The sequence below is a fragment of the Micromonospora psammae genome, from assembly GCF_036902725.1.
Lineage (GTDB): Bacteria > Actinomycetota > Actinomycetes > Mycobacteriales > Micromonosporaceae > Micromonospora.
In genome coordinates, this window is the sequence record NZ_JBAKHM010000021.1 from 1 (window position 1) to 109,321 (window position 109,321).

The window sequence follows — 109,321 nt, forward strand, 5'->3', positions numbered from 1 at the left end:
GGGCCGGAGCGCGGCGCCCGGCGGCGGGTGCGCGTCGGTCGGCGAGGAACACCGGCCCGGCGGCGCGGCCGGCCAGCAGCCGGGGCAGGAGCCGTGCGGTTGGGGTCTCCCAGTGCACGTAGGCGCGGTCACCGCCTTTCTCGACGACCAGGGCGCGGCGGAACTCCATGTCGAGGTCGGGCACGTCGAGGCCGAGGATCTCCTCGGCGCGGGCGCAGGCTCGTAGAGCATCCGCCACAGCACCCGCTCGCGCAGCAGGTTGCGGTCGTCGGTGAACAGCCGCTCCAGCCGTGATCGCGGGATGGCCTTGTCCCGGGTCCGGGTGACCTTGCGGCGTTCCAGGCGCCGGCCGGGGTCGGTGGTCAGCCAGTCCTGGCGGCGGCAGTAGGCGGTGAACGAGGTCAGCGCGGACAGGTGCTTGTTCCAGGTGTTCGCGGCGCCGTGGTCCCAGCGGGTCATCGTCTGCTCGTAAATCTCCGGGGTGAGCGCGGCGACCGGCAGCTGGTCGCCGACGGTCTCGCGCAGCCGGCGCAGGGTCTCGGTGTAGGTGGCCTGGGTGCCCGGGTCATCGCGGAACCGGTCGAGGAACGCGTCGACGGCGGCGCCTCGCTGATGAAAGCTCGAACGCGGTTGATCACAGGTACGTGTGATCGCACACCCGGAACTTGCTAGAGGCCGAGTTGGACCGGCTGGTCCGGCGTCCCCGTTGTGAGCAGCGCTGTCAAGGGTGTTGTGAGGTCGCGGGGCGAGAACAGCTCAGATCCCGTATAGCCAGCGATCTCCGAGAGGTGCCACCACCGGAACCCAGCCAGGTTCTCCTGCGCAGCGAGTTGGTCGTCGGTCAACTCACCGCGGGGCTGGAAATGGGTCGCGCGGATGAGGAAGTAGTCGTTGATGATGCCGTCGGAGCCCGGCGCATGGTCGGCGGCCGCGACTTCCTGGTGCCAGACGTGCGGTGGATCGGCGCTGACCACCAGACCGGTCTCCTCACGCAGTTCACGGCGCAAGGCCGTCAGCTGGTCCTCGCCGGTTTCGATGCCGCCGCCTGGGGCCGCCCAAACGGCCTTCGCCTTCTCTGGCACCGCCGGATGAGGAAAGACGAACCGGCAGAGCAGGATCCGGTCGTCCCCGTCGAGGATGATCGCGCGGACGGCGCGGCGCGGATTCGGCGTCATGGCGTGTCGGACGAAGCGGCGAGGCGGATGATGATCGGCACCGCGGCAGACTATCAACCGAGAGATCGAGCGCTGACTCTGAAACGAGAGATTTCAGCTGAGACCTCACCCGGACGGTCAACCTTGGCGAGGCGGTCGAGTAAGACCGTCTGGGCCCACTGCGACTGCCTCGCCGAACCAGCACCACAACTCGAGGCCGCCGACACCGTGGCGCCGGCGCCGCCGATGAGGCCGGGAATCGAGTCACTCTCCGTGGATCCCCACCGGTTGAGGGTAGGCAGATCGGTGCGCGCTTGTGCCGATGACAGCAGGTTGAAGTTCAGGCGCGGGCGCCCCGTATCGCTTGCACCACCGCCGGGCCTACAAGTTTGTGGGCGAGCGGAGGCAACTCCTCAGGCCGGAACCAACCGATCTCGTCATGTTCATCGGGAGCGACGTTTGTCGGTGTCCCCTCCCACTCGCCGACAAGCCAGGCGCTGAGGCGTATGGAGTCCTCTCCGCCGCCTGCGTCCAGCCGACACAGATGGATCGCCGAGCCTGCTGCTATCTGCACGCCCAGTTCCTCGTGCATCTCCCTGGTGAGCGCAGCCAGCTCTGTCTCGCCTGGCTCGACGTGTCCGCCGGGCAGGTCCCATACATCCGGGTAGGCGCGGCGGTTCGGACTTCGGTGGACGAGTAGGACTCGGCCTTTGCGAACCAGCGCCGCGGTAACGATCTCGTGCATGGGTGGGGATTGTGGCATGACCATCCGATCAAGAACGTCCGCAACTGCCGCAGACAACGCGCGCTCGGCTCTCGGCAGCTCGTCACCACCCGTGACGAGTCCACTAAGAGTGAGCCAGAGCCTCTCCGTGAGCGGCGGCGTCGGAGGAAAGGCCACCGCTCACGGAGGTTGTCGGTCAGCTGTTTGCCGGAGCGACCTCGGCCAGCCGCAGCGGTCGGTAGCCGTCGGTGTCGAGTTGGGCGAGTTCACCGTCGATATCGACGGAGTGGGTGCCGTAGAAGTGCACGTTTTCGTGGTGGGTGGGCCAGATGTGCGCCAGGACCTCGTCGTCGACGTCGCGACCGGTCCGGCGCAGGGCGGTCACGCCGAGGCCGTGGTACTCGGTCGACCAGCAGACGATCGCGTTGGTGGCCAGGGTCAGGCACCACATCTGTTCGGTCTGCTGCTCGTGGTGGCAGCGCCGCAGCGCTCCCTCGCCGGCGTACGCGAGGCAGCGGCGCAGGGCGTGCAGGTTCTCACCCTTGTTCAGCTGCCGGGCATGCGCCGCCGGTAGGTCTCGTCGGCCAGGTAGCGGGCGGCATAGACCGTGCGGCGCAAGGCGCCATTTTCCTTGATCGTGCTGGTCAGCGCGTTCTGCTGTCGTTTGGAGGAGCACAGCTTCCCGACGACCAGCGCCGCGGTCGCGTGGCCGCCCTGCACCGAGGCGGCGACACGCAGCAGGTCGTCCCAGGTGCTCGTGATCAGGTCGGTATTCAGGCGGCGGGTCAGCAGGCCGCCGGCCCGCGGGTAGCGGGCGAGGAAGTCGGCGTTCGCTCCGGTCCGATAGAGGGTGATCTTTCCGAGGTCGCGGATGCGCGGCGAGAGCTGCTTGCCGACCAGATCGAACAGGGCGAAGTTGGCCAGGGTCGCGCCGTGGGTGTCGGTGGCGTGCTCGAACACGGGTAGGTCGGTCTCGTTGCCCAGCAACCCGTCCAATACGTACTGGCCCTGCGCGGCCAGCGGACCAACATGCGCACTGCCGCCAACCGCGAGGCCCGCTGGCTGTTCCCCGGCCGCCGCGCCGGCCAACCGCTGACCACCGCCACGATCGCCCCGCTCATCCGCGATCTCGGCGTCCCGACTGTCCCGGGCCGCCTGGCCGCCCTTCGCCAGCTCGTGCTCCAAGCACCGGCGCCGGTCGTCGCCCAGGCCCTCGGCTTCCACCACCACACCGCTCACCGGCACCACGCCGCGGCAGGCGGAAGCTGGAGCCGCTACAGCCGTTACGATGATCCTCGCTAGAACGACGTCGCTAGCTCCATGATCTCCGTCGCGACACCCACTGGGTCGCGCAGCATGTGCAGGTGACCCCCCAGCATCCTGCGCACCGGCCAACCACGGGCTCGGGCGTCCTCTCGCTCCTCCGCATAGGTGTCACCGAAAGTGAGGTATCCCGCCGAGACCGCATCCCACCCGCCAGGCAGGTCCACCCGGGCGGCGAGGTACTCGAACGGCACCCGCGCCTGCTCTGCCTCCACCCGGGCACGCGTCTCGGCATCGGGGAACAACCCGGCCACGGACTCCTCCGGCCACCAGCGCGTCCACGGCGGCAGATTGCCGTCGGGGCCCACGCGATCACGGAGCATGTCCCTCAGGCGGGCCGGTGCCACAGGCACGCCACCCCTCGCCGGCGGCAAAACGGCGTCCACAAAGACGGCGCCGCGCACCGGACGCGTCATCACGATCGCAGGGATATACAGACCCGCGTTGCTGTGTGGCACGAGCACCAGATCGTCAGAGTCGGGAAGCCCTTTCTCGATCGCCGCCAGGACCGCCGCCGGCGAGGATGCTGCCGGGTCGGGCGGCGCCGGCACCGCCGCGGTGACCCCGAAATCAGATCGCAGCGCCGAGGCGACAGGCGCCCACACCGCCGGACCGAGGAAAGGGCTGGGTATGAGCACTGGGGAGATTGCCATGATGCGTTTCTAGCATCCACACCGCGCGGCGATACCTATCCCACGAGCATGAGCCCGAACGGCCGCCGCCGCACTAACCCACGCGCGCCCGGCCCCCGCACCGGCACCGGCCGGCCAAGGGCTTCAACTATCACCATCACTGTCAGCCCGGCATCCAGGTCGGCCGCCGCGTCGTCAGATCTTATCGTTGGCTGCAGAACTGGCCCACCAGCACCAGGATCGGCGTGACTCACCGTGATTGCTGGACCGACCATCAACGCGAATACAAGACGGTTGGATTACCTGATCCTGCCAGTCGGACAGGCCTTTGCCCGACACGCCGCGCTCGATGCATCGGGACATCGATCCTCGCCACTTCCAATGAGAACTCGCCAGTGCACTGATCCAGCACTGGATCGATCGCGTGTTGCCCTTTGAGGCTGGCAGACTGATCGCATGACAGGTCTGACCGCCGAGCTCGTGGTCGATGGTCGTGACCCGCAGACCCCGGCGCTCGCCCCGAACGGGCGCCTGCTCTGCTACGTCCTCGCTCCCATCAGCCGGACCGGTGACCACCTCGACACCGAACTCTGGCTCGTCGACACCGATGGCGCCGTCGCGTCGCGCCGGGCGACCACCGACACCGCAACCGAGTCCCGGCCACGCTGGTCGGCCGACTCGGAGACGCTGTTCTTCCTGTCCGACCGCGCCGACCGCGGTACCCCGCAGCTGCACGGGCTCACCCTCGCCGCCGGCACGATGACCACGTTGACCAACTGGCGCGCCGGCGTCATCGACCACCTGCCGCTCACCGACCCCAATCTGGTCGCTCTGCTCGCCGAGGACGAACCCAACGAGCAGGACGCGCGCCGCGCCCGGGAGCGCGACGACGCCATTGTCGTCGGCGAGCGCGAACCGCGTGCCCGGTTGCGCCTGCTCGACCTGCGCACCGGCCGGGTCACCACCCCGAATGTGTTCGGTGACCGGCACGTCGTGGAACTGCGGCAACGTCCCGACGGCGGCCCATTCGCCGTGCTGACCGGGGCCAGCGCCGATAACGACTACGGCCCGCGCACCGGCCAACTGCACCTGTTCGACCCCACGACCGGAACTGCAGAGAACCTCGGACCGGTCGGGGCAGACGCACGATCTCTGGCCTGGTGGCCCGGCGAGGACGGTTGGCACCTCGGTTACATCGCGCTCACCCCACCGGTCCTGCAGGCCGGCACTGCCGTGTTCGACCTGGCCGTGGACAGCCGCGTCCTGCGCAACCGCACCGCTGGTCTCTCGATGTGCCCCACCGAACTCTGCCAGACCGATGCCGCCCCGCTGGTTGTGTTCGCCGATGGCCTGAACACGACCCTGGCCCGGCTCGACCCGACCGACCTCACGACCCTGTCGCATCACCCCGGACGCCTCGACAACCTCACCACCACCCCTACCGGCGAAGAAATCGCGGTACTTACCGGCACCCGCTATCAACCCCCGGACGTTCACATCGGACCGCCAACCGGGCCGCTGCGAAGAATCACCAACACCCGCCCGGAACTGGACGGCATCGCACTCGGCACGCAACAACCGCTGGCCTACCGCGCCGCCGACGGCCTCGACCTAGACGGCTTGCTCGTACTGCCGGTCGAAAGAACCGCATCGGAAGGCCCATTCCCGCTGGTCACGATCGTGCACGGAGGCCCGTATGATCGCTACGCAGATCGTTGCCAGTTGTTCTGGTTCCCCAGCGCGCAGTGGCTGGCCGCCGCCGGCTACGCGGTGTTGCTGCCCAACCCGCGCGGCGGCCAGGGCCATGGCCACCAGTTCGCCGCCAGCGTCGCCGGCCGGGTCGGACAGCAGGAGTGGACCGACATCCTGACCGGCATCGACCTGCTCATCGCCGAGGGCATCGCCGACCCCGACCGGCTGGGCATCGCTGGCTGGAGCCACGGCGGCTTCATGTCCGCCTGGGCCATCGGCCAGACCGACCGCTTCCGCGCCGCGCTGGTCGGCGCCGGCGTCATCGACTGGGGCATGCTCGCCGCGACCGGGGAGAACGGCCAGTTCGAAGCCGCGCTCGGTGGCAGCACTGGCTGGTCCGGCATCGGCCCACACCCGCATGACGCGGTCAGCCCGATCTCCTTTGCCAGCCACATCCGCACTCCAGTGCTCATCTTGCACGGCGCCGAGGACACCAACGTTCCCCTCGGACAGGCCGTGTACCTCCACCGGGCGCTGCGCCACTTCGACGTCGAGCACGAGTTCGTGATCTACCCGAGAGAGGGCCACTCGATCCGGGAACGCAACCACCAACTCGACGTTCTGCGCCGGACCCGCGCCTGGTTTGATCGCTGGCTGCGGCCCTGACCGGGGCGCGTGGACCAGATGTCGTTGCTTCCCAACTGACCTGAGCTGACTTCCAAGACTCCAGGCGGATCTCATGCTGAGACACGCGCCCGCCTGACGATGCGCGGCAGCTGCTCGGGCCCCGCTCGCCATGTCGTTTGAGAACTCGCCAACCTCTCGCCACCACGCCGGAGCCGATTCGCCAACTCGGCTGCGAAGCGACCATCGCCGTCCCACCGCGCCGCTCATCGACGCCGTGCGCGCCGCGCCCCTCGCAACGATTACTGGATAACTATTGCCAGTAATTCGTTAATACGCACGGACATAAGGGGCAAAACCTCGATACACCATAATGTCTGTTCTGTTATTTTCCTACCTCACGGATAGGGATTAGGCTTCACGGAGGTAGCGCAGGGCCGCGGTGAGGGTCTCGGACGAGTCCTTGAAGTGGCCCAGGGCCGAGTTGCATCCCGTACAGAGGAGTCCTCGTACGCGCTTGGATGAGTGGCAGTGATCGACGACCAGCCGTACGGCAGTGGCGGTCGCCTTGCCGTCCATGCGTGGCCGGCCAGCCGTCGACGCCGGGATGTCGTCTTCGTGGACGCCACAGATCGCGCAGCGATAGTCCTGCGCCGCTCGCCGGGCGTCGTATTCCTCCTGAGTGATCCCGTACTTCGTTCGCAGGTTCATCGCTCGCACCGCGGAGGGTCCCAGCCGGTCGCGAATGGAGCGGTTGACCGCCCGGCCACGCTCGAGGCACGGGGCACAACAGTTGGTGGGCCGCCCGGAAGTTCCTACGAATGACTCAACGCTTCGTACCTTCCGGCACCTCTTGCACACCCTGCTGTCAATCATGTGGGGACCGTATCGACAGGCACTGACATTTGGCCATATCCACCATGGATGACCAGCGATGATCAAGCTAGGGTGATCCGGTTGATGGCCGCACGCCTGGCCGGTGAGGACGTCGAGCCGCAAGGCCCGATCGAGACCGAGGCAGCCCGACGCCTTGACGACGAACTCAAGCAGAAGTAACTACCCGGTTACCCAACACTTTTTGAGGCTTCGCCGACGGCGGGCTGCGCGGCGAGGCGGTGCTGCGGTTCCGTACCGAGGGGGAGTTGCGGGACTCGCTCCCCGAGGCGGGTTTCCGGGCGCGGCGCATCCACGGTGGCTGGCAGGGCGAGCCGGTGGGTGCGGGCGACGACGGCGAGTTCGTGGTGGTAACGGCGTTCTGACGATCCCGGCTCAGCCGGCGTCGGTGACCTGCTTCGAACCAGCCGCGTAGCCGGTCGAGGCAATCCCACCCGGCGGCGATCACCATGTTGGCGGCGGCCGGTGGCCTTCCGAATTCGGCCATCCTGTTGTGCGCTCTGCCTCGTCATGATCGAGACGACCGGCGAGGACGAGGGGCTGCGACTGGCCGCGAACGCGTCGCTGCCGACCGAGGTCCTGGGCGTTGAGCCCGGAGCAGCGCCTCGCTCGATCGGCTCGCCATCGCGGTCGACTCCGGCCCCAGAGGACGTACGCCACGCGGTCCAGGTGCTGAGCAGCTCGCTCACCGCATGTTGAAGATCAAGCTAGATCACTCTGTCGGCAGCCTTAGCCGGCTGTCCACGGCCTCCGGGCTGTAGAGCGACTGGACCACCAGCCGGGCCATTCCTATCGTGCCGGCGTCCTCCCCGAGACGACTGGGTTGGATGCTGGTCCGCTCGATCACCCGGGGCAGGGTGCTGTTCTTCACCTCGGCACGGACGGACCGCACGACCAGTGGATGGTGTCCGAGCAGCCCACCGAGGACCACGACGGACGGATTGATGCAGGCGAGTAGCCCGCCGAGGACATGCCCGATCGCTTCACCCGCGCGCCGTACGGTGGCCGTCACCTCGGGATCCTTACCGTCCAGCAGCGTCACCACATCAGAAAGGCTGGTCACACGGCGATGCCGCAGCTGCCGCAGAATCGCTCGCCCAGAGGCGTACGCGGCGAGGCAACCGCGTCGGCCGCACCGGCAGCGTGGGCCGTCCCTCGTCACACGGGTGTGACCGATGTCGCCGGCCGCGCCGGTCGAACCCCGCAGGGGCTGGCCGTCCATCACTACTCCTGCGCCGATACCCCAGCCGAACTTGACAGCCAGCAGGATGTCCGCACCGGACTCGGTGGAGGACATCAAGCTGTCCTCGCCGATGGCCAACGCGCGCGCGTCGTTCTCGAGAACGAGGGGGACCGGCCACCGCCCCTGCAAGGTGTCGGAGATGAGGCGTTCGGACCAGCCGCGCATCGGTGAGCTGTCCCAGTGGGTCTGCCCCTGCTGCACGACCGGAGCGGGCACGCCGAAGCCGATGCCGACAACCTCCCAACCCTGAGACCGTTGCAGTACCTTCTCAGCTGCCTTGATCAATGCAGTCAGCACGAGTTCCGACGGCGACCTGCCCTTCACGGCGATCTCGGTCGCCGCCAGGGGAACCCCGGCGATGGACACGGCCGCCACCCGGGCGTGAGTGTGCCCGAGATCGATGGTCAGCACGACCTTGTCGACGGCGTCGAACTCGATGATCTTCGCGGGTCGACCGCCGGTCGGATCGGTGCTGCGGCTCTCGCGGATCAAGCGGGCGGCGGTGAGTTGCTCGAGGCGTTCGGTCAGGGTGGTCCGCGACATGCCGGTGCGGGCCAACAACTGTGCACGGGTCACCCCGGACTCGCTGCGGATGAGGTGCAGCAACCGACCGGCGGACAATGCCACTCCCGCGGGGGCGGCGGCAGCCTGCAGCCGTGGCGGATCGTGCATGGATACAGACGTTACAACCCCCCGCAACCCTTGACGACCATGAGGACGGCACTTATGTTCAGCAGCCTGACAGAAGGGTGTCGAGGACGACACCCACCAAGTGGAGGTCTTCATGTCTTCGATCAACGACAGGCCCCTCTCCCGGCGCACAGCCCTCAAGTTCGGTCTCGGGGTGACTGCGATGCCTTTCCTGGCCGGGTCCTTGTCGGGCTGTCAGGGCGCGAGCACGTCCGGCGGTGGAGACTTCACCTTCATCTCCACCCAGTTCACGCCGATCGAAGAAAAGCAGCGATACGAGAAGATCCTCTCGACGCATGTCAAGGACTTCAAGATCGCCTACAACTCCATGACGGCCGGGGAGGTCGTCACGCAGGTCTCCGCTCAGGTCAAGGCGAACAAGGTCAGCATCGGCCTGGTGGGGGGCCTGCACGGTGACCTCGCCACCCTCGCCGACAACCTGGAAGACCTGGACACCGTCAAGTCTCAACTGTCCTCCGCCGGCATCTCCGACGACCTCTGGTCGCTGGCGACGCTCGGTGGCAGCACGGTGAAGTACATCCCGTGGATGCAGGCCACCTACGTGGTGGCGGCGCACAAGTCGACGCTGGCGTACCTGCCCTCGGGTGCCGACCAGAACAAACTGACCTACGACCAGTACCTCCAGTGGGCGATCAACGCCAGGAAGGCCACCGGCAAGGCGGTCTTCGGCTTCCCCGCCGGGCCCAAGGGCCTCTATCACCGCTTCTTCCAGGGCTTCCTGCTGCCGAGTTTCACCGGCGGACAGGTCACCGGATTCGCATCCGCCGACGCGGTCACGGCTTGGAAGTACATGAAGGAACTCTGGGCGAACATGAACCCCGCGTCGACGAACTACGACAACCTGCAGGAACCGATGGCACGCGGGGAGGTTCTCGTCGGCTGGGACCACGTGGCCCGTCTGGTCAATGCTCCCAAGGACAAGCCCGACGACTGGGTGATGCTGCCTTCCCCGACGGGCCCCAAGGGGCAGGGCTACATGCTCGTCGTCGCCGGCTTCGGTGTACCCAGGGGTGCCGACCTCGACCAGGCCACCAAGGTCATGACCGCGCTGTCGCAACTACCGGCCCAAGCGGAGACGTTGCGGCAGAACGCGTTCTTCCCGGTCGTCAAGGGCGAGCTCCCAACGGACCTACCGCCGGCGGTCAGCCTCGAGGCAAAGGCCGTGGGCGCGCAGCAGAACGCGTCCAACGCCATCGTCGCCGTGCCGCCGGTCGGGTTGGGCAAGCGCGACGGCGAGGTGTCACAGGTCTACAAGGACTGCTTCGCGCAGATCTGCAAGGACGGCAAGGAGCCGGCAGCGGTGCTCGGCGCCCAGGCCAAGATCCTGCAGGGCATCCTCGACCAGGCCCAGGTTCCATGCTGGACGCCGGACAAGGCGGTTGCGGGTCAGACCTGCAGCGTGGCTTGAGCCATGACCAGGACGCAACTGGTACGAGAAGGGAAGCGGGGAGGTCGTGCCAGCCGATCGCGCCGGCTCTCGCCGGCGCTGCTGCTGATCTCCCCGTCGATCATCCTCATGCTGCTGCTTTTCGCGTGGCCGATGGTCGCCGGTATCCTGCAGGCGTTCCAGTCGCCGGACGGGCTCGGCCTCGACCACCTCGAGCGGATGGTCGGCGACGGCCAGTTCGGGCCCGCCGTGCGGAACACGCTGCTCCTCATCGTCGTTCTGCTGCCTGTGCAGTTCGTGCTCGCCATCGTCATGGCGCTGCTGCTGCATCAGCGGCCAAAGGGCCACGGTCTCTACTTCTATCTCTGGGCGGTGCCGATCGCCGTCTCCGACCTGGCCGCGGGTCTGGTCTGGCTTGCGATCTTCACCGACAACGGGTACCTGAACTCGGCCCTGTCAACGATCGGTGTCGGCCCGGTGTCGTGGCTCTCCTACACCAACCCGACGTCGCAGTTCACGGCGATCCTCGTCGCCGAGCTGTGGCGGGCGACGTCGCTCGTCATGGTCATCGTCGTCTCCGGCCTGCAGGGAATCCCCAAGGACTACGACGAGGCGGCCAACGTCTTCGGGGCGACCTACTGGACGAGGCTGCGGCACGTCTGGTTGCCGCTGCTCAAGCCGAGCCTGCAGGTGGCTCTGATTTTGCGGACGATCCTCGCCTTCCAGACCTTTGCCGTCGCGCAGGCCCTGACCGGCCAGGACTTCCCGTTGCTCGTCGGGGAGACCTACCGGTTCTACACCGCGCTGCAGAACCCGAATGTCGCCTCGGCGCTCGCGCTCGTCGTCATGTTCGTATCGATGGCGGCGGCGTTCCTCTACCTGCGAGTGCTACGCGACGGGACAGAGGGGGCGGCCCGATGAGCACGCTGGCACCCTCGCGCACCGAACAGTCCGACGACGTACCCGTCGATCTGAGGCCGCTCCGTCGGCTCAAGCGCAACCGCCTGCTGCTTCAACTGGCGTGCGTCGCGGTCAGCCTGTTCATGGTCGTGCCGTTCTATCTGATCGCGGTCGCGGCATTCTCCTCTCCAGCCGCCATGAACGAGTTTCCGCTGCGGTTCCTGCCGACCGCCTTCTCGGTCGAGACGATGTCAACCTTCCTCAGCTCGACCGGTGTCGGTGCTGGTCTGATCAACTCCCTGATCGTCGCCGTCGGCACGCTGGCTCTCTCCCTCGTGGTCGGCGCGCCGGCCGGATACGCCATCGCCCGGTACGCCTTCAAGGGCCGTGACCAGTACCAACTCTTCCTGCTCTTCACCCGGGCGCTGCCCATCGTCGTGCTCTCGGTGCCGCTGGCCGAACTGTTCCTCAACGTCGGCATGTACGACACGCCGCTGGCCGTGGTGTTGCTGCACACGGCGCTGACGCTGCCGACGACGATCCTGGTCACCGCGAGCGTCTTCCTCGCGGTCCCGGTCGATGTCGAGGAAGCGGCCCGCATCTTCGGCTGCGGGCCGCTCGGTGCCTTCGGCCGCGTCGTCCTACCGCTCGCGCTGCCCGGGATCTCGGCTGCCTCGATCTTCACCTTCGTGCTGAGCTGGAACGAGGTGCTGGGCGCCACCATCCTCACCCTCAACCAGCGGACGCTGCCGGCCACCGTGCTCTCGTCCCTGTCCGACTCCCCGCTGACCTTCCGCTTCGCCGGCGGCTTCTTCCTCATCGTCCCGGCGTTGATCTTCATCGCGGTGATGCGCAAGTACCTGATCAACATGTGGGGGACCACCATCCGATGACCCGGCTCCGCCTCCCGCGCCGCACACCGAAAGTGGACGACCACCATGGCTGACATCTCAATTCGTAACCTGGTCAAAACCTATCCTGGCGGCACAGAGCCAGCCACCAAGAACATCTCCCTGCACGTCGAAGACGGCGAGTTCATGGTCCTGCTCGGCCCGTCCGGCTGCGGCAAGACGACGCTGCTGCGGATGATCGCCGGGCTGGAGTTGCCCGACGCCGGGGCGGTTTCGATCGGTGGCAGGGACATGACTTATCTGCCACCGAACCGGCGCAACCTGTCGATGGTGTTCCAGTCGTATGCGGTGTTCCCGCACCGGCGCGTACGCCAGAACATCGGGTTCGGCCTGATGACCCGAAAGATGCCCAAGGATGAGATCGCCAAGAAGGTGGCCTGGGCGGCGGAGCTGCTCCAGCTGACTCCGTACCTGGACCGCTACCCGGCACAGCTCTCCGGCGGCCAGCGCCAGCGGGTGGCCGTGGCGCGAGCGATCGTCGTCGACGCCGACGTCCTGCTCATGGACGAGCCACTGTCGAACCTCGACGCCCTGCTGCGGCTCAACTTTCGCGCCGAGCTGAAGAAGATCGTCGAGCACATCGGCACGACCACCGTCTACGTCACCCACGACCAGGTCGAGGCGCTTTCACTCGGCGACCGGGTGGCGGTGATGGAGGCCGGCAAGATCGCCCAACTCGGACACCCGATGGAGGTGTACGACCGCCCAGCGGACACCTTCGTCGGGGGGTTCATCGGGTCGCCACCGATGAACTTTCTCGATGGCCAGGTAGCCGATGGCCGCGTCGTCCTCGGTGAGGGCGCCTCCATCGCCGCACCGGCGGCCGTAGCGCACGGTCCGATCAGGATCGGCATCCGTGCCGAAGCTATCTCCATCGCCGCGGACAGGCCGGACCTGGTTTCCGCTGTCGTCGACGTCGTCGAGCCGTTGGGCGCCGCCACGCTACTAACGGTCAAGGTGGCCGACCAGAGCCTCAAGGTCCAGATCCCACCGAGCCAGCAGGTCTCCCCAGGCGAGACGGTCCTCCTCCACTTCGCCCCGGACTCCGTGCGGCTGTACGACCCGCAGACCGGGCTTGGTCTGCTGACAAGCGTATGAACGACAGGAGCTTCGTGTTGGACGCGTCGACGTTGGATGAAGCGGCGCGGCGGGTTCTGCGCGACAACGACCTCGGCGGGATGGTGAAGGCCGCACCGGCGCTCTACCCACATCAATGGTCGTGGGATGCCGCCTTCATCTCCATTGGCCTGGCCCACATGTCCGTCGAGCGGGCGCTGCTGGAGCTGCGTAACCTCTTCGACGCGCAGTGGTCGACCGGCATGATTCCGCACATCGTCTTCTCCGACGTGCCCGGCTATTTTCCCGGGCCGGACGTGTGGGGAACCACCTCGGCCAGGGCCAAGCCCGGCGGGGTGCTCACCAGCGGAATCTGCCAGCCCCCCGCGCACGCCATCGCCCTGGCACGCATCCTCGACATCGCCCGGTCGCGGGGCGGCGCGGACGCCGCCCGTGCGGAGGCCTTCGTCACCGAGCATCTGCCCAAGATCGTCGCGTGGCACCAGTGGCTGACCGACATCCGCGACCCGTCGGGGCGTGGGCTGATCGAGATTCATCATGGCTGGGAATCCGGCATGGACAACTCGCCGCGGTGGGACTCCGCGTACGCGGGTGTGACCATCGACGAGCTCGTCGAACTGCGCCGCCACGACACAAAGGTTGTCACCGATCTGGCCGACCGGCCGAGCGACGAGGAGTACCAGCGCTACCTCACGCTGGTCAGGGAGATGAAGTCGGTCGGCTACGACGACAAGATGATCGAAAAAGTCGTGTCCTTCCGCGTCCGTGACGTCTTCATGACCGCGGTGCTGGCCCTCGCAGCCGATGAGACAGCGCGGATGGCCGACAGCCTCGGGCGCGGGGACATCGCCGACCAGCAACGGCTGCTTGCCGAGCACGCCCGGCAGGGGGTCCTGTCGACCCTCGACCCGGTCACCCGCCGGTGCCGCGACTTCGACGAGATCCGCGGGTCCTGGATCCCCGCCGAGTCAGTGGCGTCCTGGTCGGTGGCGCTCTGCGGCGGGGACGAGACCGTGCGGCGTGAGCAGACCGCGATCCTCGCCGGACCACGGTGGGCCGAGCACCCCTCACTGCGTTTCAAGGTGCCGCCATCCGTTTCGCCGGACGACCCGGGGTTCAAACCGCGTACCTACTGGCGAGGCCCGACCTGGCCATTCCTCAACTGGCTGTTCGTGTGGGCGCTGCGGCGGCACGGCGAGGATGCGCTCGCGGATCGATGGCGGGAACAGACCCTCGCCATGGTGGCGGATCGCAACTTCGGGGAGTACTACGACCCGCAGACCGGCGAGCCCGCCGGCAGCCACGCGCAGTCGTGGACAGCTGCTGCCATCGTCGACTGGCTGGCTGATCCACCCACCGAGCACCGTGCGGTGCCGCGGCCACGGCCGATCCGGTCGCAGCGGGAATCGTCCACCTGTCGGGACAGGTCGTGACATCGGCACCCAGACGCTGACCCGGTACGCGCCCCGCCTGTTCCGTGCGCGTGACCCGTCGACCAGTTGCCCGTGGCCTGCTCCTGATCCAGCACCTATGCCTGACCTCGGGCTCAGCGGTCTCGTGCACGATCACGTTGCCGCAGTCGTCGAAGGGCGCGGCGAACGGTGTCTCGATCACCACGTCGTCGGAAGGTCATGAGCTAAAGCGTTCGACGGGGCGGCTCACGCCGGGTCGCGACGACTCGATCTGCCCTAGCGTGCTCCCATGGGCGCGGTTGAGAACACCGGGAGCGTACGTCTGTGCAAGATCAAGCGCCCCGGCGGCGTCTTCTGGTTCGACCTCCAGCAGGCCCTCCACGACCGCGCCGGGACGTGGCTGCGCGGTCCGACCGGCTCACGCTGGGGCGCTCCCCACGACAGTGGCGCACTGTCGGTGCCCGTCCTGGTGCTGCTCGCGGCCGGCCGGCCGGCCGTCCGTGGGTGGCGTGGTGGGTCGACGACCCTGCCGATCGCCGACTTGAGATCGACGTGTGCCTCCCGCCGGAGAGCACCGAGGCGGGTTGGCGGTACGTCGATCTCGAACTGGACCCGGTGCTCCACGAGCGGGACTCCCGTGTCGAAATCGAGGACTGGGACGAGTACGAACAGGCGTGCCGTAACGGCTGGATGAGCGCGGACGAGGCCGAGCTCGCAGTGTCCACCGCCGAAGATCGTGCCGAGGCACTCCGGCGCCGGGACGAGCCCTGGCAGCAGCGCGGCTGGCAGCTGCTCTCCCGACAGACGTGAGGACTCGAATGTCCAGCCAGAACCGGTGTCGCGCCTAGGGGTGCGTCCGCAGCGCGACAGGCTGGGCCGCGTTCAAAATGAACGCTGTACCGCTGTACCGCTGTACCGCTGGCCCGTCGGATCGATCGGCGTCGTCGCGCCGCGACGATCTTCGGGCGCTACCGCCGATCGTGATTCAGTCGGCAGCCACGGCCAGCAGTAGGACACCGACTCCGAACATGGAGAAGGTGAGGCCGTGACCGAGCATGACGGATGCCGCTGCGACAATTCCCGAGAGCTGTGCGGACCATCCATCGGCATACCGGAGATGACAATTTCCGCATGGACCGAGCGCTCAGTCGACGGCAGCGCCGAACCACCTCGGCAGCTGGCTGAGCAGATCCTGCTGGTCCTCGCCGACCCACGCGACGTGGCCGTCCGGCCGCAGCAGCACCGCGGGCACGTCCAGTTCCTCGCTGACGTCGACGACGTGGTCGACCCGCTCCGCCCAGCCCGCCACCGAGAGCCGGCCGATCTGGTCGAGCAGCAGCCCACGGCCGCCGTGCATCAGCTCGTAGAGGCGCCCGCGCTTCAGTCGGACGTCCCGCATCCGCCGGCCGAGCAGTTCATGGCCCTCTCCGAAGTCGTAGCGGACCCCGATCGCGGTGATCTTCTCGATCAGGTACCGGTTCACGTCCTCGAAGTCCATCAGCTCCGACACCAGCCGGCGCACCGACCGGGGTCCCGGCTCGGGGGAGAGCAGCTCGAACTGCGCACGGGTGTTGTCCAGCACGTCGGCGGCCACCGGGTGCCGTTCGGCGTGGTAGCTGTCCAGCAGCCCCTCCGGCGCCCAGCCGTTGACCTCGGCGGCCAGTTTCCAGCCGAGGTTGAACGCGTCCTGGATGCCGAGGTTGAGGCCCTGGCCGCCGGTCGGCGGGTGGATGTGCGCCGCGTCGCCGGCCAGCAGCACCCGGCCGACCCGGTAGCGCTCGGCCAGCCGGGTGGCGTCGCCGAAGCGGGACAGCCAGCGCGGCGAGTGCACGCCGAAATCGGTGCCGGCGTACGCCCGCAGCTGCCGCTGGAACTCCTCCAGCGTGGGCGCGGTCGTGCGGTCCGCGGCCACCCCCTCGGCGGGCACGACGACCCGGTACACCTCCTCTCCGACGGGCCCGAGGCCGAACCGAAGGTGGGTCTTGCGGACCTCGGCCACCACGGCGGCCACCGTCTCCGGGGAGGCGGCCACCTCCATCTCGCCCAGCAGCGTCTCGACCCGGGTGGGCTCGCCGGGGAAGCCGACGCCGAGCAGCTTGCGCACCGTGCTCCGGCCGCCGTCGCAGCCGACGAGGTAACGCGAGCGCAGCCGCGTGCCGTCGGCCAGTTCGGCGGTCACCCCGTGGTCGTCCTGGCTGAGCCCGACCAGTTCGCAGCCGCGCCGGATCTCCACGCCGACCTCGGTGGCGTGCTCGGCCAGCAGGCGGTCGGTGGTGGTCTGCGGGATGCCGAGGACGTACGGATGTGCGGTGTCCAGCCGGTCGGGCGACGGCTTGGCGATGGCGGCGAAGAAACCACCGACCGGGTACCGCTGGCCGAGCGCCAGGAACCGCTCCAGCAGGCCGCGCTGGTCCAGCACCTCGACGCTGCGCGCGTGCAGGCCGAGCGCGCGGACATACCTGGTCGGCTTCGTCTCCTTCTCCAACACGAGCGTGTGCACCCCGTGCAGGCGCAACTCGCCGGCCAGCATCAGGCCGGTCGGTCCGCCGCCGACCACGATCACGTCAGTCATGAAAACCCCCGTTCGACAAAGGTCGCCTCTCGGCCGGCTGCGGCGCGCACACCCGCGCCTCCGCGCCGACGTCCCGCAACCGCACCGCGAGAACCCCACTGGCTTTTCGACATTCCTCGGGTACTCCGCGTCTTTTGATTTCCGCAGTTTCTGGCTGCGGCTGGAGATTCTGCGGCATGACCCGGGTCTTGCCGCAAGACCCCCGGTCTGCTATATGTTGGAAGTGGCAAGGAGTAGATGATCTCCTTGCCGTTTCTTTTGCTCGTCCGCTCATCGAGGGGCACTTTCTCCGCAGGCGCTAAGGTGCGGCGATGCGCAACGCGGAGTTCACCGATCCCCGCCTGGTCGCGGTCTACGACGTCGAATGCCCGTGGGGTCGCGACGACGACTTCTTCCTCTCGATGGTCGGTGAGCCCCCGGGCGTGCGGGTGCTCGACTTCGGCTGCGGCACCGGCCGGCTGGCGCTCGGCCTGGCTGCCGCCGGACACGTCGTCACCGGCGTCGACCCGGCCCGCGCCTGCCTGGATGCCGCCCGCGCCAAGCCCGGCGCCGAACGGGTCACCTGGATCGAGGGCGGCGCGGAGGTGTTGCCCGGGCGGGCGTACGACGTCGCGGTGATGACCAGCCATGTCGCGCAGTTCCTGGTGACCGACGGCGAGTGGGCCGGTGCGCTGAGCGCGCTGCGGCGGGCGCTCGTCGACGGCGGGCGGTTGGCGTTCGACTCCCGTGATCCAGCCGACCGGCGGTGGGAGCGGTGGAACCCGGTCGACTCCCGCCGGCGGCTGCGCCTGCCGGACGGCGGTGAGGTGGAGGTCTGGACGGAGGTCACCGCGGTGGAGGGCGGCCTGGTCCACTTCACCCGTCACTACCGCTTTCCCGACCGGGAGCTGCGCGGCGACGCGGTGCTGCGGTTCCGTACCGAGCAGGAGCTGCGCGGGTCCCTCGCCGCGGCCGGGTTCCGGGTGGAGCGGATTCACGGCGGCTGGCACGGCGAGCCGGTGGGCGCGGGTGCGGACGGCGAATTGCTGGTGATCGCGGTCGCGGCATAGCCGACGCTGTCGCGCCGGGTCACCGGCGACGGGAAATGCCGTTGTCCGTGCCGCTCGGGGTGGCTAGCGTCCGCCGGATGCGGATCAGAGCTTTCACGGAGTCCGACTGGCCGGCGGTGTGGCCGATCTTCGCGCAGGTGACCGGCGCGGGCGACACCTTCCCGTACGACCCGGCCTGGCCGTCGGAGGTCGCGCGTGAGGTGTGGGTGGAGGCCGCGCCGGGGCTCACCGTCGTGGCGGTCGACGGTGACCGGGTCGTGGGCACGGCGAAGATGGGCCGCAACCGGCCGGGGCCCGGTGGGCACGTGTCGACGGCGAGTTTCATGGTGGCGTCCGACGCCCGCGGTCGCGGTGTCGGTCGTGCCCTGGCCGAGTACGCGCTGGACTGGGCCCGCGCCCAGGGGTACGCGGCGATGCAGTTCAACGCGGTGGTCGAGGTGAACCACGCCGCCGTCGAGCTGTACCGGCGGCTTGGGTTCTCGGTGGTGGGCACCGTGCCGGAGGCGTTCGCGCACCCGACCGAGGGGCGGGTGGGCCTGCACGTCATGCACCGGTTCCTGTGACCCCCGGCGCCACGCGGATGTGAGGATGGGTCGATGAGTGATGAGCCGATCGACCTGGCGGCGGCGCTGTCCCGCTTCGAGCAGCTGTGGAGTCCGCGGGTCGTCACCCGCGTCAACGACTACGACGTGCGGATCGCGAAGGTGGCCGGTGAGCACGTGTGGCACGCCCACGACGACACCGACGAGTTCTTCCTGGTCCTCGAGGGGCAGCTGCGGATCGCGTTGCGCGATGACGCCGGTGAGCGGACGGTGGTGCTGCCGCGCGGCGCGGTGTACGTGGTGCCGCGCGGGGTGCCGCACCGTCCGTCCTCTCCGCAGGGTGCGTCGATCCTGATGTTCGAGCCGTCCGGGACGTCGAGTGTCGGTGACCGTCACGAGGAGGTCCCCGCCCACGTGGACGCCACCACCGGGCACCCGCTCTGACCGGTCAGCCGGTGGTCGCGGTGGGGGCCATCGGCTTGGGCGCGGGCGTGGCCTGCCAGGTGAGCCGGCGTACGGCGGGCACGGCGGCGGTGCCGGCGCAGGAGAGCGCGACGAGCACCGCCGCGCCGACCAGTGGGGTCGCCTCGCCCCAGGCGTGCGCCGCGAGGGGGGCGAGGGCGTAGCCGACCGGCATCGCGCCCAGGGACATCAGCCAGTCGTACGAGGTGACCCGGGCGAGTGCCTGCGGTGGCACCTGCTCCTGCACGACGGTCTCCCAGACCGGGTTGAGGAAGCCGAGCGCGGTCAGGGCGAGGCAGTAGCTGGCGATGACCGCCGGGGCGGGCGCGGCGACGGCGAGCAGCAGCAACGGCGCCGCGTACGTGGCCAGGCCGAGGTTGGCGATCAGCACCGGCCGGCGGGGGCGGACCCGGGCGGCCAGCAGTGATCCGATCAGCAGGCCGACGGCGCCGCCCTGCAACATCAGCACCCAGACGCCCTCGCCGCCGAGCCGGGTGGTCGCGATGACGGGGCCCAGGGTCACCAGCACGGCGGCGGCGCCGTTCCACACTCCGTGGCCGATGAGGCTGGTCCAGTACCAGTCGCGGCTGCGCACCTCGCGCCAGCCGTGTGCCAGGTCGGTGAGCATCGAGCGGTGCGGCACCGGCACGTGCCGGATCCGCACCATGCTGAGCAGCAGGGCGCTGACGGCGAAGGTGAGGCCGTCGAGGACGAACGCCCAGCCGGGGCCGGCGGCCCAGATCAGCAGGCCGGCGAGGGCGGGTCCGGTGAGCCGGCTGGCGTTGGCGGTGACCCCCATCAGGGCGTTGGCCTGCTGCCGTCCGTCGGCGGGCACGGTACCGGCGACCAGCGGGGAGGCGGTGGGCACGGCGAAGGCGGAGGCGGTGCCGCCGACCGCGGAGGCGACCGCGATGTGGGTCAGCGACGGGCCGGCGCCGAGCAGTTCCACGCCGACGGCCACCTGGGCGGCGCAGCGGACCAGGTCGGTGGTGAGGGCGACCCGGCGGGCGTCGAAGCGGTCGGCGACCACCCCGCCGAGTGGCAGCAGGAGCAGCTTGGGGACCATCGCGCAGGCCAGTACCAGGGCGAGGGCGCCGGTGGAGCCGGTGGCGCGGAGCACGGCGAGGGCGAGGGCGGCCGGCACGACGGCGTCGCCCACGGCGGAGACGGTGCGCCCGAGGAAGAGCAGCCGGAAGGCGGGGAGCCGCAGAGGGTGGGTCATCCTGGAAATGTATTTCGATGCCGAACCTTTCGTCAACGAATTATTCGACGTCGTCGTACAGTGGGCGCATGACCGACCGCGACCGCGCCGACCGGCACGTCGAACGGTGGCTGCCCGTCCTGCCGGACCTCGACCCCGACATCGAGAAAGCGGTCACCCGGATGTCCTTCCTCACCCGGCACCTGCGGGCGGTCAAGGAGCGGTCGCTGGCCGACCTGGACCTGCCCGCTCACGAGTTCGACACCCTGCACGCCCTGGCCGGTCGGCGCGGCCGGGCCGCGCCGACCGAACTCGCCGACGACCTGCGGATGGCACCCGCCTCGGTCACCGCCCGGGTCGACGCCCTGCTCCGGCGCGGCTTCGTGCGCCGCATCCCGTCCACCGTCGACCGACGCCGGGTCGACGTCGAACTCACCGACGCCGGCCACGCCAGCTGGCGGGCGGCCATGGACGTGCTGGGCCACGAGGAGCACCGCCTGCTGGCGGTGCTCACCCCGGCGGAACGGCGAGTCCTGGCCGACCTGCTCCGGCGGGTCTCCCTGCAGGCGGAACGTGCCGCCGACACCGCCGCCGGGAAAACACCTGGCGGCGACCGTACGTCGCTGACAGGGTGATCGGCATGACGACCCGAACCCTCGCGGGAGCGCTCGCCGACGACGTACGCCGGCGGGTCTTCGCCGCTGTCGTGCTCGGCTGCGCCGACAGCGCGGCGGTGGCCGAGCGCACCGGCCTGTCCACCCGTCAGGTGGTCACCGCGCTGCGCCGGCTGGCCGAGGCGGGCTTGGTGACCGGCGCCGACGGCGACCTGCGGGTCGACGCGGACCGGTTCCGCGAGGCCGCCCGTGCGCCCGCCGCACCCCGCGCGGCCGGGGAACCCGCCGACCGGGTGCTGCGGACGTTCCTGCGCGACGGCGCCCTGGTCGCGCTGCCGGCCCAGCGTGGCCGTCGGCGGGTGCTGCTCACCCACCTGGTGGAGTCGTTCGAGCCCGGACTGCGCTACCCGGAGCGGGCGGTCGACGAGATGCTGCGCGGCTGGTGCGAGGGCGGGACCGCCGACCACGTGACCCTGCGACGCTCTCTGGTGGACGAGGGGCTGCTCGCCCGCGAGCAGGGGATCTACTGGCGGACCGGCCCCTGACCGTCCGTCGGGGAGACGATCCCGTTCCGGACCATCTTGTTAGCCTCGGTGCATGACCTCCTGCTCGCCCGGCGGCACCCCGGACCTGATGTTCCTGCTCTCCCGGGCCAGCCACGCCCTGATGGCCGAGCACGCGCGGGGCCTGGGAGAACTGGGCATCTCGCCGCGGGCGCACTGCGTGCTGCTGCGGGCGCGACCCGGCGACCTGACCCAGCGGCAGCTCGGCGAGCTGTGCGGGATCGACAAGACCACCATGGTGGTCACGCTGGACCACTTGGAGGCGGCGGGGCTGGCGCGGCGTCTCCCGTCGCCGAGCGACCGTCGGGCCCGCCTGGTGGAGGTGACCCCGGAGGGGGAGCGGGTCCTGGGTCGGGCGCAGGAGATCGCCGCCCGGATCCAGCAGGAGGTGCTCGCCGCGCTGCCCGAGGCCGACCGCGCGGTGCTGCTCCGGTCGATCGAGAGCCTGGTGTCCGGCCGGTTGGCCGGCACCGGTCCGTGTGGGCCATCGGACCGCCCCGACTGCTAGTTCCGTAGAAGATAGTTCGGATCAAGACTATCTGGTACGGTCGCGTTGTTCGTTCCCGCGACCGAGGAGCTGCCATGAGCGCGACCGCACAACCCGCCACCACCGTCACGTCCGGGCGCCGCCGGGCCATCGGCGTCGCCGGCGCCGTTCTGGCTTGCGTGCTGATCTGGGTGATCGGCGCCATCGCCGGGGTGGACTACACCGTCAAGAACCCGGGACAGCCGGAGATGACCGTCGGGATCGGTCCGGTCGTCATCTTCTCCCTCGGCGCCGCGCTGGTCGGCTGGGCGGCGCTGGCCGTCCTCGAGCGTTTCCTGCCGCGTCGGGCGACCGCCGTCTGGATCGCCCTCGCCGTGGTGGTGGCCCTGCTCTCCCTGCTCCCCCTCATGGGAACCGAGGCCACCACCGGCGCGAAGCTGACCCTCGGGGCGATGCACCTGGCGGTGGCGGCGGTGCTGATCTCCCTGCTGCCCTCGCGTCACCGCTGATCCGCTGATCGGCGGCGCCGCTGGAGCGCCGCCGGCGCCGCCGAAACCCGGTTGACCCGCCGGACATGATCGACGGGTGACGAGCACCGCGACCTGGAGCATCCGGCCGGCCCACCCCGACCACCCGGAAGCCGTCGCGCTGCTGCGGCGGTACTTCGACGAGATGGTCCGCCGCTACCACGGGCGTCCCTGCCGGGCCGGCGAGGTCGAGTCGGCGATGGCCGAGGACCCGAGCGGAGACCTGGTCGCCCCCACCGGACTGCTCCTGCTCGCCCACCGGCAGGGCGCGCCGGCCGGCTGCGCGGGACTGCGCCTGCGGCCCGGCTGGGCGGAGTTGACCCGGGTGTACGTCGACCCCGGGCACCGCGGCCGCGGCGGGGGAGCGGCGCTGATCGGGGCGGTCGAGGAGCACGCCCGGACGCTCGGCGTCGACCGGATCCGGCTGGACACCCGCAGCGACCTGGTCGAGGCCCGCGCCCTGTACGCCCGGCACGGCTACGCCGAGATCCCCGCCTTTAACGACGGCCCCTACGCGCAGCACTGGTTCGAAAAGGCGCTTCGGGTTGACGTAGGTCCTTTCACGCGCTAAATAGAAGAGAGGAAGTTGAGTCGGTTCGACTCAACCCGACACCTTCGGCCCAGGAGAACCGAGGAGGCACGACCATGTTGATGCGTACCGACCCGTTCCGTGAGATCGACCGGCTCGCCGAGCAGTTCTTCGGCACCACCAGCCGTCCGGCGACGATGCACCTGGACGCCTACCGCGACGGCGACCACTTCTACGCCGCCTTCGACCTGCCCGGCGTCGACCCGGACAGCATCGAGTGCACGGTCGAGCGCAACGTGCTGACCGTCCGCGCGCAGCGCCACCGCCCCACCGGCGAGAACGTCGAACTCGTCGCCGCCGAGCGCCCGATGGGCACCTTCACCCGGCAGCTGTTCCTCGGCGACACCCTCGACACCGACCGCCTCGAAGCCGGCTACGACAACGGAGTGCTGACGCTGCGCATCCCGATCGCGGAACGCGCCAAGCCGCGCCGGATCAACGTCACCGCCCAGCGCAACGGGCACAAGCAGCTCACCAGCTGAGGGCGCCCGACGACGGCGGGGGTGGTTCACCCCCGCCGTCACGCCGGTGGCCCCGGGCGCGGGTAGCGCTCGGCCATCGCGTGCGCGGTCGCCGCCACCATCTCGCGCAGCTCGGCCGGCGCCAGCACCTCGACCTGGGCACCCAGCTTGAGCAGCTCGGTGTGGCCGTGCCGGACCGACTCGATCGGCAGAGTCGTGTGCCGCCAGCCCTGCGCGTCCGGCTCACCCGCCGCCTCGCGGGCGGCGCGGCTCATCGCCGGCGGGAACACATACGCCATGAACTCCAGCGCCGCCGCCGTCACCCGGATGCGGGCCTCGTCGCGGTAGACGCCGCGCTCGTACCGGTCGGTCCAGTCGGCCCAGAACGCGGCCAGGTCGAAGTCGGCCGGCCGGTCGAACCGCTCGTCGAGGACGGTCACCTGCTGCACCGCCCCGACCCGGTAGGTGCGCAGCTGGTCACCGGCGCGGGCCGCGAGATACCAACGGCCGGCCTTGAGCACCACTCCCAGCGGGGCGAGCACCCGGGTCACCTCACGGGGGCGCTGCCACCGCAGGTAGCGCACCCGCACCAGGCGGTCCTCCCAGACCGCGTCGGCCAGCGCCGTCAGGTGCGGGACGGGTTCCGGGTCGCGGAACCAGCCGGGCGCGTCGAGGTGGAAGCGCTGCCGGACCCGGTCGCCGCGGTCGGCCAGCTCCGTCGGCAGGGCGGCACGCAGCTTCAACTCCGCCGCGGCCAGCACCGAGCCGAGGCCCAGCTCGGCGGCGGGCCCGGGCATCCCGGCCAGGACGAGGGCCTCGGCCTCCCCGGCGGTCATCCCGGTCAGCCGGGTGCGGTAGCCGTCGAGCAGCCGGTAGCCGCCCGCCGGTCCCCGGTCGGCGTAGACCGGCACCCCGGCCGCGCCGAGGGACTCGACGTCCCGGTAGACCGTGCGGACCGACACCTCCAGGGCGTCGGCGAGTTCGCGGGCGGTCAGCCGCCCCCGGTTCTGCAGGAGCAGCAGCAGGGAGACCAGCCGGCTGGCGCGCACCCGACGACGGTAACGCCCGCAGCCGCCGGGCAACGGTGTCGCAATCCCGTCGGGCGCGCCTCATGGTCAATCGCCCCGAAGGCTGAGAGCCTTTTTCGCATGTTCCGTGCCGACGTCCCGGTCCTGCCCCGCGCCGCGGGTCGACCCGCCCTGCCCGGCGGGCCGGTCGACTTCACCGAGGCGTGGCTGCGCAACCGGCGGTTGTCGGAGCACACCCGCGACGCGTACCGGCGCGACATCGCGAGCTGGCTGACCTGGTGCGCCGGTCGGGACCTGGACCCGCTGCTCGCCAACTTCCTCGACGTCAACGCCTACGCCCGGCAGCTGGAGTCCACCGTGGGCGCGCGGACCGGGCGGCCGCTCACCCCGGCCACCGTGGCCCGCAAGCTCTCCGCCCTGTCCAGCTGGTACGAGTTCCTGGTCAAGCTGCGGGCCGTCGAGGCCAACCCGGTCTCCGGCGCCGACCGGCCCCGGGTGGACCGGGACCACTCGGCCACCGTCGGCCTGACCCCGGAGGAGGTGGACGCGCTGCTGGCCGCCGCCGAGGCCGAACGCGGCCCGACCGCCGCCCGCAACCGCGCCGCCCTCGCCCTGCTCGCCGACCTCGGCCTGCGGGTCGGGGAGCTGGTGTCGCTGGACCTGGCCGACCTGGGCGCCGAACGGGGGCACCGCAGCGTCCGGTTCGTCGGCAAGGGCGGCAAGCCGCGCCGCCGGGCGCTCACCCCAGGCACCGCGTACGCCGTCGACGCGTACCTGGCCGAGCGGGCCGCCGCGCAGGGGGTCGGCGTGGACGCGCTCACCGGCCCGCTGCTGGTCACCGCCACCGGGGGCCGCCTCGACCGGCACTCGGTGTTCCGCCTGGTGCGCCGGCTGGCGCAGGCCGCCGGCATCCCGGCCGCGGCGAAGCTGTCGCCGCACTCGCTGCGGCACGCCTTCGCCACCACCGCCCGCGCCGAGGGGGTGCCGCTGGAGGACGTGCAGGACGCGATGGGTCACGCCGACCCGCGCACCACCCGCCGCTACGACCGGGACCGGCACAACCTCGACCGTGACCCGGCGTACGTGATCTGGGCGGCCCGCGCCCGGCGGCGCACCTGAGACTGTCCGGCCCCCTCCGTACGGTGCGGGGATGCGACACGGACTGGAGATCTGCTGCGGAGGCCCGGGCATCACCGCGTCCCTGCTGGTCGAGCTCGGCGAGCTGGCCGAACGCTCCGGCTGGGACGGGGTGTTCCTGGAGGACTACCTGATCCACCACGCCGGCGACGACCCACCCACCTTCGATCCGTGGCTGCTGCTGGCCGCGATCGCCGGGCGCACCGGGCGGATCCGGCTGGGCACCACGGTGACCGGGCTGCCGCGGCGCCGCCCGGCGAAGCTGGCCCGGGAGGTGCTCACCCTCGACCACCTCTCCGCCGGCCGCGCGGGTGTCGCGGTCGGTGTCGGTGACCCGGCCGACCGGGGGTGGGCCGCCTTCGGCGAGCCCACCGACCTGAAGGTCCGGGCCGCGATGCTCGACGAGGGCCTCGACGTGCTGCTCGCCCTGCTCGGCGGCGAGCGGGTCGCGCACGTGGGGCGGCACTACCGGGCCGACGGGGTGGCGCTGCGGCCCCCGCCGGCGCAGTCGCCCCGGGTGCCGGTGTGGGTGGGCGGCAGCACCCAGGCCGCAGCGGTGCTCCGCCGGGCCGCGCGGGCCGACGGGATCGTGCCGTACAAGCTCACCGACACCGACGGCTGGTCCGACTTCGCCCCGGAGGAGGTGCGCGACCTGGTGGGCGCGCTGCCGCCGACCCGGGCCGACGGCGCGCCGTTCGACGTGGCGATCGGCGGACGGCGGCGGCGTGACGACGAGCGGGCCGAGCGGGCGTACCTCGGCGAGCTGGCGGCGGCCGGCGCCACCTGGTGGCTGGAGTACGTCCCGGCCGGTGACCCGGACGACATGCGGAACGCCGTCGCTCGGGGTCCGCTGCGCTGACCGGCGCCGTCCCCGGCCGGGTCGTCGCGACCCGGCCGGGGAGGCGGCGTCAGCCCTGTGGGCGGGGGCAGATGCAGAAGGGCTGGCCGACCGGGTCGAGCAGCACCACCCAGCGCCCCTCGCCGGGCTGGAACTGCGGCCGGGTCGCCCCCGCCGCGACGAACTCCTGCTCCGCCACCTCGAGGTCGTCGACGTACAGGTCGAGGTGGTAGCGCTTGGCGGAGTCCTCGTCGGGCCAGGCCGGTGGCCGGTAGCCGTCGACCCGGCCGAAGCCGACCGACGTGCCGTCCGGGCTGGTGATCATGGCGTACTCGGCTTCGCTGTGGGTGATCTTCCAGCCGAGCAGGCGGTGGTAGAAGGCGGCCTGCCCGGCCGGGTCGGAGCTGTCCAGGTTGACCATGGCGAGGTCGGCGGTTGCTGTCATGACCGGCAGCCTGCCGCAGGTACCTGACATCTCCTGGCAGGTTCAGTTCCCAGACCCGAGCCGATCTTCAGCAGAGCACGTCGAGGTGGTGGTGGGCGTCGGCGGCGATGTCCTCGCCGCGCAGCCACCGCCGGATCCAGAGCCGGGCGGCCAGTTCGGCCTGCTCGTCGCCCCAGGCGGCGTGCTCGACCAGCAGCGCGGCGGTCAGCGCGTACGCCATCCGCAGGGCCAGCCCGCGGGCGCCCGCCAGCACCGCGACGGCCGCCGGATCGGCGGTGACCTCGGCGAGGCTGCCGCGCAGCTCGTCGGCGACCCCGGCGAGCGTGTCGGCCAGCACCGGTGACAGCGGCCGGGCCAGGTCGACGGCGGCGGTGAGCCGGCGCAGCAGCGGCGCGCCGGCGTCCTCCCGGCTGACCGCGCGCAGCACGTCCAGGGCCAGCACGTTGGTGGTGCCCTCCCAGATGGGCAGCACCTGCGCGTCGCGCAGCAACCGGGCGACCCCGGTGTCCTCGACGTAGCCGGCGCCACCGAAGGCCTCCACGTACTCGCTGGCGGAGGAGACGGCGAGCCGACCGGTGGCGAGCTTCGCCAGCGGCGCGACCACCCGCAGCTCGGCGGCGGCCTCCGGGTCGGCGCCCACCTCGACCCGGCCGAGCAGCGTGAACGCGTGCCCGGCGAGGACGAACGCGCCGGCCGCGTCGACGGCGAGCGCACCGAGGGTGGCCCGGTGCAGCGGACTGCCCGACAGCGCGCCACCGGCCACGTGCCGCGCCTCGGCGTACGCCCGGGCCTGGGCCAGACCACGGCGCATGCCCCCGGCGGCGGCCGCGGCGTTGTGCACCCGGGTCACCACCACCAGGGTCATCGCCCGGACCAGGCCGGGCACCGCCGGGTCACCCAGCGGCAGCGCGTACGCGTCGCGCAGGCCGATCTCGGCGGTCGGCAGCGCGCGGGTGCCGAGCTTGTCCTTGAGCCGGTGCACGGTGATCCCGGGCGCCGGCGTGTCCGCTGCGGCGGTCGCCCCGGCCAGCGGCGAGTCGGCGGCGTAGCGGGGCACCAGGAACGGGGCGAGCACCCGGCTGCCCCGGCCGGCGCCCTCCGGGCGGGCCAGGGCCACGGCCATCGGCGCGTCGGCGGCGGAGCAGAACCACTTCTCCCCGGTCAGCCGCCACGACCCGTCCGCGGCGGGCCGGCCGGTGGTGGTGGAGCGGGACAGGTCGGAGCCGCCCTGCGACTCGGTCATCCACTGACCGCTGACCACGGCGGTCTCCGGGTCGGTGGAGGTGAGCCGGGGCAGCCAGGCGTCACGGACGCCCGGATCGACCTCCGGGAGGCTGAGCAGCGCGGCGGCGCCGTCGGCCATCGCCACCGGGCAGGAGAAGGTCGCCGACTCCGGCCCGTACAGGTGCAGCAGGGCGTGCTGCACGACCCGGGCGGCGGCGCCCCAGGTGCCGCGCGCGGACGCCAGGTAGGGCAGCGCGACCACGGCGTGCCGCGCGGCGGCGGCCCGCTGGGCCTGCCAGCCGGCGGAGGTGTCGATCCGGTCGACGCGGGCGCCCCACGGGTCGTAGCGGACCAGCCTCGGCGGGTGGGCCTCGGCGTCGGCGTGCGCGGCGCGCAGCGGCCCCACGACGTCGGCGGCCAGGTCCGCGAGGCGGCCCTTCGCCGCGGCGTGGCCGGCCGGGCCGAGCTGCCGCTCCAGCCAGGAACGCAGTAGCGCGTCCCCGGTGTACGGGTCGTCGGTGGTCGGTACCGGCTGCACGTAGCGGCTCATCCGTCGCTCCTTCGATGGTGTGCGCCGACCGTAGACGATGCGGTGGCGGCGCGACAGGGGGCGATGTCCTGCGCGGGCACGTACCGGGCGCATACGGTCGCAGGTGATGGGCGGTGACGGGTGGACCCGACCGGCCCGGGCCCGCCGTCCGCTGCGGACCGGGTTGGTGCTGGGCGGCCTGACGATGGCCCTGTGCCTGGTCGGGGTGGCCGGGTTGGGCACCTGGAACGTCCAGGTGGTCACCGGGGCCAGCGGCCCGGTGCGCGACACCGCGGACGGGTTCTTCCGGGAGGTCGCCGCCGGGGACGTCGACCAGGCCTACCAGCGGCTCTGCGCGCAGGCGCGCAGCCGGTGGAGCGAGGTCGGTTTCGCCGGCTGGGTGCGGACCCCGCCGCTGGTCAGCGGCTACGAGATCGTCGACGTGTCGGTGCGGACGAAGGCCGGACGGCCGGTCGGCGAGGTGACCGTCCGGGTCACCCGCGACGGTGGGGCCGCCGAGGAGCGCCGGCTGCCGGTGGTGAAGGAGGACGGCGAATGGCGGGTCTGCGGCGACCCGTACTAGGAGCGCGGGCCGAGGTCGCCGCTGCGGTAGTGACGGCGGCAGAGCACCTGGTAGCGCACCTCGGCGGTGTCCGCGGTGTCGCCGATGACGACCTGCGCGCCCTCGCGGACCACCCGGCTATCGACGACCCGGGCGTTGAGCAGCCCCTCCCGGCCGCACCAGCAGAGCACCTCGATCTGGATCCGGGCCACCTCGTCGGCCAGCTCGAACAGCCGCTGCGCGGCCGGGAAGAGGCAGGAGCGGAAGTCGGTGGCCAGGCCGAACGCGTACACGTCGACGTCGTAGCCGTCGACCAGCTCGGCCATCTGCTCAACGTGCTCGACGTTGTAGAACGACGCCTCGTCGCAGATCAGGTAGTCGACCCGGACCCCCTCGGCCCAGGTGTCGCGGACCAGCGCGCGCAGGTCGAGGGAGTCGGTGACCTCGACCGCCGAGTGGGCCAGGCCGATGCGGCTGGTCACCTGCGGTCCGAGGGACCGGTCGATGCGGGTGGTGACCAGGCCGCGGCGGCCCTGCCGGGCGTGGTTGTAGTTCATCTGCAACGCCATGGTCGACTTGCCGGAGTCCATCGGCCCCCAGAAGAACTTCAGCGCGGCGGCGTGCAGGGGACGCCCGTCGACGCCGCGGGCGGCGGCGCAGCCGGCCCGGCTGTCGTCCGGGCCCGGCAGGGGGCGGGCCAGGCAGGTCAGGGCGGCAGCGGCGTCGTCGGTCACGTCGGGGCAGCCTAGTCCATCGATCCGTTCCGATCGGCTGGTCAGAGCACCCGGGGCGGGGTGTTGCCGGCGGCGATGATGGCGCGGCGGATCGGCACGGCGGCCAGCAGCGCGAAACCCACCACGAAGAAGATCAGCAGTGAGACCAGGCCCACCCGGTAGGAGGCGGTGAGCTGGAACACCAGGCCGAAGGCGAGCGGCCCGAGCCAGCTGGTGCCCTTGTCGCTGATCTCGTAGAAGCCGTAGTACTCGCCCTCCTTGCCGGCCGGGATGAGCTGGCTGAACAGTGACCGGCTCAGCGCCTGACTGCCGCCGAGGACCAGGCCGATCGCCCCGCCGAGTGCCATGAACGGCAGCGGCGCCTCGGCGGGCAGCCGGAACGCGGCGATGATCACACCGGTCCAGAGCGCCAGGGACAGCAGCACCGTCTTCCACGCGCCGATGCGCCGGGCCAGCGCGCCGAGGGTCAGCGCGCCGCCGAAGGCGAGGAACTGCACCAGCAGGATCGTCACGATCAGGGTGTCCTGCCCCAGCCGCAGCTCCTCGGTGCCGTACTGACTGGCCAGGGTGATGACGGTCTGGATGCCGTCGTTGTAGACCAGGAAGGCGAGCAGGAAGAACAGCGTCAGCGGGTACGCCTTGATCTGCCGCAGGGTGCGGCCGAGCTGGCGGAACCCGTCGGTGAGCACGTTGCCGCCGCCGGCCAGCGCCGCGGCGGTGGGGCGTTCGCGCAGCCAGCGCAGCGGCACCAGGGTGAACGCCGCCCACCAGACGCCGGCGGACACGATGGACCAGCGGGCCAGGTCGAGGGTGCGCTGCGGGTTGCCCTCCTCGCTGAGCATGGTGACCGCGACCAGGTTGAGCGCGAGCAGCACCCCGCCGCCGAGGTAGCCGATCGCCCAGCCGCGGCTGGAGATGCCGTCGCGTTCGTCGGGGCCGCCCAGCAGCGGCAGGAACGAGTTGTAGACGACGATCGCCGCGCCGAAGGAGATGTTGGCGACCAGGAACAGCGCGCCGCCGAGCAGGTACCGGTCGCCGGTGACGAAGGCCATCGCGATGGTCGCCCCGGCGCCGGTGAAGGCGGCCCCGGCCAGCAGCCGCTTCTTGTGGGCCGACCGATCGGCGATCGCCCCGATCACCGGCAGGACGAAGACGGTGAGGAACACCGACAGCGAGATCAGGTACGGATAGTAGGAGCCGGCCGCCACCTTGATGCCGAGCGGGTACACGTGCCCGTCGCAGGAGTCCGCGCCGAGTTCGCACCCGGCGGCCAGCTCGGTGACGGTGGTGAGGAACGGGCCGAGGAAGACGGTGATGACAGTGGTCTGGAAGGCGGAGTTGGCCCAGTCGTAGACGTACCAGCCGGTGCGTTCGCGGCGGGTGCTCGCCGGGTTGGCGGCGGCGGTGGGGGTGACCGTGTCGGCCATCGCGGTCCTCGGGGTTTCAGGCGGCCCAGTGGCCGCGGCTGCGGTAGACGTCGCGCAGCACGCCGACGTGATCGGTCATGATGCCATCCACCCCAAGATCAAGTAAGTCGTGCATCTGGGCGGGTTCGTCGATCGTCCAGACGTGCACCTGCAACCCGAGCCGGTGGCAGTAGGCGAGGAATCGGCGATCCACCACCGGCACCCGGCCGTAGCGCGGCGGGACCTGCGCGGCCACCACCGACGGCGGCAGCCGCAGCGGCCGCCCGTGCAGCGAGGCCATCCGCAGCCGGGCCACCCCGCGCATGCCCAGGCCGGTGGCGACCCGCCCCCCGGTCGCCGCTCGCAGCCGGGTCAGCCGGGCGTCGCTGAAGGAGGCCAGCAGCACCCGATCGGCCGCGCCCACCCGCGTCACCGTCTCGACCGTCGGCGCGACCCCGCCGTCGGACTTCACGTCGATGTTGAACCGGACCTGCGGCCACGCGCCCAGGACCTCGTCGAGCCGGGGTACGACGGCGGCCCCGCCGACCCGCACCGACGCCAGGTCGGCCCAGCGCAGCTCGGCGATGCGCCCCCGCTCACCGGTGACCCGCTCCAGGGTGGCGTCGTGGAAGACCACGGCGACCCCGTCGGCGGTGCCGTGCACGTCGGTCTCCACGTACCGGTAGCCGAGGCCTACCGCCCGGGCGAACGCCTCGACGGTGTTCTCGTCGCCCTCGGCGGCGCCGCCGCGATGGGCGAAGGCCAGTGGCGCCGGGGCGTCCAGGTAGCCGGGTCGGGTCAGCACGCAGCGCAGTATGCCTCGCGCCGGGGGCTGCCGGATGACCGGCCGGCGAGCACCCGACGTCGCCGCCTGCTCCGTCGTTTCCCTCGCCGCCCGACGGCGGGCTTCAGCGCAGCCAGCCGCCGGTCAGGTCGGTGACCGCAGTCCCGGCGAGGTCGGCCAGTTTCACCCGGACGAACTCCCGCGCCGTCGTCGAGGTCTGGGTACGCGGCGGCGGGGTCGGACCGGTGACGACCGCGACCACGACGGTGGCGGCGTCCGCCGAGGACTGCGCCGCCGCGAACGCCCCGCCGGCGCGGTCGAGGTACGCCCGCAGCGCCGGTGCGTACACCCCGGCCTGCGCGAGCGCGCGGTCCCGGTCGATGCCGATGTTGGCGACGAACTCGCTGGCCACCGCGCCCGGCTCCACCACGGCGACGGTCACTCCGACGCTCGCCGCGACCGGCGCGAGGGACTCCATGAACCCCTCGACGGCGAACTTCGCCGCGCAGTACGCCTCGTTGAACGGCTGCCCGATGACCCCGCCGACGCTGGTGACGCTGACCAGCCGGCCCCGGCTGGCCCGCAGGTGCGGCAGCGCGGCCCGGCTGACGTGCAGCACCCCGAAGAAGTTGACCTCCATGACGGCCCGCACGTCGTCGACGGTCTCCTGTTCCAGGGTGCCGAGGTGCCCGGCGCCGGCGTTGTTGACCACCGCGTCGAGCCGCCCGTACGCCGCCACGGTCTCGGCCACGGCGGCGGCGGCCGAGTCCGCGTCGGCCACGTCGAGGCGGCGTACGTCGATGAGGTCGGCGACCCCGGCGGCGTCGGCGGCGGCGCGCAGCCGGTCGGCGCGCCCGAGGTCACGCATGGTGGCCACGGTGCGCCAGCCGGCGCGCGCGCAGCCCAGCGCGATCTCCAGGCCGATGCCGGTGGAAGTGCCGGTGACCAGCACCGTCTGCTCGCTCATGTCTGCCCTGCCTTTCCTGTGGAACGCCTGCGGGCAGGCTCTCACCGTTGCGGGCCGCGCGAGGCCAACTCCGGGTTGCCCGGCGGGGGAGCGGACGCCAGCCGGATCTGGCCCCGGTGCTCGACCGCCTCGCCGCCGAGCGCCGGACGATGGCGGCGCTGCTGGACGAGCTGCGTGTCGTCCTGGCCACACCCGTCGCCGGCCCCGACGCGCTGGGCCGCGAGGTGGACCGCCTGACCAGCCAGGTACGGGCGCACCTGGCGTACGAGGAGGAGCAGCTGGTGCCGATCCTGAACGCCGCCGGCGAGTGACGTGGTCGCCGCCCGACGGGGTCAGGCCGCCGGGGGGCGGCGGTGGGCGCGGCTGGTGTCGACGGGGCGACCGGGGTCGACGTGGCGGGGCCGGTCCGGCTCGTCGCGGCGCAGCGGCGCCAGCGCGTCGGTGATCGCGTCGATGATCCGGTCGGTGCCCTGCCGGGCGGCGCCGGGCGTGCCGTGGGCCAGGTCGTGCAGGTCGAGGGGTTCGCCGAAGCGCACCCGGATCACCGGTCGGCGCAGCAGCGACCGGGCGACGCCGCGCAGCAGGCCCTTGGGCGCCCGGTACGGCAGCACCTCGTGTGAGCCCCACTGGGCGACCGGAATGACGGGGGCGCCGCAGGCCAGGGCGAGTCGGGCGGTGCCGGTCTTGCCGCGTTCGGGCCACAGGCCGGGGTCCAGGCCGATGCGTCCCTCCGGGTAGACCAGCACCACGGAACCGGCGGCGACCGCGGCGGCGGCGTCGGCGAGGGCGTGGTGCACGGCGGCGGTGCCCCGGTCGACGCGCAGGTGGCCGGCGTGGCGCATCAGCGCGCCGAGCACGGGGGCGCGGAACAGCCCGCCGGTGGCCATGAAGCGGGGTGCGACGCCCCGGGCCCGGCAGGCGGCGGCCAGCACGACCGGGTCGAAGGGGCTGATGTGGTTGGCGGCCAGGATCAGCGGCCCCCGGCGCAGGTGTGCCGGCACGTCGCCGGTGACCTCCAGTCGGGCCAGGGCGGCGACGGCGAGGCGGGCGATCAGCTGGGCGGTGCGCCAGAGCAGCGGCGGCTGCCATCCGGTGGTGTCCATCAGGGGTGGATGGTCGCACGGGGGAAGGTGGCGGTGGGGTGGGACGCCGGGCCGGGGCGGCAGAGGTGATCAAGGTCATCGGTCCCGGGCCGGTTCGAGCCCCCCGATTCCTCTACGACGCGCAGTAGTATTTACTACGTCTCGTAGTATGAACAGCTGGGGGTGCCAGGTGGACGCGTTGGACGTCGCCCGGTGGCAGTTCGGTGTCACCACCGTCTACCACTTCCTTTTCGTGCCGCTGACCATCGGCCTGTCCGTGCTGGTCGCCATCCTCCAGACGCTGTGGCACCGCACCGGCAACGAGCGGTACCTCAAGCTCACCAAGTTCTACGGCAAGCTCTTCCTGATCAACTTCGCGATGGGCGTGGTCACCGGCATCGTGCAGGAGTTCCAGTTCGGCATGAACTGGAGCGACTACTCCCGCTTCGTCGGCGACATCTTCGGCGCACCCCTGGCCATCGAGGCCCTGGTCGCGTTCTTCCTCGAATCCACCTTCATCGGCCTGTGGATCTTCGGCTGGGACCGGCTGCCCAAGCGCCTGCACCTGGCCAGCATCTGGGCCGCCGCGATCGGCTCCAACCTCAGCGCCTACTTCATCCTCGCGGCGAACTCGTTCATGCAGAACCCGGTCGGCTACCGGATCAACCCCGACACCGGCCGCGCCGAACTCACCGACTTCGTCGCCGTGCTGACCAACAAGGTCGCGCTGATCACCTTCCCGCACACCCTGGCCGGATCGTTCCTGGTCGCCGGCTCGCTGGTGGTCACCGTCGGCCTCTGGCACGTGATGCGCAACCGCGGCAGCGCCGACACCGGGGCGTACCGGTTCGCCACCAGGTTCGGCTCCTGGGTGGTCCTGGTCTCCGCGGCGCTGGTGGCCATCACCGGCGACATCCAAGGCAAGATCATGACCCAGGTGCAGCCGATGAAGATGGCCGCCGCCGAGGGCCTCTACAGCACCGAGAGCCCCGCCTCGTTCTCCGTGCTCACCATCGGCAGCCTCGACGGCAGCCGGGAACTGTTCGCCATCAAGATCCCGTACCTGCTGTCGTACCTGGGCACCGGCGACCCCAACGGCACCGTCCAGGGCATCAACGACCTGCAGGCCCAGTACGCCAGCCAGTACGGCGCCGGCAGCTACACCCCGATCATCCCGGTCACCTACTGGAGCTTCCGCTTCATGATCGCCTTCGGGATGGCCGCCGCCGCGATCGCCCTGCTGGTGCTCTGGTCCCAGCGCAAGGGCCGCACCCCGACCAACCGCTGGTTGCTGCGCGCCGGCCTGGTCATGCCCGTGCTGCCCCTGCTGGCCAACTCCTTCGGCTGGATCTTCACCGAGATGGGCCGCCAGCCGTGGATCGTCTACGGCGAGATGCTCACCCGCAACGGGGTGTCCCGCAGCGTGTCGCTGGCCGAGGTGCTCACCTCCTTCACCGCCTTCACCCTGATCTACGCCACCCTCGCGGTGATCGAGTTCAAACTCCTGGTCCGCTACGCCCGCGCCGGCGTCCCCGACCTCACCCCCGCCCCGGAACCCGACGACACCGACGACGCCGAGCGCCCGCTCGCCTTCGCCTACTGACCCCGGAGCCCCACCGTGGAACTGACCACCATCTGGTTTCTCCTCGTCGCCGTCCTCTTCACCGGCTACTTCGTCCTCGAAGGCTTCGACTTCGGCGTCGGCATGCTGCTGCCCGTCCTCGGCCGCGACGACCGGGAACGCCGCGTCCTGATCAACACCATCGGCCCGGTCTGGGACGGCAACGAGGTCTGGCTGATCACCGCCGCCGGCGCCATGTTCGCCGCCTTCCCCGAGTGGTACGCCACCCTCTTCTCCGGCTTCTACCTGCCGCTGCTGCTGATCCTGCTCGCCCTGATCGCCCGCGGCGTGGCCTTCGAATACCGGCACAAGCGGCCCGAGGCGTCCTGGAAGCGCCGCTGGGACCAGGCGATCTTCTACGGCTCCCTGGTGCCGGCGATCCTCTGGGGCGTCGCCTTCGCCAACATCCTGCGCGGCGTGCCGCTGGACGCCGACCACGAGTACGTCGGCGGCCTGCTCGACCTGCTGCACCCGTACGCCCTGCTCGGCGGGGCCACCACCGCCGTGCTGTTCCTCACCCACGGCGCCGTCTTCATCGCCCTGAAGACCACCGGCGACATCCGCGAGCGCGCCGGCGCGCTCGCCGTGCGGCTGGGCGTCGGCGCCGCGGTCCTCGCGGTGGCCTTCCTGGCCTGGACCCTGAACATCCGCTCCAGCGCCGCCGCCGTCGTGCTCGCCGCCGGCGCGGCCCTGGCCCTGCTCGGCGGGCTCGCCGCCGCCCGGGTACGCCGGGAGGGCTGGGCGTTCACCGGCACCGCCGTGGCGATCGCCCTGGCTGTGGCCACCCTCTTCGCGGCGCTGTTCCCCAACGTGCTGCCCTCCACCGGCGACCCCGCCGGCACCCTCACCGCCGTCAACGCCGCCTCCACCCCCTACACCCTGAAGATCATGACCTGGGTGGCGGTGATCTTCACCCCGATCGTCCTCGCCTACCAAGGTTGGACCTACTGGGTGTTCCGCAAGCGGATCGGGGTAGTGAACATTCCGCAACACTGAGACCACGCGTGGGGCGCGAGGGAGACGCGGGGCCGGGGCGAGGGGGTCGCACCGGCCCCGCGACGCGGTCAGCCCCGGCCGGCCGCCAGGTCCTCGTCGGCCCGCCGCTTCACCAGGGCCAGCACCCGGCCCGCGACGGCCATCTCCTCGGCGGGGATGCCCGCGTAGAGGCGGGCGGTGATGCCGGCGACGGCGTCGTCGACGCGACCCCGAACGTCCCGGCCGGCGGCGGTGAGCGCGACGCGGGCGTCGTCCTGCCGGATGAGCCCGGCCTCGGCCAGTTCGGCGATCGTCGCCCGCGCCGCCGGCTCGTCGACCTTCAGGGCGCCGGTGATCCGGTCGGTGAGGGCGGCGCGGTCGACCGCGCCACCCTCGCGGGCGACGACACCGAGCACGACCGACTGGGTGAAGGAGATCCCGAGCCGGGCCAGTTCACGTTCCAGTACGGCTCGGGTGGCGTGGTGGGCCTGGCCGAGGACCTGGCCGTCGAGGGCGGGTGTGGGGGACATGGGCACTCCTCCCGATCTTTCCGTTGGCGCGGCCAACGTTGGCGCGGCCAACGTATCAGAGATCGTGGGCCGAGCCAACGAACGCTGGTAGCGTCCGCCACGTGGAGACCACCGACGGTTCGCAGCCACCCACCCGCCTACGGGCCACCCCGAGCTGGCTGCTCACCCAGACCGCCGCACACGCCGCCCGCCTCGTCACCGAAGGACTCGGCCGGATCGACGCCCGCGGCTACCACTACCGGCTGCTCGCCGCGCTGGAGGAGTACGGCCCGGCCAGCCAGGCCGAACTGGGCCGTCGCTGCGGCATCGACCGCAGCGACGTGGTGGCCGCCCTCAACGAACTCGCCGCCCGCGACCTCGTCCGACGCTCACCCGACCCCACCGACCGGCGCCGCAACATCGTCACCATGACCGCCGCAGGCGAACGGGAGCTACACCGGATCGCACACACCCTGACCCGGATCCAGGACGACCTGCTCGCCCCACTCACCCCCACCGAACGGGACCAGCTGTCCCGCCTGCTGACCAGAGTCCTGCACCACCACAGCCGCCCCTGACCCACCGGCCGCCCGAAAACCGGCGGACCGACCCGACCCACGCCGCTAGAGCTGCAACGGCAGTTGGTCAGGGGTAGCCGCGTCGTCGGTAGTGGGCAGGTCCGGGCTTGGCGTTCGCTCCGTACCCTCACATCGTGCTGGCGTTCTCCTTGGCTCGCGGCGTTACTGGCCAGGGCCGAACTCGGCGACCTCGCGACGTGGATCGGCGCGATCGCGAACCTGGCCACCGTCGTTCCCGCGGTGGTCGCGTCCTGGTCGCGTTCCGGGTCTACCGGATCGAGTCGGCTCCCGACCAGCGCGCCGAGCAGGACCGTCGGGAGCCGGCGGCGGACGAGCGGCGAAGCCAGGCTCAGGGCGTGTCGGTGTGGTACGCGCCCATGCTGAAGCGGTTACCGGCGCGTGCGATCGAAATCGCCAGCGACATGATGACGGTTAACGTCTGGACAGCGTACGTCCTCAACGCCTCCGAGCAGCCCATCCATGACGTGCAGGTCGTCTTCGCCCGCTCGCAACCACGCTTGGCGGTTCCCATGGGCGGGCCAGCCCGGAGAATCCGGCTGCCGGAGCTTGTCCGGACTGTGCCGCCGCACCAGGGTGCCTTGGCTGTGGAAATACCCAGCGAGATGGAACACCTCGTACCGTCCGAAGCGCTGCCCAATGAGCTCAGCGTCGCGCTGGGCTCTCGTGACGCGGCAGGCCGCCGCTGGATGCGCGACTGGGATGGCTTCCGTGCAAGGAGGAGGTCGCGCGCACCCTAGATCTTCGGTGCGACGGATTGGGCGATCTTGATCAGTGCCTCCTTGTCGTCCGGCGCACCGTGCACAATCAGCACCCGCATCTGCGAGCCCGTCACCTTTGCTGCGGCGACCGAACCGATGCCGCCCGCCTCGTCGTAGGCGGCGGTGTCACCGATACCGTTGAGCGGCTCGCCGGTCCGGTTGGACAGGGCGGCGCGGACGTTGGCCGCCGCCGACGAGCCATTGTCCGGTGCGACCGACACGCCGACGGTGAGGAACAGCCGGCCGGCGTTGGCGAAGTCGCACGCGTAGGTGGTGGCACCGGTGCTCTTGACGGGCTTGTTCTCCTCGGCCTTCACGTCGGTCACGTTGAACGTCGAGTCGATGGTCTTCATGTCGACCAGCGGGCACGCGGCGCTGATCTTCTGCTTCGAGCCGCCCGCCGGCGCCGTCGTTTTCGCGCCGCCCGCGGCCGGCGACGCGGAGACACCGCTCTGCCACGTGGCGCCAACTGAGGCACCATCCTGCCCGCAGCCGCTGATCGACAGCAGGGTTACTGCCGTCGTGATGACCAGTGCCGTGCGGCGGTGGGCGATGTCGCTTCGCATCGTGATAGTCCCATCGGGTTGACGTCGGATCCGGTGTTGCCGGTAACGGCCGCCGTTGCCTGCCGCCGCGCATTCGCCCGGCGACCGGTTGCTGTGCCGAGAGCAGGGGCGCGCGTCCGGCGCAGACGGACAGTACCCGAGGCCGAGGACACGATCGGGGCGGCGTCCTGCCGCAGCCGCGGGCGCAAGTCGCTCACCCCTAGGCCGTGTCTTCAACGGTCACATGCAGGTCCTCACCGACAAAGCTGTCCAGGCGGGCATCACCGTCGACCTCGTCGACGAGCGCGGCACGTCCTCCACCTGCCCCACCTGTCTGCGGCGAGTGCCGAAACCCCGCGGCCGGACCCTGACCTGCCCGCACTGCACGTTCTCCGGGCACCGTGACCTGATCGCGGCAGCCATCATCGCCACCCGCACCTCGGGCGGCGGACCCACCGCCTGCACAGCAGCCGTTCTGCTGCCCGAGGTGGTCAAGCACCGTCGAGCCGGCCGACACCTCCCCGGTGCCAGCCAGTCCCGGCGTGATCCCCGCCGCTCACCACAGGCGGCGAGAGGATCAGTTGGCCCGCGGAGGCCCGCCCCACCACCAGGTGGGGAGTCGCTCGCCACACGGCGAGGATCCACAACGGCGTATCGGAAACCCGGTGAACGTTGGTGGACACCGCACTAGGGTGTGCCGGTGCCCACCACCCCGAACGTCCGTGAACTCACCGCCGACGAGCTGGCCGACGCCTGGCAGCTCGGCCGGCTCGCCTTCGGCTCCGCTCCGCAGCCACCCCCGCACGCCACCACCCCGGTGCCCGGGATGACCCGCTACGGCGCCTTCGACGCCACCGGCCGGCTCGTCGGCAAGGCCGTCGACCTGCACCACGACCAGTGGTGGACCGGCCGGCCGGTCCCCGCCGCCGACGTCGCGGGCGTCGCCGTCGCCCCCGAGGCGCGCGGCCGGGGCGTCGCCCGCGAGCTGCTGCGCGCCCTGCTGCGCGGCGCGCACGAGCGGGGCGCCGCCGTCAGCGCGCTCTTCCCCACCGTCGGCGCCCCCTACCGCGCCTGCGGCTGGGAGGTCACCGGCGTGCTGCGCACGGTCGACCTGCCCACCGCCGTCCTGACCCGGCCCCGCACCACCGGGCGGCTGGCCGTCCGTCCCGGCGACCTCGCCGACCTGCCCGCCGTGTTCGACCTCTACGAGCAGGTCACCCGGCACCGCAACGGCCTGCTCACCCGGCGCGGCCCGGTGTTCGACCACTACCGCGACCAGTTCACCGCCGACGACCCGCCCTTCGACGGGCTCACCCTCGTCGAACAGGACGGACGCCTCGTCGGCTACGCCGGCTGGAACCGCGGCCGAGGCTACGGCCCCGACGCCGTCCTCACCGTCGAGGACCTCTTCGCCACCACCGCCGACGCCGCCCGGGAACTCGTCGGCGTCCTCGCCAGCTGGCACAGCGTCACCCCGACGCTGCGGCTGACCCCGCTGCCCGGCGACGCCCTCGCCGCCCAGCTGCCGCTGGAGAAGGCCCGCGAACACGAGCAGGACACCTGGATGCACCGCCCCGTCGACGTCGCCCGCGCGGTGGGGGAGCGGGGCTGGCCCGGCCACGCACGCGGCAGCGTCGAGTTCACCCTCGACGACGAACTCGCCGACTGGAACACCGGCACCTGGCGCCTGGAGGTCGCCGACGGCGCCGCCCAGCTCACCCGCGTCACCACCGAAGCCGCCCTGCACCTGTCCGTACGCGGCTTCGCCCTGCTCTACGCCGGCGCCGCCACCGCCCAGTCGGTCACCGACGCGGGCCTGCTGCGCTGCGCCACCGGCGCCGACCCCCGGGCCCTGGACCTGCTGGCCGCCGGGGGGCCAGCGCACCTGCTCGACTACTTCTGACCGGTCGGCGGGGCCGCCTCAACGGCCCCGCCACCCGTTCAGCGGGCCTCGCGCAGCTCCGCCAGGCGCGCCTCGATCTCCGCCAGCTCGGCGCGCAGCTTCTCCGCCTGCTGCTCGGCCTCGGCCCGCTCCGCGCCCAGGATCTGCTCCACCGCCTCCTGCACCCCCGGCACGTCCACCAGCGCCACCATCTTCAACGCCTCCGCCGGCTTCACCACGTACGGCTTCGCCAGCGCCTTGCTGCCCTGCTGCGCCGCCACCGTCCACTCGCCGTCGGCGTACGCCAACGTCACCGTCAGCCCCGCCGGACCCTTCGGCTTCACGGCCTTCACCGCCCGCCGGGCCGGCTTCGCCTCCACCTGCTGCTCCACCTTCGGCTCCTCCCGCCGCGGCGCCGGCACCCGCGGGGTGTCCAGCACGAACTCCGGCTCCACCGGCGCGACCGGCTCCTCGGCCGGCGGCTCCGGCTTCGCCTCCACCACCTTCCGACCCACCCCGCGCGGCGCCACCGCCACGTCGGCGGGGGAGAAGGGCAACTCGTCGCGGCCGAAACGCACCACCACGAACTCGTCGGACACCGCCGGATCGGTCAGCTCCACCACCTGACCCACCTGCCCGGCGACCTGCCCCGCCGAGGCGGTGAACACCACCTTCGGCTTCCGCCCGGCCGCCAACGCCTCCCGGATGCCGGCTACCTCGTCATCGGACAAACCCTGGCCCGCCATCACAGCCCTCTTCCGTACACGTGTCTGATTGCTGCCCTTGATACCAGCCGGCTGCGACAGCCGGAAGATCAACCCCCCAGGGCGCGCAACGCCTGATCCGCGTGACCGTTCATGTCCAGCTCACTGTGGATCACCGCGAGCACCCGCCGGTCCACCCCGATCACGAACGTCATCCGCCGCATGCTCAACGGCCCCAACGGCAGCCGACGCCGCACCCCGAACGACTCCGCCACCACACCGTCCACATCCGACAACAACGGATAGTCGAAACCGTGCCGCCGGGAGAACTCCGCCTGCTTCTCCACCGGATCCCGGCTGATCCCCACCCGCTGCGCCCCCACCGCCGCGAACTCCGCCGCCAGATCCCGGAAGTGGCAACTCTCCGCCGTGCACCCCCGCGTCATCGCCGCCGGATAGAAGAACAACACCACCGGACCCGAAGCCAACAGCTCCGACAACCGCCGCGGTGTACCCGTCTCGTCCGGCAGGACGAAATCCTCCATCACGTCACCGACGCCCACACCCGCCACCGCGCACCTCCACGCTCGCCGCACCGACGCGCGCAGCGTACGCGCCGCGCTCAGCCCCACACCGCCGCCACCTCCTCGGCCACCACCGCCGCCTGCGCGAAGCCCGCCCGCGCCGCGGCCGCCCGCCGCGCCGGATCCAGCACGTTGCGCCCGATCGCCGCCCGCGCCGCCCGATCCGGCGACACCACCGCCACCCGCGCCGCCGCCCGCAACGCCGCCACCTGCGCCGACAACCGCGGCATCGGCCCGAACGCCGACGTCACCGGCGCCAACACCACCACCCGCTGCGCACCCGCGGCCAGGTCCGCGTTCACCGCCGAGCGCACCCCACCGTCGACGTACCGCCGCCCACCGATCGTCACCGGCGGCCACACCCCCGGCACCGCGCAACTGGCCCCCACCGCGTCCACCAACGACACCCCACCACCGGCGTCGAACACCACGAACTCACCCGAGGCGGCGTCCACCGCCGTGACCAGCAACCGCCGCGCCGGCCACTCCCGCACCGGCAACCGCGCCTCGATCACCGCCCGCCGCGACGCCTCCGACGGGGTACGCGCCGCCAGCGCCATCGCCCCGATCCGCGCCCGCGCCCGCACCGCGTCCCGGGTACGACCACCCGCCCACACCAACCGCGCCACCGCCGCCACCCCGAACCGCGCCGCCACCTCACCCACCGCCGGCGCCAACTGCGCCTGGTACGACTCACCCACCGGCCGCCCCGAGCACAACTGCGCACCCACCACCGACCCGGCCGACGTACCCACCACCAGATCCGCCTCCGCCAGCGCCACCCCCCGCCGCGCCAACCCGGCCAGCAGCCCCCACTCCCAGGCCACCCCCGTCACCCCGCCGCCGCCCAACACCAACGCCCGCGTCACCTGTGACCACCCTCTCCCTGCCCGCCCGGTGCCGGAAACGGTAGCGTCGCCTCACCCGGAGCAGGGGAGCGGCGCATTGAACCCAGTCACCGTCGTCACCGGCGGCAGCCGCGGCATCGGCGCCGCCACCGCCCGCCGGCTCGCCCACGACGGCCACGACGTGGCCATCGGCTACCGCCGCGACCACGACGCCGCCGCCGGAGTCGTCGCCGACATCCACGCCCTCGGCCGGCGCGCCGTCGCCGTACCCGCCAACACCACCGACCCCGAGCAGATCGCGCGGCTCTTCGACGCCGCCGCCGACCTCGGCCCCCTCACCGGGCTGGTCAACAACGCCGGCGTCACCAGCCCCATCGGGCCCTTCACCGACCTGCGCCCCGACGACCTGCGCCAGGTCGTCGACGTCAACCTCCTCGGGTACGTCCTCTGCGCCCAGCAGGCCACCCGCCGGCTCACCCGCGGCGGCGCCATCGTCAACATCTCCTCCGCCGCCGCCACCCTCGGCAGCCCGGGGGAGTACATCCACTACGCCGCGGTCAAGGCCGCCACCGACACCCTCACCATCGGCCTGGCCAAGGAGCTCGCCCCGCACGGCATCCGGGTCAACGCCGTCGCCCCCGGCGTCATCCGCACCGACATCCACACCCTCTCCGGCGTGCCCGACCGCGCCGACACCGCCGCCGGCCGGATACCGATGGGCCGCGCCGGCGAACCCGACGAGGTCGCCGGCGCCGTCGCCTGGCTGCTCGGCCCGGACGCCTCGTACACCACCGGCGCGGTGCTGCGCGTCGCCGGCGGCCTGTGACACGGCCCCGGGCCGCCGCCCCGGGCCACCCCGCTCAGCCCTGGCACCAGCCGTCAGGCTTTTCATGACTTTTCGTTTTCTGGGGATTTCGGACGATTGCTGGTTGAGGATGGGCGCAGGGAGCCAGGCAAGGGCACAGAAACCGAAGGCGTGGAAACGTCGCTGCCATCGCAGGGGAGAGGAGTCGACAGCGTGGACATGAGACTCGAGTTCGTCATGGTGCCCGTCGCCGATGTGGGCCGGGCCAAGAGCTTCTACCAGTCGCTGGGGTGGCGGGAGGATGCCGACCTCGGCGAGGGGCCTGGCCGGGTGGTGCAGATGACGCCACCTAGGTCGGACTGCTCGGCCATGTTGGTGGGCCCCACTTACACCAACATGGCGCCCGGCTCGGTGCAGGGCCTCTGGCTGGCGGTGAACGACGTCGAGGCGGCCCGGGCCGACCTGGCGGGCCGCGGCGTCGACGTGAGCGAGGTGTTCCACGCCGAGGGCGGTGGCATACCCCTCCCGGGCGGTCAGGGACGGGTCCCCGGCCTGGCCCCGAACCGCGCGAGCTACTTCTCGTTCGCCTCGTTCAACGACCCGGACGGCAACGGCTGGTTCCTCCAGGAGATCACCACGCGCTTCCCCGGCCGACTGTGGGAGTGAGTGCCGGGCCGGCGAGTCTCGCGAACAAGGAGCGCTCCCATGCCAACGACCTATGACTCGGTCGCCGACCTGGCAGCCGCACTGCGACGCGCGGAGGCCGCACACGGCCGCCACGAGCAGGAGACCGGACCCGACCCGGACTGGCCGGCCTGGTACGCGCAGTACATGGCCGACGAACAGGCCAAGCCCGAAGCGAGCCGATGAGCGACTGAGCTGACGACGTCATCGTTGAGCCACGTCGACCGCCCCTGACCTGTGCCGGCTCAAGATGGTGGGAACTGCTGCGCATCAGCCCTTCCCACCATCTTGAGCCGAGTTGTCTCCAGCGACGATGAAGGCCTCGCCACGGCCGCCCCGTTCGGTCGGCGCGATGGCTCGCTGCCGGATGGCCCCGATCCCACCACCGGCAGGGCACGAGCGGTCAGCCGATGCGGTGAAGAAGAGCGACATCGGCACTTGCGAGTGATATTCGACACACGGATAATTCGACGCCACACATGCCGCACCTCACGGGGGAGGTGGAGTGATGGCAACCACGAAGGCTCCGGTCGCACACCGTGCCATGGATGGCCGACGCTTCCTGCTCAGCGGCCCACTCGACCTCAGCGCGCCGTTCACCTCGGTGGTCGAGCTGACCATCGCCGGCCGCCAGCACGAATTCACCGCCGGCTCGGTGGGCCTGGCCGACGAGCTGGCACAGGCCCTCGGCGTCACCGGCTTCGACGAGCAACTCAACTATCAGGGCGGCACCCTGTCCACGGCGCGCGTGACGTCGTACGACGCGCAGGTGCGGCTGGACGAGGACCGGCTGGTGGCGGCCTGGCGCGGGCGCCGGTACTGCTTCGTCACCCAGTTGTACGGCGCCTCGACCACAGACCTGCTCGCGGTGCTGCGGACACTGCGAATCGCCGAGCACGACGACGGCCTCGTCGTGCGCCCCGACCCCCGGGCCGCCAGCCGGCTCACCGCGCCGGCGACGGTGCTCAAACAGGTGCCCGGACTCGGCCTGCTGGACATGACGCCACTCACCGCGGAGCGCGCGCGACAGCTGCCGTCGTGGCGAGGGCTGCGCACCGGGGCGGGAGAACTCTTCCGCGACACGCTCTCGGACGGCAAGCCCTACTTCGTGCTCGCCGCCGCGGACACCTGGGTGACCGTGCTACCACTGGCCGACACGGTGCTCGACCGGGTGCCGGACCTGGTCGACCGGCTACGCGTCCAGTCGGCCCAGTGAGGCTGTCGTGTCAGCCCTGGCCGCCAGCGTCGCGGCGTACACCGTGCTCCTCACCCTGCTCGTCGCGTGCGGTGAGCACCTCTCGAAGCCGGCGGCGCTGTCGACGGCCCTGGCCGCCCACCGGGTGGTCCCCGCGCCGTCCACCGTCGCGGCGGTGGTCATCGCGACCGAGGGCCTGCTCGGCGCAGCCGGAGTCGTCGCCCTGCTCCGCGACGACGGTGGCCGACTGCTGGGCCTGGTCCTGGCCGCCAGTTGCGCACTCCTGGCGACGTACGCCGGCTACGCCCGGTACGTCACGTCGACCGGTCGGGCCGTCCCCTGCGGCTGCTCCCGGGTGGAACTGCCGATGACCGGTTGGGTGGTGGGGCGCGCCGCCACGCTCGCCGGCATGGCCCTGGCCGGATCACTGCTGTCCGGCGCGGTCGTGCCGGTGGGGCGAGCCGGCATCCCACTCACCATCGTCCTGCTCGCCGCAGCGACGTTCACCGCGCTCCTGGCGCACCTGCCAGCCGCCATGCACGACCCGACCCCGGATCAGCCGCCACTCGAGGTGACACGAGGAGAGGTACCCGGATGAGTTTCCAGACGAGCGCGGTGATCCTGAGCTGGATCGCCATCCTGCTGCTGGCCCTCGTGGTGTCCGGCCTGGTACGCCAGGTGCACGCCCTGTCCAGCGGCGCCGTCGGCCGCCGCGCGGCCGTCGGCCTGCGGCCCGGCTCGCCGGCGCCCGGGTTTCGTGACCTCGCGCCGCCGTCCCCGGCCACCCTTGTCCTGCTCTTTCTCGACGGCGGCTGCGCGACCTGCGACCAACTGCTCGACGAAGCCACTGAACAGGGTCCACGGACCGATGCGGTGCTTCGAGTCCTCTACCGGCAGGCTGTCCCGCCACAAGCGGCCGACCGGCCGATGACCATCCTCGGCGAGCAGGCGGACCTCTTCGACCGGTACGACGCGATCGCCACTCCGTTCGCCGCCGTGATCGACCCGGGCGGGCGCGTCCGACGCTCCGAGCCCGTCGGCTCCCGGGTGGCTTTGCGCCAACTGCTCGACCAGGTCGGCAACCCGTCCGGCCAACCGGCTCCGAGCCAACGAGGAGGCGCCCGGTGACCACCCTCGACGCCGTACCCGCCCTACGGGGGACAGACCCCGGCACCGGCCCCGCGTCCCGCCGGCACCCGCCGGCGCGCCGGACCAGGGGTCGTCTCACCACGTCCTGGGCGCTGTCCCGGCGCACCCTGCTCCAGGCCGGCACCGCGGTGGGAATGGCCGCGCTGAGCGTCTTCCCGGCCGCCCGCCGTGCCTACGCCGACGGATACACGATCTACGGCGGGTGCCCCACGTACGCCGCCGACCACAACTGCTCCCCGGGCTGCGGCCCCAGCCCGGTCTTCGGTGACGCCTGCAACACCAGCGGCAGCCACGCCGGCTACCACAAGAACGACGGCACGACCTGGAGACTACGGCCGAACCAGTGCTACGCCGGCACGTACGACGGCTGGCTGTGGCGCTACGCCGGCGCGTGCGGCGCCTGCGCCTGCGGCGTCGAACGCCGGTGCCACGACGGGTACCGGAAGACCAGCTCGGGCTGGGTCAGGTCGATCTGCCGCTGGAACACCAGCTGCGGGTGCCTCACCACGGTCAACTGGCCTACCACCAAGCGCGGCCAGACCGGCACGAACGTCTACACCGTGCAACACCTGCTGACCGCTCACGGCCACTCGACCACGGTGGACGGGATCTTCGGCAGCGGCACCGAGACCAGGGTGAAGCAGTTCCAGACGGCCAAGAAGATCACGGCGACCGGCGTCGTCGACGCCAGGACGTGGCCCCTGCTGGCGAGGACCGTGCGCTATTCCCAGAGCGGGCACGCCGTGCGCGGCGCGCAGCGGCAACTCGTCAAGCACGGCTACAGCCTGCCCGTCACCGGGTACTTCGGTTCGCAGACCGAAGGCGCGGTACGGGACGTCCAACGAAAGAGCGGGCTCTACGTCGACGGCATCGTCGGACAGAACACCTGGCGCACCCTCACCGGCGGCGTCGTGTGACGCACCAGCCGCCACCGGTACGCCCCGTCGCGCCGCTGCGCCGCTGGGCCACCGACCCGCTCGTACCCGTCCTGCTGTTCACCGCCGGCGCGGTGCTCGCCGCCGCGTACGGGCACGTGCTCACCTGGGCGCTGGTCGGCGGGCTGGCCGGCTACACCCTCTCCGGCTCGGTTTGAACCCGCAACAGCGCGTACGCGCTGGCCTCGCCCGGGCGGCGAGATCGGAATCCGCAGGGGAGGCTCCTTTCCCTGTTCGTCCTGGGGTTGATCGCCGGCGGCCTGCTCAGCGGGATGGTCCTCGGGGCGCTCTCCGGGTTGTCGGCGCCGCTGCCGATGTCCTGGCGGTACGCCCTCATCGTGGCGGTGGCGCTGCTGGGGGTGCTCCGGGATACCGGGGTGGTGGCTTTCCCCCTGCCGCAGAACGCCTCGCAGGTGCCGCAGGACGTGCTGCGGCGCAGCCCTCGGCGCGGCGCGCTGCGATTCGGATTCGAGCTGGGCACCGGCGTGCGTACGTACGTGTCGGCCTCCGCCCCGTACGTGCTCGCGGTCGCGGTCTTCCTCGGCGGGCAGCGCCTGCAGGTCGCCGCGCTCGCCGGTGTCGGTTTCGGCCTCGGGCGTGCCGCGACCCCGCTCATCCGCCGTGCCTCCGGGGCGGTCGAGGGTTGGGACGCCGACCTGGGCGTCCGACTTCGCACCATCACCGTGGCGGGGTGTGCGGCGCTGGCCGCCGCCTTCGGCCTGCTCTTCCTGCACCAGTTGTAGTGGCTGCGCGGGGGAGCTGGATGGCGCGCCGCATCGTCGGCGCGACCCGGGCGCCTGATCGTCTCCACCCGTCAGCTCGAGTGTGGAAACTGGCAGGGCAAGGATCGTCAGCCACGCGCCGACAGCGAGCGGTGGCTCACGTTGTTCAGCACGACCCCAGGATGGAACAGCGGCTCGCCGGGGTTGAGCATCGGCCCGGCGAGCCCAGGTCCAGCAGGCCCTCGGCTCACCCGAGCTTCATTCGATAATGCACATTATGTCAAGTAAGGCTTCATGAGGCCTCCTCCGGAAGGGGTCGGTCGGTGGCGAGGCGGGAGTGCAGGTGCATGTCGTGCCACCCGTCGGCGTGCCGGCCCTCGCCCCGCTTCGTACCCTCCGCGGCGAAGCCGGCGCGCGTGGCCACTCGGCAGGACGCCGGGTTCGCCGTCGAGTGCGACAGTTCGACCCGGTGCAGCCCCAGCGTGGCGAACGACCACCGGGTCAGCGCGGTCAGCGCCCGCCCGGCGACGCGCCGGCCACGCGTGTGCGGCAGCACCCAGTACGACACCTCGGCCAGGCCCTCCACCAGGTCGACCCGGCGCAGGCCGATCTGCCCGGCGACCTCCCCACCGTGGAGCACGGCCCAGCCGGCGCCGGTCTCGGCGCGCCACCGCCGCGGCCAGCCGGCGATCCAGTCACCGGCCTCGTCGTCGGTCATGGACCGGCAGTGCCAGCGCTGGATGGCCGGGTCGGCGTAGGCGGTGACGACGCTCGGTCGGTCCGCGGGCCGCCACGGCCGCAGCACCACGCCGTCGCCGTGGATCTCCGGCTGGGTCAGCGCCGCCATGGAGCCGGGCGGCACGGCGGGCGTGGCGAGGGACGGCATGCGCCGACTGTAGGGCGCGCCTCTCCCCTTCCCCACCCCTGGCCACGAACCCGAAAAAGCTGCATAATATCCCTTATGCATGACAAACAGGACGAATCGGTTGAGCGCCTCATCGAGGAGTTCCTGACCGCCCGGGCCACCCGCAAGCCCTCCCCCCACACCCTGGAGGCCTACCGACGGGACCTGCGCACCGTCGCCGCGCTCGTCGCCGCGGACGCGACCCCTCCCCTCCCCCTCGACGCCCTGATGATCGACGCCCTCTCCCCCCGCGTCCTGCGGGCGGCGTTCGCCCGGTTCGCCGCTGTCCGGGCGGCGTCCTCGGTGCACCGCGCCTGGTCGAGCTGGAACAGCTTCTTCACCTTCCTGGTGGCCGAGAGCGTGGTCGCGGGCAATCCGATGCCGGCGGTGGACCGTCCCCGCGCGCCGCTCCCCCGGCCCAAGCCGCTGCGCGGCGAGGACACCCCGGAGGAGCTGCTGGCGTCGGTGGCCCGGGAGGACGAGCGGCAGCGTGACCCGTGGCCGGAGCGGGACCTGGCGGTGCTCGCGCTGGCGCTCTGCGCCGGGCTGCGCCTGTCGGAGCTGCTGGCGTTGCGGGTCTCCTCGCTGTCGGGGCGGCCCGGCGAGCGGCGGGTCGACGTGGCGGGCAAGGGCGGCCGGCCCCGGGTGGTGCCGGTGGAGCCGGAGCTGGACGCGGTGCTGCTCGCCTACCTGGACAGTCGGGGCCGCCGGTTCGGCTCGCGGACGGTCCGGCCGGAGTCGCCGCTGCTGGTGGACCGGCGCGGTGAGCCGCTGCGCCGGGGTGGGTTGCAGTACCTGGTGGACTCCTGCTACCGGCGGGCGGGCATCGTGGACCGGGTGCCCGCCGGGGCGCGGCTGCACGCGCTGCGGCACACGTTCGCGACGCGGTTGGCGGAGGACGGGGCGAGCGCGGCGGAGATCATGCGGCTGCTGGGGCACGCGTCGTTGGCCTCGTCGCAGACGTACATCGAGGTCACGGCGGGTCAGCAGCGGGCGGCGGTGCGGTCGAACCGTACCCACCGCGCGCTGGTGGGACTGCTGCCCGCCGGTCGGGATCGGGGTGGGCCGGCGGGGTGAGCGCTGGTCACAGGCCGGCGCACGGGTCGTCGCCGACGGTGCAGCCCTCGGGTGCCTTGGCGCGGGGGTCGGGGTCGCGGACGTCGAAGGTGAACGTCCGTGACCGTCCGGCGGGTACGGGTGCGCCGGTGAAGGTGACCGACCGTCCGTCCTGCCGCCAGTCGGCCCCGGTGGCGCGGCTGACTCTGCCGCCGTCGGAGAGGGTGAGCACGACGGTCCAGTTGCGGGCGGTGGTGGCGCCGGCGTTGTCGAGGGCCACCTCGCCGGTGTAGCCGAAGATCCGCGTGGCGGTGGTCTCGTAGCGGGCGGTCACGGCGGCGGTGGCCGGGGTCGCGCCGGTGCGCGTGGGCGGGGGCGTCGCGGTGCGGGTCCGGCTCGGGCGGGCGGTGGTCGGCTCGGCGCCGCGGGTGGAGCGTGAGCCGGGGGTCGCCCGGGGTGGGCGGCTGGTGGGGGTCACGGCGCCCGGTGGTGCCAGCAGCGGGTCCGGTCCGGCGGTGTGCTCGGGGGTGCCCGGCAGCAGGGCCCACACCGCCGCGCCGGCGGCGAGCGCGGCGACGGCCGCGGCCGCGATCAGGGCGACGCGGCGGCGCGTCGCCGCGCGGGTGTCGTCGGCTGGCGCGATCACGGGTAGCTGGGCGGTCGGCCTGCCCACGGCGCGTCGCAGGTCGACCTGCTGGAAGGCCAGCCAGTCGAGGATGGCGGGCAGTCGTCCGGTCAGGGCCTGCTGGTAGTACCGCTCGCGGCGGTCGCGGTCCTCGGTGGACCAGGTGCCGGGTTCCGTGGTTTCCCGGACGGTGAGTTGGCATCCCTCTGCGGTGGGGGTGATCGTGCAGGTCAGCAGGGTGCGCCGGTCGCCTTCCTGGCAGCGCAGCACCAGCAGCTCCGGTTCGCGCCGCTCGGTGACCTGGGCGTCGACGGCGGCGGTGAAGCCGGGCAGTCCGGCGGTGTGCAGCAGCAGGCCTCCGGCGGTCTGCGTGACGGTGCCGGTCTCGGTGAACCAGCGGGCGAGCAGGTGCGGGTCGGTCAACGCGCGCCAGACCCGGTCGCGGGGGTGGGAGAGGTGGGCCTGTGCGCCGATCTCGATCACGGCGAGACTGTACGGCTTCGGCGCGGCGGCCGGGGGTCGGCCCGGGCGGTGACCGCCGGCCGGCGGGGCGTCGTTTCCCCCGGTGGGGGGTGGTGGCGGGGCGGTGTGGCAGGCTGGGGGTGGACGCGACTGGCGGCACGGGGATGGGTGAACCATCGGGGAGCTCGTCGCGGGGGTCGACCGCCTGGGCCTCCGCGGACGAGGTGAGCCATGTCCGCTTCCACTTCCCCGACGACGACCACGGCCCGGCTGCTGCCCGGTAAGCCGGTGGCGGAGCAGATCCTGGCCGAGGTGGCCGAGGGTGTGACGGCGTTGCGCGCGGCGGGTGTGACGCCCGCGTTGGCGACGGTGCTGGTGGGTGACGACGACGCGAGCGCCGGGTACATCCGGATCAAGCAGCGGCAGGCCGCGGAGCTGGGTTTCGCGTCGCCGCACGTGCACCTGCCGGCGTCGGCGTCGCAGGCGGATCTGCACCGGGTGGTGGAGGACTTCAACGCCGACGCCGGGGTGCACGGGGTGCTGGTGCAGCATCCGATCCCGGGACATCTGGACTACGACCGGGCGTTGCAGGTCCTGGATCCGGACAAGGACGTCGACGGGATGCACCCGATGAACATGGGCCGGTTGGCGTTGGGGTTGCCGGGTCCGTTGCCGTGCACGCCGGCGGGTATCGAGGCGTTGCTGGCGTACCACGGGGTGCCGGTGGCCGGGCGTGAGGTGGTGGTGCTGGGTCGGGGGGCGACGCTGGGGCGGCCGTTGGCGATGTTGCTGGCGCAGAAGCGGGCGACGGCGAACGCGGCGGTGACGGTGGTGCACACCGGGGTGGCGGACTGGCCGCGGTACACGCGGCGGGCGGAGATCCTGGTGGCAGCGGCCGGTGTGCCGGGCATCGTCCGGCCAGAGCATGTGCGTCCGGGTGCGGTGGTCGTCGGCGGTGGGGTGCGGTACGAGGGGCGGCGGCTGCTGCCGGACGTGGACGAGTCGTGTGCGCAGGTGGCGGGGGCGATCACGCCGCGGGTCGGTGGGGTGGGGCCGACGACGGTGGCGATGCTGTTCCGTAACGCGTTGCGGGCGGCGCAGCGGGCGGTGGGGCGCGACTGAGGTCGGGCCCGGCCCGCGGTCGGCGGCGCTCGCGGGCCGTCGACCGTGGGGTCAGCCGAGGTCGACCACGAGGGGGCGGTGGTCGGAGATGGTCGAGCGGGGGGTGGTCACGGCGGTGACCGGGGGTAGCCGGTCGCTGCCGTGCCGGTCGGCGAGGATGTGGTCGAGCTGTACCCGGGGGGCGGCGGCCGGGTAGGTGGGGCGGCGGCCCAGTGGGCGCCATCCGGTGAGCAGCCGGGCCGGTCCGGCGGGCAGGTTGAGGTCGCCGAGGAGGATGCGCGGGGCGGGCAGGGTGCGCAGCGCGCGGACGACCTGGCGGAGCTGGTGGGCGTTCCAGCCGGGGACGAAGGACAGGTGGGTGGCGGCGACGGTGAGGGGGCCGTGCGCGGTGTCCAGGACGGCGGCGAGGACGACGCGGGGTTCGTCGCGCAGCAGCATGAGCCCGCCGCCGGGGCCGGGTACGTAGATCGGGGATCGCACGGGTGCGGGCTTGAGGCGGGTGACCTGCCAGGAGCGCACGGGGTGGCGGCTGATCAGGCCGACGCCGTAGCAGGGTTCGCCGTGGCCGTCGTCGTCGTGGTGCAGGGGGCGGAACTGCTCGCCGGGGGTGCCGACGACGGCGGCGGCGAAGCGGTGTTCGGGGGCGCCGAGGGCGCGGGCGGCGAGGGCGGTGAGGTCGAGGTTGCCGCTGCGGGACTGGTCGCGGTCGACCTCCTGGAGGGCGAGGACGTCGGCGTCGAGGGCGTTCACCGCGGCGGTGAGCCGGTCGGGGTCGACCAGGCCGTCGGTGAGGGACCGGCCGTGCAGCAGGTTGAACGTCGCCAGGCGCACTCCTGCACCCTACGTCTGCGTGGCACAGTTGCCCGATGGCCAAGGCGTTGCTCTGTTCGGTGCTGTTGTTCGTCGTGTTGGCGTGGGCCGGGTTGTGGCTGCGCCGGCGGCGGGGTCGCTGACCGTGCCGGCCGGTGAGGTGGGCCACTGGGTGGCGCGGCGGGCTGTGGCGGGTGGGCAGAATGGCCCCCCATGGATCCCCTGTCGCTGACCACCCTGCTCGCCGCGGCCGCGCTGGCCGGTTGGGTCGACGCGGTGGTGGGCGGCGGTGGGTTGCTGCTGTTGCCGGCGCTGCTGGTGGCCGCGCCCGGGGTGCCGGTGGCGACGGCGTTGGGCACGAACAAGCTGGCCGCGATCTTCGGTACGTCGACGGCGGCGGTGACGTACGCGCGTCGTACGAAGCTGGACTGGGCGGTGGCGGGGCCGTCGGCGGGGTTGGCGGTGCTCTTCGCCGGTCTGGGGGCGGCGTTGGCCGGGTCGGTGCCGGCGGGGGCGTACCGGCCGGTGGTGCTGGTGGTGCTGGTGTCGGTGGCGTTGTTCGTGGTGTTCCGGCCGCGGCTGGGTGTGGTGGCGGCGCCGTCGCGGCGTACCCGGGCGCGGGTGCTGCTGGCGGTGGCGGTGGCCGGGGTGGGTATCGCGCTGTACGACGGGCTGATCGGTCCGGGTACGGGCACGTTCCTGGTGGTGGCGTTCACGGCGCTGGTGGGGGCGGACTTCCTGCACGGCTCGGCGATGGCGAAGGTGGTCAACGCGGGCACGAACCTGGGGGCGTTGGTGGTGTTCGCCGCGACCGGGCACGTGTGGTGGCTGCTGGGTGCGGCGATGGCGGTGTGCAACGTCGCCGGGGCGGCGCTGGGCGCGCGGATGGCGTTGCGCCGGGGCGCGGGGTTCGTGCGGGGGGTGCTGCTGGTGGTGGTGCTGGGCCTGGTGGCGAAGTTGGGCTACGACCAGTGGCTGGCCGGCTGAGCGTCGAGCTGAGGGGCGGTGGGTGAGGGTGCCGGTCCGCGCCGAGCACGATCGGGAGGTCCTGGCCGCGTTGCTGCGCCGTGACCCGGTGCTGAACGCCTATCAGCTGGGCGACCTGGACGACTTCTTCTGGCCGTACACCTCGTGGTTCCGGCGGGGTGAGCAGGTGGCGTTGCTGTACCACGGGGTGCAGCCGCCGGTGCTGCTGGCCTTCGCCGCGCCGGCGGACCTGCCGGAGTTGGCGGCGTTGGTGGCCGAGTTGGCCCCGGTGCTGCCGGCCCGGCTGTACGCGCACCTCTCCCCCGGTCTGGAGGGGGTGTTGGGGCGCTGGTACCGGGTCGGGTCGGCGGGGGCGCACCATCGGATGGCGCTGACCGACCGGGCCCGGCTGGCCGGGGTCGCCCCGGCCGGTGAGGTACTCGGCCGGGGTGACCTGCCCGACCTGCGCGCCCTGTACGCCGCGGCGTACCCGGGCAACTGGTTCGACGAGCGGATGCTCGATACCGGGCGGTACGTCGGTGTCCGGCGCGGCGGTGACCTGGTCGCGGTGGCCGGGGTGCACGTGTACTCGCCCACCTACCGGGTGGCCGCGCTGGGCAATGTCACCACCCGTCCGGCGGTGCGCGGGCAGGGTCTGGCCGGGGGTGTCGTCGCCGCGCTGTGCGGCCGACTGGTGACCGAGGTCGATCATGTCGCGCTCAACGTCCGGTGCGACAACGTCGCCGCGGTGCGCCTGTACGAGCGGCTCGGGTTCACCCGGGTTGCCGACTTCGGTGAACACACGCTGACCGTTCTGGATCGCGCGCGGCAGTCTGCCACGTCCCGCAGCCACGCCGGGTCAACTACCCGACCCTGACCGGGCCCTGTGTCGGACCGGTGGGAGCCCACCGGCGGCCTAGCGTCTCCCAGCAGAGGCCGCGTCGTGACGCGGCGGAGCTGAAGGAGCACACATGGCAATGACAACAGGACGGCACCGACGTCGGTGGGCGCTCGTCGCCGCCACCGCGTCGGCGCTCGTCACCGTGGCGGCGGCGCCGGCCGTCGCGGCGCCGGGCGTCGACCCGGCCAGCGTGGACACCGCCGCGAACCCGGGCACGTCCATCCCGATCAGCAAGGTCGTCTCCACCCCGCCGATCCCCCCGAAGCCCGACATCGTGCTGCTGGTGGACACGACCGGCAGCATGGGCGGAGCCATCGCCACGGTGCGGACCAACCTGCAGCAGGTCATCGACAACGTGCGCGGGGTGCAGCCGGGCGCCCAGTTCGCGGTGGCGTCCTACCGCGACGAGGGTGACGGCGCGGAGCTGTTCCGGGTACGCCAGGACCTGACCGGCGACGCCGCGGCCCTGCAGGCGGCGGTCAACGGCCTGGCCCCCGGTGGTGGTGGGGACGCGCCCGAGGCGTGGGTGAACGCGCTGTTCCAGGTCTCCGACGGTGCGATCGGGTACCGCTCCGGCAGCAGCCGGCTGGTGGTGCTGGTCGGTGACGCGCCCAGCCACGACCCGAGCGCCGGGCACACCCTGGCCCAGGCCACGGCGGCGTTGCAGGCCGACGAGGCCACGGTGCTGGCGGTCAGCGTCAGCGGCGGCGCCGGTGGCCTCGACGCCACCGGTCAGGCCACCGCGGTGGCCGCGGCGACCGGGGGTCAACTGGTCGCCAGCACCCCGGAGACGGTCACCGCGGCCATCCTCGCCGGTCTGCGGGACCTGGACGTCACGGTCACCCCGACGGTGACCTCCTGCGACCCGGGGCTGACGGTCACCTTCGACGCGGCCTCCCGGACCCAGCAGAGCGGCACCGACGTGCCGTTCGCCGAGACCATCACGGTCGCGGCGGACGCCCCGCAGGGCGCCACCCTGCACTGCACGGTGGACTTCCTGCTCAACGGCCTGCCCGGCGGGCCGGCGTTCGTCGAGCAGATCACCGTGAAGGTCAACGACGTCACCCCGCCGGTGGTGGTCGTGGACGACCGGACGGTGGAGGCGACCAGCCCCGCCGGTGCGGTCGTCGACTACCCGGCGTCGGCGACGGACAACGTCGACGGGCCGCTGACGCCGACCTGCGTGCCGCCGTCGGGCGGCACGTTCCCGTTGGGCGCGACGTCGGTGACGTGCACCGCCACCGACGCGGCCGGCAACGTGGGCAGCGACTCGGCGACGATGCGGGTGGTCGACACCACCGCCCCGGTGACCGGGTGCGTGCCGACGAACAACCCGAGCGGGGGCAACGTGCCCGGCTCGTACAACCCGGACGGGTTCTACGAGCTCACCTCGACCGACGTCGTCGACACGGCGGTGGCGGTGTGGATCGGTGACAGCGCCGACCCGTCGGTGAAGTTCGGCCCGTTCCCCGCCGGCACCAAGATCAAGCTGGTGCAGGCGCCGGGTGCCCAGTCCAAGGTCAAGGACGGCACCGGCGACATCGACTACAAGGTGACCCTGCGCGGTGACGCGGTGATCACCGGCGTGGACGACTTCGGCAACAGCTCCACGGCGACCTGCCTGGTGGCTCCGCCGCCGAAGTGAGCGGTGGATGAGGGCGTGGGGGCGGCCGGCGGCCGCCCCCACGTCGTCAGCGGGGTCGGCTGGGCGAGTCGAACCGGCCGGCGCGGATCTCCCGCAGCGCCCGGCGCCGGACGTCCCCGGCGAGGGTGTCGACGTAGAGGCGGCCGGCCAGGTGGTCGGTCTCGTGCTGCAGCGCCCGGGCCAGGAATCCGCTGCCGGAGATGGTCAACGGTTCGCCGTGCCGGTCGAAGCCGTGCACGGTGGCGTGCATCGCCCGGCGGGTCGGGAAGTACAGCCCGGGGATGGACAGGCAGCCCTCGTCGTCGTCCTGGCTCTCCTCGGACAGCTCGATGGTGGGGTTGATCAGGTGGCCGCGGTGGCCGTCGGCGTCGTAGACGAACACCTGGGCGCTCACCCCGATCTGCGGGGCGGCCACCCCGGCCCGGCCGGGCGCGCCCAGCAGGGTGTCCATCAGGTCGTCGACGAGTTGCTGCAGTTCGGCGTCGAAGCTGGTCACCGGTTCGCAGGCGGTGCGCAGCACGGGATCACCGATGATCCTGATCGGGCGTACGGTCATGCCCGAAAGGCTATCGGCGCGTTACCGCCGGCGTGGGGCCGGCCCGTCGGTCACCGGGCGGCGCGGCCGGCGACCAGGGCGGCGACCCCGTCGAGGAGCCGGGCCAGGCCGAACTCGAAGGCCCGCGCGGGGTCGGAGGCGGCCTGGTACTCCTGGCCGGCGGCGCTGCCCACCCGGGCGGCGGTGGGGAAGCGCCGCGGGTCCATCGCCTTCTCCAGGTAGGGGGCGTGGGCCCGCCACCACTGCTCCTCGGTCATCCCGGTGCGCTGGGCGGCCTGGGCGGCCTCCACCGCGCCGCGTACCGCCCCGTGGACGTAGGAGTCGACCATGGTGACCACGGCGTCCATCTCGAGGTCGGTCAGGCCGATGCCCTCCACGGCGCGCAGCTCGTAGTCGTAGCGGGCGATGACGTGGGGGCCCAGCGGCGGGCGGGTGGTGGCGACCTGGAGCAGCCACGGGTGGCGCAGGTAGAGCGCCCAGTTCTCGCGGGCGATCTGCTCCAGGCGTCCCCGCCAGCCGCCGGGCACGTCGTCGGGGCGGGCGGTCTCGCCGTGGACGGTGTCGAGCATGACGTCGAGCAGTTCGCCCTTGCCGGGCACGTGGGTGTAGAGGGACATGGTGCCGACGCCGAGCCGTTCGGCGACCCGGCGCATGGACAGCGCGCCGAGCCCTTCGGCGTCGGCGACCTCGATGGCGGCGCGCACGATCCGGTCGACGCTCAGGTCGCCGCCCTTGCGGCTGGTCTTCTCCCGGGTACGCCAGAGCAGCGCGAGGCTGCGCGCGGGGTCACCGGTGCCGCTGTACTCGACGCTCACGACCGCCACCCTACCGTCTCTCGTACCGTATGGTGTACGGTACGCTGCACGGCAACATCGGGAGAGGGGACGGACGCGTGAACGCACCGGTCATCGACGTCGAGGGACTGCGCAAGCGCTACGGCGACACCGAGGCCCTCGCCGGGGTCGACCTGGCCGTCCCCGCCGGCGGCGTCTGCGCGGTGCTCGGCCCCAACGGCGCCGGCAAGACCACCCTGGTGCGGATCCTGACCACCCTGCTGCGCGCCGACGCCGGGACCGCCCGGGTGGCCGGGCACGACGTGCGCCGCCACCCCGAGCGGGTACGCGCCGACATCGGCCTGGTCGGCCAGCGGACCGCCGTCGACGAGGTGCTCGGCGGCCGGCAGAACCTGATCCTCTTCGGCCGGCTGCACCACCTCTGCCCCGCCCGCGCCCGGGCCCGCGCCGACGCGCTGCTGGCGCGCTTCGGGCTGACCGACGCGGCCACGCGGCCCGTGCGGACCTACTCCGGCGGGATGCGCCGCCGGCTCGACCTGGCCGCCGCGCTGATCGTCGACCCGCCGGTGCTCTTCCTCGACGAGCCCACCACCGGCCTGGACCCGCGCGCCCGCGGCGACGTGTGGGACGCCGTGCGCGCGCTCGTGGCCGACGGCACCACCGTGCTGCTCACCACCCAGTACCTCGAGGAGGCCGACCAGCTCGCCGACAGCGTCCGGGTCGTCGACCACGGCCGGATCGTCGCCGCCGGCAGCCCCGACCAGCTCAAGTCCGCCCTCGGCGGCGACCGGGTCGACGTGGTGCCCCGCCACCCCGGCGACCTCACCCGCGCCGCCGAGGTGATCGGCGCGGCCACCGGCGGCCCGGCCCGCGTCGATGTCGACCGCACCCGGGTCAGCGTCGCCGTCACCGACCGGGTCGCCACCCTCACCACGGTGCTGCGCGCGCTGGACGACGCCGGCCTGGCCGCCGCCGACGTCGCCGTGCGCCGACCCACCCTCGACGAGGTGTTCCTGCGCCTCACCGCCGACCGGGAGCAGGTGCCCGCATGAGCGCGCCAACCATGCCGCTGACCCGGGCCCGCTGGGCCCTGACCGACACCGCCACCCTCACCGGGCGGGCCCTGGCGCACTGGGCCCGCCAACCCGGCCCGGTCCTCGTCGCGCTGCTCTTCCCCGTCCTGCTGGTGCTGATGTTCGGCTACCTGCTCGGCGGGGCGATGGCGGTACCCGGCGGCGGGAACTACCGGGAGTTCCTGCTGCCCGGCCTGTTCACCATGACGATGCTCTTCGGCGTGGAGGCCACGTACACGGCGGTGGCCACCGACGCCGCCCGCGGGGTCACCGACCGGTTCCGGACCCTGCCGATGGCCCGCAGCGCGGTGGTGGCCGGCCGGGCCGTGGCCGACCTGCTGCACTCGCTGCTGGCGCTGGCCGTCATGCTCGGCTGCGGCGCCCTGGTGGGCTGGCAGTGGCACCTCGGCGCCGCACGGGCACTCGCCGCGGTCGGGCTGCTGGTGCTGCTGCGCACCGCGATGATCGTCGCCGGGGTGTACCTGGCCCTGCTGCTGCGCTCACCGGAGTCGGTCGCGGCGCTGCAGATCCTCGTCTGGCCGCTCAGCTTCGCCTCCAACGCCTTCGTCGCCCCCGACACGATGCCCGGCTGGCTCGGCGCGGTCGCCGCCTGGAACCCGCTGTCGGCCACCGCGGCGGCCTGCCGGGAACTCTTCGGCAACCCCGGCTGGGGCGGCGGGTCGTTCCCCGCCGAACACGCCGTCGCCCTGGCGGTGGCGTGGCCGCTGCTGATCGTCGCCGTGCTCGGCCCGCTGGCGGTGCGCCGCTGGCAGCGGCTCGACCGGTGAGCGCCGCCGTCGCGCCGGTCACCGGCGGCCCGGTCGGCCGACACCCGATGACGTACGCGCCGGCCGACCCGCCCCGCGCCGGCGCGCTGCTGATCTGGGACGACCACGGCGACCTGCCCGGCATCGGCGCGCCCGGGCAGGTCACCCTGGCCACCCCGCCGGACGGCGCGCCCCGGCCCGTGCCGGTCCGCCGCGTCGGCGTCGCCGAGGCCGTGGCGCTGCTGCTGGCCCTCGACGGCCCGGCGCACCCGGCGGCGGCGTTCTGGGCCGCCGCCGCCCGCACCGCCCTGCACCTGTCCGCCCGGGGGCTGCTGCTGCCCACCGTCACCGCCGCCGGCCACGACGCCTGGCGGGTCGGGCCGCTCGGCGAGGCCGACGCGACCCGGCTGCGGGAGCTGGCCGCCGCCATGCCGCCGCACGCCCGCGCCCTGCCGCCGCCCGGCCGCGCACCGGGGTGGCTGCCCGATGCGCAGCGGCTGCTGCGCGACTTCCTCGACGCCGTCGCCGACACCCTGCCGCGCGGCGACGGCGGCGGGGACACCCCGTGGGCGGGCACGACCGGCGCCCGGGTGCCGCGGCTGCGCGACTGGGCCGAGCGGGTGGCCGCCGACGCGGAGGCGGCCGTGCGGCTGTCGCTGCGCCTGGAACCGGTCACCGACCCCGACGGCCCGTGGCGGGCCGTGGTCCAGGTGCACCGGCGCGCCGAGGCGACGCTGCTCACCGATGCCGCCGCCCTGTGGCGCGGCGCGGCGCCGGGTTTCCCGGCGGCCGCCCGCGACGCCGCGCTGCTCGCCCTGCGGGAGGCCGCCGACCGGTGGCCGCCGCTGGCCGGGCTGCTGGACCGGGCGGTGCCCGACGCGCTGGTCCTCGACGACGACGAACTGGCCGACCTGCTCGCCGGCGGCGCCGGGCGACTCGCCGACGCCGGGGTGCCGGTGCACTGGCCGGCCGGCATCAGCCGGGAGCTCACCGCCGGCCTCCGGCTGCGCGCGCCCCGGGCGTCGACCCCGTCCGGCCTGTTCAGCGACCTGGGCGAGCTGGCCCTGGACTGGCGGCTGGCGCTGCGCGGGGAGCCGCTCACCGCCGCCGAGCTGCGCCGGCTGGCCGAGGCCCGCCGGCCGGTGGTGCGGCTGCGCGAACACTGGGTGCTCATCGACCCGGAACTGGCCCGCCGCGCGCGGCGGCCGGCGGCGGCGTCGCTGCCGCCGGTGGCGGCGCTGCGGGCCGTGCTCACCGGCGCGGCCACCGTCGACGGCGTGGACGTCCCGGCCCACGCCGAGGGCGCCCTGGCCGAGGTACGCCGGCAGCTCACCGGCGATCCACCGCCGGTGGACGTGCCGGCCGGCCTGGCCGCCGGCCTGCGCGACTACCAGCGGTACGGGCTGCGCTGGCTGGCCGCCCGCACCGCCCTGGGCCTGGGCGGCTGCCTCGCCGACGACATGGGGCTGGGCAAGACGGTCACCCTGATCGCCCTGCACCTGCACCGGCAGGCCAACCCGGGCACCGCCGGGGCCACCCTGGTGGTCTGCCCGGCCTCGCTGCTGGGCAACTGGGAACGGGAGATCACCCGGTTCGCCCCCGGCACCGCGGTGCGCCGCCACCACGGCCCCGGCCGCACCCTCGACGCGGTCACCGACGGGTTCGTCCTCACCACCTACGCCACCCTGCGCCGCGACGTCGAGCGGCTCGGCCGGCGGCGCTGGCCGCTGCTCGTCGCCGACGAGGCCCAGCACGTCAAGAACCCCGCCGCCGACACCGCGCGGGCGTTGCGCGCGATCCCGGCGGCCGCCCGGGTCGCCCTGACCGGCACCCCGGTGGAGAACGACCTCACCGACCTGTGGGCGATCCTCGACTGGACCACCCCGGGCCTGCTCGGCCCCCTGGCGCCGTTCCGGGCCCGCTGGGCGCGCGTGGACCCCGGCGACCCGGCCACCGGCGAGCTGGCCCGCCTGGTCCGGCCGTTCCTGCTGCGCCGGCGCAAGAGCGACCCGGGCATCGCCCCGGAGCTGCCCGCAAAGACCGAGACCGACCAGCCCGTCGGGTTGACCGCCGAACAGGCCGCCCTCTACGAGGCGGTGGTGGCGGAGCTGCTCGACGCGATCGCCGCCGCCGACGGGCTGGCCCGCCGCGGCCTGGTCGTCAAGCTGCTCACCGCGCTCAAGCAGATCTGCAACCATCCGGCGCACTACCTGCGGGAGACCACGTCCCGGCTGGCCGGCCGCTCCGGCAAGCTGGACCTGCTCGACGAGCTGCTCGACGGCATCCTGCCCGCCGGCGGGTCGGTGCTGGTCTTCACCCAGTACGTGGCGATGGCCCGGCTGCTGCACCGGCACCTGCGCGAACGCGGCGTCGAGGCGCTGCTGCTGCACGGTGGCCTGCCGGTGGCCCGGCGGGAGGAGCTCGTGCGCCGGTTCACCGACGGGCAGGCGCCGGTGTTCCTGCTGTCGCTGCGGGCGGCCGGCACCGGGCTCAACCTGACCCGCGCCGACCACGTGGTGCACTACGACCGCTGGTGGAACCCGGCCGTGGAGGACCAGGCCACCGACCGGGCCCACCGGATCGGGCAGACCCGGCCGGTGCAGGTGCACCGGCTGATCGCCGAGGGCACCGTCGAGGACCGCGTCGCGGCGCTGCTGGCCGGCAAGCGGGAACTCGCCGCGGCGGTCCTCGACGCCGGGCCGGGCGCCCTCGCGGCGCTCGACGACGACGACCTGGCCGACCTGGTACGACTGAGGAGCCTCGGATGACCGCGCGTGGCTTTCCCGCCTTCGCACCCGGACCGGCGCGTCGACCCCGCAGCCGCTGGGGCGTCGGCTGGGCCGACGCGCTGACGCGGTCCGCGCTGGACCTGCGGCCGCTGCGCCGGGGTCGCCGCTACGCCGCCCGGGGGCACGTCGGCCCGATCACGGTCAGCGCGGGCCGGGTCGCCGCCGCCGTGCACGACGGCGACCCCGAGTTGGCGCACCGCACGGTGGTGCGGGTGGACCCGCTGCGCGACGGCGACTGGGAGCGGCTCACCGCCGAGCTGGCCGACCGGTCCGGGTGGCGCGCCGCGCTGCTGGCCGGGGAGCTGCCGGCCGACCTCGGCGCCGCCGCCGGGGTGGCGCTGCTGCCCGAGCCGGCGGAGCTGCTGCCGGAGTGCGACTGCCCCGACTGGGAGCACCCGTGCGCGCACGCCGCCGCGCTGTGCCACCAGGTGTCCTGGCTGCTGGACGCCGAACCGCTCCTGCTGCTGCTGATCCGCGGCCGGGACCCCGGCGAGCTGACCGGCGCGGCCGGGCGGCACGCCACCGCCGGTGCGCTCGCGCGTCGCGATGGTGCCGCAGCGCCAGTCGGCGGGGATCGCGATGGTGCCGCAGCGCCGGTCGGCGGGGATCGCGACGGTGCCGCAGCGCCGGCCGACGGGGAGCCGGCCGGCGAGGCGTACGCCCGGGTCGTGCCGCCGCTGCCGGCGCCGCTCGGAGAGCCACCGGCCCCGGAGGCGCCGGCGCCGCTGCCGGCGGGGCCCGGTGTCGACCCGGACGCGCTCCGCGCGCTGGTGGCCGCGGCGGCGGCCCGGGCGGCGCAGCTGCTGTCGGTCAGCGCCGCGCCGCGCGGTCCCGGTACGCCCGGGGCGCCCGGCTGACGTAGGCCTTGTCGGGGAAGGCCGCAGCGGGCGGCGATGCGCTGGACCGGCCGGCAGGGGGTCGGCCGGCACCGCTCCGGGCGCCGGCCGCGTCCGGCGGCGGGGCGCGGGTCAGTCGGCGGCGAGCAGGGCCCGCACCGGGGCGGCCTTCGCGGCGGCCTCGGCGACCTCCGCGTCCGGGTCGCTGTCCCAGGTGATGCCGCCCCCGGCCCACAGGTGCAGCCGGTCGGCGTCCGCGGCGGCGGTGCGGATGGTCAGTCCCAGGTCGAGCCGGCCCGGCCCGACCCAGCCCAGGGCGCCCATGCCGGCGCCCCGGCCCACCGGTTCGAGCGCGGCGACGTGGTGCAGCGCGGCGTGTTTCGGCGCCCCGGTGACCGATCCGCCGGGGCAGACCGCGCGCAGCAGCGCGGCCAGGCCCAGCCCGTCGGCCAGCGCCGCGGAGACGGTCGACTCGGCCTGCCACAGGTCGCACCAGCGGCGCACGGCGAACAGCTCGTCGACCCGTACCGAGCCGGTGCGCGCCACCCGGGCAAGGTCGTTGCGTTCCAGGTCGACGATCATGATGTGTTCGGCGCGTTCCTTGGCGGAGGCGAGCAGGTCGCGGCGGCCGGCGGCGGTCGCCGGCCGGGTGCCCTTGATCGGCCGGGTGAGCACCCGGCCGTCGGTCACCTCGAGGAGCGTCTCCGGTGAGGCGCAGCCGATCATCCAGCCGTCGCCGCGCAGGGTGCCGCCGTAGCGGGCGCCGGGCAGCCCGGCGAGTCGGGCCAGGGCCGGCCCGGGGTCGCCGGTGTAGCGGGCGGCGGCGTGGCCGACGACGTTGACCTGGTAGACGTCGCCGCGGCCGATGGCGGCGCGCACGGCCCGCACGGCGGCGGCGTGTTGCCGGGGCGTCCAGCTGTCCTGCCACTCCCCCAGCCACCACCGGCCCTGCGTCGGGCTCAGGTGTGGCTCGGCAACCCGGGGGGCGTGGCCGTAGACGACCACGGCCAGCTCCGGCAGCGCCGGCGCGGGGTTCGGCGCGCCGGTCGGCCCGCCGGCCATCAGGGCGCCGGCGGCGGCGGAGACGTAGAGGGCGGCTCCGCAGACGCCGGTGGACTCGTGCGCGGCGGGCCGGGTCAGGTCGGTGACGGGGAGTCCGTGCGCGGCGAGGAACTGCTCGGCCAGCGCGGCGGGGTCACCGCCGTCGGTGGGGCGCCACTCGTAGCGGGCGCGTTCCACGAGCACGCTGCGGCAGGACGCCGGCACGGCCGGTACGTCGATCAGCGGGTGTGGGAGCGTTTCCACGCCGTCCGGTCCAATCTGATTCATCCGTTCAGCGGATTTCCGGGAAACGTGACGGATGCCTGCTCGATGCGGCGCGGTATCGCTTGGTACTGTGCGTCACTGGTCATGTGAACCATGACACAGTGCCCCCACAGTCCGGAGAACCCGATGTGCCAGCACCTACCCACCTGCCCCTCCGCCGAGGCGACCGACCGGGAAGCCGCCCGCGTCCTCGCCTGCTTTCCTGAACAGGGCTGGAGCCTGCTCTGCAACGGTGTCATCGTCTTCGAGGACACCGGTGAGCTGCTCCCCGACGGCAGCACCATCGCCCCGCACCGCGGCCCCGCCCGGCACGCCCTCGTCGCCTGAACGAACACGCTCCGTAACAACGGCTGGTCACCGCGGACCAGGCTAGTCCCCCGGCCCGGGACCGCCCTCCCCAGGATCCCGCCGGCCCGGGGCGGCGACGAACCGCCGCCCCGGCGCCGCGTCACCGCCTCAGTCCTCGAACGCCTCCGGCGACGGGCACGAGCAGACCAGGTTCCGGTCGCCGTACGCGCCGTCGATGCGCCGCACCGGCGGCCAGTACTTGCCCGCCCGATCCGTCCCGCCCGGGTACGCCCCCACCGACCGCGGGTACGGGTGCGGCCACTCGTCGCCGGCCACCATCGCCGCCGTGTGCGGGGCGTTGGCCAGCGGGTTGTCCCCGGCCGGCCACCGTCCCGACGCCACCTCGTCGATCTCCGCGCGGATGGCGATCATCGCCTCGCAGAACCGGTCCAGCTCGGCGAGATCCTCGCTCTCGGTCGGCTCCACCATCAGCGTCCCCGCCACCGGGAACGACATCGTCGGCGCGTGGAAGCCGTAGTCGATCAGCCGCTTCGCCACGTCGTCCACGCTCACCCCGGTCGCCTTGGTCAACGGCCGCAGGTCCAGGATGCACTCGTGCGCCACCAGGCCCTTGTTGCCCGAGTACAGCACCGGGTAGTGGTTGCGCAGCCGCGCCGCCACGTAGTTCGCGGCCAGCACCGCCACCCCGGTCGCCCGGGCCAGCCCCGCCGCGCCCATCATCCGCAGGTACGCCCACGGGATCGGCAGGATCCCCGCCGAGCCGTACCGGGCCGCGGAGATCGCCGGCCGGCCGTCGACGTGCGCGCCGGACGGGTCGCCGGGCAGGAACGGCGCCAGGTGCGCCCGCACCGCCACCGGGCCCACCCCCGGGCCACCGCCGCCGTGCGGGATGCAGAACGTCTTGTGCAGGTTCAGGTGCGACACGTCCGCCCCGAACTTGCCCGGCTTGGCGAAACCGACCAGGGCGTTGAGGTTCGCCCCGTCGACGTACACCTGGCCGCCGGCGTCGTGGACCTTCGCGCACAGCGACGCGATGCCCGTCTCGTACACCCCGTGCGTGGACGGGTAGGTCACCATGATCGCGGCGAGGGCGTCGCGGTGCTTGTCGATCTTCGCGTCGAGGTCGACCAGGTCGACGTTGCCGTCGGCGTCGCAGCCCACCACGACGACCCGCATGCCCGCCATCACCGCCGACGCCGCGTTGGTGCCGTGCGCCGAGGACGGGATCAGGCACACGTCGCGGTGCCCGTCACCCCGCGAGGCGTGGTAGGACCGGATGGCCAGCAGGCCGGCCAGCTCACCCTGGGAACCGGCGTTGGGCTGCACGCTCACCGCGTCGTAGCCGGTCACCTCCGCCAGCCACCCCTCCAGCTGGGAGATCATCTCCCGGTACCCGGCGGTCTGCGCCTGCGGTGCGAAGGGGTGGATGTGGGCGAACTCCGGCCAGCTGACCGGCTCCATCTCGGTGGTCGCGTTCAGCTTCATCGTGCACGAACCGAGCGGGATCATGCCCCGGTCCAGGGCGTAGTCGAAGTCCGACAGCCGCCGCAGGTAGCGCAGCATCGCCGTCTCCGAGTGGTGCGTACGGAACACCGGGTGGGTGAGGAAGTCACTCGTGCGGGCCAGCTCCGCCGGCAACGCCGCGTCGCCGTCGCCGTCCAGGGCGGGCACGCCGAACGCCGCCCACACCGACTCCAGGTGCGCCCCGGTGGTGGTCTCGTCGCAGGAGATGCCGACCCGGTCGGCGTCGACCAGCCGCAGGTTCACCCCCCGGTCCGCGGCGGCCGCGACCACCTCGGCCGCCCGACCCGGCACGGTCGCGGTGACGGTGTCGAAGAACGCCACGTCGGCGACCTCGACGCCGCCGGCGCGCAGCCCGGCCGCGACCCGCGCCGCCATGCCATGGGTACGCCGGGCGATCTCCCGCAGCCCGTCCGGGCCGTGGTAGACGGCGTACATGCCGGCCATCACCGCCAGCAGCACCTGCGCGGTGCAGATGTTGCTGGTCGCCTTCTCCCGCCGGATGTGCTGCTCACGGGTCTGCAACGCCAGCCGGTAGGCGGGGTTGCCGTCGGCGTCGCGGGACACCCCGACCAGCCGGCCGGGCAGCATCCGCTCCAGGCCGGCCCGCACCGCCAGGTAGCCGGCGTGCGGCCCACCGAAGCCCATCGGCACGCCGAAACGCTGGGTGGTGCCGGCGGCGATGTCGGCGCCGATCTCCCCCGGCGGGCGCAGCAGCGTCAACGCCAGCAGGTCCGCCGCCACGGTCACCAGCGCCCCCACCGCGTGCGCGGCCTCGACCAGCCCGGCGTGGTCCCGCACCGCACCCGACGCCCCCGGGTACTGCAGGTGCAGGCCGAAGAACTCCGCCGGCAGCTCGTCGTGCGCCACGTCGAGCACCCGCACGTCGATGCCGAGCGGCTCCGCCCGGCTGGTGATCACCGCGATGGTCTGCGGCAGGGTGTCGGCGTCGACGACGTACACCGGGCTCTTGACCTTGGACGCGCGCCGGGCGAGGGTCATCGCCTCGGCCGCGGCGGTGCCCTCGTCGAGCATCGAGGCGTTCGCGGTGGCCAGCCCGGTCAGGTCCGTGACCATGGTCTGGAAGTTCAGCAGCGCCTCCAGCCGGCCCTGGCTGATCTCCGGCTGGTACGGGGTGTACGCGGTGTACCAGGCCGGGTTCTCCAGCACGTTGCGACGGATCACCGCCGGGGTGTGCGTGCCGTGGTAACCCAGCCCGATCATCGACACGGCGACGGTGTTGCGGGCGGCCAGGGCGCGCAGCTCGGCCAGCGCGTCGTGCTCGCTGGCCGGCTCCGGCAGGTCGAGGGTGCCGTGCCAGCGGATCACCTCGGGGATCGCCGCGTCCATCAGCTCGTCGATCGAGCCGTGGCCGACGGCCTCCAACATGCGGCGCTCATCGTCCGGGCCGGGGCCGATGTGCCGGTCGGCGAACTGCTCTACGGTCATGGGGGGCGCTCCTGCAGGGGCGAGGTCGACGGGTCGGCCTCCCCCTGAGTCGCGCGCGCGGCGCTCCACAGTGCCTGCCCACGTGGTCCTTTTGCCTGAGAGGTTCCGGGGAGAATCTGCCCCTTCGGCGCCGCCCGGGTGCTGCTGGGCGGTCTCTCCCACGTGGGTGGTACCGGCATGGTCAACGCTACCAGCGTGCCGGTTCCCGGCAGATGTCGTACCCCCGGGGCAGCGTCAGGGGCGGCTGGAGGAGGAATCCGGTCGGCGCGACCTGTCACCAGGCACCGCTTTTCAGGGCCGCCGTCACCAGCGGCGCGAGGACCCGCTGAGCCGCAGGTCCTCGCGCCGCGAGTCATGGCGATCTAGAAGTTGACGGTGGTGTCTCTCGTTGCGGTCGGGCTGCACAGAACCGCGTCGAAGGCCTGTTGAAGGTTCGTTTCCATCGCTGCGCTCTGTGAACGGATGCCTGCCAGTGATGCGACGGCTGGCTCAGGTGAGCGAAGGTCGGTGAGGGTGATGGCGGTGTCGAGCCCGGCTTCGGCGAGTGCCTGCTCCACGCTTCCCGGAGGCGGGGTACCGAGGCGGACCTGCTCGACGGCGAAACCGACCGGGGACGCCTCGGCAGGGAAGGCCATCTCGGGTACGCCGTCGGCGGTGTGGGTCAGGGCCACGGCACGGTACTGCCGACCGAGGCTTCGTGCGAGGTAGTGGCCCATCGGCAAGGCGGTGAGGTGGCCGTCGAAGGTCACCGGGGTCTTCTGGATGTGGTTGTTGTGCGCGATCACGACGACGCGGGTGTCCGGGCCGGTGTGGCCGAGGTGCCACTGCACGGTGGTGGCCATGTAGTAGTCGCGTATCGAGGTATCGCCGGAAAGGCCCCCGCCGGAGAACAGGTCGCTCATCGCCTGGAGCATGTAGTCGGTGTGGCAGGCCGCGTCGAGGTGCCGCCGTACGGTGTCGTAGCGGTGCCGGTCGCTGCGCGAGACGTAGATCGGTTCGAGGGCGCGTGCCCGCAGTGACAGCTTGGCCAGGCAAGCGGTGAGGGCATGCTGGCGGGCGGTTCCGAGGCTCGCCCACCGCGGCGCCGACACGGCGGCTGAGCCTCCGGTGATCTGGTCGGCTGTGGGCAGGACCGTGGCCAGCAGGTCGGCGGCGTCTGCGTCGACCAGCCGGAGGTAGTCGGCGACGGGGTCGAGGTCGGGCCGCAGGGTGAGGGTGTTGGGAAGGTCGATGCCGAGGATCTGAAGGGGCTGCGACCTGCCGCGGTTGTAACGGCGCAGCCAGCGCAGCAGCTCTCCGAACAGACCGGCGCTCAGTGCTCCGGTCACCTGCGGCAGGTCGGCATCGGCGCCGGCGCCGGCGAGCCAGGGATTGACGGCGGCGGCCTCACCGGCGCCGAGTTCGCACGCCAACACCGTGAATCCGCAGCGTTCCACGAGGTAACGCAGCAGCCGGGCGCGGGCGAGGGTGAACTCGTGGACAAAATGCGCGCCTTCGCCGATGCTCACGACGCGGCTTTCTTCGACGATGGCGCGCAGCGGTTCGAGGTCGTGCAGTGCGGGTTGATCTGGGTCCAGGGTGCGCAGGACGGCGGTGTGGCCGTCCAGCAGGTGTGCGGGGTGGCCCGATGAGTTACGGGAAGTCATGAAGATGCACTCGTCTCTCTGCCGGTGTTGACGGTCAACGCGGTCAGGAGCGCAGGGCCGTGGGCGGGGCGCCCGCTGGACTCAGCGATGCGTCCCGCTGCTGCCGGAGGCGAAGCACTCCGGCGCCACCGCGTCTCCTGGAGGACGCGTGTCAGAGAAACAAGCTGCCGATGGGCATGCGCTGAGCTTATCAACGGTGCGACCAGCGCTCGGACGTGCCAGGGGCGCCAACCTGCGGGTCCGGACGCGGCTGCGGTGGTTGCGCCACCACCCCTTCGCCATGATCAGCTACCGGCCGGCCTCGGCCCCGCCGAGGTCAGTGGCCGCGCCATGCCCGCAGCTGGTGCGGGTCCCGACCGGGCATGGCGGCCACGAACCCGTCACCGGCGCGTTCACCTCGACGAGCGACGGAATGCCACGGGGTGAAGATCAACGCGTTGGCCTCGCTGGCAGCCCCGGCCGGCCCTCAGAGCGCGGCGGGCGTCACCGCCGCGGGCACCGCACCCGCACCGACCGGCCCGGTCGGCGCCGCGGCGGCGACCCGGTCGGCCAGCGCGGGCAGCAGCCACCCCAACGGCGCGTCCACCGTCAACGCCGCGTACCCGTCACCGCGGGTCGGGCCCTGGTTGGCGATCACCACCGGGATGCCGAGCTTCGCCGCCCGCAGCACGAACCGCCGCCCCGACATCACTGTCAACGACGACCCCAGCACCAGCAGCACCCGCGCCGCGCCGACCATCGCGAAGCAGCGCGACACCCGGTCGGCGGGCACCGTCTCGCCGAAGAACACCACGTCCGGTTTCAACATGCCGGTGCCGCAGAACGTGCAGTCGACGGTGCGGAAGCCGGCCACCTGCTCGTCGGCGAGATCCACGTCACCGTCGGGGTTGACCGCCCCCACCGCCGCGTCGAAGTCCGGGTTGGCCTCCCGCAACCGCCGGTCCAGCTCCTCCCGGGAGGTGCGGTTGCCGCAGTCCAGGCAGACCACCTCGTCGAGGCGACCGTGCAGCTCCACCACGCCGCCGCTGCCCGCCGTGGTGTGCAGGCCGTCGACGTTCTGCGTGATGATCCCGTCGATCAGGCCGGCGCCCTGCAGGCGGGTCACCGCCCGGTGCCCGTCGTTGGGCGCCGCCCGGGCGATCGTCCGCCACCCGAGGTGGCTGCGCGCCCAGTACCGGCGCCGCGCCAGCGGATCCCCGGTGAACGTCTGGTAGGTCATCGGGGAGTGCCGGCGGGCCGCGCCGCTGGGCCCCCGGTAGTCGGGGATGCCCGACTCGGTGGACAGCCCCGCCCCGCTCAGCACCACGACACCACCGCCGGCGATCAGGCCGGCCAGCGCGTCGATCGTCTCCGTCACCCGTCCCATGCTGCCTCAACCGCCCCACGGTCGGCCAACGGCGCACCGGTGACCCGCACGACCGGACGGCGAGGCACCCGGCGGACCAGGCCACAGGTGTGCGCGTCGTCATCGCCAGGTCGCAGCCGCACGCGTCGCACCCGACCGCGCAGGGGGCGGGCTTGTCGGCGGGCGAGGTTCTGCTCGCCCGGCAAGCCGCTCACGGGCGGGGGCGCAGGCCGTCCAGGACGACGGTGACCAGCCGCTCCGCGGCGGCGCCGGTGCTGATCGTGGCGGCGCCGAGGGCGTGCTGGCAGTAGGCGGCCAGCTCGCCGGCCGGGACGTCGCCGCGCACCTGCCCGGCGCGGGCGGCGTCGGTGATGAGGTCCCGGATCAGGGCGTGCAGGTGCTGGTGGGCGTCGCTGACGTGGTCGCCGCGGTGCAGCATGACGGCGAGGTGGCCGTCGTGCTCGCCGCCGGGTCGGTGATGCGCCATGCCGGCGTAGGCGGTCAGCACCGCCGCGAGCCGGGTCGCCGGGTCACCGCCGTCGGCGGTGTCGCGGATCGCGGTCAGGTGTTCGAGGTGCCGCTGGACGTGTCGCTCGTGCCAGGCGCGCAGGATCGCCTCGACGTCCGGGAAGTACTTGTACAGGGTGGCGCGGCCGATGCCGGTCGCCTCGGCGATGCCAGACATGGTGACACCGGTCAGGCCGTGCTCGGCGACCAGCGCGGCGGCGGCGTCGAGGGTGGCGTCGCGCACCGCGGCGCGGTGGGCCACGACCGTGTCGGTCCACAGCTTCGGCACCCCGCCAGCCTACACAGCGCCACAGCTGTGACAGTATGACGACGAACGAGACAGCCTGTCTCGAAAAATGTCGGCGGTGCGCCGGCGGCGACGAGGAGGTCGGATGTCCGAGCAGATGCCGCAGCCGGGCAGCGGCCCGGGCGTGCCGCGCTGGGTCACAGTGATCGGCATCGTGGTGGGCGCGCTGGTGCTGCTGCTGGTCCTGGCGCAGCTGACCGGGATCGCCGCAGGCCACGGCCCGGGCCGACACCTGCGCGGCCTGGAGGCGACCGCCGTGTGGGCGCGCGGCGGCACGCCGGGGTTGCGGTAGTGGCGCTGGGGCCGGACGGGCGTAGGGCGGCGCTGCTGGCGCACGTGAGCACGTCGGCGGGGTGGTTCGGCGCCGTGACGGTGTTCCTGGCGTTGGCCGTCGCGGGGCTGCGCAGCGGCGACGACGCGGTGGTGCGTGCCTGCTACGTGGCGATGGACCTGACGGCCCGGTACGCGATCGTCCCGCTCGCCGCCGGCGCGCTGGTCAGCGGCCTGGTGTCGTCGCTGGGTACCCCCTGGGGGTTGCTGCGGCACTGGTGGGTGCTGGTCAAGTTCGGGCTCATCGTGGTGGCGGCTGTCGTGCTGCTGCTGCAACTGGCCCCGATCGCCGCGCTCGCCCAGGCCGCCACCACCGGCGACCTGGCCGGCGACGCGAGCGCCGCGCGATGGTCCGAGGCCCGACTGTCGCTGGCCGTGCACGCCGCCGGGGGCCTGCTGGTGCTGCTCGCCGCGATGGTGCTGGCCGTCTACAAGCCGCGCGGGATGACCCGTTACGGCTACCGCCGCACCGCCGCCCGCCCCGCCACCGCCGGCCGGAGGACTTCCGGCGGCTGAGGGCGCACCTCCACCCTTCCATCCCATACCCCCTGGGGGTATATTGGTCGGGTCGACGGAGGAGGCAGCCATGCACACCCGCCAGCACCCACCACACACCGATCACCCCGGCCACGGCCCACACCACGGCAGCGGGCACGTGCCTCAGCAGCACCAGGCCGCCGCGGCGGGACCGGCGGCGCCAGGACGAGCGTCGTGGCCGATGGCGGCGCAGGCCACCCTGCACTGCCTGACCGGCTGCGCCATCGGCGAGGTGCTCGGCATGGTCATCGGCACCGCGCTGGGCTGGCACGCCGGACCCACCGTGATCCTCGCGGTGGCGCTGGCATTCGTCTTCGGCTACGCGCTGACGATGCGGCCGCTGCTGCGCGCCGGCCTGGGCCTGCGCACGGCGCTGAAGGTGGCTCTCGCGGCCGACACGGTGTCGATCGCGGTGATGGAGGTCCTCGACAACGCGGTCATGCTGGCCGTGCCCGGGGCGATGGAGGCCGGCCCGGCCAGCGGGGTGTTCTGGGCGTCGCTGGCATTCGCCCTGGCGGTGGCGTTCGTGCTGACCACGCCGATCAACAAGTGGCTGATCTCGCGCGGCAAGGGCCACGCCGTCGTACACCAGTACCACCACTGATCAGCCGAACAGCCCCCGGTACACGCAGCGGCCGGCACCCCCGGATCGGGGGTGCCGGCCGCTGCCGACGCCGGGTGGCCGCCTATCCGCCCAGCACGGCGCGCAGCTGAGCGCTCGCGCCGCCCGCCGCCGCCGCGTCCGCGCGCAGCTGCTCCGACTGCGCCGACAGATACGCCTGCCAACGGTTCAGCTGCTGCTGCGCGGCCGCCACCGCCGCCAGCGCCGCCGCGTGCCGCTCCTCCAACTCCCGCAACTGCCGGGTCAGATCCTGCGCGCCCGGCCCGCCCTGCCCACCGGCCGCGCCGTTCGGCCCGGCGCCGTTGACGCCCATGCCGGTCGCGGCCACGTCACCGGCGCGGCGGTGCGCCTCGGCGAGGATGTCGTCGGCCTGCCGCCGCGCGTCGGCGATGATCTCCGCGCCCTCCGCGCTGGCCTCACCGATCGTCCGGTTCGCCTCGTCCTGCGCCCGCATCGCCAACTCGACGGTCATCGGGTCCGGGCCCTGCGGCGCGCTGCTCGGCAGCGTCCCGTGCCGCAGCATCTCCACCTGGCTGAGCAGCCCCTGGTTCTCCCGCCGCTGCCGCTCCAACTCGTTGACCAGCAACGCGATCCGGTCGTCCGCGGAGCGGACGATCGTGGTGACCTCGTCGGCGGACAGCCAGTGGGCGCCCCGGAACCGGCGGGCCTCCAACATGGACAACTGGCGGGCGATCTCGCCCTGGTCGGCGAGGGCGGGTAGACGGTCGGAGTGGTCGATGCTCATCGGGCACCTGTCCAGCTGAAGTCGCGCGGGGCCGCGGCGCCGGCCTCGGCGAGGGGTGGGTAGAGAGAGTGATCGTAGCTCTCCGTCAGGATCTGCTCGGGCTGCACACCCGAGCGCGCCAGGATCGCCATCGTCTCCCGGGTCATCTCCGGGCTCCCGCACACCAGGATCTCCGTGTCGTGCCACGGACCCAACCGCACCGCCGTGTCAGCGGCCCGCCCGATCGCCCCCTGCCAACCCCAACCCGTCTCCACCGTCGGCACGTACCGCAGCCACCCGGCGCCGCCGTTCTGCCACGCCCCCGCCGGCGGCATCGACGCCAACTGCGCCAACGCCGGCTCGTCGTAGAGGTCCTCCGGGGTGCGGCCCCCCACCACCAGCGTGGTACGCCGCCCCGTGCCCTGCTGCAACGCCTCCACCACCGCCCGCAGCGGCGCCAGGCCGGTGCCCCCGGCGATCAGCAGCAGCGGCAGCTGCGGCGACCGGTCGTACGACGACAACGCCGTACCCGTCGGGTTGCCCAACAACAGCCGGTCACCCACCCGCAACTTGCGCACCAGGTGGGTGGAGAACCGGCCCGTGGCCCGCACGTGGAACTCGATCGTCCCGTCCGCCCGCGGCGCGTTCGCCGGCGACAGGTACCGCCACGTGCGCAACTGCGGCACCTGCACCGGCAGCGACTGCCCCGGCAGGTAGCTGCACAGGTAGTTCGGGCGCACCGTGAACACGGCGATGTCCGCCCGACGCCGCTCCGCGCCGAGCACCTCCGCCTCCCAGTACGGCGGCGACGTCCGCTCCGCCTCCGCCGCCCCGCTGAGCATCAGCTTCGCCACCAGCTCGTACGCCGCCGCCCACTCCGCCTTCAACGCCGGCGTCCAGTACGGCCCGAGGAACCGCTCCAGCGTGGCCAGCAACGCCTGACCGACCCAGATGTAGTGCCGCTCCCCCAGCACCACCGGGTTGCCCCGCTGGTCCTGCCCGTGGAACCGGCGGTGGTCGGCGCCCAACCGCTGCGCGAACGCCGTCAACGTGCCCGGATCGTCCAGATTGGTGATGATGTGGCCCAACGCCTTGAGGAGCTTGTCCTCCTGGTACTGCATGTTCGTCGGGAACATCGACCGCGCCTCCGGCGCCACCACGAACAACGTCGCGTAGAAGTACTTGGCCGCCTCCGGACCCGCGGCGGAGAACTGGCTCCAACTCTGGCGCAGCGCCACCTGGTCCATCGTCAGTCCTCCTGCGTGCGGGCGAGCTCATGCCGCTGCCGCAGACTCAGCTCCGCCACACCCTCGGCGTCGTAGGCGCGGTCGGCCTGCCAGAGATTCGGATTCGGCACCCGGGTGTCGTAGTAGCGGTGGTGCACCGCGTGCAACGCCGCCCACCCCACACTCCCGTTGATCCACGACCAGTCCCCGTGCACCGGCCGACCCGCCCGCTCCTCCTGCGCGCAGAACTTCATGAACAGCTCCGACTCGGTGTGCGGATCCGACACCCGCACACCGGCCTCCTTGAACGAGTGCAGCACCGCCTGGTTGATCACCAGCACCGCGTGCTCCCGCCACAGGGTGTCCTCCCGGGAGGTGTCCAACCCCAACGCCGTCGCCACCACCAGCAACTGGTCGTAACGCGCCCGGTCGCCCATGTTCCGGGTGCCGATCTCGTCGCTCAGGTAGTGCCCGTTGAACGGCGCGCAGCTGTAGTCCACCCCACCGATTCGCAGCCGCATGTTGCTGATCACCGGCAGCGCGTGCCAGCGCAGCATCAGATCCGCGAACCACGGATACGACGGATGGGTCAACGCCACCTCACGCACCAGCTCCCGCGGCACAGCCACCACCGTCGGATCCTCGTGCGCCGTCTCGATCACCCACGGCAGCAGGTCGAACCGGCCCGGCACCGGCGACGGCCGCCAGCCCAGCCGCCGCGCCGCCTCCGTCATCCCCACCTGCGCCGGGTCACCCAGCACCGACCCGTCGGCCCGCCGGTGCCCGCAGTAGCGGATCAGCTGGTCGTTCCAGATCCGCGCCCGCGGACCCACCCCCGGACGGTCCGGCGCGAACACCGTGATCACCGACTGGATCCGGCCACCGTTGTCCCCGGCCGCCAGGTGCGCCGCCAACTCCTGCGCGATGCCCGCCACCGTGGTCACGTGCCGGCGGTCCCGGACCTTCAACCCCGCCCACCGGATCCGCCCCACGCACCGCGCCGACTGCCGCCACGCCACCTTCGCCCCGTACACCAGCTCCTCGCGGGTGTGCCGGTACGACCCGGTCAACGCGATCTCCTCGCGTACCTCCGCCAACCGCTCCGCCAACCCCGGCAGCCCGCGCTCGGCGTGGAACAACTGGAGGAACTCCGCCGCCTCCGCGGCGACGTCGTCACCGCCGGCCCGCTCGGTGGCCGGCTCACGCGGCGCCGCAACGCCCGTGACCGGGCAGGAGGCCGCGGCAGCGTCGACGTCGGTGTGGTCGGCGACGGCGCCGCCGGCCCGTACGGAGCGGAGCCCGATGTGGTGGTCAGTGTGCACTTCGGCTCGTTTCCCCGTTCTCCCGCGGACTCCGGCGCGACCTGCGCACCGCCCCGCACCTCAGCTCCACACCATCCACAAGTCATCACGCACAGTGACGGGACGGTGTCCTTGGTGATTGCCTTGGACAGGATTCCTGGGAACACCACAACTGTCAACAACACGACTTCCGCCGGGAAAGTTGCACAGTGGACAATGCTCACCGGACCGTCCCACCCATCGGACCCCGCAGGTCACCGCCGCCCTCCGGCACGACGAAGCGCCGCGACCAGGTTCCGGTCGCGGCGCCCGAAAGAACGAATCAGCCCGCCCGACGCCGCGCCCGACGCGCCGCCAACTCATCACCCACCACATCGGACACCGGCTCCGGGGGCGCCGCGCCACCGGCCACCGCCGGCTCCGCCGGCAGATGCGACAACGAACCCTGGATCTCCTTGAACGCCCCACCGATCGCGATACCGAAGACCCCCTGGCCGCCCTGCAACAGGTCGACCACCTCCTCGGGCGACCGACACTCGTACACCGTCGTCCCATCCGAGATCAGCGTGATCCCCGCCAGATCCTCCACCCCACGCGACCGCAACGCCTCGATCGCCTTCCGGATGTTCTGCAGGGACACCCCGGCGTCCAGCAACCGCTTGACGACCTTCAACACCACCAGGTCCCGGAACGAGTACAACCGCTGCGTACCCGACCCCGACGCGTCCCGCACACTCGGCACCACCAGCGCCGTCCGCGCCCAGTAGTCCAACTGGCGGTAGGAGATCCCCACCGCATGGCAGGCCGTCACACCCCGGTAACCCACCGAACCGTCACCGTCCGTCGCCACCGGCGACGACACCGCACCCGATTCGTCCCGCTCGACACCCGGCTCAGGATCCCGCGGCTCGTGCATCCCGACAACCTCCCCGTCAGTGCGGTGACACGTCGTTTCCGGGACGTGCACCCCTCGACACGGCAACCCTATCCCCGCATCCGGGGGTTACCACGGAGGAACAGTCGCGACACGCCGCGCACCGACACCGACGACCACTCGACGCACCCGACCGTCACACACCGTGACGACAGGATGCGGAGACGCCGGTCAGCCCGCGAAATCCTCCGGACGCACCTGGTCCAGGAACTCGCGGAACTTCTCCACCTCGTCCTCCTGCTCGTCCGGAATCACGATCCCCGCCTCACCGAGGACCTGCTCCGCACAACGAATAGGAGCACCCACCCGCAACGCCAGGGCGATCGCATCACTGGGCCGGGCCGACACCCGCACCCCGTCACCCAGCAGCAGATCGGCGTAAAAGACGTTCTCCTTCAGCTCGGTGATCTCCACCGCCCGCAACGGCGCCTTCAACGCCGCCAGCACGTCCCGCAACAGATCATGCGTCAACGGCCGCGCCGGCTTGACACCCTGCTGCTCGTAGGCGATCGCCGTAGCCTCGACCGCGCCGATCCAGATCGGCAGATAGCGGTCGCCCTCTACCTCCCTGAGCAGGACGATCGGCTGGTTGCTGGGCAGCTCCACCCGAACTCCGACCACGCTCAGCTCGCGCACCGCCGCCTCCGTGTCGTCGTCACCTACGCACCGCGCCCTTCCCTGCACGGTACACGGACCGCGACACGGTCGTCCCATGCGCACCAGCACCACGCCCGCGCCAGAAAAGGGTTACCCCGGCAAGCCTACGGCACGCTTCCCGGGGCAGATCTTTCCGCACGGACACCACCAGGGCCGGCTCACCGACCCAACGTCGAGCGCAACCCCACCCGCACCAACGCCGCGTGCAACTGCTGCGACAACGCCATCAACTCCCGCGCCGTCTCCGCCGCCCGCGCCCGCGCCGCCGGATCACTCTGCCGCACCAACGGCGCCACCAACTGCGCGAACAGACCCACCTCACGATCCGCCGCCGACCGGTACGCCCGCAGATGCCGCGGCTCCAACCCGTACGCCGCCAACCCCGCCACCGCCCGCGCGATGATCAACGCATCCGCGTCGTACCACCCCGGCGGATCCGACACCAGGACGCCCAGCCGCTCCAGCTCGCCCACCGTCGACTCGTCGAGCCCACTGCGCGCCACCAGATCAGCCCGCCCGAGCCGCACCTGCGACGACTCGGGCTCCTCCGCCTCCCGGCCCGGCACCTCACCACCCGGACCCACCGCCACCAACGTCGGCCGCTGCCGACCCGGCGCCTCACCGTCGGCATCCCACTGGGCCAACTGGTCGCGGATCACCCGCAACGGCAGATACTGATCCCGCTGCGCGGTCAACACGAACCGCAGCCGGGCCACGTCGTCCCAGCTGTACTTCCGGTAACCCGCCGCCGTCCGCTGCGGCTCCACCAGCCCCTCGGACTCGAGGAACCGCAGCTTCGAGATCGTGACGTCCGGGAACTCCACCCGCAGCTGCCCCAGCACCTCACCGATACTCATCAGCGGGTGCGACCGGGCCGACCCGGGCGGCATCGACGCCGCAGGCTCGTTCACCCCCGGCCGGCCTCCTCCTCCGGGCGCGGACCGGCGATGAACACCACCCGGAACTTACCGATCTGCACCTCGTCGCCATTGCTCAACGTGGCCGCCTCGACCCGCTCCCGGTTCACGTACGTGCCGTTCAGGCTGCCCACGTCCCGCACCGTGAACGTCCCACCGTCCCGGTGGAACTCCGCGTGCCGCCGCGACACCGTCACGTCGTCCAGGAAGATGTCACTGTCCGGGTGCCGCCCACTGGTCGTCACGTCGTGGTCCAACAGGAACCGGGCACCCGCGTTCGGGCCCCGACGAACCACCAGCAGCGCCATACCCGGGGGCAACGAGCCGGACATCCGGCTCGGCACCACATCGGTGTCCGGACCCTCCAGCACTTCGTCCAGCGAACCGAGATTGAGCGTCGAAGTGACGTCGAGCGGGGGGAACTCGTCGCCTGGGCGCGTCATGGGACCACCTCACGGATCTGTTCGGTCAGCGTCGCGGTAATGGCGGGTCTGGCCGCCGGGCAGTCGCACACCCGGCGGCTGGCTCCCCGTGCCAGGGAAGGCAATTACACAACGCTCAACTATTGGGGTTCTCGGTCGACTGGGCGAGCCTAGCCAGCGCCGAAATGCAGGGCAACCGGACGCGCGGAGAACATCACCCACGCCCGGCACAGGGCAACTCAGCTCTCGGTGAGCTCGCGGTACGCACCAGCGGACAACAACCCGTCCAACGCCGCCGGATCATCCGGCGTGATCTCCAACAACCACCCCGCACCGTACGGGTCCGTGTTGATCACATCGGGAGTGTCCGCCAGCGCCTCGTTCCGCGCCGCCACCGTACCGCTCACCGGCGCGTAGATCTCCGACACGCTCTTGGTCGACTCGATCTCACCCAACGGCTCACCGGCGGCCACCACCGCGCCCTCGTCCGGCAACTGGACGAACACGATGTCACCCAACGCGTCCTGCGCGAAGTGGGTGATGCCGACCCGGACGGCCCCGCCGTCGGAACCGACCACCCATTCGTGTTCGGCGGTGTAACGCAGATCCTCAGGAATCACCAGACGCGTCCTCATCCATCCGTGCACCGGGGAAACCCGGCGCTGCCGCGCCGATCAGGAGACCGGACGGGCGTGTTCCAGCTTCAACGGAGCGTGCAGCGCCGAAACCTCGGCAACTTTGGGCTCGTCGACGCTCACGGTACCGCCATCGCCTTTCACCGACGCGATCACCCCGCCCGGAATGTTCAACGCGGTACGCATCGTCGTCGGATCACCGATCACCGTGATCGAGTACGGGCCCCGGATCGTCCGCCCGTCCACCACCAGAGCCCCGTCCGGCCCGTCCAGGAAGAACGTCGACGCGATGATCCGCACCGGCGAACCCTCACCACCGGAGATCTGCATCGCCTCCGCGCCCGCGCCCCGCAACTCCTGCACCGCGTCCAGGATCTGATCGGCCCCGACCGGCTTGCCGCCGGCGTCGAAACGCACACTCAACCCCGGCCCGCGCGCCGGCAGCGTCCCCGCCAGGATCCCCAGCTCGTCGGCCCGCCGCGTCGCCTCCTGCAACGCCGCCTGCCGACCCTGCTCACCCGAGCGCAACTGCCGCTGGCTCTCCTCCAGACCGGCGATGTCCTGCTGCAACCGCTTCTGCCGCGACTCCAGATCCGAGAAGATCCGGACCAGGTCCTCCTGCCGCGTCGCCGCCAGCGTCGGATCCGTCGACGTGGTCTTGAGCTGCACCACCAGGGTGAACCCCAGCAGCGCCAGCAACACCCCGATCATCACCCCGGCCGAGCTGACCCGCCGGCCCGGCGCCGCCACCGCGGCCACCCCGACCGGCTCCGACTCCACCGACCCGGCCGACTCCACCGACCCGGCCGACCGGTCCGCCGCCGGCGGCAGGTCGGCCAGGTTGACCGTCTCCCCGTCGTCGTCCGGCGACTCCCCCGGCTCCGCCACCGGCGCCAACGGACTCAACTCGTCCGGATCCGGCGCGTCCGGTCGCGGATCCGGCTCACCCGCCGGCCCCGAGGGCCGCACCGGCTCCGCCTGCTCCGGCCACCCGGTGCCCGTGTCCCGCTGCTCGTCGCTCATCGCCACAAACCTACGCCCGGAACAGGTGACGACGGATCGCCGCCACGTTGCCGAAAATCCGCACCCCCAGCACGACCACCACACCGGTGGAGAGCTGACCGCCCACCCCCAGCTGGTCACCCAGGTACACGATCAGACCCGCCACCAGCACGTTCGAGATGAACGACACCACGAACTGCTTGTCGTCGAAGATCCGGTCCAGCTTCGCCCGCACCCCACCGAACACCGCGTCGAGCGCCGCCACCACCGCGATCGGCAGGTACGGCTGCAACGCGGCCGGCACGGTCGGGTCCAGGTAGATCCCGAGAACCACACCGGCGAGCAGCGCCAGCACCGCGATCATCGGACACCTCCGGAGGGGCGAGAGGACGTACCCGAACCGGTCGGCCCGGGACTGGACGAACGGTCGGCACCCGACCCGGACGGCGACGGGCTCGGACTGACCGAAGGCTCCGCGTAGCGTAGCCGCGGCTCCGTCGCCGCCGGCAGCGTGAGGTCCTCCGCGTCCCGCACCTGGAACGACAGGCCGGCGATCTTCGCCACCCGGCGCATCAGGTACGCCGACCGGCTCTCCTCGAACCGGTCGCGCATCGGACCCGGCCCGATCGCCGTCACCTCGTACGGGCTCGTCACCGGACGGAAGTCCACCAGGATCGCCGCTCCCGCCGAGCGGATCGTCGACGTCGCCGTCAACCGCTGCCCGTTGATCGCCACCGCCTCCGCCCCCGACGCCCACAGGTCGTTGGCGACCTTCTGCAGGTCGGAGTAGAGGACCTTGTCCGGGCCGACCTCCGAGTCACCGGTCACCGCGTCCTCGTCCTTGGGCGCCGCGTCGGTCAGCCGCACCACCACGCCGTCCCCGCGCACCCGGCCCAGACCGGTCCCCGCCTCCAGGTTGCGCAGCCGGGCCGCCTGCGAACCGCTCAACGCCGCGTCCCGCTGCCGGCCGACCTCCTCGCGCAACCGGTCGGCGCGGACACTGAGCTGGTCGGTCTCCGCCTCCCGCTGCTGGATCTGCGCCACCAGCCCGGCCCGCGCCTGGCTGCGGCTCGGCTCGTCGGCCACCGTCTCCCGGTACGCCACCGCGAACAGGAATCCGACCGCGGCGAGCACCACCACGGCCACCGCCCTCGCCGACGTCCCGCGCCACCCCTGCGGGGCCGGCGACCGCTCCCGCCGGGCCGCCGCGTCGGCGTACCCGGGGTCGAGCGGATTGCGGAACAGCTCGGTGAGGAAGTCCGGGGCGTACACCCGGCCCGGACGCTGGCCCGGCTCCGGCGCGCTCACGCCGCCGCTCCCCGGGAGTCGGCGCGGACGGCCCGGACCAGCCGCCCGGCCTGGACCACGTACATCGCGCCGGCCACCCAGTACAGGACCAGCCCCCACCAGGCCAGCCCCCAGCCGATCGCGCCGGCGGCGGTCGCCACCGGCACCGACGCGGAGGCGAGCAGCAGGATCGGGAACGCGGCGAGCAGCAGAAACGTGGCGGTCTTGCCCACGTAGTGCACCGGCGGCGGGCCGTATCCGTACCGTCGCAGCACCGCCAGCGAGCCGATCAGCAGCAGCTCGCGGGCCAGCAGCGCGGCGGTGAACTGCCACGGCACCACCTCGCGCACGGTGAACGCCAGGAGCGTGGCCAGAATGTAGAGCCGGTCGGCGAGCGGGTCGAGCAGCTCGCCGAGGCGGCTGACCTGACCGAGGCGGCGGGCGATCCAGCCGTCCACCCAGTCGGTGGTCCCGCCGATGGCCAGCACCACGACCGCCGCCACGTCCGCCTCGACCACCAGGAAGAGCCAGAGGAACAGCGGTACGCCGAGCAGCCGGACGAAGCTGATCAGATTGGGCAGGGTCAGTACCCGGTCGGCGGCGTCGGTCTCGCCGTCCGAGCGGTGCGGATGCTCTGCCCGAGCCGGCCGACGCGCCACCGATCCTCCCTCCGCAGCACGATCCGGGTGCCTGTCGGGCACCCGGCGGGACGTGCGCGTTTCCCGGGCCGGCCGTCGCCGGCGCCTCGGTGATCCCGGGCTGGGACCTCCCCCTGACGCGGTCCCCGAGCGTCGTGGTCGTGGACCGGTGCGTTGCGCAGCCACTATATCGGGCTCACGTCTGCTCCCCCGAACCCCGCGTCGGCGTCGCCGACCGGTGTGCCGTGTGTGGTGCGTCACCACCCGTAAGGCATCCTAGGACACTAGCTGAATGCGGCGTCCCTGCTCACGTTGGTGGTCAGGCCGTGCGGGCCGGGGCGTCGGCCTGGGATGCCGGCGCGGCGTCGGCCTCGGCGGCCTGGCCGAACGCCAGCAGCGCCAGCAGCAGCTCGTGCTGGGCCCGCGGCGTCATCCGGTCCAGCACCGTCTGCACCGCCCGGTGCCGCCGGTCCTTCAGCTCCTGCAGCAGCGTCAGCGCCGCCGGCGTGGGAATCAGTCGGACCTCCCGGCGGTCGCGGGGATCAGCCACCCGGCGCAGCAGCCCGGTGGCCTCCAGCCGGTCGCAGAGCCGGCTGGCCGAGGACGGCACGACGTCGAGCAGCTCGGCCAGGCGGTTGACGTTGGTCTCCGGCCGGTCGCTGATCAGGGCCAGCACCCGCAACTGCGTCGGCGGGACCGTCACCTGGTGCCGGGAAGCGGCCGGGTCGAGCACAGCCAGGAGCGCCTCGGCGGCAGCGTCGATCGCCGCGGCAAGATTCGGAGGTCGCTCCACCCGCTGTCCCCTGCGATTGTCCCGCTGTTCCGTGGCCGTCGGCCCGGTTACCGTTCGCGCCACCCGTCACCACCGCCGGTCCCGCGCCAGTCCAGACAGACGACGACGGCGTCGTCGCGAAGGTCGGTCTCCGCATGATAGGCGAACAACTCGCGCATCACCGTACCAACCGCCTCGGTGGCCGGCTGCAACCGCGTGGACCGCATCGACCGCGTCATCGCCCGCTCCCCGTACGTCTCGTGGCCGCCGGGGCAGGCCGCGTACACCCCGTCGCTGACCACGAAGAGCCGGTCCCCCGGCTCCAGGTCGAACTCCTGCACGTCGTACCGGGTCTCGGCGAACATGCCCAGCGGCAGCTGCTGCTCCAGGGTGATCGGGGTGACCGTGCCGCCACGCAGCCGCAGCACGTGCGGGGAGCCGGCGTCCACGGCCCGGACCCGTCCGGTGGCGGTGTCCACCGAGAGCAGCAGCGTGGCCACGTGCCGGCGTCCGCGGTGCTGGTAGTAGATGGTGTCCGAGGCGAGTTCGGCCTGCTCCACCAGGCTGCCGCCGGAACGGCGGGCGTTGCGCATCGCGTTGACCGTCAGCGCGGTCAGCAGCGCGGCGGCCAGGCCGGTGCCGGTGCCGTTGAGCACGGTGACGGTGAGCCGTCCGGCGTCGACGGACCAGTCGAAGTGGTCGCCGCCGACGGTGTACGCCGGTTCGAGCTGCCCGGCCAGCAGGAACGACTCGTGCGTGACGCTACGCCCGGGCAGCAGGTCCCACTGCATCTCGGCGGCCATGGTGAGCCGCTCCCGCCGCCGGGCGCGCCGGTAGCGGTCGGTCTCCCGGTCGGCGGCGCGCAGCGCCGTGGCCAGGTCACCGGCGATGTCACCGAGCCGCCGCACGAGGCCCGCGTCGCTGGCGTGCGGGAACTCGACCAGCAGCACGCCGAGCCGCTCACCCCAGGCGGTCACCGGCGTCCAGACCCGGCAGTGCCCGTCGTCCCGGCCGTCCAGCACCGGCTGCTGACTGCTGAAACAGCGCTGGGCCACCCCCTGGCAGGCCAGGAACCCGGCGTCGGGCAGCTCCGGGTCGAGCACCGGCAGCAGCCCGGCGATCCGGTAGTCGGCGAGCAGGACCTCGACGCGGGAGGCGCCGAGCGTCGACCGGAGGTACCGGTCGACGGCCTCCACCAGCTGGTCGGGCGGGGCCTCGCGGAGAGCGCGCGACACTGCTCCGGGGGCGTCCGGCATCTTCGTCCTCCGAGAAATTCTTGCTGTAGAGCAAGAATCATACGGAGGGCGGGGCATCGACCGGTCAGCCGGCCGGCTTGGTGGCGAGCCCGCCGTGGAAGGCGTCCGGCACGGCCGCCGGCTCCCCCACCGGGCGCCACCGGGACACCGGGACGATGCCGTCGGCCGTCGGCGCCCAGCGGCCCAGCAGTGGCGCGAACGCCGCCGGGGCGCGCATCCGGAACTGCGGTCCCATCATGGCCAGCGCCTCCGGGTACGCCGCCAGCTCCTCGCTGTCGAAGTCGACCGCGAGGAAAGTGCCGGGTGCGGCCGCCTCGTAGAGCTCGTCCAGGGTACGCGCCAGCGTGTCGTCGTCGAGGAAGGCGGCGAGCCCGAGGAAGACCACCCCGACCGGCCTGCGGCCCCACCCCGGCACGAACCGGTGCAGCTGGGCCGGGTCCACCGTGCCGATGTCGGTGGCGTCGCCGTACCCGTAGCCGGCGCGGTCGCTGCCGGCCAGGATCTGCTGCCCGAGCCGGACGGTCACCGGATCGACGTCGGTGTAGAGCACCGTGGCGGAGGTGGCCACCTCGTGCACGTTCCCCCGGGTCGGCAGCCCCGCGCCGAAGACCAGGAAACCGTCCACCCCGGCCCCGGCCATGGCGGCCACCGCCCGGCCCAGGAAGGCCCGCAGGTCCTGGAAGATCGCCGCACACGGCCCGTACGCCCCCTCGAACGCCCGGGCCGCCGCCACGTCCACCGGATAGTGGTGCGTACCGCCCAACCAGAAGTCGATCATGCGGGCGGTGCTCGGCTGCTCCGGCTCGGCCATCGACGGCGCTCCTTCCCTCGGGTGGCCGACAGCGTAACGACGGCGACCGGGCTCGCGGTATCGCCCCGGCGACAGTGCCACGGCCGCGATACTGGCCGCGGGTAGGAGGTGCGGCGACGTGAACTCGGCGAACAGCGCGGCCGTGGTGGTGGGCGTGGACGGCTCGGAACGGGCGCTGCGCGCCGTCCGGCTCGCGGCCGCGGAGGCCCGCCGGCGGCACCGGCCGCTGCGGGTGGTGCACGCGTTCATCTGGCCGCTGCTGCGGGTGCCGGTCGAACCGCCCGAGGGTGCGCCACCCGGCGGCGGGCTGCGCCACCAGGCCGAGCAGGTGGTGGCCGACGCGGTGGCGGCGGCCGAGGCGGCGGCGCCCGGCGTACCGGTCACCGGCGAGATCATCGACGGGGAGGCGGCCGCGGTGCTGCTGGGCGAGTCCCCCGCCGCCGCCCTGATCGTGCTCGGCGACCGCGGACTGGGCGGCTTCGCCTCGCTGGTCGTCGGCTCGGTCGCCGTCCAGGTCACCACGTACGCCGACTGTCCGGTGCTGGTGGCCCGCGGCGAGGAACACGCCGGCGGGCCGGTCGTGGTCGGGGTGGACGGCTCGCCGGCCTCCCGCGCGACGGTCGAGTTCGCCGCCGAACAGGCCAGCCTGCGCGGCGCGGCCCTGCACGCCCTGCACGCCTACCGGCATCCGGCCTCCAGCGGACCGGGGGACATGCAGCCGCTGGTGTACGACGAGTCGGCGCTGCGCGGCGAGGAGGACCAGGTGCTCACCGAGTCGCTCGCCGGCGTGGCGGACCGCTACCCCGACGTGCCGATCACCCACCGGGCGGTCCGGAAACGACCGGCGGCCGCGCTCACCGAGGCGTCCCGCGACGCCCTGCTGGTGGTCGTCGGGGGGCGGGGGCACGGACCGCTGACCGGGCTCCTGCTCGGCTCGGTGAGCCACGCGGTGCTGCACCACAGCGCCAGCCCGGTCGCCGTGGTGCGGGCCCCCGGGTGAGCGCGGTTGGTCCGTTGCCGAACGGGTAGACGGCGCGGGTACGGCACGCGGCGACAGCGACCGAGGAGGCGGCAATGTCAGGACCACGGCCGGGAAGCAACGCCTACGACAAGGCCCGCGCGCGGCTGCGCGACCTGATCGAGCAGTCCGGACGCGCGGCCGACCAGGAGGCGAACCAGGTCGCCAACCGGATCCTCCAGGAAGATCGCGGACAGCGGGGCGTGGCCCGGGGCGAACGGACGTACGGCCCCAAGGGCGAGCGCGAACCCGGTGACCCGAAGTGAGGTCGTCGGCCCTCGTCGACGGGGCGATCGCCGGCGCGGTGGGCACCACCGCGCTGAACGTCGTCGGCTATCTGGACATCCTGGTCCGTGCCCGACCGCCGAGCAGCGCCCCCGCTGCGAGCGCCCGCCGGATGGCCGAGCTGGCCCGGCTGGACCTGGGACCCGAGGAGCGGGCGGTCAACCGCCACGAGGGCCTCGGAGCCCTGCTCGGCTACGCCACCGGCGTCGCGGCCGGGGTGGCGTTCGCGATGCTGGTCAAGCGGCGGATGCCCCTGACCGCGGCGACCGGGCTGCTCGGGGGCGGGGCGATGGCGATGTCCGACGTGGCGATCACCGCGCTCGGGGTGAGTGACCCGCGCACCTGGACCCGCACCGACTGGCTGTCGGACATCGTGCCGCACCTGGCCTACGGCGTGGCGGCCGCAGCCACCTGGAACCGGCTGCGGCCGCCCTCCGGGCGGGGACGTTAGCCCTGCACGCTGTCGTCATCGGCGGTCGACCCGCCAGGTCCGTACGGTGAGGCCTGTCCCTTCGGGACAGGCCGTCCCCGGTCACCGGTCGAGTGGCTCTTGTTGAGCGGGTGGCCGGCCGGCTTGGGCCCCTTGCTGTCCTGGCTCGTCGCGCCCTTGTCGTTGCGGCGGAACTCCTCCTGCTGCGGCTGCACCACGGCGGTCTCCTCCCGGGTCTGGTCGGACGCGGCGGTCGCCGGTCCTGCGATGGCTTACCCGCCGCCGTGGAGCGCATTCGACCACCGGCCGCCCGGCTGATCCGTCACAGGACGGGTACTGCCCGGTCATGGGGGACGAACGACAGGTGGCCCGGGTGCTGCTGGACCGGCAGGGACGCACCTACGCCGAGGAGGCGGGCATCCGGCTGACCGACCGGCCGGGTCCGCTCTACCAGCTGCTGGTGCTCGCCACCCTGCTGAGCACCCGGATCAGGGCGCAGGTGGCGGTGGCCGCCGCGCGGGAGCTCTTCGCCGCCGGCTGCCGTACGCCGCAGGCGATGGAGGCGGCGAGCTGGCAGGACCGGGTCGACGCCCTCGGTCGCGGCCACTACCGCCGCTACGACGAGCGGACCGCCACCATGCTCGGCACCGGCGCACGGCTCTGCCTGGACCGCTGGCACGGTGACCTGCGGCGGCTGCACCGGGAGGCGGGCGGGGAGTCCACCGCGCTGCGTCGGCTGCTGACCGAGTTCCCCGGGATCGGGCCGACCGGCGCGGACATCTTCCTGCGCGAGGCGCAGACGGTCTGGCCGGACGTGCGCCCGTACGCCGACCGGCGGACTCTGGCCGGGGCCCGGCGGCTCGGTCTGCCGGCGAACCCGAGTGGCCTGGCCGGTCTCGTCGGCGAGGCGGACTTCGGACGGCTGGCCTCGGCGCTGGTTCGGGTGGCCCTGGGCGAGGAGTCCGCCGGGGAGGTCAACCGCGGCGCCGGGGCCCGCTGAACCCTCACTTGGCCGGCTTGTCGCCCGGCTTGGTCAGGTGCCACACCAGCAGCGCGGCCAGCAGGGCGAGCAGCACCAGCCCGCCGGAGATGCCGCCACCGCCGTCCTGGTCGGCGCTGCCGGTGACGCCGAAATAGATCACCGCGAGCCCGGCGAGCACCGCCAGGAACTTGCGAATCCCTTGGTCCCTCACGTTTCGGACGGTACGGCGGCACAACGCCGGGCACCGGCGTTTCCGCACCGCTTCCCCCGTCCGGGGTACCCGGTCAGCAGCCGGCCGCGGGACCGCTCAGCCGGACCCGGCGGACCGCCCGGTCGGCGACCTCCACCACCTCGATGGTCAGGTCGGGCAGCCGGACGGTTTCCCCCGCCCCGGTGGGCAGCCGGCCCAGGCCGGCCAGGACCAGCCCGGCGACCGTGGTGTACTCCCGCGACAGCGGGAAGGTCAGCCGCACCCCGACGTCGGGCAGGTCGTGCAGCGGGAAGTCGCCCGACAGCAGCAGCGCCCCGTCGGGTTCCCGGACCACCCCGCGCACGTCCCGGTCGGTCTCGTCGTACAGCTCCCCGACGACCTCCTCCAGCAGATCCTCCATGGTGATCAACCCGTCGATGCCGCCGTGCTCGTCGACCACCAGGGCGAGCTGTTCGTGGCGCTGCCGCAGCTGGCGGATGGCGTCGGCGACCGGCAGGGTGGCGGGCAGCAGCAGCGGTGGCCGGGCCAGCTCCCCCACCGAGGCGTCACCGGCGTCGACCAGGTCGCGGATGTGCACCACCCCGCAGACGTCGTCCAGCCCACCCGGCCCGATCACCGGCGCGCGGGACCGGGCGGCGCCGGCCAGCCGCCGCACCGCGTCGGCGGCGGGCATGGTGGCCGGCAGCACCGTCATGTCGCGCCGGGCGACCAGGACCTCCCGCAGGGTACGGCCGGCGATGTCGAACGCCCCGGACAGGATCTCCCGCTGCTGCGCCGACAGGCCCCGCTGGCTGACCAGCATCTCCCGCAGCTCGTCCTCGGTCATCTCCTGCCGACGGGCCCCCGGGTCCCCGCCCGCGAGCCGGACCAGCAGGTCGGTGGCGCGGCTGAGCAGCCAGACCGCCGGCCGGGACAGCCGGGCCGCGACGTCCAGCGGCGCGGCGCTGAGCAGCGCCCAGCGTTCCGCCCACTGCATCGCCAGCCGTTTCGGGGCGAGCTCCCCGACGACCAGGGTGACGAAGGTGAGCACCACGGTCACCGCGACCACCGCCACCGGTTGCGCCGCCCGGCCGAGGAAGCCCAGCGGCCCGACCAGCGGCTCGGCCAGCGACACGGCCGCCGCCGCCGAGGCGAGGAACCCGGCCAGGGTGATGCCGAGCTGGATGGTGGCCAGGTAGCGGTTCGGTTCCCGGACCAGGCGGGCCACCCGGTCGCCGGCCCGACCGGAGCGGCCCAGTCGCCGCAGCTGCCCCTCGCGGAGGGTCACCAGCGCCATCTCGCTGCCGGAGAGGGCGGCGTTGACCAGCACCAGTACGGCCACCAGGGCCAGCTGACCGGCCATCACACCCCCTCAGTCGCTTTCCAGGTCGTCCAGGGAGATGGCGTGGGTCATCAGCCAGCGGGCCAGCGCCGTCATGCCGAACAGCCAGAGCGGCGCGGACTCGGTGGTGCCGTTGGTGGCGAAGATGGCGAAGCGCAGGTCCGGCGCCCGGTACGCCTCGATCCGCCAGCGGTGGCCCTTGTCCCGCCAGACCGCCGAAGGGTCCATCCCGTCACCGTAGCGACGGCGCCGTGTCCCGGAACCGGTATCAGCGGATGAGGCCCGCCTCAGCCGGGCGGAGCGACCACCTCGCGGGCGTCGTCGGGCAGCCGCCGGGTCGCCCCGCGCCGGTCCAGCAGCTCCAGCAGCGGCACCGCGACCCGGCGGGTGGTGTCCAGGGCCTGCCGGGCGGCGCTGAGGGTGAACGGCTGCGGCAGGGCGGCCAGCACCCGCACCGCGTCGTCGACCGCGCCGGGCAGCAGCACCACGTTCTCCGCCAGCCGCAGCAGCGCGCCGGCGCGTACCGCGGCGCCGATCTCGCGGGGGCCCAGGCCGAGGGTGGCGAGCCGGCCGGCCTCGGGGGCGCGGAACGGGTGGTCGGCGTACTCGGCGCGGACCCGCCCCACGGCGCGGGCCACCGGCTCGGGCAGCGCCCCGGCGCCGGCCACGGCGACCCGGCCGGCGCGCAGCGTCAGCGGCGGCCGGACCAGGGCCTCGACCAGCGCGCGGTCGGGCAGGTCGAGGCGATGGCGCAGCGCGTCCACCGGCGCGCCCGGTTCGAGGGGGTGCTCCCGGGCGTACCGGGTGGTCTCCTCGACCAGCCGGGCGGCGAGCCGCCGCCAGTGCTCCGGGTCGGCCAGCCAGTCACCGGCGACCGGGGTGGCGGTGACCGGCACCCCCATCCGGGCGAGGTCACCGGCGCGGACCAGCGCCCGGCGCCGCAGCTCCCCGGCGAGGTCGGGGCGCCCGTCCAAGCCGGCCAGCACGGTCGCCCGGGCCGCCGCGGCGCCCCGGCGGCGCAGCGGGGGCGGGGCGACGTCGAGCACGGTGACCCCGCCGCTGACGTGGTGCCGGCCGGGGTCGCGCAGCAGCGCCCGGTCACCGACGAGCAGCGGCAGCGGGCGGGCCAGCCGCAGCCGGAGGGTGTCCGGGCCGAGCGGGCGGACCCGGGCCGCGACGGCCGCCGAGCCGACGTGCAGGGTGAGGGTGGCCGGCAGGTCACCGGCCGGGTCGCCGGCCAGCCGCACGTCCAGCAGCTCGGTCCGGCCGAACCGGCCGGGCGTGAGCAACGCGTCGCCGCGGGCCAGCCGGTCCCGGGCCACGCCGCGCAGGTTGACCGCCACCCGGGCCACCGCGTCCACCCGGTCCTGGGCGGCGCCCAGGCGGTGCAGGCCCCGGACCCGGACCGGGTCGCCGCCGCCGGCGAGTTCGAGCTGGTCGCCGACGCGCAGCCGGCCGGCGCCGAGGGTGCCGGTGACCACGGTGCCGCTGCCCCGGATCGTGAAGGACCGGTCCACCCACAGCCGCACCGGGGCCTCGACGTCCGGTGTCGGCAGCCGGGCGACCAGCCGGTCCAGGGCGGACCGCAGCTCGGGCAGGCCCACGCCGGTGACCGCGCTGACCGCCACCGCCGGCACGTCGCCCAGCGAGGTCGCGGCGATCTCCGCCCGGGCCTGGGCCAGCGCCGGCCCCGGATCGGCCAGGTCCGCGCGGGTCACCACCAGCAGCCCGTACGACACCCCGAGCGCGTGCAGCGCGGCCAGGTGCTCCGCGGACTGCGGCATCCAGCCCTCGTCGGCGGCGACCACCAGCAGCGCGGCGGGAACGGGGCCGACCCCGGCGAGCATGTTCGGCACGAACCGTTCATGGCCGGGCACGTCGACGAAGGCGACGGTGCCGCCGGCGGGCAGCGTGGTCCAGGCGAAGCCGAGGTCGATGGTCATGCCCCGGCGGCGCTCCTCGGCCCACCGGTCGGGTTCCATCCCGGTCAGCGCCCGGACCAGGGTGGACTTGCCATGGTCGACGTGCCCGGCGGTGGCGACGACGTACATCTCAGCCGGCCACCCGCAGCACCGCGGCGCGCAGGACGTCGTCGGCGGCGGCCGGCACGCAGCGCAGGTCCAGCAGGAGCCGGCCGCGGAGCACCCGGCCGAGCACCGGCGGCTCACCCAGGCGCAGCGGCGCGGCGTACGCCTCGGGCAGGCTCAGCGCCCACGAGTCCAGCTCGACGCCGGGCGCCCCACCACCGCCGACCACGGCGGCGCTGGGCACCACCTCGGCCTCGCACCCGGCAACGCCGAGGGCGTCGCGCAGCCGTTCGGTCCGCTCGCGCAGCGCGGCCGGGTCGGCGCGCAGGGCCGCCCGGGTCGGGTTGTCCGGGGCGTGCAGGGTCGCCGCGAGGGCGGCGAGGGTGAGCTTGTCCACCCGCAGCGCCCGGGCCAGCGGGTGCCGGCGCAGCCGCTCGACCACGTCGGCGGCGCCGAGGAGCAGCCCGGCCTGCGGGCCGCCGAGCAACTTGTCGCCGCTGGCGGTGACCAGCGCGGCGCCGGCGCGCAGGGTGCTCGCCGCGTCCGGCTCGTCGGGCAGCAGCGGGTCGGGGGCGAGCAGCCCGGAGCCGATGTCGGCGACCACCGGCACGCCGAGGGTGGCCAGCTCGCCGACGCCCACGGCGGAGGTGAAGCCGGTGACGAGGAAGTTCGACGGGTGGACCTTGAGCACGAAGCCGGTGCGCGGCCCCAGCGCCGCGGCGTAGTCGTCGAGGGTGGTGCGGTTGGTGGTGCCGACCTCGCGCAGCCGGGCGCCGGTGCTCTCCAGCAGGTCGGGCAGGCGGAACCCGTCGCCGATCTCGACCAGCTCGCCCCGGCTGACCACGATCTCCGCGCCGGCGGCCAGGGCGGTGGCGGCGAGCACCAGCGCCGCCGCGCCGTTGTTGACCACGTGCACGGCCGGCGCGTCCGGGACGGCGGCGGCGAGCGCGTCGAGGGCGTCGCGCCCGCGCCGGGCCCGCCGGCCGGTACGCAGGTCCAGCTCCACGTCGGTGTGCCCGGCCGCGGCGGTCACCGCGTCGACGGCGGCCGCCGAGAGCGGGGCCCGGCCCAGGTTGGTGTGCAGCACGACGCCGGTGGCGTTGAGCACGGCGCGGGGCACCGGGGCGGGCAGCGCCGCGAGCGCCGCGTCGCGTACCTGCTCGGGGGTGATCTCGCCGCGGCGGGCGCGCTCCTGGGCGCGGCCGACGACGGCCTTCACCCGGTCGCGGCCGAGGGTGGCCACGGCCGCGGCGAGTCGCGGGTCGGCCAGCAGGGTGTCGGTGCGCGGCACCCGCCGCCGCGGGTCGGCCGGCCCGTCGCCCATGTGTGTCATCTCCCGAGCGGTGTGGCGGAGACGGACGGGAATCGAACCCGCCTGGCCCGGATCCCGGACCACACCGGTTTTGAAGACCGGGAGGGGCACCAGCCGCCTGAACGCCTCCGCCCAGGAGTCAACCACAGCGCCAGGCGGGCCACGCGGCGAGGTCGTCAGCCCTCGCCGGCCTCCCGGCGGCGCAGCCGTTCACGCTGCGGCACCACCGTGTACTTCGGATCCTTCGCCGAGGCGACCCCGCCGTGGAAGATGCCGAACCGGGTCGCCACCGAGGCGGCGAGCAGCAACCCGCCGGAGAGCGCGGAGAGCGCGCGGCTGCGGCGGCCGACCAGGGCCCCGACCACCCCCACGGCGGTGAGCGCCCGCCCGGCGCGCAGCAGCCGCCCGGCGGTGCCGATCCGGTAGGGCTCGCTGAGCAGGCCCATCCTGGTCTCCACCGAGTGCGAGCCGAACAGCTCCAGGGCCGCGCCGGCCACCGCCATCCGCCGGGCCGGACCGGCCTGCGCGCAGGGCGCCGCGATCAGGCCCACGCCGGCGCCGCTGGCCAGCGCGCTGCCGGCGAAGATGACCGGCAGTTCCGGGTACGCCTCGTGCCAGGACGGCACCGCCGTCCCGGCGAGCAGCACCCCGGTGTACGTGGCCAGCGCCGGCGCGGTCGCGGCGGCGGCCAGCCCGGCGGCGTGCCCGACCGGCGGCAGCACCCGGCGGGCCAGCCCGGACACCCCCCGCTCGGGCAGCCAGGGTGCCGCCTCGGCGATCGCGGCGACGCCCGCGGCCGGCCCGAAGGCGGTGAGGATCCAGGTGCCCACCGACATCGGCGACGTCGGCTTGGCCACCCGCAGCATGTGGTGGAACCGGGCCGGCCGCCCCAGGTCGTGGATCAGGAAGTACGCGCTGGCGGTGACCGCGCCCAGCGCGGTGACCCGGCCGGCCCGGCGCAGCGCCGGCCGGCCGGTCAGCTGACCGCCCGCGGCGAGCAGCGACGAGCCGGCGGCCAGCCCGCCGGTGAACAGGTACGCGGCGATGTCCCAGCGCCACACCGGCGGCTTGAGGATCGGCCGGCCGTAGTACGAGGTGAACTCGGCCTCCGGGACGGTCAGCTCCTCGCCGCCGCGCCCGCGGCGCCTCCCGCGTCCCCGGGTCACCGGGTCGGCGTCCCGCGGTGGCCGGGGAGCGAGCCCGACCTCCGCCGCGACGGAGTCACCGCGCGCCGCCGCCGGGTGGCTGCCGTCGGTCTTCGGGCCGTACGGCGCCGACGGGCGGCCCGGTCCGCCGAACCGGTCCGGGCCCTCCGCCGCCAGGCGCTGCCGGAAGCGACGGAACAGGGCACCCACCGGGGCGCGGTCCGGACTCACGAGGAACCTCCGACGAACGCGGCGACGGTGGCCGCCGCCATGGCCAGCGCAGCCAGGCCGGCCCGCTTCCACATCCTGGGCAGGTCCCGGGTGGTGACCACCGGGTCCGGTGGCAGGCCGTAGACCTCCGGCTCGTCCAGGAGCAGGAAGAACGCCCCGTCGCCACCGACCCCGTCGGTCGGGTCGTCGCCGTAGAGCCGGGCCTCCGGCACGCCCCGCCCGTGCAGGGTGGCGACCCGCCGCGCGGCCCGCTCCCGCAGCTCGTCGAGGGGGCCGAACTGGATCGACTCGGTCGGGCAGGCCTGCGCGCAGGCCGGCGTCATGCCCGCGCCGAGCCGGTCGTAGCACAGGGTGCACTTCCACGCCCGGCCGTCGCCCTTGCGCTGGTCGATCACGCCGTACGGGCAGGCGGAGATGCAGTAGCCGCAGCCGTTGCAGATGTCCTCCTGCACCACGACCGTGCCGAACTCGGTGCGGAACAGCGAACCGGTGGGGCAGACGTCCAGGCAGGCGGCGTGGGTGCAGTGCTTGCAGACGTCGGACATCATCAGCCAGCGGAAGTCGGTGCGCTCCTCGGCGCCGGTGCCGCGGCCGGGCGGCTGCGACCCGGGCATGCCGAGGAACCGCGCACCGTTCGCGGGAGCGGCGGCGTCGGTGCCGTTGGCGACCGCTCCACCGGTGCCGGGCGGGGCGCCGGTGGCCATCCGGGCGGCCGTCGCGGGCGCGCCCGGCGGCACGCCCGGATCGGTGCCGGTCGGGGTGCCGGTGCCGGCGGCCACCGCCGCCGACGCGGCGCTGGCCGAACCGCCCGTCGGGGCGCCGGCGAACGGCGGGGTGCGCCCGCCGGCGGGGCGGGGCTGCTCGATGAAGGCGACGTGCCGCCACGAGTTCGCCGTCAGCGCGCCGGTGTTGTCGAACGACATGCCCAGCAGGTCGAAGCCGGACGCCGGGACGCCGTTCCACTCCTTGCAGGCCACCTCGCACGCCTTGCAGCCGATGCAGACGCTGGTGTCGGTGAAGAAGCCCATCCGGGGACCGGCGGCGACCCAGCCGGCGTCCGGTGCGGGGTCCAGCGGGCCGTACAGGCTGTTGGCGTCAGGCATCGTCGGCCCCCTCCCCGGTCGGCCCCGCCGGGTGGCGGAGCCTGGTCGTCACCGTCGGCGGCGGGTGACCCGGGACGATGCCGGCCCGCCGCTGGTAGTCGGCGACCAGGTCCCGCAGGGCCGGCCCGGTCGGCCGGCGCCCGGGGCGTACGTCGCAGGTGCCGATCTTGCTCTCCTGGATCAGCACGTTCGGATCCAGGGTGATGCCGAACAGGTCGTTGGCCGAGTCGCCGGTCACGATCCCCTCGAAACCGAAGTGGTACGGCAGCCACAGCTGGTGGATCACCCGGCCGTCCACCCGCAACGGGGTGAGCCGGTCGGTGACCAGCACCTTCGCCTCGATCACCGCCCGCCCGCTGACCACGTGCGCCCAGCCCAGGTGGGTCAGGCCCGCCTCGGCGGCGAGCTCCGGCGACACCTCGACGAACATCTCCGGTTGCAGCTCGGCCAGCGGTCGCACCATCCGGCTCATCGCACCGGCGGTGTGGTGCTCGGTGAGCCGGCTGACCGTGAACACGTACGGGAAGACCTGACTGTGCGGCTGCGGCGGGCTCGGGTTCACCGAGTTCACCGGGTGGTCGTAGATCTTGCGGGTCGGGTTGGCCTGCTGCCCGTAGAGCGGGTTGCGCATCGGCGACTCGGCCGGCTCGTAGTGCGTCGGCAACGGGCCGTCGAGCACGCCGCTGGGCGCGTACAGCCAGCCCTTGCCGTCGGGCTGCATGACGAAGGCGTCGTCACCGGCGATCCCCTCCGGACCGGACGCCCCGGCCGGCGGCCGGTACGACGGCGGCTTGGACCGCTCGAAGTCCGGCACGTCGTAGCCGGTCCACTCGCCCCGCTGCGGGTCCCACCAGACGTAGCGCTTGCGCTCGCTCCACGGGCGGCCCTCCGGGTCGGCGGAGGCGCGGTTGTAGAGCATCCGGCGGTTGGCCGGCCACGCCCAACCCCACTCGGCGGCCACCCAGTCCTGCTCGTGCCGGCTCTTGCGGCGGGCCGCCTGGTTGACGCCGTCGGCGTACACCCCGGTGTAGATCCAGCAGCCGACGGCGGTGGAACCGTCGTCGCGGGCCTCGGTGAACGCGGCGAGCGGGCGGCCCGTCGCCACGTCGTACCCGTTGATCTCGCGCAGCACCGCCTCGGCGCTCGGCTCGGCGTGCGGACCGTGCGTCGGGTATTCCCAGGCCAGGTCGAGCAGCGCCCGGTCGCGGGGCAGGTCGGAGTCGGCCAGCTTCTCCCGCAGCCGGCGGCCCAGGTGGTAGAAGAACCACAGCTCGGAGCGGGCGTCGCCCGGCGGCTCGGTGGCCTTCTCCCGCCACTGCAGCAGCCGCTGGGTCTGGGTGAAGGTGCCCTCCTTCTCCACGTGCGACGCGGCGGGCAGGAAGAACACCTCCGTCCGGCACTCCTGCGGCACGATCTCGCCGGTGGCGACCTCGGGGCCGTTCTTCCAGAACGTGGCGCTCTCGATCATGAACAGGTCGCGGACCACCAGCCAGTCGAGGTTGGCCATGCCGAGACGCTGGGCCCGGCCGTGCGCGGAGCCGACCGCCGGGTTCTGCCCCAGCAGGAAGTAGCCCTTGATCTTGCCGTCGATCATGTTCAGCACCTGCTGATAGGTGCCGTGGTCGCCGGTCATCCGGGGCAGGTAGCCGTAGCAGAAGTCGTTCTCCGGCGTCGCGCTGTCACCCCAGTACGCCTTCAGCAGACTCGCCGCGAAGGACCGCGCGTTGCCCCAGAACCCCTTCTGGCCCGGATGCCGGATGCTGTCCACCCACTCGTCGAAGGTCGGGTGGTCGGCGTGGTGCGGCATCGGCAGGTAGCCGGGCAGCAGGTTGTACAGGGTCGGGATGTCGGTCGAGCCCTGGATGCTGGCGTGCCCGCGCAGCGCCAGCACCCCGCCGCCGGGGCGGCCCAGGTTGCCCAGCAGCAGCTGGATGATCGCCCCGGTGCGGATGTACTGCACGCCCACGCTGTGCTGGGTCCAGCCCACCGAGTAGATCAGGCAGCCGGTGCGCTCCCGGCCGGAGTTCTCCGTCCAGGCCCGGGCCAGCTCCAGGAACTTCTCCTGCGGGATGCCGCAGACCCGCTCCACCATCTCCGGGGTGTAGCGGGCGAAGTGCCGCCGCAGGATCTGGTAGACGCAGCGGGGGTGTTGCAACGTCTCGTCCCGCTGGGTCTCGCCGTGCACCTGGGCGCCGTGCGACTCGTGCCGCAGGCCGGCCGCACTGTCGCGCTCCTTCGCGGTGTGACCGCTGCCGGAGTCGCGCTCGTGGCCCTTGTACTGCCAGGTGTCCTGCACGTAGCTGCCGGTCTCCGGGTCGAAGCCGGAGAAGAAGCCGTCGCCGTCCTCGGTGTCGACGAACTGCTCGCTGATGATCGTCGCGGCGTTCGTGTACGCCAGCACGTATTCCCGGAAGTCGAGCTCGTTCTCCAGGATGTAGCGCACCACTCCGCCGAGCAGCGCGATGTCCGAGCCGGCGCGGATCGGCAGGTACGTGTCGGCCACGGCGCTGGTCCGGGTGAACCGGGGATCGACGTGGAAGACCTTGGCGCCACGGCGCTTGGCCTCCATCACCCACTGGAAACCCACCGGGTGGGCCTCGGCCATGTTCGAGCCCTGGATGACGATGACGTCAGCGTTGGCGAGGTCCTGCTGGAAGTCCGTCGCGCCACCGCGACCGAAGCTGGCCCCCAGACCGGGGACGGTGGCGGAGTGTCAAATCCGGGCCTGGTTCTCGATCTGGAGCGCCCCCATCGCCGTGAACAGCTTCTTGATGAGGTAGTTCTCCTCGTTGTCCAGCGTCGCCCCACCGAGGCTGGAGATGCCCAGCGTCCGGTTCAGCGGCCGGCCCTCGCTGTCGACGTCCTCCCAGGTCTCGGCGCGGGCGGCGAGGATCCGGTCGGCGATCATGTCGAGCGCGACGTCGAGGTCCAGGTCCTCCCACTCCGTGCCGTACGGGCGGCGGTAACGGACCGTGGTCTGCCGCAGCGGGCTGGTGACCAGGCTCTTGCTGGCCGAGCCCTTGGGGCAGAGCCGGCCCCGGGAGATCGGGCTGTCCGGATCCCCCTCGATCTGGGTGACCTGACCGTCCTTCACGAAGACCCGCTGGCCGCAACCGACCGCGCAGTACGGGCAGACCGAGCGGGCGACGCTGTCGGCGGCTTCCGTGCGGGGGGCCAGGCTCGCCGAACGGGCGGACTGCGCCGCGGCGCCCCGGCCCAGCGGGTCGGTGCCGGTGAGCTGACGGTAGACCGGCCAACCCTCGATGAAGGTGCGCAGACCCATCCCCCCGCACCCCCTCCCCGACGTCGCGGAAGCCGACCTCCTGAAGATAGGTCAACGCGGCGGGCGCGGCGAGCCCAGCAGACGATCTTTTCGACGGTGGCGGGTACCGGCGCAGACAGCGCCGCCCCCGACCCTGTCGGGTCGGGGGCGGCGCCCGGGGTGTCGGTGTGCAGGTCGCCTCTCGGCGAGTGGCACGACGCGGCTCCAGCCGAACGGTATTCCGCGAAGGCAATTTAGGTGAGGCCCGGGGACACTGGACACACCGACACCTGACTCAACAGGCTACCCCCACCCGGTGTTCCACCCCCCGGAGTGACCACCGCCACCCTCGCTCGCACCCGACGCCCGCCCCTGGTGCACGCCCTCTTAACCCGGCCGAGCGGGTGGCGCGCCAACTGCTGCACCCCGGACATGTTCTCCGGCTGGGGCATCCGGAAGCTGTGCCGGGAGGAGCCGGCCTACAACGGCCTCGGCTAGCACCTGGGACCCCGGTCCCGACCCCGGTGGCCGCCCTCGCGTCTGCCCCCGATGCCCGTTCTCGGCCCCGACCTCGCACAAGCTCGCGACGCCCATGAAGTTATCGGCATTGTGGATCTCCGAACCCGGCGACAACTTCATGATCATCAGGGCGGGGGTTGGGATTTGGGGACAGTTGTTGTCGTCCCAGCGACAACAACTGTTCACGATCCGCCGAGTCAGACGCCGCTGGCCGGCACCCCAGACTGGGGGTGCCGGCCAGCGGTCGGTTGTCAGTTGTTCCAGTGCTTGGCGACGAGGTCGGCGGCCTGCTGCTCCCACTGTGCGTAGTGGAAGGGGTAGGCCGAGACCTGCACGGTCTGGGCGGCCTCGGTCAGCGGCATGTCCTGCCACCCGTCGACCTGCTTCAGACCCTTCAGGAACGCCAGGGTCGCGTACTCCGGGTCGGTGATCTGCTCCACCGTGCCCCAACCCGAGCTCGGGCGCTGCTGGAACAGGCCCTGCGAGTCGTGGTCGTTGCGCGCACCCAGGTGACCCAGGTTCTCCAGCTTCGACTCCTGCAGCGCGGTCGCGATCGCCACCACGGCGGCGCGCTCGTCCATGTCGGCCTTCTTGGTGGCGGCGATGATCGCCTTGACGTTGGCGGTCTGCTCGGCGTTCAGGTCGATGCGCGACTGCTTGCCCTGCACACCGTGCGGGATCAGCTTGCTGCCCTTGTCGGCCTTGTCGGCCTGCACCACGGCGACGGCCTTCGCCTCCACCGTCGGGGCGGCGTGCGCCTCGGCCATCGGGCCGGCGAAGATGCCACCGGCAAACGCCAGACCAGCGATGCTCAGCATGCCCTTACGCAGAATCATCGAGTTCATCAGAGAAGCTCCATTCGGGGGTTGGCGACGCGTCCCAACGGGGGTCGGGACACGCGCAAGCACCACGATCAGGCGCTCATTCAGAGGAAAAGAAAGTCTTCGACCGGCGGGCCAGCAAGCCGGGGGGCTCGCGTCGCCGGAACTGTTTGTAACGACTACCGGCCGGCCATCATTCCGCCGAAAGCGACGGCGGCTCTCGCCCGTGAGACCGGGCCGGGGGACGTAACGACCACCGGCCTGCCGTCATTCCGCCAAGAGGGGCGGGCCTGCTCGTGTAATCGTCCAGGGGATGTAACGACCGACCGCCTGCCGTCATTCCGCCGGGGGGTGGGCCATCGGGCGGCAGCGCAAGTCACCGCTGCTGCCGTCGTACAGGAGATGTAACGACCCCGGCCCCGCCACGATTCCAGCTTGAGAATGCCGCCGGTCACGGGACGCACCCACCGCCAGCGGACAGGCCGGACGCGCCCCCGGCAAGCCGACACGCTGGAAACGGACAGCCGGCCTGAAACACCCCAGCGGGCGCACGGGCCGCTCTGCCGGCGCCACGGCAACACCCGACCACCGGACCCGCCCGGGACGGCGCACGTATCGCGAGTGGGAAGCGGTGAGCGGTACCGGACCGGTTCGGGGTTACCCTGACAGCATGCAGGCCGTCGTCCCCACCGCGCCCGACCTGGCCCGTCCGGGTCGCCCCGCCGTGGTGGCGCGCACCCTGGCGGAGCTGGCCGGCCCCACCCGGGGCGTGGTGGAGCTGCCGGTGCGGCTGATGTGGAACGCCGACCGTACGTTCGACCTGGCCGACCCGGACCAGCTGCTCTGGATGTACGAGAACGTGCTGCGTGAGACGACCCGCGCCGAGGACCTGCGCCACCTGATCAACGGGCGCACCCTGCGTCGGGTGTGGCGGCGGTTGAACCTGCCCCGGGGCGTACGGCAGGCGTGGGAGAGCCGGCACCGCGGTCTGCGCGCGGCGTGAACCTGCCGCACCTGCACGACTTCTACCGCGAGGTCGCCCGGGTGGCGCTCTCCGCCGCCGGACCGCACCGTTTCGTGCTGGGTGGCGGGATCGCCTGGGCGGCGCACGGCCTGGTCACCCGCCCCACCGAGGACGTCGACCTCTTCGCCGACGTGGAGGGCGCCGCCGCGGCGGCCGCCACCGAGGTACGCGCGGCGCTGGAGCGCGCCGGGTTCACCGTCGCCGACGCGGACCCGGACAGCGATCTCGGTGACCTGTTCGAGGGTTTCGACCGGGACATGAAGGACTTCGTGGTCACCCGCGGATCCCGGCGGATCCGGCTCAGCCTGGCCCGCCTCGACCGGTACCGGTCACCGGTGGTGATGGACCTGGGACCGGTGATGGACGTCCGGGATCTGGTCGCCAACAAGATCGCCGCGCTGGTCAACCGGCGCGAGGTCCGTGACTACATCGACGTGTCGGCGGCGCTGGACCACTACCCGGTCTCCGAACTGCTCGATCTGGCCCGGCAGGTCGACCCGGCGCTCGACGCCGACGACGTCCGGGAGGCCGGACGCTACCTGGACCGGATACCGGACCGACGCTTCGCCCGGTACGGGCTGGACGCCGCGCAGGTCGCCGAGCTGCGGCGGCGACTGGCCGCCTGGCCCCGGTGACCGGCGGCGTCATCCGCCGTGCCCGAGGCTCGGTGTGACGGTCGGGTGACCCGGGGCGCTGGTGGGGTGGAACGGGACGCCTCGGGCCGTTGTGGCAGAAGTGACGGCAGCTGGTTATGGTGCGCAACGGTGCCCACAAGGCGTCCACCCCCATGGAAAGGCATCTCATGACCTCCTCCTCCGGCGCCTCGCGCCGCCAGGTGCTGGCCGTCGCCGCTGCCGCCGCGACCGCCCCCCTGATCGCCAGCGCCCCCGCCCGGGCGGCCGCCGCGGGACCGAAGACCTGGGACCTGACGATCCTCGGCACGTCGGACACCCACGGCAACGTCTACAACTGGGACTACTACAAGGACGCCGAGTACGACGACAGCAGGCACAACGACGTCGGCGTCGCCAAGCTGGCCACCCTGGTCAACCAGATCCGCGCCGAGCGCGAGGGCCGGGCCACCCTCGTCCTCGACGCCGGCGACACCATCCAGGGCACGCCGCTGGCCACGTACTACGCCAAGCAGGAGCCGATCACCGTCACCGGTGAGACGCACCCGATGGCCAACGCCATGAACATCCTGAAGTACGACGCCGTGACGCTGGGCAACCACGAGTTCAACTACGGCCTGCCGTTGCTGGCCAAGTGGATCGAGCAGCTGGGCTTCCCGGCGCTGGCCGCGAACGCGGTCAACGAGGCGACCGGCAAGCCGGCCTACCTGCCGTACGTGATCAAGAAGGTCCGCCTCGGCGGCGCGGACTCCCCCACCATCAACGTGGGCATCCTCGGCCTGACCAACCCGGGGGTGGCCATCTGGGACAAGGCCAACGTCGAGGGCAGGCTGGTCTTCCCGGACATGGTCGAGACGGCGGCGAAGTGGGTGCCGATCATGCGGGAGCGCGGCGCGGACCTGGTCGTCATCTCCGCGCACGGCGGCGACAGCGGCACCTCCAGCTACGGCCCGGAGCTGCCGAACGAGAACCCGGTCACCCTGATCGCCCAGCAGGTCCCGGGCATCGACGCGATCCTCTTCGGCCACGCCCACGCCGAGGTGGTGGAGAAGTTCGTCACCAACACCGCCACCGGCGAGCGGGTGCTGACCGCCGAGCCGTCGAAGTGGGGCCAGCGCCTCACCCGGATGGACTTCACCGTGCAGAAGGTCCGCGGCCGGTGGAAGGTGCTCGCCAAGGGCGCCACCATGCTCAACACCAACACCGTGGTCGAGGACCCGGCGGTCCTCGCGGCTGTGCACGGCCAGCACACCAGGACCGTCGAGTACGTCAACAGGGTCGTCGCGCGGTCCAGCGTGGAGCTCTCCGCCGCCGAGTCGCGCTACAAGGACACCCCGATCCTGGACTTCATCAACCACGTCCAGACCGAGGTGGTCACCACCGCGCTCGCCGGGACGTCGTACGCGGGCCTGCCGGTGCTGTCGATCGCCGCGCCGTTCAGCCGTACCGCGGTCTTCCCGCAGGGTGACGTGCGGATCCGCGACGTCGCCGGGCTCTACGTCTTCGACAACACCCTCGAGGCCGTGGTGCTCAGCGGCGCCGAACTCCGGACCTACCTGGAGTTCTCGGCGAAGTACTTCCGGACCCTGCCGGTCGGCGCGACGGTCGACCCGGCGACCATCAGTGACCCGGCCGTGCCGGACTACAACTACGACGTCGTCTCCGGCGTCGAGTACGACATCGACATCAGCAGGCCGGTCGGCCAGCGGATCACCCGCCTGGTGCTGCCGGGCACCGACACCCCGGTCGCCGACACCGCGCAGTTCGTCGTCGCGGTGAACAACTACCGGCGCAGCGGCGGTGGCAACTTCCCGGGCATCGTGAAGACCCAGGTCTACAACGAGCAGCAGGAGATCCGCCAGCTGCTGATCGACTGGGCGCAGGCCAAAGGGGTCATCGACCCGGCCGACTTCTTCGTGCCGAACTGGAAGCTGGTCCGCGAGGGCGTGCCGGTCCTCTGACCCGTACCGCCGGACGGGCCGTGGGTGCCACACCCACGGCCCGTCCGCGCGTCAGCCGCCCCAGCCGAGCGCGCGCTGGTCGGGGTTGTCGACGGGTTCGGGGTAGTCCCGCCGAGGCTCGGTCTCGCTGAGCTCGACCCGTTCGTCCGGCCGGACGGGCGGGGGCAGCTCGCCGAAGCGAACGTGCCGTAGGAAGCGGTACTCCTCGTCGCTGAACGACGAGCGATCCGGCTCACTCATGACCGCATTGTGCGGCCCCGGTCCACGTCCGCACCAGGCCCGCCCGGCCGGTCACCCGCGCAGGTCGGTCAGCGCCCGCGCCCCCACCCCCGGGCGGCGGGGGCGGATCGGCGGCACCCGGTCCAGCACCGCCAGCGCGGCCCGGACCGGGGGCCGGGCCAGGGCCGTGTCGAAGCTGGCCCGGCCCTGACAGAACCGGACGAACATGGTCCAGCCGGCCGGCGTGGCCAGCAGACCGTGGAAGACGTCCGGGCGACGTTCGAACACCTCCAGCAGGCGGTGTCCCGCGCGCATCGACGGCACCAGTTGATCGCGTACGTCCCGCTCGTAGCGCTCCGGGTCACCGGCGGCGACCGCGGCGCCGGCGAGCGTGCCGGACCGCAGCGCGTAGCTGATCCCCTCCCGGCTCCACGGTTCGAGCAGCCCGGCGGCGTCCCCGACGACCAGCACCCGGCCGCGGCGCAGCGGCGCGTCGTCGGCCCGGCAGCGGGTCAGGTGGCCCGAGTCGTGCTCCGGCTCCACCCCCGACAGACCCAGCCGGTCGACGAAGTCGCGCAGGTAGGCGCGGGTCCGCTCCCCGTCACCGCGGGCGGCGATCACCCCCACGGTGAGGCTCCCGCCCTTCGGGAAGACCCACCCGTACGACCCGGGGACGGCGCCCCAGTCGAGCAGCAGCCGCCCGCGCCAACGCTCCTGCTCGGCGGGCGGGACCGGCAACTCCCGCTCCAGCCCCAGGTCGACCTGCCGGAAACGGACACCCACGTGCCGGGAGGTGACCCCGGCGGAGCCGTCCGCACCGATCACCGTCCGGGCGTGGACGGTGGTCCCGTCGGCCAGGCGTACGCGTACCCCGTCGGGGTCCTGGTCGAGGCCGCGGACGGCGACGCCCTCGCGGACCTCGGCCCCGGCGGTCACCGCGGCCCCGCGCAGCCGATCGTCGAACTCGTCCCGGCGCACCATCGTCACCAGCGGGGTGCGGTGCCGGCGGGTGAAGCCGCGCCGCCCGTCGCGGGTGAACGTCACCCGGTCGACCCGGTCGTGTGCCGGCACCTCGATCCGCCCGGCGACGGCGGAGAGCGACGTGCCGATCAGCCCGCCGCCGCAGGTCTTGTAGCGCGGATGGGTGGCCCGGTCCAGCACCAGCGTGCGGACGCCGCGGGCGGCGGCGACCCGGGCGGCGCAGAGCCCGGCGGGGCCGGCGCCGACGACCACGAGATCCCAGGTGATCACCGTGCCAGCGTAGGGCACGACGCGCCGACCGGCCGCTCACGACCGACCGATCGGGTGGGCATTTCCGGTCGCCCAGGGGGTAACCGGCCGTACCCAGACCGCCCGGCCTTACGGGCGGGTCACGGCAAGGAGGTCAGCATGCAGCAGGTACGACTGTCGGAGGCCGAGGTACGGGTGTACGAGGCGGTGTCCGCGCTGGAGGCGCGGGGCCAGGTGCCGTACCCGGACCTGATCGCCCAGGAGGCCGGGATAACCGAGGAGGAGGTGCACGCCCCGTTGCACCTGCTCACCGAGAAGGACCTGCTGCACCGGGAGGACTCGCCGATGGCCGGACTGGACTTCGGTCCGCGGTGGTGCGCCCGCCAGATGGCGTGAGCCGCCGGTTTGCCGCCAGGGGGCCCGGGTAGCGGTCGGGGATGCCTGATCGCCAACCCGCCGGGAGCGAACCGGGCGACATCCGCCGGTGGCAGGCGCTCGGGGTCGGACTGGTCGCGACGTTCATGACGCTGCTGGACGTCAGCATCGTCAACGTCGCGGTCCCGTCGATGGACGAGGCGCTCGGCGCGAGCCCCAGCGACCTGCAGTGGGTGCTCTCCGGGTACGCGCTGACCTTCGGTCTGGTGCTGGTGTCCGCCGGCCGGCTGGGCGACGCCCGGGGGCGACGTACCGCCTTCGTGGTGGGCGTCGCCCTGTTCACCCTCACCAGCGCCCTCGCCGGGCTGGCCCGGTCCCCCGGTTGGCTGGTGGCCGCCCGGCTGATGCAGGGCGCCGCGGCGGGCCTGGTCAACCCGCAGGTCACCGGCCTGGTCCAGCAGCTGTTCCGGGGCTCCGAGCGGGGTCGCGCCTTCGGACTGCTCGGCGCCACCATCGGCGTCTCGACAGCGGTCGGTCCGCTCCTCGGCGGCCTGCTCATCCACCTGGGCGGCGCGGAGCACGGCTGGCGCTGGGTCTTCTTCGTCAACGTCCCGGTCGGCGTCGTCGCGGTGGTGCTGGGGTGGCGGCTGCTGCCCGCCCGCCCGGCGGGGCAGCCCGACCGGCACCGACTCGACCCGGTCGGGGTACTGCTGCTCGGCGCCGGGGTGCTGCTCCTGCTGCTGCCGCTGGTGCAGCGGGAACAGTGGCACAGCCCGTGGAAGTGGGCACTGATTCCGGCCGGCCTGCTGGTGCTGGTCGCCTTCGGGCTCTGGGAACGCCGGTACGCCCGGCAGCAGACCCCCCTGTTCGACCTGCGGCTGTTCACGCTCCGCTCGTACACCCTCGGCGCGGTGATCGCGCTGGTCTACTTCGGCGGCTTCACCGCCATCTTCTTCGTCTTCACCCTGTACCTGCAGAACGGCCTCGGGTACAGCGCCCTGGTCGCCGGCCTGGCGATCACCCCGTTCGCGCTCGGCTCGGCGCTGGCCTCCGCGCTGGGCGGCCGGCTGGTCAACCGGTTCGGCCGACCACTGGTGGGCATCGGCCTGCTCGTGGTGGTGGTCGGTCTCGCGGCGGTGGTGCTCGTGCTACGCGGCTCGCCGGCCGGCTCCGTACCGCTGCTGACGGCGGTGCCACTGCTGCTCGCCGGCCTCGGCAGCGGCCTGGTCATCACCCCGAACCAGACCTTGACCCTGGCCCAGGTGCCGGTGCCGCAGGCGGGCAGCGCGGCCGGGATGCTCCAGACCGGCCAACGCATCGGCTCGGCCGCCGGGATCGCCGCCGTCGGGTCGCTCTTCTTCTCGTCCCTGGCGAGCAGCGGTGGGCAGTGGTCGGCCGCCTTCCGGCACTCCCTGCTGCTGGCCGGCGGCATCATCGCGCTCGCCCTGGTGGCGGCCGTGGTGGACATCGTCCTCAACCTCGACCGCCGCCGCTGAGGCGGCCCCACCGACCCCGCCGCTGTTCGCGGCGCTCCCGCCCTCGTGCGCGCGCCCCGGCACCGGCACCGGCACCCACCCCGGTGATCATGAAGTTATCGGCGATGTGGATCTCCATTTCTGCCAACAACGTCATGATCACCGGGGTGCGGGTGGGCGGAGACGCCGCTGGCCGGCACCCCGAGGTTGGGGTGCCGGCCAGCGGTCTGTCTTGGTGGGTCAGTTGTTCCAGTGCTTGGCGACGAGGTCGGCGGCCTGCTGCTCCCACTGTGCGTAGTGGAAGGGGTAGGCCGAGACCTGCACGGTCTGGGCGGCCTCGGTCAGCGGCATGTCCTGCCACCCGTCGACCTGCTTCAGACCCTTCAGGAACGCCAGGGTCGCGTACTCCGGGTCGGTGATCTGCTCCACCGTGCCCCAACCCGAGCTCGGGCGCTGCTGGAACAGGCCCTGCGAGTCGTGATCGTTGCGCTCACCCAGGTGACCCAGGTTCTCCAACTTCGACTCCTGCAGCGCCGTCGCGATCGCCACCACCGCGGCGCGCTCGTCCATGTCGGCCTTCTTCGTCGCCGCGATGATCGCCTTGACATTCCTGGTCTGCTCGGCGTTCAGGTCGATGCGCGACTGCTTGCCCTGCACACCATGCGGGATCAACTTGCCACCCTTGTCGGCCTTGTCCGCCTGCACCACGGCCACCGCGACAGCCTTGGCCTCGACCGGGGCGGCGTGAGCCTCGGCCACCGGACCGGCGAACACGCCACCGGCAAACGCCAGACCAGCGATGCTCAGCATGCCCTTACGCAGAATCATCGAGTTCATGACAGAAGCTCCATTCGGGGGTTGGCGACGCGTCCCAACGGGGGTCGGCACACGCGCAAGCACCACGATCAGGCGCTCAAGGAATCCAAAGGAAAAGTCTTCGATCGGCGGC

Annotated in this window: 118 protein-coding genes, 1 tRNA gene, 2 pseudogenes and 2 riboswitches; of the genes and pseudogenes, 60 read left to right on the forward strand and 61 right to left on the reverse strand. The window is 72.8% G+C overall.

Features of this window, described 5'->3' with window-relative positions; genetic code table 11:
• The 5 genes and pseudogenes from V6U79_RS22355 to V6U79_RS22375 form a co-directional block, all read right to left on the reverse strand.
• A pseudogene (locus V6U79_RS22355) lies at positions 1-459 on the reverse strand (hypothetical protein); the annotation flags it as partial.
• Between the two features lie 209 nt (positions 460-668).
• On the reverse strand, positions 669-1,175 hold the full coding sequence (locus tag V6U79_RS22360) for an NUDIX hydrolase (protein ID WP_334615681.1): 507 nt from the start codon (positions 1,173-1,175) through the stop codon (positions 669-671).
• 319 nt (positions 1,176-1,494) lie between these two features.
• A complete protein-coding gene (locus V6U79_RS22365; protein ID WP_334615682.1) occupies positions 1,495-1,899 on the reverse strand; it encodes an NUDIX domain-containing protein in 405 nt (134 codons plus the stop codon).
• A gap of 175 nt (positions 1,900-2,074) precedes the next feature.
• Positions 2,075-2,895 (reverse strand): annotated as a pseudogene (locus tag V6U79_RS22370) (Tn3 family transposase); the annotation flags it as partial.
• Between the two features lie 281 nt (positions 2,896-3,176).
• The gene (locus V6U79_RS22375) at positions 3,177-3,854 is read right to left on the reverse strand and encodes a hypothetical protein (protein WP_334615683.1); all 678 of its coding nucleotides are present in this window, start codon (positions 3,852-3,854) and stop codon (positions 3,177-3,179) included.
• Positions 3,855-4,289: 435 nt separating this feature from the next.
• Between V6U79_RS22375 and V6U79_RS22380 the strand changes: the two genes are divergently transcribed.
• Entirely contained in the window at positions 4,290-6,191 is a 1,902-nt protein-coding gene (locus V6U79_RS22380) for a S9 family peptidase (protein WP_334615684.1), read from the forward strand.
• Between the two features lie 369 nt (positions 6,192-6,560).
• Here V6U79_RS22380 and V6U79_RS22385 read toward each other — a convergent pair whose 3' ends face one another.
• Positions 6,561-6,860: an endonuclease VII domain-containing protein gene (locus tag V6U79_RS22385; protein WP_334615685.1), complete on the reverse strand. Its 300-nt coding sequence runs from the start codon at positions 6,858-6,860 to the stop codon at positions 6,561-6,563.
• Between the two features lie 213 nt (positions 6,861-7,073).
• Here V6U79_RS22385 and V6U79_RS22390 point away from each other — a divergent pair, with 213 nt between their 5' ends.
• Together V6U79_RS22390 and V6U79_RS22395 are read left to right on the forward strand one after the other, a co-directional pair.
• Positions 7,074-7,205, forward strand: coding sequence for a hypothetical protein (locus V6U79_RS22390; RefSeq protein ID WP_334615686.1), 132 nt, complete (start codon positions 7,074-7,076; stop codon positions 7,203-7,205).
• A gap of 59 nt (positions 7,206-7,264) precedes the next feature.
• A complete protein-coding gene (locus tag V6U79_RS22395) occupies positions 7,265-7,408 on the forward strand; it encodes a hypothetical protein (RefSeq protein ID WP_334531330.1) in 144 nt (47 codons plus the stop codon).
• 347 nt (positions 7,409-7,755) lie between these two features.
• On the opposite strand, the gene V6U79_RS22400 is transcribed toward V6U79_RS22395, so the two are convergent.
• A complete protein-coding gene (locus tag V6U79_RS22400; RefSeq protein ID WP_334615687.1) occupies positions 7,756-8,958 on the reverse strand; it encodes an ROK family transcriptional regulator in 1,203 nt (400 codons plus the stop codon).
• 112 nt (positions 8,959-9,070) lie between these two features.
• Here V6U79_RS22400 and V6U79_RS22405 point away from each other — a divergent pair, with 112 nt between their 5' ends.
• From V6U79_RS22405 to V6U79_RS22430, 6 genes are all read left to right on the forward strand, one after another.
• Positions 9,071-10,405, forward strand: a complete 1,335-nt coding sequence (locus tag V6U79_RS22405; RefSeq protein WP_334615688.1) for an ABC transporter substrate-binding protein — start codon at positions 9,071-9,073, stop codon at positions 10,403-10,405.
• A gap of 3 nt (positions 10,406-10,408) precedes the next feature.
• Entirely contained in the window at positions 10,409-11,305 is an 897-nt protein-coding gene (locus V6U79_RS22410) for a carbohydrate ABC transporter permease (RefSeq protein ID WP_334615689.1), read from the forward strand.
• Positions 11,302-12,177 (forward strand): carbohydrate ABC transporter permease, encoded by an 876-nt coding sequence (locus V6U79_RS22415; protein ID WP_280838699.1) that lies wholly within the window; start codon positions 11,302-11,304, stop codon positions 12,175-12,177. The genes V6U79_RS22410 and V6U79_RS22415 overlap by 4 nt, the downstream gene beginning before the upstream one ends.
• Before the next feature lie 45 nt (positions 12,178-12,222).
• A complete protein-coding gene (locus V6U79_RS22420; RefSeq protein WP_334615690.1) occupies positions 12,223-13,293 on the forward strand; it encodes an ABC transporter ATP-binding protein in 1,071 nt (356 codons plus the stop codon).
• Between the two features lie 17 nt (positions 13,294-13,310).
• Entirely contained in the window at positions 13,311-14,705 is a 1,395-nt protein-coding gene (gene ggh, locus V6U79_RS22425) for a glucosylglycerate hydrolase (RefSeq protein ID WP_334615691.1), read from the forward strand.
• Positions 14,706-15,080: 375 nt separating this feature from the next.
• On the forward strand, positions 15,081-15,494 hold the full coding sequence (locus tag V6U79_RS22430; RefSeq protein WP_334615692.1) for a ribonuclease FAU-1 family protein: 414 nt from the start codon (positions 15,081-15,083) through the stop codon (positions 15,492-15,494).
• 334 nt (positions 15,495-15,828) lie between these two features.
• On the opposite strand, the gene rox is transcribed toward V6U79_RS22430, so the two are convergent.
• Positions 15,829-17,256: a rifampin monooxygenase gene (gene rox / locus V6U79_RS22435; RefSeq protein WP_334615693.1), complete on the reverse strand. Its 1,428-nt coding sequence runs from the start codon at positions 17,254-17,256 to the stop codon at positions 15,829-15,831.
• A gap of 311 nt (positions 17,257-17,567) precedes the next feature.
• On the opposite strand from rox, the gene V6U79_RS22440 reads away from it, so the two are divergent.
• The 3 genes from V6U79_RS22440 to V6U79_RS22450 all read left to right on the forward strand — a co-directional run bounded on the left by V6U79_RS22440 (position 17,568) and on the right by V6U79_RS22450 (position 19,291).
• Complete coding sequence (locus V6U79_RS22440) at positions 17,568-18,305, forward strand: class I SAM-dependent methyltransferase (RefSeq protein WP_334615694.1); 738 nt, start codon at positions 17,568-17,570, stop codon at positions 18,303-18,305.
• A 77-nt stretch (positions 18,306-18,382) separates the two neighbouring features.
• On the forward strand, positions 18,383-18,868 hold the full coding sequence (locus tag V6U79_RS22445) for a GNAT family N-acetyltransferase (RefSeq protein WP_334615695.1): 486 nt from the start codon (positions 18,383-18,385) through the stop codon (positions 18,866-18,868).
• Between the two features lie 33 nt (positions 18,869-18,901).
• The gene (locus tag V6U79_RS22450; protein ID WP_334615696.1) at positions 18,902-19,291 is read left to right on the forward strand and encodes a cupin domain-containing protein; all 390 of its coding nucleotides are present in this window, start codon (positions 18,902-18,904) and stop codon (positions 19,289-19,291) included.
• A 4-nt stretch (positions 19,292-19,295) separates the two neighbouring features.
• Here V6U79_RS22450 and V6U79_RS22455 read toward each other — a convergent pair whose 3' ends face one another.
• Positions 19,296-20,531, reverse strand: coding sequence for an MFS transporter (locus V6U79_RS22455; protein WP_334615697.1), 1,236 nt, complete (start codon positions 20,529-20,531; stop codon positions 19,296-19,298).
• 68 nt (positions 20,532-20,599) lie between these two features.
• Here V6U79_RS22455 and V6U79_RS22460 point away from each other — a divergent pair, with 68 nt between their 5' ends.
• From V6U79_RS22460 to V6U79_RS22485, 6 genes are all read left to right on the forward strand, one after another.
• A complete protein-coding gene (locus tag V6U79_RS22460) occupies positions 20,600-21,145 on the forward strand; it encodes a MarR family winged helix-turn-helix transcriptional regulator (protein ID WP_334615699.1) in 546 nt (181 codons plus the stop codon).
• Positions 21,146-21,150: 5 nt separating this feature from the next.
• Entirely contained in the window at positions 21,151-21,669 is a 519-nt protein-coding gene (locus V6U79_RS22465; protein WP_334615701.1) for a DUF2087 domain-containing protein, read from the forward strand.
• A gap of 52 nt (positions 21,670-21,721) precedes the next feature.
• Positions 21,722-22,195 (forward strand): MarR family winged helix-turn-helix transcriptional regulator, encoded by a 474-nt coding sequence (locus V6U79_RS22470; protein WP_334615702.1) that lies wholly within the window; start codon positions 21,722-21,724, stop codon positions 22,193-22,195.
• Between the two features lie 74 nt (positions 22,196-22,269).
• Positions 22,270-22,683 (forward strand): DUF6069 family protein, encoded by a 414-nt coding sequence (locus V6U79_RS22475; RefSeq protein ID WP_334615703.1) that lies wholly within the window; start codon positions 22,270-22,272, stop codon positions 22,681-22,683.
• Between the two features lie 76 nt (positions 22,684-22,759).
• Complete coding sequence (locus V6U79_RS22480; RefSeq protein WP_334615704.1) at positions 22,760-23,272, forward strand: GNAT family N-acetyltransferase; 513 nt, start codon at positions 22,760-22,762, stop codon at positions 23,270-23,272.
• 74 nt (positions 23,273-23,346) lie between these two features.
• Positions 23,347-23,772 carry an Hsp20/alpha crystallin family protein gene (locus V6U79_RS22485; protein WP_334615705.1) on the forward strand — a complete coding sequence of 142 codons (426 nt, stop codon included), beginning with the start codon at positions 23,347-23,349 and terminating at the stop codon, positions 23,770-23,772.
• A 38-nt stretch (positions 23,773-23,810) separates the two neighbouring features.
• On the opposite strand, the gene V6U79_RS22490 is transcribed toward V6U79_RS22485, so the two are convergent.
• Positions 23,811-24,800, reverse strand: coding sequence for a helix-turn-helix transcriptional regulator (locus tag V6U79_RS22490; protein WP_334615706.1), 990 nt, complete (start codon positions 24,798-24,800; stop codon positions 23,811-23,813).
• 99 nt (positions 24,801-24,899) lie between these two features.
• Here V6U79_RS22490 and V6U79_RS22495 point away from each other — a divergent pair, with 99 nt between their 5' ends.
• Positions 24,900-25,898: a tyrosine-type recombinase/integrase gene (locus V6U79_RS22495; protein WP_334615708.1), complete on the forward strand. Its 999-nt coding sequence runs from the start codon at positions 24,900-24,902 to the stop codon at positions 25,896-25,898.
• A 31-nt stretch (positions 25,899-25,929) separates the two neighbouring features.
• The gene (locus tag V6U79_RS22500; RefSeq protein WP_334615709.1) at positions 25,930-26,775 is read left to right on the forward strand and encodes an LLM class flavin-dependent oxidoreductase; all 846 of its coding nucleotides are present in this window, start codon (positions 25,930-25,932) and stop codon (positions 26,773-26,775) included.
• A 49-nt stretch (positions 26,776-26,824) separates the two neighbouring features.
• Here V6U79_RS22500 and V6U79_RS22505 read toward each other — a convergent pair whose 3' ends face one another.
• Entirely contained in the window at positions 26,825-27,199 is a 375-nt protein-coding gene (locus V6U79_RS22505) for a VOC family protein (RefSeq protein ID WP_334615710.1), read from the reverse strand.
• 67 nt (positions 27,200-27,266) lie between these two features.
• Positions 27,267-28,973 (reverse strand): acyl-CoA dehydrogenase family protein, encoded by a 1,707-nt coding sequence (locus tag V6U79_RS22510; protein WP_334615712.1) that lies wholly within the window; start codon positions 28,971-28,973, stop codon positions 27,267-27,269.
• A 106-nt stretch (positions 28,974-29,079) separates the two neighbouring features.
• Between V6U79_RS22510 and V6U79_RS22515 the strand changes: the two genes are divergently transcribed.
• Positions 29,080-29,535: an Rv0361 family membrane protein gene (locus V6U79_RS22515; protein ID WP_334531269.1), complete on the forward strand. Its 456-nt coding sequence runs from the start codon at positions 29,080-29,082 to the stop codon at positions 29,533-29,535.
• On the opposite strand, the gene V6U79_RS22520 is transcribed toward V6U79_RS22515, so the two are convergent.
• From V6U79_RS22520 to V6U79_RS22535, 4 genes are all read right to left on the reverse strand, one after another.
• A complete protein-coding gene (locus tag V6U79_RS22520) occupies positions 29,532-30,248 on the reverse strand; it encodes a thymidine kinase (RefSeq protein WP_334615713.1) in 717 nt (238 codons plus the stop codon). The two genes, V6U79_RS22515 and V6U79_RS22520, sit on opposite strands and share 4 nt — an antisense overlap.
• Positions 30,249-30,289: 41 nt before the next feature.
• A complete protein-coding gene (locus V6U79_RS22525) occupies positions 30,290-31,675 on the reverse strand; it encodes an MFS transporter (protein ID WP_334531265.1) in 1,386 nt (461 codons plus the stop codon).
• Between the two features lie 16 nt (positions 31,676-31,691).
• Complete coding sequence (locus tag V6U79_RS22530; RefSeq protein WP_334615714.1) at positions 31,692-32,459, reverse strand: glycerophosphodiester phosphodiesterase family protein; 768 nt, start codon at positions 32,457-32,459, stop codon at positions 31,692-31,694.
• 103 nt (positions 32,460-32,562) lie between these two features.
• A complete protein-coding gene (locus tag V6U79_RS22535; protein WP_334615715.1) occupies positions 32,563-33,405 on the reverse strand; it encodes an SDR family NAD(P)-dependent oxidoreductase in 843 nt (280 codons plus the stop codon).
• A 47-nt stretch (positions 33,406-33,452) separates the two neighbouring features.
• Here V6U79_RS22535 and V6U79_RS22540 point away from each other — a divergent pair, with 47 nt between their 5' ends.
• Positions 33,453-33,716 carry a hemerythrin domain-containing protein gene (locus V6U79_RS22540; protein WP_334615716.1) on the forward strand — a complete coding sequence of 88 codons (264 nt, stop codon included), beginning with the start codon at positions 33,453-33,455 and terminating at the stop codon, positions 33,714-33,716.
• A gap of 21 nt (positions 33,717-33,737) precedes the next feature.
• Here the strand turns inward: V6U79_RS22540 and V6U79_RS22545 are convergent, their stop codons facing one another.
• A complete protein-coding gene (locus tag V6U79_RS22545; RefSeq protein WP_334615717.1) occupies positions 33,738-34,508 on the reverse strand; it encodes a lysophospholipid acyltransferase family protein in 771 nt (256 codons plus the stop codon).
• 169 nt (positions 34,509-34,677) lie between these two features.
• Here V6U79_RS22545 and V6U79_RS22550 point away from each other — a divergent pair, with 169 nt between their 5' ends.
• Positions 34,678-36,090 carry a cytochrome ubiquinol oxidase subunit I gene (locus V6U79_RS22550; protein ID WP_334615779.1) on the forward strand — a complete coding sequence of 471 codons (1,413 nt, stop codon included), beginning with the start codon at positions 34,678-34,680 and terminating at the stop codon, positions 36,088-36,090.
• A 15-nt stretch (positions 36,091-36,105) separates the two neighbouring features.
• Positions 36,106-37,104, forward strand: coding sequence for a cytochrome d ubiquinol oxidase subunit II (cydB, locus tag V6U79_RS22555; protein WP_334615718.1), 999 nt, complete (start codon positions 36,106-36,108; stop codon positions 37,102-37,104).
• 68 nt (positions 37,105-37,172) lie between these two features.
• On the opposite strand, the gene V6U79_RS22560 is transcribed toward cydB, so the two are convergent.
• A complete protein-coding gene (locus tag V6U79_RS22560; RefSeq protein WP_334615719.1) occupies positions 37,173-37,613 on the reverse strand; it encodes a MarR family winged helix-turn-helix transcriptional regulator in 441 nt (146 codons plus the stop codon).
• Between the two features lie 101 nt (positions 37,614-37,714).
• On the opposite strand from V6U79_RS22560, the gene V6U79_RS22565 reads away from it, so the two are divergent.
• Entirely contained in the window at positions 37,715-38,170 is a 456-nt protein-coding gene (locus V6U79_RS22565; protein ID WP_334533932.1) for a MarR family winged helix-turn-helix transcriptional regulator, read from the forward strand.
• A gap of 134 nt (positions 38,171-38,304) precedes the next feature.
• Positions 38,305-38,928, forward strand: coding sequence for a hypothetical protein (locus V6U79_RS22570; RefSeq protein ID WP_334615720.1), 624 nt, complete (start codon positions 38,305-38,307; stop codon positions 38,926-38,928).
• On the opposite strand, the gene V6U79_RS22575 is transcribed toward V6U79_RS22570, so the two are convergent.
• On the reverse strand, positions 38,925-39,515 hold the full coding sequence (locus V6U79_RS22575) for a hypothetical protein (protein ID WP_334615721.1): 591 nt from the start codon (positions 39,513-39,515) through the stop codon (positions 38,925-38,927). The two genes, V6U79_RS22570 and V6U79_RS22575, sit on opposite strands and share 4 nt — an antisense overlap.
• Before the next feature lie 223 nt (positions 39,516-39,738).
• Between V6U79_RS22575 and V6U79_RS29845 the strand changes: the two genes are divergently transcribed.
• Together V6U79_RS29845 and V6U79_RS22580 are read left to right on the forward strand one after the other, a co-directional pair.
• Entirely contained in the window at positions 39,739-40,185 is a 447-nt protein-coding gene (locus V6U79_RS29845; protein WP_442933808.1) for a zinc ribbon domain-containing protein, read from the forward strand.
• Positions 40,186-40,194: 9 nt separating this feature from the next.
• Positions 40,195-41,397 (forward strand): GNAT family N-acetyltransferase, encoded by a 1,203-nt coding sequence (locus V6U79_RS22580; RefSeq protein WP_334615723.1) that lies wholly within the window; start codon positions 40,195-40,197, stop codon positions 41,395-41,397.
• A gap of 38 nt (positions 41,398-41,435) precedes the next feature.
• On the opposite strand, the gene V6U79_RS22585 is transcribed toward V6U79_RS22580, so the two are convergent.
• The 3 genes from V6U79_RS22585 to V6U79_RS22595 all read right to left on the reverse strand — a co-directional run bounded on the left by V6U79_RS22585 (position 41,436) and on the right by V6U79_RS22595 (position 43,533).
• A complete protein-coding gene (locus V6U79_RS22585) occupies positions 41,436-42,122 on the reverse strand; it encodes a hypothetical protein (RefSeq protein ID WP_334615724.1) in 687 nt (228 codons plus the stop codon).
• A gap of 68 nt (positions 42,123-42,190) precedes the next feature.
• Positions 42,191-42,652 carry a peroxiredoxin gene (locus tag V6U79_RS22590; RefSeq protein ID WP_442933809.1) on the reverse strand — a complete coding sequence of 154 codons (462 nt, stop codon included), beginning with the start codon at positions 42,650-42,652 and terminating at the stop codon, positions 42,191-42,193.
• Between the two features lie 50 nt (positions 42,653-42,702).
• Positions 42,703-43,533, reverse strand: coding sequence for a patatin-like phospholipase family protein (locus tag V6U79_RS22595; RefSeq protein WP_334615725.1), 831 nt, complete (start codon positions 43,531-43,533; stop codon positions 42,703-42,705).
• Positions 43,534-43,609: 76 nt separating this feature from the next.
• Between V6U79_RS22595 and V6U79_RS22600 the strand changes: the two genes are divergently transcribed.
• From V6U79_RS22600 to V6U79_RS22640, 9 genes are all read left to right on the forward strand, one after another.
• Positions 43,610-44,338, forward strand: coding sequence for an SDR family NAD(P)-dependent oxidoreductase (locus tag V6U79_RS22600; RefSeq protein WP_334615727.1), 729 nt, complete (start codon positions 43,610-43,612; stop codon positions 44,336-44,338).
• 198 nt (positions 44,339-44,536) lie between these two features.
• Complete coding sequence (locus V6U79_RS22605) at positions 44,537-44,983, forward strand: VOC family protein (protein WP_334615781.1); 447 nt, start codon at positions 44,537-44,539, stop codon at positions 44,981-44,983.
• A 39-nt stretch (positions 44,984-45,022) separates the two neighbouring features.
• Positions 45,023-45,187: a hypothetical protein gene (locus V6U79_RS22610; RefSeq protein WP_334615728.1), complete on the forward strand. Its 165-nt coding sequence runs from the start codon at positions 45,023-45,025 to the stop codon at positions 45,185-45,187.
• Positions 45,188-45,509: 322 nt separating this feature from the next.
• Positions 45,510-46,217, forward strand: coding sequence for a hypothetical protein (locus V6U79_RS22615; protein WP_334615729.1), 708 nt, complete (start codon positions 45,510-45,512; stop codon positions 46,215-46,217).
• 7 nt (positions 46,218-46,224) lie between these two features.
• Entirely contained in the window at positions 46,225-46,794 is a 570-nt protein-coding gene (locus tag V6U79_RS22620; protein WP_334615730.1) for a MauE/DoxX family redox-associated membrane protein, read from the forward strand.
• Positions 46,791-47,324 (forward strand): hypothetical protein, encoded by a 534-nt coding sequence (locus tag V6U79_RS22625; protein WP_334615731.1) that lies wholly within the window; start codon positions 46,791-46,793, stop codon positions 47,322-47,324. The genes V6U79_RS22620 and V6U79_RS22625 overlap by 4 nt, the downstream gene beginning before the upstream one ends.
• Positions 47,321-48,262, forward strand: coding sequence for a peptidoglycan-binding domain-containing protein (locus V6U79_RS22630; protein ID WP_334615732.1), 942 nt, complete (start codon positions 47,321-47,323; stop codon positions 48,260-48,262). The genes V6U79_RS22625 and V6U79_RS22630 overlap by 4 nt, the downstream gene beginning before the upstream one ends.
• Positions 48,259-48,438 (forward strand): hypothetical protein, encoded by a 180-nt coding sequence (locus V6U79_RS22635; RefSeq protein ID WP_334615733.1) that lies wholly within the window; start codon positions 48,259-48,261, stop codon positions 48,436-48,438. Before V6U79_RS22630 ends, V6U79_RS22635 begins: the two co-directional genes overlap by 4 nt.
• Positions 48,439-48,525: 87 nt before the next feature.
• On the forward strand, positions 48,526-49,023 hold the full coding sequence (locus tag V6U79_RS22640) for a hypothetical protein (RefSeq protein ID WP_334615734.1): 498 nt from the start codon (positions 48,526-48,528) through the stop codon (positions 49,021-49,023).
• A gap of 271 nt (positions 49,024-49,294) precedes the next feature.
• Here the strand turns inward: V6U79_RS22640 and V6U79_RS22645 are convergent, their stop codons facing one another.
• Positions 49,295-49,888 (reverse strand): GNAT family N-acetyltransferase, encoded by a 594-nt coding sequence (locus V6U79_RS22645; protein ID WP_334615735.1) that lies wholly within the window; start codon positions 49,886-49,888, stop codon positions 49,295-49,297.
• Positions 49,889-49,963: 75 nt separating this feature from the next.
• Here V6U79_RS22645 and V6U79_RS22650 point away from each other — a divergent pair, with 75 nt between their 5' ends.
• Positions 49,964-50,983: a tyrosine-type recombinase/integrase gene (locus tag V6U79_RS22650; protein WP_334615736.1), complete on the forward strand. Its 1,020-nt coding sequence runs from the start codon at positions 49,964-49,966 to the stop codon at positions 50,981-50,983.
• Between the two features lie 7 nt (positions 50,984-50,990).
• On the opposite strand, the gene V6U79_RS22655 is transcribed toward V6U79_RS22650, so the two are convergent.
• The gene (locus V6U79_RS22655; RefSeq protein WP_334615737.1) at positions 50,991-52,070 is read right to left on the reverse strand and encodes an SRPBCC domain-containing protein; all 1,080 of its coding nucleotides are present in this window, start codon (positions 52,068-52,070) and stop codon (positions 50,991-50,993) included.
• Between the two features lie 120 nt (positions 52,071-52,190).
• Positions 52,191-52,267: riboswitch (ZMP/ZTP riboswitch) on the forward strand.
• Between the two features lie 13 nt (positions 52,268-52,280).
• Here V6U79_RS22655 and V6U79_RS22660 point away from each other — a divergent pair.
• Positions 52,281-53,171, forward strand: a complete 891-nt coding sequence (locus tag V6U79_RS22660) for a bifunctional 5,10-methylenetetrahydrofolate dehydrogenase/5,10-methenyltetrahydrofolate cyclohydrolase (RefSeq protein ID WP_334532485.1) — start codon at positions 52,281-52,283, stop codon at positions 53,169-53,171.
• 51 nt (positions 53,172-53,222) lie between these two features.
• On the opposite strand, the gene V6U79_RS22665 is transcribed toward V6U79_RS22660, so the two are convergent.
• Entirely contained in the window at positions 53,223-54,002 is a 780-nt protein-coding gene (locus V6U79_RS22665; RefSeq protein WP_334615738.1) for an endonuclease/exonuclease/phosphatase family protein, read from the reverse strand.
• 192 nt (positions 54,003-54,194) lie between these two features.
• Between V6U79_RS22665 and V6U79_RS22670 the strand changes: the two genes are divergently transcribed.
• From V6U79_RS22670 to V6U79_RS22680, 3 genes are all read left to right on the forward strand, one after another.
• A complete protein-coding gene (locus tag V6U79_RS22670) occupies positions 54,195-54,968 on the forward strand; it encodes a sulfite exporter TauE/SafE family protein (RefSeq protein WP_334532491.1) in 774 nt (257 codons plus the stop codon).
• A 22-nt stretch (positions 54,969-54,990) separates the two neighbouring features.
• A complete protein-coding gene (locus V6U79_RS22675; RefSeq protein ID WP_334615739.1) occupies positions 54,991-55,824 on the forward strand; it encodes a GNAT family N-acetyltransferase in 834 nt (277 codons plus the stop codon).
• Between the two features lie 94 nt (positions 55,825-55,918).
• Positions 55,919-57,493 (forward strand): VWA domain-containing protein, encoded by a 1,575-nt coding sequence (locus tag V6U79_RS22680; RefSeq protein ID WP_334532497.1) that lies wholly within the window; start codon positions 55,919-55,921, stop codon positions 57,491-57,493.
• Between the two features lie 46 nt (positions 57,494-57,539).
• Here V6U79_RS22680 and def read toward each other — a convergent pair whose 3' ends face one another.
• Both def and V6U79_RS22690 read right to left on the reverse strand, forming a co-directional pair.
• Positions 57,540-58,049 (reverse strand): peptide deformylase, encoded by a 510-nt coding sequence (gene def, locus V6U79_RS22685; protein WP_334532499.1) that lies wholly within the window; start codon positions 58,047-58,049, stop codon positions 57,540-57,542.
• 50 nt (positions 58,050-58,099) lie between these two features.
• On the reverse strand, positions 58,100-58,864 hold the full coding sequence (locus V6U79_RS22690; RefSeq protein ID WP_334532501.1) for a TetR/AcrR family transcriptional regulator: 765 nt from the start codon (positions 58,862-58,864) through the stop codon (positions 58,100-58,102).
• Positions 58,865-58,941: 77 nt separating this feature from the next.
• Here V6U79_RS22690 and V6U79_RS22695 point away from each other — a divergent pair, with 77 nt between their 5' ends.
• From V6U79_RS22695 to V6U79_RS22710, 4 genes are read left to right on the forward strand one after another with little or no spacing between them, the layout of a single operon-like run.
• Positions 58,942-59,895, forward strand: coding sequence for an ATP-binding cassette domain-containing protein (locus V6U79_RS22695; protein WP_334532503.1), 954 nt, complete (start codon positions 58,942-58,944; stop codon positions 59,893-59,895).
• On the forward strand, positions 59,892-60,704 hold the full coding sequence (locus V6U79_RS22700) for an ABC transporter permease (protein ID WP_334615740.1): 813 nt from the start codon (positions 59,892-59,894) through the stop codon (positions 60,702-60,704). The genes V6U79_RS22695 and V6U79_RS22700 overlap by 4 nt, the downstream gene beginning before the upstream one ends.
• Positions 60,701-63,451, forward strand: coding sequence for an SCO1167/SCO6262 family helicase (locus V6U79_RS22705; protein ID WP_334615741.1), 2,751 nt, complete (start codon positions 60,701-60,703; stop codon positions 63,449-63,451). Before V6U79_RS22700 ends, V6U79_RS22705 begins: the two co-directional genes overlap by 4 nt.
• Complete coding sequence (locus V6U79_RS22710; RefSeq protein WP_334615742.1) at positions 63,448-64,329, forward strand: SWIM zinc finger family protein; 882 nt, start codon at positions 63,448-63,450, stop codon at positions 64,327-64,329. The genes V6U79_RS22705 and V6U79_RS22710 overlap by 4 nt, the downstream gene beginning before the upstream one ends.
• A gap of 111 nt (positions 64,330-64,440) precedes the next feature.
• Here the strand turns inward: V6U79_RS22710 and V6U79_RS22715 are convergent, their stop codons facing one another.
• Complete coding sequence (locus V6U79_RS22715; protein WP_334615743.1) at positions 64,441-65,637, reverse strand: chorismate-binding protein; 1,197 nt, start codon at positions 65,635-65,637, stop codon at positions 64,441-64,443.
• A 123-nt stretch (positions 65,638-65,760) separates the two neighbouring features.
• Here V6U79_RS22715 and V6U79_RS22720 point away from each other — a divergent pair, with 123 nt between their 5' ends.
• Entirely contained in the window at positions 65,761-65,961 is a 201-nt protein-coding gene (locus V6U79_RS22720) for a DUF5999 family protein (RefSeq protein ID WP_091306916.1), read from the forward strand.
• Positions 65,962-66,090: 129 nt separating this feature from the next.
• On the opposite strand, the gene gcvP is transcribed toward V6U79_RS22720, so the two are convergent.
• The 4 genes from gcvP to V6U79_RS22740 form a co-directional block, all read right to left on the reverse strand.
• The gene (gcvP, locus tag V6U79_RS22725) at positions 66,091-68,913 is read right to left on the reverse strand and encodes an aminomethyl-transferring glycine dehydrogenase (protein ID WP_334615744.1); all 2,823 of its coding nucleotides are present in this window, start codon (positions 68,911-68,913) and stop codon (positions 66,091-66,093) included.
• A 73-nt stretch (positions 68,914-68,986) separates the two neighbouring features.
• Positions 68,987-69,084: riboswitch (glycine riboswitch) on the reverse strand.
• Positions 69,085-69,275: 191 nt separating this feature from the next.
• Positions 69,276-70,559, reverse strand: coding sequence for an erythromycin esterase family protein (locus V6U79_RS22730; protein ID WP_334615746.1), 1,284 nt, complete (start codon positions 70,557-70,559; stop codon positions 69,276-69,278).
• A gap of 466 nt (positions 70,560-71,025) precedes the next feature.
• A complete protein-coding gene (locus V6U79_RS22735) occupies positions 71,026-71,925 on the reverse strand; it encodes an NAD-dependent protein deacetylase (RefSeq protein ID WP_334615747.1) in 900 nt (299 codons plus the stop codon).
• Between the two features lie 190 nt (positions 71,926-72,115).
• Entirely contained in the window at positions 72,116-72,700 is a 585-nt protein-coding gene (locus V6U79_RS22740) for a TetR/AcrR family transcriptional regulator (protein ID WP_334615748.1), read from the reverse strand.
• A gap of 103 nt (positions 72,701-72,803) precedes the next feature.
• On the opposite strand from V6U79_RS22740, the gene V6U79_RS22745 reads away from it, so the two are divergent.
• The 3 genes from V6U79_RS22745 (at position 72,804) to V6U79_RS22755 (ending at position 74,189) form a co-directional block, all read left to right on the forward strand.
• A complete protein-coding gene (locus tag V6U79_RS22745) occupies positions 72,804-73,010 on the forward strand; it encodes a hypothetical protein (RefSeq protein ID WP_334615749.1) in 207 nt (68 codons plus the stop codon).
• Between the two features lie 74 nt (positions 73,011-73,084).
• Positions 73,085-73,564, forward strand: coding sequence for a DUF2269 domain-containing protein (locus V6U79_RS22750; RefSeq protein WP_334615751.1), 480 nt, complete (start codon positions 73,085-73,087; stop codon positions 73,562-73,564).
• Between the two features lie 202 nt (positions 73,565-73,766).
• Positions 73,767-74,189 carry a DUF4396 domain-containing protein gene (locus V6U79_RS22755; protein WP_334532540.1) on the forward strand — a complete coding sequence of 141 codons (423 nt, stop codon included), beginning with the start codon at positions 73,767-73,769 and terminating at the stop codon, positions 74,187-74,189.
• 82 nt (positions 74,190-74,271) lie between these two features.
• On the opposite strand, the gene V6U79_RS22760 is transcribed toward V6U79_RS22755, so the two are convergent.
• The 15 genes from V6U79_RS22760 to V6U79_RS22830 all read right to left on the reverse strand — a co-directional run bounded on the left by V6U79_RS22760 (position 74,272) and on the right by V6U79_RS22830 (position 86,789).
• Positions 74,272-74,952, reverse strand: a complete 681-nt coding sequence (locus V6U79_RS22760) for a hypothetical protein (protein WP_334532543.1) — start codon at positions 74,950-74,952, stop codon at positions 74,272-74,274.
• Entirely contained in the window at positions 74,949-76,178 is a 1,230-nt protein-coding gene (locus tag V6U79_RS22765) for a globin domain-containing protein (RefSeq protein WP_334615752.1), read from the reverse strand. The genes V6U79_RS22760 and V6U79_RS22765 overlap by 4 nt, the downstream gene beginning before the upstream one ends.
• A 2-nt stretch (positions 76,179-76,180) precedes the next feature.
• Complete coding sequence (locus V6U79_RS22770) at positions 76,181-77,461, reverse strand: nitric oxide synthase oxygenase (RefSeq protein WP_442933810.1); 1,281 nt, start codon at positions 77,459-77,461, stop codon at positions 76,181-76,183.
• Positions 77,462-77,780: 319 nt separating this feature from the next.
• Positions 77,781-78,374, reverse strand: coding sequence for a MerR family transcriptional regulator (locus V6U79_RS22775; protein ID WP_334532550.1), 594 nt, complete (start codon positions 78,372-78,374; stop codon positions 77,781-77,783).
• A gap of 189 nt (positions 78,375-78,563) precedes the next feature.
• Positions 78,564-79,028, reverse strand: a complete 465-nt coding sequence (locus V6U79_RS22780) for a bifunctional nuclease family protein (protein WP_334532554.1) — start codon at positions 79,026-79,028, stop codon at positions 78,564-78,566.
• A 179-nt stretch (positions 79,029-79,207) separates the two neighbouring features.
• Positions 79,208-79,906: a transcriptional regulator FtsR gene (gene ftsR / locus V6U79_RS22785; RefSeq protein WP_334532557.1), complete on the reverse strand. Its 699-nt coding sequence runs from the start codon at positions 79,904-79,906 to the stop codon at positions 79,208-79,210.
• Positions 79,907-79,956: 50 nt separating this feature from the next.
• Positions 79,957-80,409 (reverse strand): oxoglutarate dehydrogenase inhibitor Odhl, encoded by a 453-nt coding sequence (odhI, locus tag V6U79_RS22790; protein ID WP_088962138.1) that lies wholly within the window; start codon positions 80,407-80,409, stop codon positions 79,957-79,959.
• A 218-nt stretch (positions 80,410-80,627) separates the two neighbouring features.
• Positions 80,628-81,008: a glycine cleavage system protein GcvH gene (gcvH, locus tag V6U79_RS22795; protein ID WP_334532560.1), complete on the reverse strand. Its 381-nt coding sequence runs from the start codon at positions 81,006-81,008 to the stop codon at positions 80,628-80,630.
• A gap of 54 nt (positions 81,009-81,062) precedes the next feature.
• Complete coding sequence (locus tag V6U79_RS22800; protein ID WP_334615754.1) at positions 81,063-82,046, reverse strand: DUF881 domain-containing protein; 984 nt, start codon at positions 82,044-82,046, stop codon at positions 81,063-81,065.
• Positions 82,047-82,056: 10 nt separating this feature from the next.
• Complete coding sequence (locus tag V6U79_RS22805) at positions 82,057-82,389, reverse strand: small basic family protein (protein ID WP_067311500.1); 333 nt, start codon at positions 82,387-82,389, stop codon at positions 82,057-82,059.
• The gene (locus tag V6U79_RS22810; RefSeq protein ID WP_334615755.1) at positions 82,386-83,333 is read right to left on the reverse strand and encodes a DUF881 domain-containing protein; all 948 of its coding nucleotides are present in this window, start codon (positions 83,331-83,333) and stop codon (positions 82,386-82,388) included. Before V6U79_RS22810 ends, V6U79_RS22805 begins: the two co-directional genes overlap by 4 nt.
• A complete protein-coding gene (clsA, locus tag V6U79_RS22815; protein WP_334615756.1) occupies positions 83,330-83,971 on the reverse strand; it encodes a cardiolipin synthase ClsA in 642 nt (213 codons plus the stop codon). The genes V6U79_RS22810 and clsA overlap by 4 nt, the downstream gene beginning before the upstream one ends.
• A gap of 298 nt (positions 83,972-84,269) precedes the next feature.
• On the reverse strand, positions 84,270-84,743 hold the full coding sequence (locus V6U79_RS22820) for a MarR family transcriptional regulator (protein WP_334615757.1): 474 nt from the start codon (positions 84,741-84,743) through the stop codon (positions 84,270-84,272).
• A gap of 47 nt (positions 84,744-84,790) precedes the next feature.
• Positions 84,791-85,978, reverse strand: a complete 1,188-nt coding sequence (locus tag V6U79_RS22825) for a PP2C family protein-serine/threonine phosphatase (RefSeq protein WP_334615758.1) — start codon at positions 85,976-85,978, stop codon at positions 84,791-84,793.
• Between the two features lie 64 nt (positions 85,979-86,042).
• Positions 86,043-86,789 (reverse strand): SAM-dependent methyltransferase, encoded by a 747-nt coding sequence (locus tag V6U79_RS22830; protein ID WP_334615759.1) that lies wholly within the window; start codon positions 86,787-86,789, stop codon positions 86,043-86,045.
• A gap of 118 nt (positions 86,790-86,907) precedes the next feature.
• Between V6U79_RS22830 and V6U79_RS22835 the strand changes: the two genes are divergently transcribed.
• The 3 genes from V6U79_RS22835 to V6U79_RS22845 all read left to right on the forward strand — a co-directional run bounded on the left by V6U79_RS22835 (position 86,908) and on the right by V6U79_RS22845 (position 88,543).
• Complete coding sequence (locus V6U79_RS22835) at positions 86,908-87,789, forward strand: universal stress protein (RefSeq protein WP_334615761.1); 882 nt, start codon at positions 86,908-86,910, stop codon at positions 87,787-87,789.
• A gap of 74 nt (positions 87,790-87,863) precedes the next feature.
• A complete protein-coding gene (locus V6U79_RS22840) occupies positions 87,864-88,073 on the forward strand; it encodes a phosphatidylethanolamine-binding protein (protein WP_334532585.1) in 210 nt (69 codons plus the stop codon).
• Positions 88,070-88,543: a hypothetical protein gene (locus tag V6U79_RS22845; protein WP_334532588.1), complete on the forward strand. Its 474-nt coding sequence runs from the start codon at positions 88,070-88,072 to the stop codon at positions 88,541-88,543. Before V6U79_RS22840 ends, V6U79_RS22845 begins: the two co-directional genes overlap by 4 nt.
• Here V6U79_RS22845 and V6U79_RS22850 read toward each other — a convergent pair.
• Entirely contained in the window at positions 88,540-88,740 is a 201-nt protein-coding gene (locus V6U79_RS22850; RefSeq protein ID WP_334532591.1) for a hypothetical protein, read from the reverse strand. The genes V6U79_RS22845 and V6U79_RS22850 overlap by 4 nt on opposite strands.
• A 128-nt stretch (positions 88,741-88,868) precedes the next feature.
• Here V6U79_RS22850 and V6U79_RS22855 point away from each other — a divergent pair, with 128 nt between their 5' ends.
• Positions 88,869-89,522: a hypothetical protein gene (locus tag V6U79_RS22855; RefSeq protein WP_334532594.1), complete on the forward strand. Its 654-nt coding sequence runs from the start codon at positions 88,869-88,871 to the stop codon at positions 89,520-89,522.
• A gap of 4 nt (positions 89,523-89,526) precedes the next feature.
• Here the strand turns inward: V6U79_RS22855 and V6U79_RS22860 are convergent, their stop codons facing one another.
• From V6U79_RS22860 to fdh, 9 genes are all read right to left on the reverse strand, one after another.
• On the reverse strand, positions 89,527-89,715 hold the full coding sequence (locus V6U79_RS22860; RefSeq protein ID WP_334532613.1) for a hypothetical protein: 189 nt from the start codon (positions 89,713-89,715) through the stop codon (positions 89,527-89,529).
• Between the two features lie 73 nt (positions 89,716-89,788).
• A complete protein-coding gene (locus V6U79_RS22865; RefSeq protein ID WP_334615762.1) occupies positions 89,789-91,057 on the reverse strand; it encodes a hemolysin family protein in 1,269 nt (422 codons plus the stop codon).
• Between the two features lie 9 nt (positions 91,058-91,066).
• On the reverse strand, positions 91,067-91,264 hold the full coding sequence (locus V6U79_RS22870; RefSeq protein ID WP_334532600.1) for a hypothetical protein: 198 nt from the start codon (positions 91,262-91,264) through the stop codon (positions 91,067-91,069).
• A gap of 59 nt (positions 91,265-91,323) precedes the next feature.
• On the reverse strand, positions 91,324-93,087 hold the full coding sequence (gene selB, locus V6U79_RS22875) for a selenocysteine-specific translation elongation factor (protein WP_334532603.1): 1,764 nt from the start codon (positions 93,085-93,087) through the stop codon (positions 91,324-91,326).
• A 1-nt stretch (position 93,088) separates the two neighbouring features.
• A complete protein-coding gene (gene selA / locus V6U79_RS22880; protein ID WP_334615764.1) occupies positions 93,089-94,387 on the reverse strand; it encodes an L-seryl-tRNA(Sec) selenium transferase in 1,299 nt (432 codons plus the stop codon).
• 22 nt (positions 94,388-94,409) lie between these two features.
• Positions 94,410-94,505 (reverse strand) — tRNA-Sec (locus V6U79_RS22885).
• A gap of 46 nt (positions 94,506-94,551) precedes the next feature.
• Positions 94,552-95,541 (reverse strand): NrfD/PsrC family molybdoenzyme membrane anchor subunit, encoded by a 990-nt coding sequence (gene nrfD / locus V6U79_RS22890; RefSeq protein ID WP_442933811.1) that lies wholly within the window; start codon positions 95,539-95,541, stop codon positions 94,552-94,554.
• Between the two features lie 206 nt (positions 95,542-95,747).
• The gene (locus V6U79_RS22895) at positions 95,748-96,854 is read right to left on the reverse strand and encodes a 4Fe-4S dicluster domain-containing protein (protein WP_334615767.1); all 1,107 of its coding nucleotides are present in this window, start codon (positions 96,852-96,854) and stop codon (positions 95,748-95,750) included.
• On the reverse strand, positions 96,847-100,137 hold the full coding sequence (fdh, locus tag V6U79_RS22900) for a formate dehydrogenase (protein ID WP_334615768.1): 3,291 nt from the start codon (positions 100,135-100,137) through the stop codon (positions 96,847-96,849). Before fdh ends, V6U79_RS22895 begins: the two co-directional genes overlap by 8 nt.
• Before the next feature lie 312 nt (positions 100,138-100,449).
• On the opposite strand from fdh, the gene V6U79_RS22905 reads away from it, so the two are divergent.
• Positions 100,450-100,614, forward strand: coding sequence for a hypothetical protein (locus V6U79_RS22905; RefSeq protein ID WP_334615769.1), 165 nt, complete (start codon positions 100,450-100,452; stop codon positions 100,612-100,614).
• A 272-nt stretch (positions 100,615-100,886) separates the two neighbouring features.
• Here the strand turns inward: V6U79_RS22905 and V6U79_RS22910 are convergent, their stop codons facing one another.
• Entirely contained in the window at positions 100,887-101,480 is a 594-nt protein-coding gene (locus V6U79_RS22910) for a hypothetical protein (protein ID WP_334615770.1), read from the reverse strand.
• Between the two features lie 646 nt (positions 101,481-102,126).
• Here V6U79_RS22910 and V6U79_RS22915 point away from each other — a divergent pair.
• The 3 genes from V6U79_RS22915 to V6U79_RS22925 all read left to right on the forward strand — a co-directional run bounded on the left by V6U79_RS22915 (position 102,127) and on the right by V6U79_RS22925 (position 105,073).
• The gene (locus V6U79_RS22915) at positions 102,127-102,459 is read left to right on the forward strand and encodes a hypothetical protein (RefSeq protein WP_334615771.1); all 333 of its coding nucleotides are present in this window, start codon (positions 102,127-102,129) and stop codon (positions 102,457-102,459) included.
• Positions 102,456-103,115: a nucleotidyl transferase AbiEii/AbiGii toxin family protein gene (locus tag V6U79_RS22920; protein ID WP_334615772.1), complete on the forward strand. Its 660-nt coding sequence runs from the start codon at positions 102,456-102,458 to the stop codon at positions 103,113-103,115. The genes V6U79_RS22915 and V6U79_RS22920 overlap by 4 nt, the downstream gene beginning before the upstream one ends.
• 167 nt (positions 103,116-103,282) lie before the next feature.
• The gene (locus tag V6U79_RS22925) at positions 103,283-105,073 is read left to right on the forward strand and encodes a bifunctional metallophosphatase/5'-nucleotidase (RefSeq protein WP_334615774.1); all 1,791 of its coding nucleotides are present in this window, start codon (positions 103,283-103,285) and stop codon (positions 105,071-105,073) included.
• A gap of 51 nt (positions 105,074-105,124) precedes the next feature.
• Here the strand turns inward: V6U79_RS22925 and V6U79_RS22930 are convergent, their stop codons facing one another.
• Both V6U79_RS22930 and V6U79_RS22935 read right to left on the reverse strand, forming a co-directional pair.
• Complete coding sequence (locus V6U79_RS22930; protein WP_334615776.1) at positions 105,125-105,313, reverse strand: hypothetical protein; 189 nt, start codon at positions 105,311-105,313, stop codon at positions 105,125-105,127.
• Positions 105,314-105,364: 51 nt separating this feature from the next.
• On the reverse strand, positions 105,365-106,543 hold the full coding sequence (locus tag V6U79_RS22935) for a geranylgeranyl reductase family protein (RefSeq protein ID WP_334615777.1): 1,179 nt from the start codon (positions 106,541-106,543) through the stop codon (positions 105,365-105,367).
• A gap of 138 nt (positions 106,544-106,681) precedes the next feature.
• On the opposite strand from V6U79_RS22935, the gene V6U79_RS22940 reads away from it, so the two are divergent.
• Together V6U79_RS22940 and V6U79_RS22945 are read left to right on the forward strand one after the other, a co-directional pair.
• Entirely contained in the window at positions 106,682-106,918 is a 237-nt protein-coding gene (locus V6U79_RS22940; protein WP_334534522.1) for a hypothetical protein, read from the forward strand.
• Between the two features lie 41 nt (positions 106,919-106,959).
• Positions 106,960-108,393 (forward strand): MFS transporter, encoded by a 1,434-nt coding sequence (locus tag V6U79_RS22945; RefSeq protein WP_334615778.1) that lies wholly within the window; start codon positions 106,960-106,962, stop codon positions 108,391-108,393.
• Between the two features lie 219 nt (positions 108,394-108,612).
• On the opposite strand, the gene V6U79_RS22950 is transcribed toward V6U79_RS22945, so the two are convergent.
• A complete protein-coding gene (locus V6U79_RS22950; RefSeq protein WP_334615782.1) occupies positions 108,613-109,209 on the reverse strand; it encodes a hypothetical protein in 597 nt (198 codons plus the stop codon).
• Positions 109,210-109,321 lie beyond the last annotated feature (112 nt).

Excerpts from the sequence above, each read along its gene's own strand:
- V6U79_RS22910 (WP_334615770.1), bottom strand. The coding sequence starts at position 101,480 with ATGAACTCGATGATTCTGCGTAAGGGCATGCTGAGCATCGCTGGTCTG.
- V6U79_RS22945 (WP_334615778.1), top strand. The coding sequence starts at position 106,960 with ATGCCTGATCGCCAACCCGCCGGGAGCGAACCGGGCGACATCCGCCGG.
- V6U79_RS22915 (WP_334615771.1), top strand. The coding sequence starts at position 102,127 with ATGCAGGCCGTCGTCCCCACCGCGCCCGACCTGGCCCGTCCGGGTCGC.
- V6U79_RS22610 (WP_334615728.1), top strand. The coding sequence starts at position 45,023 with ATGCCAACGACCTATGACTCGGTCGCCGACCTGGCAGCCGCACTGCGA.
- V6U79_RS22925 (WP_334615774.1), top strand. The coding sequence starts at position 103,283 with ATGACCTCCTCCTCCGGCGCCTCGCGCCGCCAGGTGCTGGCCGTCGCC.
- V6U79_RS22775 (WP_334532550.1), bottom strand. The coding sequence starts at position 78,374 with ATGCACGAGCCGCGGGATCCTGAGCCGGGTGTCGAGCGGGACGAATCG.
- V6U79_RS22440 (WP_334615694.1), top strand. The coding sequence starts at position 17,568 with ATGCGCAACGCGGAGTTCACCGATCCCCGCCTGGTCGCGGTCTACGAC.
- V6U79_RS22450 (WP_334615696.1), top strand. The coding sequence starts at position 18,902 with ATGAGTGATGAGCCGATCGACCTGGCGGCGGCGCTGTCCCGCTTCGAG.
- V6U79_RS22360 (WP_334615681.1), bottom strand. The coding sequence starts at position 1,175 with ATGACGCCGAATCCGCGCCGCGCCGTCCGCGCGATCATCCTCGACGGG.
- V6U79_RS22735 (WP_334615747.1), bottom strand. The coding sequence starts at position 71,925 with ATGGGACGGGTGACGGAGACGATCGACGCGCTGGCCGGCCTGATCGCC.
- V6U79_RS22805 (WP_067311500.1), bottom strand. The coding sequence starts at position 82,389 with ATGATCGCGGTGCTGGCGCTGCTCGCCGGTGTGGTTCTCGGGATCTAC.
- V6U79_RS22455 (WP_334615697.1), bottom strand. The coding sequence starts at position 20,531 with ATGACCCACCCTCTGCGGCTCCCCGCCTTCCGGCTGCTCTTCCTCGGG.
- V6U79_RS22575 (WP_334615721.1), bottom strand. The coding sequence starts at position 39,515 with ATGCGAAGCGACATCGCCCACCGCCGCACGGCACTGGTCATCACGACG.
- V6U79_RS22625 (WP_334615731.1), top strand. The coding sequence starts at position 46,791 with ATGAGTTTCCAGACGAGCGCGGTGATCCTGAGCTGGATCGCCATCCTG.
- V6U79_RS22515 (WP_334531269.1), top strand. The coding sequence starts at position 29,080 with ATGGGCGGTGACGGGTGGACCCGACCGGCCCGGGCCCGCCGTCCGCTG.
- V6U79_RS22825 (WP_334615758.1), bottom strand. The coding sequence starts at position 85,978 with ATGCCGGACGCCCCCGGAGCAGTGTCGCGCGCTCTCCGCGAGGCCCCG.
- V6U79_RS22445 (WP_334615695.1), top strand. The coding sequence starts at position 18,383 with ATGCGGATCAGAGCTTTCACGGAGTCCGACTGGCCGGCGGTGTGGCCG.
- V6U79_RS22895 (WP_334615767.1), bottom strand. The coding sequence starts at position 96,854 with ATGCCTGACGCCAACAGCCTGTACGGCCCGCTGGACCCCGCACCGGAC.
- V6U79_RS22650 (WP_334615736.1), top strand. The coding sequence starts at position 49,964 with ATGCATGACAAACAGGACGAATCGGTTGAGCGCCTCATCGAGGAGTTC.
- V6U79_RS22585 (WP_334615724.1), bottom strand. The coding sequence starts at position 42,122 with ATGGCGGGCCAGGGTTTGTCCGATGACGAGGTAGCCGGCATCCGGGAG.
- V6U79_RS22940 (WP_334534522.1), top strand. The coding sequence starts at position 106,682 with ATGCAGCAGGTACGACTGTCGGAGGCCGAGGTACGGGTGTACGAGGCG.
- V6U79_RS22730 (WP_334615746.1), bottom strand. The coding sequence starts at position 70,559 with ATGACTTCCCGTAACTCATCGGGCCACCCCGCACACCTGCTGGACGGC.
- gcvP (WP_334615744.1), bottom strand. The coding sequence starts at position 68,913 with ATGACCGTAGAGCAGTTCGCCGACCGGCACATCGGCCCCGGCCCGGAC.
- V6U79_RS22855 (WP_334532594.1), top strand. The coding sequence starts at position 88,869 with ATGGGGGACGAACGACAGGTGGCCCGGGTGCTGCTGGACCGGCAGGGA.
- V6U79_RS22720 (WP_091306916.1), top strand. The coding sequence starts at position 65,761 with ATGTGCCAGCACCTACCCACCTGCCCCTCCGCCGAGGCGACCGACCGG.
- V6U79_RS22470 (WP_334615702.1), top strand. The coding sequence starts at position 21,722 with ATGACCTCCTGCTCGCCCGGCGGCACCCCGGACCTGATGTTCCTGCTC.
- V6U79_RS22760 (WP_334532543.1), bottom strand. The coding sequence starts at position 74,952 with ATGAGCATCGACCACTCCGACCGTCTACCCGCCCTCGCCGACCAGGGC.
- V6U79_RS22710 (WP_334615742.1), top strand. The coding sequence starts at position 63,448 with ATGACCGCGCGTGGCTTTCCCGCCTTCGCACCCGGACCGGCGCGTCGA.
- V6U79_RS22660 (WP_334532485.1), top strand. The coding sequence starts at position 52,281 with ATGTCCGCTTCCACTTCCCCGACGACGACCACGGCCCGGCTGCTGCCC.
- V6U79_RS22950 (WP_334615782.1), bottom strand. The coding sequence starts at position 109,209 with ATGAACTCGATGATTCTGCGTAAGGGCATGCTGAGCATCGCTGGTCTG.
- V6U79_RS22865 (WP_334615762.1), bottom strand. The coding sequence starts at position 91,057 with ATGGCCGGTCAGCTGGCCCTGGTGGCCGTACTGGTGCTGGTCAACGCC.
- V6U79_RS22605 (WP_334615781.1), top strand. The coding sequence starts at position 44,537 with ATGAGACTCGAGTTCGTCATGGTGCCCGTCGCCGATGTGGGCCGGGCC.
- V6U79_RS22800 (WP_334615754.1), bottom strand. The coding sequence starts at position 82,046 with ATGAGCGACGAGCAGCGGGACACGGGCACCGGGTGGCCGGAGCAGGCG.
- V6U79_RS22485 (WP_334615705.1), top strand. The coding sequence starts at position 23,347 with ATGTTGATGCGTACCGACCCGTTCCGTGAGATCGACCGGCTCGCCGAG.
- V6U79_RS22535 (WP_334615715.1), bottom strand. The coding sequence starts at position 33,405 with ATGAGCGAGCAGACGGTGCTGGTCACCGGCACTTCCACCGGCATCGGC.
- V6U79_RS22755 (WP_334532540.1), top strand. The coding sequence starts at position 73,767 with ATGGCGGCGCAGGCCACCCTGCACTGCCTGACCGGCTGCGCCATCGGC.
- V6U79_RS22460 (WP_334615699.1), top strand. The coding sequence starts at position 20,600 with ATGACCGACCGCGACCGCGCCGACCGGCACGTCGAACGGTGGCTGCCC.
- selB (WP_334532603.1), bottom strand. The coding sequence starts at position 93,087 with ATGTACGTCGTCGCCACCGCCGGGCACGTCGACCATGGCAAGTCCACC.
- V6U79_RS22500 (WP_334615709.1), top strand. The coding sequence starts at position 25,930 with ATGCGACACGGACTGGAGATCTGCTGCGGAGGCCCGGGCATCACCGCG.
- V6U79_RS22505 (WP_334615710.1), bottom strand. The coding sequence starts at position 27,199 with ATGACAGCAACCGCCGACCTCGCCATGGTCAACCTGGACAGCTCCGAC.
- V6U79_RS22465 (WP_334615701.1), top strand. The coding sequence starts at position 21,151 with ATGACGACCCGAACCCTCGCGGGAGCGCTCGCCGACGACGTACGCCGG.
- V6U79_RS22680 (WP_334532497.1), top strand. The coding sequence starts at position 55,919 with ATGGCAATGACAACAGGACGGCACCGACGTCGGTGGGCGCTCGTCGCC.
- V6U79_RS22615 (WP_334615729.1), top strand. The coding sequence starts at position 45,510 with ATGGCAACCACGAAGGCTCCGGTCGCACACCGTGCCATGGATGGCCGA.
- V6U79_RS22715 (WP_334615743.1), bottom strand. The coding sequence starts at position 65,637 with ATGAATCAGATTGGACCGGACGGCGTGGAAACGCTCCCACACCCGCTG.
- V6U79_RS22410 (WP_334615689.1), top strand. The coding sequence starts at position 10,409 with ATGACCAGGACGCAACTGGTACGAGAAGGGAAGCGGGGAGGTCGTGCC.
- V6U79_RS22375 (WP_334615683.1), bottom strand. The coding sequence starts at position 3,854 with ATGGCAATCTCCCCAGTGCTCATACCCAGCCCTTTCCTCGGTCCGGCG.
- V6U79_RS22830 (WP_334615759.1), bottom strand. The coding sequence starts at position 86,789 with ATGGCCGAGCCGGAGCAGCCGAGCACCGCCCGCATGATCGACTTCTGG.
- V6U79_RS22510 (WP_334615712.1), bottom strand. The coding sequence starts at position 28,973 with ATGAGCCGCTACGTGCAGCCGGTACCGACCACCGACGACCCGTACACC.
- V6U79_RS22400 (WP_334615687.1), bottom strand. The coding sequence starts at position 8,958 with ATGCACGATCCGCCACGGCTGCAGGCTGCCGCCGCCCCCGCGGGAGTG.
- V6U79_RS22765 (WP_334615752.1), bottom strand. The coding sequence starts at position 76,178 with ATGGACCAGGTGGCGCTGCGCCAGAGTTGGAGCCAGTTCTCCGCCGCG.
- V6U79_RS22405 (WP_334615688.1), top strand. The coding sequence starts at position 9,071 with ATGTCTTCGATCAACGACAGGCCCCTCTCCCGGCGCACAGCCCTCAAG.
- V6U79_RS22420 (WP_334615690.1), top strand. The coding sequence starts at position 12,223 with ATGGCTGACATCTCAATTCGTAACCTGGTCAAAACCTATCCTGGCGGC.
- V6U79_RS22495 (WP_334615708.1), top strand. The coding sequence starts at position 24,900 with ATGTTCCGTGCCGACGTCCCGGTCCTGCCCCGCGCCGCGGGTCGACCC.
- selA (WP_334615764.1), bottom strand. The coding sequence starts at position 94,387 with ATGGGCGACGGGCCGGCCGACCCGCGGCGGCGGGTGCCGCGCACCGAC.
- V6U79_RS22930 (WP_334615776.1), bottom strand. The coding sequence starts at position 105,313 with ATGAGTGAGCCGGATCGCTCGTCGTTCAGCGACGAGGAGTACCGCTTC.
- def (WP_334532499.1), bottom strand. The coding sequence starts at position 58,049 with ATGACCGTACGCCCGATCAGGATCATCGGTGATCCCGTGCTGCGCACC.
- V6U79_RS22700 (WP_334615740.1), top strand. The coding sequence starts at position 59,892 with ATGAGCGCGCCAACCATGCCGCTGACCCGGGCCCGCTGGGCCCTGACC.
- odhI (WP_088962138.1), bottom strand. The coding sequence starts at position 80,409 with ATGACGCGCCCAGGCGACGAGTTCCCCCCGCTCGACGTCACTTCGACG.
- V6U79_RS22415 (WP_280838699.1), top strand. The coding sequence starts at position 11,302 with ATGAGCACGCTGGCACCCTCGCGCACCGAACAGTCCGACGACGTACCC.
- V6U79_RS22545 (WP_334615717.1), bottom strand. The coding sequence starts at position 34,508 with ATGGACACCACCGGATGGCAGCCGCCGCTGCTCTGGCGCACCGCCCAG.
- ftsR (WP_334532557.1), bottom strand. The coding sequence starts at position 79,906 with ATGAGTATCGGTGAGGTGCTGGGGCAGCTGCGGGTGGAGTTCCCGGAC.
- V6U79_RS22670 (WP_334532491.1), top strand. The coding sequence starts at position 54,195 with ATGGATCCCCTGTCGCTGACCACCCTGCTCGCCGCGGCCGCGCTGGCC.
- V6U79_RS22645 (WP_334615735.1), bottom strand. The coding sequence starts at position 49,888 with ATGCCGTCCCTCGCCACGCCCGCCGTGCCGCCCGGCTCCATGGCGGCG.
- V6U79_RS22390 (WP_334615686.1), top strand. The coding sequence starts at position 7,074 with ATGACCAGCGATGATCAAGCTAGGGTGATCCGGTTGATGGCCGCACGC.
- V6U79_RS22840 (WP_334532585.1), top strand. The coding sequence starts at position 87,864 with ATGTCAGGACCACGGCCGGGAAGCAACGCCTACGACAAGGCCCGCGCG.
- V6U79_RS22525 (WP_334531265.1), bottom strand. The coding sequence starts at position 31,675 with ATGGCCGACACGGTCACCCCCACCGCCGCCGCCAACCCGGCGAGCACC.
- V6U79_RS22745 (WP_334615749.1), top strand. The coding sequence starts at position 72,804 with ATGTCCGAGCAGATGCCGCAGCCGGGCAGCGGCCCGGGCGTGCCGCGC.
- V6U79_RS22385 (WP_334615685.1), bottom strand. The coding sequence starts at position 6,860 with ATGAACCTGCGAACGAAGTACGGGATCACTCAGGAGGAATACGACGCC.
- V6U79_RS22475 (WP_334615703.1), top strand. The coding sequence starts at position 22,270 with ATGAGCGCGACCGCACAACCCGCCACCACCGTCACGTCCGGGCGCCGC.
- V6U79_RS22380 (WP_334615684.1), top strand. The coding sequence starts at position 4,290 with ATGACAGGTCTGACCGCCGAGCTCGTGGTCGATGGTCGTGACCCGCAG.
- V6U79_RS22870 (WP_334532600.1), bottom strand. The coding sequence starts at position 91,264 with ATGGACCCTTCGGCGGTCTGGCGGGACAAGGGCCACCGCTGGCGGATC.
- V6U79_RS22560 (WP_334615719.1), bottom strand. The coding sequence starts at position 37,613 with ATGTCCCCCACACCCGCCCTCGACGGCCAGGTCCTCGGCCAGGCCCAC.
- V6U79_RS22365 (WP_334615682.1), bottom strand. The coding sequence starts at position 1,899 with ATGCACGAGATCGTTACCGCGGCGCTGGTTCGCAAAGGCCGAGTCCTA.
- V6U79_RS29845 (WP_442933808.1), top strand. The coding sequence starts at position 39,739 with ATGCAGGTCCTCACCGACAAAGCTGTCCAGGCGGGCATCACCGTCGAC.
- rox (WP_334615693.1), bottom strand. The coding sequence starts at position 17,256 with ATGACTGACGTGATCGTGGTCGGCGGCGGACCGACCGGCCTGATGCTG.